102 protein-coding genes and 1 tRNA gene (2 of these 103 running past the window's edge) are annotated in these 115,343 nt (G+C 54.4%); 27 read left to right on the plus strand and 76 right to left on the minus strand.

Features of this window, described 5'->3' with window-relative positions; all coding sequences use genetic code 11:
• Nucleotides 1-789, minus strand: partial view of an FAD:protein FMN transferase ApbE gene (apbE, locus tag VI01_RS00515; RefSeq protein WP_197079551.1) — the 5' portion only. 249 nt of this gene lie to the left of the window's left edge; 789 of the gene's 1,038 nt are visible here — the first part of the coding sequence; it begins with the start codon at nucleotides 787-789; its stop codon lies off the left edge, out of view.
• Between the two features lie 399 nt (nucleotides 790-1,188).
• Between apbE and VI01_RS25525 the strand changes: the two genes are divergently transcribed.
• Nucleotides 1,189-1,341 (plus strand): hypothetical protein, encoded by a 153-nt coding sequence (locus tag VI01_RS25525; RefSeq protein ID WP_167540445.1) that lies wholly within the window; start codon nucleotides 1,189-1,191, stop codon nucleotides 1,339-1,341.
• A gap of 2 nt (nucleotides 1,342-1,343) precedes the next feature.
• Here VI01_RS25525 and VI01_RS00520 read toward each other — a convergent pair whose 3' ends face one another.
• Complete coding sequence (locus tag VI01_RS00520; RefSeq protein ID WP_045813628.1) at nucleotides 1,344-1,799, minus strand: nuclear transport factor 2 family protein; 456 nt, start codon at nucleotides 1,797-1,799, stop codon at nucleotides 1,344-1,346.
• A 95-nt stretch (nucleotides 1,800-1,894) separates the two neighbouring features.
• Between VI01_RS00520 and VI01_RS00525 the strand changes: the two genes are divergently transcribed.
• Nucleotides 1,895-2,449: a TetR/AcrR family transcriptional regulator gene (locus VI01_RS00525; RefSeq protein WP_045813629.1), complete on the plus strand. Its 555-nt coding sequence runs from the start codon at nucleotides 1,895-1,897 to the stop codon at nucleotides 2,447-2,449.
• 56 nt (nucleotides 2,450-2,505) lie between these two features.
• Here the strand turns inward: VI01_RS00525 and ompC are convergent, their stop codons facing one another.
• The 4 genes from ompC to VI01_RS00545 form a co-directional block, all read right to left on the minus strand.
• Nucleotides 2,506-3,606, minus strand: a complete 1,101-nt coding sequence (gene ompC / locus VI01_RS00530) for a porin OmpC (RefSeq protein WP_038645790.1) — start codon at nucleotides 3,604-3,606, stop codon at nucleotides 2,506-2,508.
• Nucleotides 3,607-4,205: 599 nt separating this feature from the next.
• Entirely contained in the window at nucleotides 4,206-5,375 is a 1,170-nt protein-coding gene (locus tag VI01_RS00535; protein ID WP_045813630.1) for an HlyD family efflux transporter periplasmic adaptor subunit, read from the minus strand.
• On the minus strand, nucleotides 5,372-7,504 hold the full coding sequence (locus VI01_RS00540) for a type I secretion system permease/ATPase (protein WP_045813631.1): 2,133 nt from the start codon (nucleotides 7,502-7,504) through the stop codon (nucleotides 5,372-5,374). The genes VI01_RS00535 and VI01_RS00540 overlap by 4 nt, the downstream gene beginning before the upstream one ends.
• 62 nt (nucleotides 7,505-7,566) lie before the next feature.
• Complete coding sequence (locus tag VI01_RS00545) at nucleotides 7,567-9,372, minus strand: Ig-like domain-containing protein (protein WP_045813632.1); 1,806 nt, start codon at nucleotides 9,370-9,372, stop codon at nucleotides 7,567-7,569.
• A gap of 563 nt (nucleotides 9,373-9,935) precedes the next feature.
• On the opposite strand from VI01_RS00545, the gene VI01_RS00550 reads away from it, so the two are divergent.
• Genes VI01_RS00550 through rcsB form a run of 3 tightly spaced genes read left to right on the plus strand, consistent with a single transcriptional unit; the run spans nucleotide 9,936 to nucleotide 14,423 of the window.
• Complete coding sequence (locus VI01_RS00550; protein ID WP_045813633.1) at nucleotides 9,936-11,090, plus strand: MFS transporter; 1,155 nt, start codon at nucleotides 9,936-9,938, stop codon at nucleotides 11,088-11,090.
• A 23-nt stretch (nucleotides 11,091-11,113) separates the two neighbouring features.
• On the plus strand, nucleotides 11,114-13,771 hold the full coding sequence (gene rcsD / locus VI01_RS00555; RefSeq protein WP_045813693.1) for a phosphotransferase RcsD: 2,658 nt from the start codon (nucleotides 11,114-11,116) through the stop codon (nucleotides 13,769-13,771).
• A 1-nt stretch (nucleotide 13,772) separates the two neighbouring features.
• On the plus strand, nucleotides 13,773-14,423 hold the full coding sequence (gene rcsB, locus VI01_RS00560) for a response regulator transcription factor RcsB (protein WP_034825012.1): 651 nt from the start codon (nucleotides 13,773-13,775) through the stop codon (nucleotides 14,421-14,423).
• A gap of 41 nt (nucleotides 14,424-14,464) precedes the next feature.
• On the opposite strand, the gene rcsC is transcribed toward rcsB, so the two are convergent.
• Together rcsC and gyrA are read right to left on the minus strand one after the other, a co-directional pair.
• Nucleotides 14,465-17,317, minus strand: a complete 2,853-nt coding sequence (gene rcsC / locus VI01_RS00565; RefSeq protein ID WP_045813634.1) for a two-component system sensor histidine kinase RcsC — start codon at nucleotides 17,315-17,317, stop codon at nucleotides 14,465-14,467.
• Between the two features lie 166 nt (nucleotides 17,318-17,483).
• Nucleotides 17,484-20,123: a DNA topoisomerase (ATP-hydrolyzing) subunit A gene (gyrA, locus tag VI01_RS00570; RefSeq protein ID WP_038645778.1), complete on the minus strand. Its 2,640-nt coding sequence runs from the start codon at nucleotides 20,121-20,123 to the stop codon at nucleotides 17,484-17,486.
• Between the two features lie 177 nt (nucleotides 20,124-20,300).
• Here gyrA and ubiG point away from each other — a divergent pair, with 177 nt between their 5' ends.
• The gene (gene ubiG / locus VI01_RS00575; RefSeq protein ID WP_045813635.1) at nucleotides 20,301-21,026 is read left to right on the plus strand and encodes a bifunctional 2-polyprenyl-6-hydroxyphenol methylase/3-demethylubiquinol 3-O-methyltransferase UbiG; all 726 of its coding nucleotides are present in this window, start codon (nucleotides 20,301-20,303) and stop codon (nucleotides 21,024-21,026) included.
• A 271-nt stretch (nucleotides 21,027-21,297) separates the two neighbouring features.
• Here ubiG and lsrG read toward each other — a convergent pair whose 3' ends face one another.
• Entirely contained in the window at nucleotides 21,298-21,591 is a 294-nt protein-coding gene (gene lsrG / locus VI01_RS00580) for a (4S)-4-hydroxy-5-phosphonooxypentane-2,3-dione isomerase (protein ID WP_045813636.1), read from the minus strand.
• Between the two features lie 209 nt (nucleotides 21,592-21,800).
• On the opposite strand from lsrG, the gene lsrK reads away from it, so the two are divergent.
• From lsrK to yfaE, 4 genes are all read left to right on the plus strand, one after another.
• Nucleotides 21,801-23,372, plus strand: coding sequence for an autoinducer-2 kinase (gene lsrK / locus VI01_RS00585; RefSeq protein WP_045813637.1), 1,572 nt, complete (start codon nucleotides 21,801-21,803; stop codon nucleotides 23,370-23,372).
• Between the two features lie 465 nt (nucleotides 23,373-23,837).
• Nucleotides 23,838-26,123, plus strand: coding sequence for a class 1a ribonucleoside-diphosphate reductase subunit alpha (gene nrdA, locus VI01_RS00590; protein WP_045813638.1), 2,286 nt, complete (start codon nucleotides 23,838-23,840; stop codon nucleotides 26,121-26,123).
• 65 nt (nucleotides 26,124-26,188) lie between these two features.
• Complete coding sequence (gene nrdB / locus VI01_RS00595; RefSeq protein ID WP_034825039.1) at nucleotides 26,189-27,319, plus strand: class Ia ribonucleoside-diphosphate reductase subunit beta; 1,131 nt, start codon at nucleotides 26,189-26,191, stop codon at nucleotides 27,317-27,319.
• A gap of 2 nt (nucleotides 27,320-27,321) precedes the next feature.
• Nucleotides 27,322-27,582: a class I ribonucleotide reductase maintenance protein YfaE gene (gene yfaE / locus VI01_RS00600; RefSeq protein WP_045813639.1), complete on the plus strand. Its 261-nt coding sequence runs from the start codon at nucleotides 27,322-27,324 to the stop codon at nucleotides 27,580-27,582.
• A 59-nt stretch (nucleotides 27,583-27,641) separates the two neighbouring features.
• Here the strand turns inward: yfaE and VI01_RS00605 are convergent, their stop codons facing one another.
• Nucleotides 27,642-28,838: a nicotinamide mononucleotide deamidase-related protein YfaY gene (locus VI01_RS00605; RefSeq protein ID WP_045813640.1), complete on the minus strand. Its 1,197-nt coding sequence runs from the start codon at nucleotides 28,836-28,838 to the stop codon at nucleotides 27,642-27,644.
• Nucleotides 28,839-28,990: 152 nt separating this feature from the next.
• Complete coding sequence (gene elaB, locus VI01_RS00610) at nucleotides 28,991-29,299, minus strand: stress response protein ElaB (RefSeq protein WP_034825045.1); 309 nt, start codon at nucleotides 29,297-29,299, stop codon at nucleotides 28,991-28,993.
• Nucleotides 29,300-29,590: 291 nt separating this feature from the next.
• On the opposite strand from elaB, the gene VI01_RS00615 reads away from it, so the two are divergent.
• Entirely contained in the window at nucleotides 29,591-31,249 is a 1,659-nt protein-coding gene (locus VI01_RS00615) for a glucan biosynthesis protein D (protein ID WP_045813641.1), read from the plus strand.
• A 151-nt stretch (nucleotides 31,250-31,400) separates the two neighbouring features.
• Here the strand turns inward: VI01_RS00615 and VI01_RS00620 are convergent, their stop codons facing one another.
• From VI01_RS00620 to lrhA, 15 genes are all read right to left on the minus strand, one after another.
• Nucleotides 31,401-31,853: a GNAT family N-acetyltransferase gene (locus tag VI01_RS00620; RefSeq protein ID WP_038645762.1), complete on the minus strand. Its 453-nt coding sequence runs from the start codon at nucleotides 31,851-31,853 to the stop codon at nucleotides 31,401-31,403.
• Between the two features lie 166 nt (nucleotides 31,854-32,019).
• Entirely contained in the window at nucleotides 32,020-33,483 is a 1,464-nt protein-coding gene (nuoN, locus tag VI01_RS00625; RefSeq protein WP_045813642.1) for an NADH-quinone oxidoreductase subunit NuoN, read from the minus strand.
• A gap of 6 nt (nucleotides 33,484-33,489) precedes the next feature.
• Entirely contained in the window at nucleotides 33,490-35,010 is a 1,521-nt protein-coding gene (gene nuoM / locus VI01_RS00630; RefSeq protein WP_045813694.1) for an NADH-quinone oxidoreductase subunit M, read from the minus strand.
• 220 nt (nucleotides 35,011-35,230) lie between these two features.
• Nucleotides 35,231-37,066 (minus strand): NADH-quinone oxidoreductase subunit L, encoded by a 1,836-nt coding sequence (gene nuoL / locus VI01_RS00635; RefSeq protein ID WP_045813643.1) that lies wholly within the window; start codon nucleotides 37,064-37,066, stop codon nucleotides 35,231-35,233.
• Complete coding sequence (nuoK, locus tag VI01_RS00640) at nucleotides 37,063-37,365, minus strand: NADH-quinone oxidoreductase subunit NuoK (RefSeq protein ID WP_034825057.1); 303 nt, start codon at nucleotides 37,363-37,365, stop codon at nucleotides 37,063-37,065. The genes nuoL and nuoK overlap by 4 nt, the downstream gene beginning before the upstream one ends.
• Nucleotides 37,362-37,913 carry an NADH-quinone oxidoreductase subunit J gene (nuoJ, locus tag VI01_RS00645; protein ID WP_034825059.1) on the minus strand — a complete coding sequence of 184 codons (552 nt, stop codon included), beginning with the start codon at nucleotides 37,911-37,913 and terminating at the stop codon, nucleotides 37,362-37,364. Before nuoJ ends, nuoK begins: the two co-directional genes overlap by 4 nt.
• A 10-nt stretch (nucleotides 37,914-37,923) precedes the next feature.
• A complete protein-coding gene (gene nuoI, locus VI01_RS00650) occupies nucleotides 37,924-38,466 on the minus strand; it encodes an NADH-quinone oxidoreductase subunit NuoI (RefSeq protein WP_034825061.1) in 543 nt (180 codons plus the stop codon).
• 11 nt (nucleotides 38,467-38,477) lie between these two features.
• Entirely contained in the window at nucleotides 38,478-39,455 is a 978-nt protein-coding gene (nuoH, locus tag VI01_RS00655; protein ID WP_045813644.1) for an NADH-quinone oxidoreductase subunit NuoH, read from the minus strand.
• Complete coding sequence (gene nuoG / locus VI01_RS00660; RefSeq protein ID WP_045813645.1) at nucleotides 39,452-42,175, minus strand: NADH-quinone oxidoreductase subunit NuoG; 2,724 nt, start codon at nucleotides 42,173-42,175, stop codon at nucleotides 39,452-39,454. The genes nuoH and nuoG overlap by 4 nt, the downstream gene beginning before the upstream one ends.
• A 104-nt stretch (nucleotides 42,176-42,279) precedes the next feature.
• Nucleotides 42,280-43,620: an NADH-quinone oxidoreductase subunit NuoF gene (gene nuoF / locus VI01_RS00665; RefSeq protein WP_197079552.1), complete on the minus strand. Its 1,341-nt coding sequence runs from the start codon at nucleotides 43,618-43,620 to the stop codon at nucleotides 42,280-42,282.
• A 2-nt stretch (nucleotides 43,621-43,622) separates the two neighbouring features.
• Nucleotides 43,623-44,138 (minus strand): NADH-quinone oxidoreductase subunit NuoE, encoded by a 516-nt coding sequence (nuoE, locus tag VI01_RS00670; protein ID WP_038645741.1) that lies wholly within the window; start codon nucleotides 44,136-44,138, stop codon nucleotides 43,623-43,625.
• 2 nt (nucleotides 44,139-44,140) lie between these two features.
• The gene (nuoC, locus tag VI01_RS00675; protein WP_045813647.1) at nucleotides 44,141-45,940 is read right to left on the minus strand and encodes an NADH-quinone oxidoreductase subunit C/D; all 1,800 of its coding nucleotides are present in this window, start codon (nucleotides 45,938-45,940) and stop codon (nucleotides 44,141-44,143) included.
• A gap of 116 nt (nucleotides 45,941-46,056) precedes the next feature.
• Nucleotides 46,057-46,737 (minus strand): NADH-quinone oxidoreductase subunit B family protein, encoded by a 681-nt coding sequence (locus tag VI01_RS00680; RefSeq protein ID WP_007889318.1) that lies wholly within the window; start codon nucleotides 46,735-46,737, stop codon nucleotides 46,057-46,059.
• Nucleotides 46,738-46,752: 15 nt separating this feature from the next.
• A complete protein-coding gene (locus tag VI01_RS00685) occupies nucleotides 46,753-47,196 on the minus strand; it encodes an NADH-quinone oxidoreductase subunit A (protein ID WP_045813648.1) in 444 nt (147 codons plus the stop codon).
• Between the two features lie 660 nt (nucleotides 47,197-47,856).
• Complete coding sequence (gene lrhA, locus VI01_RS00690) at nucleotides 47,857-48,780, minus strand: transcriptional regulator LrhA (protein ID WP_045813649.1); 924 nt, start codon at nucleotides 48,778-48,780, stop codon at nucleotides 47,857-47,859.
• Nucleotides 48,781-49,484: 704 nt separating this feature from the next.
• Between lrhA and VI01_RS25285 the strand changes: the two genes are divergently transcribed.
• The 3 genes from VI01_RS25285 to yfbR all read left to right on the plus strand — a co-directional run bounded on the left by VI01_RS25285 (nucleotide 49,485) and on the right by yfbR (nucleotide 51,745).
• The gene (locus tag VI01_RS25285) at nucleotides 49,485-49,718 is read left to right on the plus strand and encodes a hypothetical protein (RefSeq protein ID WP_156149323.1); all 234 of its coding nucleotides are present in this window, start codon (nucleotides 49,485-49,487) and stop codon (nucleotides 49,716-49,718) included.
• Nucleotides 49,719-49,745: 27 nt separating this feature from the next.
• Nucleotides 49,746-50,963 carry a pyridoxal phosphate-dependent aminotransferase gene (locus VI01_RS00695; protein WP_045813650.1) on the plus strand — a complete coding sequence of 406 codons (1,218 nt, stop codon included), beginning with the start codon at nucleotides 49,746-49,748 and terminating at the stop codon, nucleotides 50,961-50,963.
• A gap of 182 nt (nucleotides 50,964-51,145) precedes the next feature.
• The gene (gene yfbR / locus VI01_RS00700; RefSeq protein WP_045813651.1) at nucleotides 51,146-51,745 is read left to right on the plus strand and encodes a 5'-deoxynucleotidase; all 600 of its coding nucleotides are present in this window, start codon (nucleotides 51,146-51,148) and stop codon (nucleotides 51,743-51,745) included.
• A 26-nt stretch (nucleotides 51,746-51,771) separates the two neighbouring features.
• Here yfbR and VI01_RS00705 read toward each other — a convergent pair whose 3' ends face one another.
• The 3 genes from VI01_RS00705 to yfbV form a co-directional block, all read right to left on the minus strand.
• The gene (locus VI01_RS00705) at nucleotides 51,772-52,431 is read right to left on the minus strand and encodes a sugar phosphatase (RefSeq protein WP_045813652.1); all 660 of its coding nucleotides are present in this window, start codon (nucleotides 52,429-52,431) and stop codon (nucleotides 51,772-51,774) included.
• Nucleotides 52,432-52,445: 14 nt separating this feature from the next.
• A complete protein-coding gene (locus VI01_RS00710) occupies nucleotides 52,446-52,940 on the minus strand; it encodes a YfbU family protein (RefSeq protein ID WP_045813653.1) in 495 nt (164 codons plus the stop codon).
• A gap of 151 nt (nucleotides 52,941-53,091) precedes the next feature.
• Nucleotides 53,092-53,544, minus strand: a complete 453-nt coding sequence (gene yfbV / locus VI01_RS00715; protein WP_034825085.1) for a terminus macrodomain insulation protein YfbV — start codon at nucleotides 53,542-53,544, stop codon at nucleotides 53,092-53,094.
• A 339-nt stretch (nucleotides 53,545-53,883) separates the two neighbouring features.
• On the opposite strand from yfbV, the gene ackA reads away from it, so the two are divergent.
• The 3 genes from ackA to VI01_RS00730 all read left to right on the plus strand — a co-directional run bounded on the left by ackA (nucleotide 53,884) and on the right by VI01_RS00730 (nucleotide 59,370).
• A complete protein-coding gene (gene ackA / locus VI01_RS00720; RefSeq protein WP_045813654.1) occupies nucleotides 53,884-55,086 on the plus strand; it encodes an acetate kinase in 1,203 nt (400 codons plus the stop codon).
• Nucleotides 55,087-55,159: 73 nt separating this feature from the next.
• Nucleotides 55,160-57,304, plus strand: a complete 2,145-nt coding sequence (gene pta, locus VI01_RS00725) for a phosphate acetyltransferase (RefSeq protein ID WP_182058733.1) — start codon at nucleotides 55,160-55,162, stop codon at nucleotides 57,302-57,304.
• A gap of 806 nt (nucleotides 57,305-58,110) precedes the next feature.
• Nucleotides 58,111-59,370 carry a 4-aminobutyrate--2-oxoglutarate transaminase gene (locus tag VI01_RS00730; RefSeq protein ID WP_045813695.1) on the plus strand — a complete coding sequence of 420 codons (1,260 nt, stop codon included), beginning with the start codon at nucleotides 58,111-58,113 and terminating at the stop codon, nucleotides 59,368-59,370.
• A 46-nt stretch (nucleotides 59,371-59,416) separates the two neighbouring features.
• Here VI01_RS00730 and yfcD read toward each other — a convergent pair whose 3' ends face one another.
• Nucleotides 59,417-59,962, minus strand: coding sequence for an NUDIX hydrolase YfcD (yfcD, locus tag VI01_RS00735; RefSeq protein WP_038645719.1), 546 nt, complete (start codon nucleotides 59,960-59,962; stop codon nucleotides 59,417-59,419).
• Nucleotides 59,963-60,073: 111 nt separating this feature from the next.
• Nucleotides 60,074-60,715 (minus strand): glutathione transferase, encoded by a 642-nt coding sequence (yfcF, locus tag VI01_RS00740; protein ID WP_038645717.1) that lies wholly within the window; start codon nucleotides 60,713-60,715, stop codon nucleotides 60,074-60,076.
• Between the two features lie 202 nt (nucleotides 60,716-60,917).
• Between yfcF and VI01_RS00745 the strand changes: the two genes are divergently transcribed.
• Nucleotides 60,918-61,811, plus strand: coding sequence for a TIGR01777 family oxidoreductase (locus VI01_RS00745; protein WP_038645715.1), 894 nt, complete (start codon nucleotides 60,918-60,920; stop codon nucleotides 61,809-61,811).
• 36 nt (nucleotides 61,812-61,847) lie between these two features.
• On the opposite strand, the gene VI01_RS00750 is transcribed toward VI01_RS00745, so the two are convergent.
• Genes VI01_RS00750 through dalD form a run of 3 tightly spaced genes read right to left on the minus strand, consistent with a single transcriptional unit; the run spans nucleotide 61,848 to nucleotide 66,016 of the window.
• Nucleotides 61,848-63,128, minus strand: a complete 1,281-nt coding sequence (locus VI01_RS00750) for an MFS transporter (RefSeq protein ID WP_038645712.1) — start codon at nucleotides 63,126-63,128, stop codon at nucleotides 61,848-61,850.
• A 27-nt stretch (nucleotides 63,129-63,155) separates the two neighbouring features.
• The gene (xylB, locus tag VI01_RS00755; RefSeq protein WP_045813655.1) at nucleotides 63,156-64,625 is read right to left on the minus strand and encodes a xylulokinase; all 1,470 of its coding nucleotides are present in this window, start codon (nucleotides 64,623-64,625) and stop codon (nucleotides 63,156-63,158) included.
• Between the two features lie 2 nt (nucleotides 64,626-64,627).
• A complete protein-coding gene (gene dalD, locus VI01_RS00760) occupies nucleotides 64,628-66,016 on the minus strand; it encodes a D-arabinitol 4-dehydrogenase (RefSeq protein WP_045813656.1) in 1,389 nt (462 codons plus the stop codon).
• Nucleotides 66,017-66,210: 194 nt separating this feature from the next.
• Here dalD and VI01_RS00765 point away from each other — a divergent pair, with 194 nt between their 5' ends.
• A complete protein-coding gene (locus VI01_RS00765) occupies nucleotides 66,211-67,158 on the plus strand; it encodes a sugar-binding transcriptional regulator (protein ID WP_045813657.1) in 948 nt (315 codons plus the stop codon).
• 276 nt (nucleotides 67,159-67,434) lie between these two features.
• Here the strand turns inward: VI01_RS00765 and hisP are convergent, their stop codons facing one another.
• From hisP to VI01_RS00840, 15 genes are all read right to left on the minus strand, one after another.
• Nucleotides 67,435-68,208, minus strand: coding sequence for a histidine ABC transporter ATP-binding protein HisP (gene hisP / locus VI01_RS00770; RefSeq protein WP_038645703.1), 774 nt, complete (start codon nucleotides 68,206-68,208; stop codon nucleotides 67,435-67,437).
• A gap of 8 nt (nucleotides 68,209-68,216) precedes the next feature.
• A complete protein-coding gene (locus tag VI01_RS00775; RefSeq protein ID WP_045813658.1) occupies nucleotides 68,217-68,933 on the minus strand; it encodes an ABC transporter permease in 717 nt (238 codons plus the stop codon).
• On the minus strand, nucleotides 68,930-69,616 hold the full coding sequence (locus VI01_RS00780) for a histidine ABC transporter permease HisQ (protein WP_038645701.1): 687 nt from the start codon (nucleotides 69,614-69,616) through the stop codon (nucleotides 68,930-68,932). Before VI01_RS00780 ends, VI01_RS00775 begins: the two co-directional genes overlap by 4 nt.
• Nucleotides 69,617-69,808: 192 nt before the next feature.
• Complete coding sequence (gene argT, locus VI01_RS00785) at nucleotides 69,809-70,591, minus strand: lysine/arginine/ornithine ABC transporter substrate-binding protein ArgT (RefSeq protein ID WP_034825110.1); 783 nt, start codon at nucleotides 70,589-70,591, stop codon at nucleotides 69,809-69,811.
• A 275-nt stretch (nucleotides 70,592-70,866) separates the two neighbouring features.
• Nucleotides 70,867-71,436 carry a UbiX family flavin prenyltransferase gene (locus VI01_RS00790; protein WP_038645698.1) on the minus strand — a complete coding sequence of 190 codons (570 nt, stop codon included), beginning with the start codon at nucleotides 71,434-71,436 and terminating at the stop codon, nucleotides 70,867-70,869.
• A 115-nt stretch (nucleotides 71,437-71,551) separates the two neighbouring features.
• Nucleotides 71,552-73,069, minus strand: a complete 1,518-nt coding sequence (gene purF / locus VI01_RS00795) for an amidophosphoribosyltransferase (protein ID WP_034825114.1) — start codon at nucleotides 73,067-73,069, stop codon at nucleotides 71,552-71,554.
• Between the two features lie 36 nt (nucleotides 73,070-73,105).
• Entirely contained in the window at nucleotides 73,106-73,591 is a 486-nt protein-coding gene (gene cvpA, locus VI01_RS00800; protein WP_034825265.1) for a colicin V production protein, read from the minus strand.
• Nucleotides 73,592-73,842: 251 nt separating this feature from the next.
• Nucleotides 73,843-74,598, minus strand: a complete 756-nt coding sequence (gene dedD, locus VI01_RS00805) for a cell division protein DedD (RefSeq protein ID WP_045813696.1) — start codon at nucleotides 74,596-74,598, stop codon at nucleotides 73,843-73,845.
• The gene (folC, locus tag VI01_RS00810; protein ID WP_045813659.1) at nucleotides 74,588-75,856 is read right to left on the minus strand and encodes a bifunctional tetrahydrofolate synthase/dihydrofolate synthase; all 1,269 of its coding nucleotides are present in this window, start codon (nucleotides 75,854-75,856) and stop codon (nucleotides 74,588-74,590) included. Before folC ends, dedD begins: the two co-directional genes overlap by 11 nt.
• 189 nt (nucleotides 75,857-76,045) lie before the next feature.
• Nucleotides 76,046-76,954, minus strand: coding sequence for an acetyl-CoA carboxylase, carboxyltransferase subunit beta (gene accD, locus VI01_RS00815; RefSeq protein WP_034825118.1), 909 nt, complete (start codon nucleotides 76,952-76,954; stop codon nucleotides 76,046-76,048).
• Nucleotides 76,955-77,086: 132 nt separating this feature from the next.
• On the minus strand, nucleotides 77,087-77,749 hold the full coding sequence (locus VI01_RS00820) for a DedA family protein (protein WP_045813660.1): 663 nt from the start codon (nucleotides 77,747-77,749) through the stop codon (nucleotides 77,087-77,089).
• A gap of 36 nt (nucleotides 77,750-77,785) precedes the next feature.
• Nucleotides 77,786-78,592, minus strand: a complete 807-nt coding sequence (gene truA, locus VI01_RS00825) for a tRNA pseudouridine(38-40) synthase TruA (protein ID WP_097116567.1) — start codon at nucleotides 78,590-78,592, stop codon at nucleotides 77,786-77,788.
• Nucleotides 78,592-79,602, minus strand: a complete 1,011-nt coding sequence (locus tag VI01_RS00830; RefSeq protein WP_045813661.1) for an aspartate-semialdehyde dehydrogenase — start codon at nucleotides 79,600-79,602, stop codon at nucleotides 78,592-78,594. The genes truA and VI01_RS00830 overlap by 1 nt, the downstream gene beginning before the upstream one ends.
• A gap of 102 nt (nucleotides 79,603-79,704) precedes the next feature.
• On the minus strand, nucleotides 79,705-80,829 hold the full coding sequence (gene pdxB / locus VI01_RS00835; protein ID WP_045813662.1) for a 4-phosphoerythronate dehydrogenase PdxB: 1,125 nt from the start codon (nucleotides 80,827-80,829) through the stop codon (nucleotides 79,705-79,707).
• Nucleotides 80,830-80,995: 166 nt separating this feature from the next.
• Nucleotides 80,996-81,718: a helix-turn-helix domain-containing protein gene (locus tag VI01_RS00840; protein WP_045813663.1), complete on the minus strand. Its 723-nt coding sequence runs from the start codon at nucleotides 81,716-81,718 to the stop codon at nucleotides 80,996-80,998.
• A gap of 153 nt (nucleotides 81,719-81,871) precedes the next feature.
• Between VI01_RS00840 and VI01_RS00845 the strand changes: the two genes are divergently transcribed.
• Together VI01_RS00845 and flk are read left to right on the plus strand one after the other, a co-directional pair.
• On the plus strand, nucleotides 81,872-82,777 hold the full coding sequence (locus VI01_RS00845; RefSeq protein WP_045813664.1) for a DMT family transporter: 906 nt from the start codon (nucleotides 81,872-81,874) through the stop codon (nucleotides 82,775-82,777).
• A gap of 114 nt (nucleotides 82,778-82,891) precedes the next feature.
• Nucleotides 82,892-83,923, plus strand: coding sequence for a flagella biosynthesis regulator Flk (gene flk, locus VI01_RS00850; protein WP_038645684.1), 1,032 nt, complete (start codon nucleotides 82,892-82,894; stop codon nucleotides 83,921-83,923).
• A 1-nt stretch (nucleotide 83,924) separates the two neighbouring features.
• Here the strand turns inward: flk and VI01_RS00855 are convergent, their stop codons facing one another.
• Complete coding sequence (locus VI01_RS00855; RefSeq protein ID WP_045813665.1) at nucleotides 83,925-84,368, minus strand: rhodanese-like domain-containing protein; 444 nt, start codon at nucleotides 84,366-84,368, stop codon at nucleotides 83,925-83,927.
• Nucleotides 84,369-84,454: 86 nt separating this feature from the next.
• Between VI01_RS00855 and VI01_RS00860 the strand changes: the two genes are divergently transcribed.
• On the plus strand, nucleotides 84,455-85,891 hold the full coding sequence (locus tag VI01_RS00860; protein WP_045813666.1) for a PLP-dependent aminotransferase family protein: 1,437 nt from the start codon (nucleotides 84,455-84,457) through the stop codon (nucleotides 85,889-85,891).
• On the opposite strand, the gene VI01_RS00865 is transcribed toward VI01_RS00860, so the two are convergent.
• Both VI01_RS00865 and fabB read right to left on the minus strand, forming a co-directional pair.
• Complete coding sequence (locus VI01_RS00865; protein ID WP_045813667.1) at nucleotides 85,854-87,035, minus strand: MFS transporter; 1,182 nt, start codon at nucleotides 87,033-87,035, stop codon at nucleotides 85,854-85,856. The genes VI01_RS00860 and VI01_RS00865 overlap by 38 nt on opposite strands.
• A 219-nt stretch (nucleotides 87,036-87,254) precedes the next feature.
• On the minus strand, nucleotides 87,255-88,475 hold the full coding sequence (gene fabB, locus VI01_RS00870) for a beta-ketoacyl-ACP synthase I (protein ID WP_034825147.1): 1,221 nt from the start codon (nucleotides 88,473-88,475) through the stop codon (nucleotides 87,255-87,257).
• 155 nt (nucleotides 88,476-88,630) lie between these two features.
• Between fabB and mnmC the strand changes: the two genes are divergently transcribed.
• Nucleotides 88,631-90,643: a bifunctional tRNA (5-methylaminomethyl-2-thiouridine)(34)-methyltransferase MnmD/FAD-dependent 5-carboxymethylaminomethyl-2-thiouridine(34) oxidoreductase MnmC gene (gene mnmC / locus VI01_RS00875; protein WP_045813668.1), complete on the plus strand. Its 2,013-nt coding sequence runs from the start codon at nucleotides 88,631-88,633 to the stop codon at nucleotides 90,641-90,643.
• Nucleotides 90,644-90,673: 30 nt separating this feature from the next.
• Here the strand turns inward: mnmC and VI01_RS00880 are convergent, their stop codons facing one another.
• The 6 genes from VI01_RS00880 to prmB all read right to left on the minus strand — a co-directional run bounded on the left by VI01_RS00880 (nucleotide 90,674) and on the right by prmB (nucleotide 95,550).
• Entirely contained in the window at nucleotides 90,674-90,955 is a 282-nt protein-coding gene (locus tag VI01_RS00880) for a YfcL family protein (protein WP_034825151.1), read from the minus strand.
• Between the two features lie 156 nt (nucleotides 90,956-91,111).
• Nucleotides 91,112-91,657, minus strand: a complete 546-nt coding sequence (locus tag VI01_RS00885; protein WP_045813669.1) for an elongation factor P hydroxylase — start codon at nucleotides 91,655-91,657, stop codon at nucleotides 91,112-91,114.
• A 67-nt stretch (nucleotides 91,658-91,724) separates the two neighbouring features.
• A complete protein-coding gene (locus VI01_RS00890; protein ID WP_045813670.1) occupies nucleotides 91,725-92,522 on the minus strand; it encodes a sulfite exporter TauE/SafE family protein in 798 nt (265 codons plus the stop codon).
• Nucleotides 92,523-92,652: 130 nt separating this feature from the next.
• Nucleotides 92,653-93,477 carry a penicillin-insensitive murein endopeptidase gene (gene mepA / locus VI01_RS00895; RefSeq protein WP_045813671.1) on the minus strand — a complete coding sequence of 275 codons (825 nt, stop codon included), beginning with the start codon at nucleotides 93,475-93,477 and terminating at the stop codon, nucleotides 92,653-92,655.
• Nucleotides 93,478-93,484: 7 nt separating this feature from the next.
• Nucleotides 93,485-94,570 (minus strand): chorismate synthase, encoded by a 1,086-nt coding sequence (aroC, locus tag VI01_RS00900; protein WP_045813672.1) that lies wholly within the window; start codon nucleotides 94,568-94,570, stop codon nucleotides 93,485-93,487.
• Nucleotides 94,571-94,617: 47 nt separating this feature from the next.
• The gene (gene prmB / locus VI01_RS00905) at nucleotides 94,618-95,550 is read right to left on the minus strand and encodes a 50S ribosomal protein L3 N(5)-glutamine methyltransferase (RefSeq protein WP_045813673.1); all 933 of its coding nucleotides are present in this window, start codon (nucleotides 95,548-95,550) and stop codon (nucleotides 94,618-94,620) included.
• Nucleotides 95,551-95,706: 156 nt separating this feature from the next.
• Between prmB and smrB the strand changes: the two genes are divergently transcribed.
• Nucleotides 95,707-96,255 (plus strand): endonuclease SmrB, encoded by a 549-nt coding sequence (gene smrB / locus VI01_RS00910; RefSeq protein ID WP_034825165.1) that lies wholly within the window; start codon nucleotides 95,707-95,709, stop codon nucleotides 96,253-96,255.
• A 57-nt stretch (nucleotides 96,256-96,312) separates the two neighbouring features.
• Here smrB and sixA read toward each other — a convergent pair whose 3' ends face one another.
• From sixA to VI01_RS00930, 4 genes are all read right to left on the minus strand, one after another.
• A complete protein-coding gene (gene sixA, locus VI01_RS00915) occupies nucleotides 96,313-96,795 on the minus strand; it encodes a phosphohistidine phosphatase SixA (RefSeq protein WP_038649978.1) in 483 nt (160 codons plus the stop codon).
• A gap of 195 nt (nucleotides 96,796-96,990) precedes the next feature.
• On the minus strand, nucleotides 96,991-99,120 hold the full coding sequence (gene fadJ / locus VI01_RS00920) for a fatty acid oxidation complex subunit alpha FadJ (protein ID WP_045813674.1): 2,130 nt from the start codon (nucleotides 99,118-99,120) through the stop codon (nucleotides 96,991-96,993).
• Nucleotides 99,120-100,430, minus strand: a complete 1,311-nt coding sequence (gene fadI / locus VI01_RS00925) for an acetyl-CoA C-acyltransferase FadI (protein ID WP_045813675.1) — start codon at nucleotides 100,428-100,430, stop codon at nucleotides 99,120-99,122. Before fadI ends, fadJ begins: the two co-directional genes overlap by 1 nt.
• Before the next feature lie 167 nt (nucleotides 100,431-100,597).
• On the minus strand, nucleotides 100,598-100,894 hold the full coding sequence (locus VI01_RS00930; protein ID WP_075564061.1) for a YfcZ/YiiS family protein: 297 nt from the start codon (nucleotides 100,892-100,894) through the stop codon (nucleotides 100,598-100,600).
• Between the two features lie 358 nt (nucleotides 100,895-101,252).
• Between VI01_RS00930 and fadL the strand changes: the two genes are divergently transcribed.
• Nucleotides 101,253-102,536: a long-chain fatty acid transporter FadL gene (fadL, locus tag VI01_RS00935; protein ID WP_034825171.1), complete on the plus strand. Its 1,284-nt coding sequence runs from the start codon at nucleotides 101,253-101,255 to the stop codon at nucleotides 102,534-102,536.
• Nucleotides 102,537-102,589: 53 nt separating this feature from the next.
• Here fadL and VI01_RS00940 read toward each other — a convergent pair whose 3' ends face one another.
• The 12 genes from VI01_RS00940 to ccmA form a co-directional block, all read right to left on the minus strand.
• Nucleotides 102,590-103,807, minus strand: a complete 1,218-nt coding sequence (locus tag VI01_RS00940) for a mandelate racemase/muconate lactonizing enzyme family protein (protein ID WP_045813676.1) — start codon at nucleotides 103,805-103,807, stop codon at nucleotides 102,590-102,592.
• A complete protein-coding gene (locus VI01_RS00945) occupies nucleotides 103,807-105,117 on the minus strand; it encodes a nitrate/nitrite transporter (RefSeq protein WP_045813677.1) in 1,311 nt (436 codons plus the stop codon). Before VI01_RS00945 ends, VI01_RS00940 begins: the two co-directional genes overlap by 1 nt.
• Before the next feature lie 263 nt (nucleotides 105,118-105,380).
• Nucleotides 105,381-106,148, minus strand: a complete 768-nt coding sequence (gene mlaA, locus VI01_RS00950) for a phospholipid-binding lipoprotein MlaA (RefSeq protein ID WP_045813678.1) — start codon at nucleotides 106,146-106,148, stop codon at nucleotides 105,381-105,383.
• A 35-nt stretch (nucleotides 106,149-106,183) separates the two neighbouring features.
• Nucleotides 106,184-107,395 carry a c-type cytochrome biogenesis protein CcmI gene (gene ccmI, locus VI01_RS00955; protein WP_045813679.1) on the minus strand — a complete coding sequence of 404 codons (1,212 nt, stop codon included), beginning with the start codon at nucleotides 107,393-107,395 and terminating at the stop codon, nucleotides 106,184-106,186.
• Entirely contained in the window at nucleotides 107,395-107,850 is a 456-nt protein-coding gene (locus VI01_RS00960) for a cytochrome c-type biogenesis protein (RefSeq protein ID WP_034825179.1), read from the minus strand. Before VI01_RS00960 ends, ccmI begins: the two co-directional genes overlap by 1 nt.
• The gene (locus VI01_RS00965) at nucleotides 107,847-108,404 is read right to left on the minus strand and encodes a DsbE family thiol:disulfide interchange protein (RefSeq protein ID WP_045813680.1); all 558 of its coding nucleotides are present in this window, start codon (nucleotides 108,402-108,404) and stop codon (nucleotides 107,847-107,849) included. Before VI01_RS00965 ends, VI01_RS00960 begins: the two co-directional genes overlap by 4 nt.
• Complete coding sequence (locus tag VI01_RS00970) at nucleotides 108,401-110,359, minus strand: heme lyase CcmF/NrfE family subunit (protein ID WP_045813681.1); 1,959 nt, start codon at nucleotides 110,357-110,359, stop codon at nucleotides 108,401-108,403. The genes VI01_RS00965 and VI01_RS00970 overlap by 4 nt, the downstream gene beginning before the upstream one ends.
• Entirely contained in the window at nucleotides 110,356-110,841 is a 486-nt protein-coding gene (gene ccmE / locus VI01_RS00975) for a cytochrome c maturation protein CcmE (RefSeq protein WP_034825185.1), read from the minus strand. Before ccmE ends, VI01_RS00970 begins: the two co-directional genes overlap by 4 nt.
• Nucleotides 110,838-111,071 carry a heme exporter protein CcmD gene (gene ccmD / locus VI01_RS00980; RefSeq protein WP_045813682.1) on the minus strand — a complete coding sequence of 78 codons (234 nt, stop codon included), beginning with the start codon at nucleotides 111,069-111,071 and terminating at the stop codon, nucleotides 110,838-110,840. Before ccmD ends, ccmE begins: the two co-directional genes overlap by 4 nt.
• On the minus strand, nucleotides 111,068-111,808 hold the full coding sequence (locus tag VI01_RS00985; protein ID WP_045813697.1) for a heme ABC transporter permease: 741 nt from the start codon (nucleotides 111,806-111,808) through the stop codon (nucleotides 111,068-111,070). The genes ccmD and VI01_RS00985 overlap by 4 nt, the downstream gene beginning before the upstream one ends.
• 56 nt (nucleotides 111,809-111,864) lie before the next feature.
• Complete coding sequence (gene ccmB, locus VI01_RS00990) at nucleotides 111,865-112,524, minus strand: heme exporter protein CcmB (RefSeq protein WP_038649973.1); 660 nt, start codon at nucleotides 112,522-112,524, stop codon at nucleotides 111,865-111,867.
• Nucleotides 112,524-113,138 carry a cytochrome c biogenesis heme-transporting ATPase CcmA gene (gene ccmA / locus VI01_RS00995; protein WP_045813683.1) on the minus strand — a complete coding sequence of 205 codons (615 nt, stop codon included), beginning with the start codon at nucleotides 113,136-113,138 and terminating at the stop codon, nucleotides 112,524-112,526. The genes ccmB and ccmA overlap by 1 nt, the downstream gene beginning before the upstream one ends.
• Nucleotides 113,139-113,382: 244 nt before the next feature.
• On the opposite strand from ccmA, the gene VI01_RS01000 reads away from it, so the two are divergent.
• Both VI01_RS01000 and VI01_RS01005 read left to right on the plus strand, forming a co-directional pair.
• Nucleotides 113,383-114,303, plus strand: coding sequence for a formate/nitrite transporter family protein (locus VI01_RS01000; RefSeq protein WP_038645641.1), 921 nt, complete (start codon nucleotides 113,383-113,385; stop codon nucleotides 114,301-114,303).
• 86 nt (nucleotides 114,304-114,389) lie between these two features.
• A tRNA-Arg gene (locus tag VI01_RS01005) sits at nucleotides 114,390-114,464 on the plus strand.
• A gap of 255 nt (nucleotides 114,465-114,719) precedes the next feature.
• On the opposite strand, the gene VI01_RS01010 is transcribed toward VI01_RS01005, so the two are convergent.
• On the minus strand, nucleotides 114,720-114,998 hold the full coding sequence (locus tag VI01_RS01010; RefSeq protein WP_231638436.1) for a hypothetical protein: 279 nt from the start codon (nucleotides 114,996-114,998) through the stop codon (nucleotides 114,720-114,722).
• Nucleotides 114,999-115,167: 169 nt separating this feature from the next.
• Nucleotides 115,168-115,343, minus strand: partial view of a helix-turn-helix domain-containing protein gene (locus VI01_RS01015; RefSeq protein WP_045813684.1) — the 3' end only. Its footprint extends 700 nt past the window's final position; the window shows 176 of its 876 coding nt (coding positions 701-876); the start codon falls outside the window, past its right edge; the stop codon is at nucleotides 115,168-115,170.

Raw genomic sequence — 115,343 nt, forward strand, 5'->3', positions numbered from 1 at the left:
TGAAATGCGTTTGCCATCCAGTTCATAATAGTTGCGATAGCTGCCTGAGGTGCTGATACCGTGGCCTTGCAGATCAACGCGCGCTTCGACGGCGTTTTCACGATCGGTGGGTTTCTGGATTGCCACACGCCAGGGTTGATTGTTGGCATTCTGCCCACGGGTTAGCACTGCGCCCCCCACCGACACCAGATAGTCGGTAATACCCTGCTGCTCCATCAGTCGTGCCAGATGATCGGTGGCGTATCCCTCCCCCATAGTCGAAAGATCGACATCCAGCGCGGGCAGATCTTTCTGCAACCACTGTCCATCCACACTCTGGATCACATGCAAATGCTGTAAGCCTGTTTGCGCTTTCGCTGCATCAATTTGCGCATGGCTCGGGGTGTGCACTGGCTGTTTCGTGGGTCCGAACCCCCACAAATTGACCAGCGGGCCGACGGTGATGTCCATCGCGCCCCCGGTTTTATTGCCGATGCGCAGGGCTTCAACCACGATATCGGCCATATCCGCGCTCACCGGCTGTGGCTGATTACCTTGATATTGATTGAAGCGCGACAGCACCGAATCCTTTTTCCAGGTAGAGAGCTCATGATCATCGCGATCAAGCTGCTGCTGAATAGCCTGCTGCAAAGCGGCCTGGCGCTGAGGATCCACGCCCGCCAGACTGACGCGCCACTGGGTGCCCATGGTTTTCCCCTCTAATACTAGTGCGCTGCGGGATGCTTGCTGATCGCAACCGGTTAACGCACCGGCCAGCGCACTAATTAGCAGAATATTCTTAATACTCATCACTTCCTCATCTGTAACCCATTAATTCATCCTGTTTCAAAGCATAAATCGCTTGTAAAACAGGCTAAAGCTGCTTGATGTCCATACCATACTGACAGAGGATTAAGCGCTCAAGCCCCTAACCGCACAGGAGCGACTGATGATTTTTATGATTCTCGCTGTATCCGCCGTTCTGTTCATCTTCGGGACTTTCCGCTGCTGGCAGCACTATCGCCATCGACTGATTCAGCATTACCCCTCGCGCAAACGTTAAATTTTTGCACCATGGAATCATGATATGCACCGCTTCAGCGCTGCCGGAGTGTAGCAAATTAGATTGAGGCCGCGTGGCGCTGAGAGCGGTGACCTGGCATGAATTCTGCACCGTTGAGACTGAGTTGAATATCAGCGAGGTGCAAAATGGACAAGACAAAAACACAACAAACCTGGCAACACTGGTTGCGCTTCTCAGCGTTTACGCTGGCAGGCGTCGCGATGGAAGGCGGCATACCGACGCAGAATACGTCGGCGCCACCTGCGCCAAAAGCCAAAAAATGGCGCACAATATCGTAACGTTACAAACCCAGCTCGCTCAGGCCCGGATGGTCATCCGGGCGTCTTCCTGCCGGCCAGTGAAACAGACGCTGTTGCGCTGTTATCGGTAAATCGTTGATACAGGCAAAGCGCTGAATCATCAACCCATCCGCCCCAAAGTGCCAGTTTTCGTTGCCATAGCTGCGAAACCAGTTGCCGCTATCATCCTGCCATTCATAAGCAAATCGAACAGCGAGCTTATCTTCGTGCCACGCCCAAAGTTCTTTGATCAGACGATAATTCAACTCTTTTGCCCACTTGCGCTGTAAAAATGCCACGACCTCAGCGCGCCCACTGACGAATTCACTCCGATTACGCCAGCGCGTATCTTCACTGTAAACCTGAGATACCCGCTGTGGATCGCAGCTGTTCCAGGCATCTTCCGCCATGCGCACTTTCTCTAAAGCCGTCTGATGATTAAACGGGGGAACCAGCATAATTTCTCTCCTGAGCATGTAGACAGATCTGTCTACTTGATTCATCCTGCCGTATGTAGACAATTCTGTCTACACCAAATTTCAGGAATGTATTGATGCTGGAACCTCTGGTTTTTGACGCAAGTGCCGCCGCGCGCGATCGCATCCTGCTCAGCGCACAGCCACTGTTCTACCAACAAGGCATTCGTGCCACAGGCATAGACAAGATCATCGCTGCGGCTGGCGTTACTAAAGTGACCTTCTATCGCCATTTTCCGGCGAAAAACGCGCTCATTCTGGCTTTTTTGCAAACGCGCCATCAGCGCTGGATGAGCGCCTTTCGCAGCGCGTTGGCGCAGCACGAGGATCTGGTCGATGCCTTGCCCGCCGCGCTGCTGAGCTGGTTTAACGATGACGACTATCGCGGCTGTGCATTTATCAATACGGCAGCAGAATTGGGCAATACCTTGCCGGAAGCCAGCCTGCTGATTCGCCAGCATAAACAGGAAATGGCCCAGGCCATCGCTGATAAATTGCCAACCGAAATCCAGGACAAAATCGCACCGATTGTGCTGTTGGTCGAAGGGGCTATTGTGCAGGTACAGATTGGGGAAGAGGCAGAGGAGATCGTGCAGGTATTACGAAGTGCGCTAACGCCATTGCTGCAGTAGCGGCGGCCCGAAGGCCGCCGAAGGGCGCACAGTGGTACGCCCTACCAGGCTGCAACTTAGAACTGGTAGACCAGACCCAGTGCCACAATGTCGTCGGTGTTGATGCCGGCTGCATCGGTGAAGTTGTTGTCGTCCAGCAGGTTGATCTGGTAATCAACATAGGTCGACATGTTTTTGTTGAAGTAGTAAGTCGCGCCCACATCAACATATTTTTTCAGGTTTTGATCGCCGTAGTTCTGCACGTTGCCACGAGAAGAGACGAACGCCAGGGAAGGACGCAGACCGAAGTCGAACTGGTACTGTGCCACCAATTCCCAGTTATCCGCTGTATCTGCGTAACCATAAGAGGTCGCATCGCTTGAACCAAAGCGCGTCGCGTTGTACGAACGGGTGTACATCGCGGCCAGATACACGTTGTTGGCGTCATATTTCAGGCCGCCAGTGTAAGCAGAAGCTTTGTCACCACGACCAAGGATAGCGCCGGTGTTCTGATTATTAGTACGGTCAGACTGGAACATCGCTGCACCAATGCCGAAACCGGAACCGATGTCATAAGTGGTGCTCAGGCCGTAACCATCACCGTTCTCACCCAGCACATCACGGCCGCTAGAGGATTCAGTTGGGTTATCGTTTTTGCCCTGATACTGGACCGCAAAGTTCCAGCCATCCACCAGGCCAAAGAAGTTGGTGTTGCGGTAGGTCGCCATGCCGTTACCGCGCTGGAACAGGTAGTTGTCCGCGCCGTAGGTATCGCCACCGAACTCTGGCAATACGTCAGTCCAGCCAGAAACATCATAGATCACGCCATAGTTACGACCGTAATCGAATGAACCGGCATCACCGAATTTCACACCGGCAAAACCGACACGCGTAAAGCTGTTGGCGGTGCCTTCGTTTTCAGAGGTGTTCAGTGCAGCCTGGTATTCCCACTGGCCATAACCGGTCAGTTGGTCTGTGACCTGAGTTTCACCTTTGAAGCCGAAACGCAGGTAAGACTGATCACCGTCAGAACCTGAGTTGTCGGAGAAATAGTGCAGACCATCGACTTTACCGTAGAGGTCTAATTTGTTGCCATCTTTGTTGTAAATTTCAGCTGCGCTTGCTGAACCTGCAACCAGCAATGCAGGGATCATCAGGGAGAGAACGCGACGTTTCATTTTATTACCCTCTTTAATGTGCCTTTATTTATGCCACTGCAAACTGAACGATTAAAAATTCAGCCGGCAAGCCATTGTTATTTTATACGGGGCAATAATCTATCACGAAAATGATACTAAATTTCCAAAAGTGTTTCATAGTATTTAATAGTTATTTCTAAATGTAAATATCGTGGAACTAATAATCAGCACGGATCAACAAAAAATACAGCACATATTGATAATCGATTATTTATTCATTTAATAACAACATGATAAATAGAGACACCCTGCCGCACTGAATGATAAAACTAAAATCACCTCAGCGTTTACAATTACTCCCGCTATCATCATTTATTTCATTATTCCCTTCATTCACCCCGAATGAGTTGTTTTACCCTAATTCCCGCCGGACATGTTTGTCCGGCATTTTTTTGCCTGCGATTCGCACCTTCCCTTCTTATACCAAGTAAAGTTAGTTTTACGGGTTAAATTAACACCAACTTATTTTCACATTATTTGTTTATTTTCGCACTTTTTGTTCATTGCTTAGCCATAAAAGGGCAATGTTAATTTCCGCCAGTAACAAAGATCGCTGAAATATTATCCGGCCCGTATATTTAACGCTCTCTGAGAGATTCTTTAGCTTTATTCAGCGGCTTAAGAAGATAATCCATCACGGTTTTCTGACCGGTTTTTATCTCAACATCAGCCACCATACCGGGCATGATGGCAAATTTCTGACCTTGAGGGCTAAAGAGTTCTGCTTTTTGCGTTCTGACATACACCCGGTAATAGTATTGTTCGTGTTTCACCTCGTCCTGCAAGGTATCCGGTGACACGTTTTCCACTTCGCCTTTCAAATCACCATAAATAGCCGCATCATAAGCCGTCACCTTGACCACCGCCGGCAAGCCAGGCCGAATGTAGCCGATATCACGCGGACTAATGCGGGTTTCGATCAGCAATTGATCCTCCAGCGGGACGATTTCCATCAACTTGCTACCTGGCTCCAACACACCTCCGACGGTCGTCACGCGAATGTCTTTTACAATGCCATGCACAGGTGAAAGCAACGCGGTGCGCGCTAACTGATCCTGTTTACCCGCTGCGACCTGTTGCTGGGCATCCAGTTCACCGTCATTCTTGACCTGTTCCTCGTGGGCCCGGACATAATAGTCATTGCGCACTTCATCAATTTTGCCCTGCAAATCACTGACCTGACGGCGTAAACGAATAAGGTCCACTTTGCCCGCCGCCCCGCGCAACACCAGCGGTTGCGTGATATTGAGCTCATCCTGCACCAGCTTTAATGACTGCTGCAGATTGCGAAGACTTTCGGTGAGATTCTGCCGTCGTGACTGGTAAAGCTGAGTTTCACGCGCCACTAGCTGAGGATGTTGTAGGATATCCGCACTAAAAGTCAGCGGCTTATCGTTCAGTTCGGCTTGCAGCCGCTGCGCGGAGGCGCGCAACATGCGCACACGAGCAATGGCTTCGCCGAAGCTGGAAGCAAAGCGAGTTGCGTCTAATGTCGCCAGCACCTGCCCACGCTCAACAATACTGCCTTCATGCACATTGAGCTGTTTGATAATGCCCCCGTCGAGGCTGTCGATCACCTGGGCTCGGCTTGAAGGGATCACTTTGCCAGAGCCCACAGTGACCTCATCCAGCACGGCGAAGTGGGCCCACACCAGAAACAACAGCAGCGTGAGTGTACACACCCAGATAATCGCGGAGGTTTTACGCTCACGCTGAGCCAGGGTTTGATTCACCATCGCCCGATTCATGCCGCACCGCCTTTCATGCCCACTGCATGGCGTAATATCTCCTCACGAGCACCATCGGCCACAATACGTCCGTTATCCATCACCACAATCCGCTCCACCATCCGCAGCAGAGCTGGGCGATGGGTGACCAACACCAGCGTGCGGTCCGTCATCCACTGAGACAACTGACGAATCACCTGTGCTTCCAGCGCCTCATCCATCGCCGCTGTGGGTTCGTCCAGCAGTACCACCTGGGGCTGCCGCAAGATTAATCGACTGAGCAGGATCATTTGCCGCTGCCCACCCGATAAGCCGCGCCCACCTTCCTGAATCACCCGATCAAGACTCGCGGCATCTTGTTGCACCATCGCCAGCGCCCCGCTGATGCGCAACGCTTGCAGCATCTCCTGTTCACTCGCATGGGGATTACCGAGTAGCAAATTCTGACGTAGCGTCCCAAAAAACAAACGCGCATCCTGGGACAACCAACCCAGTTGGCGGCGCAGATCGATGGGATCAATCCCCGCCATATCCACACCATCTACCCAGACCCTACCCTGCGTCGCTCGCGCCTGACCGGCCAACATTTTCAGCAGCGTCGATTTTCCCGCCCCCACTTTGCCGAGAATCGCCACCCGCTCACCGGGGTGAATCTCCAACTGCGCAATATTCAGGACGCTCAGGTGACTTTCTTCTTCATAGCGATAGCGCACATCTTGCAACTTGAAGTGGCCTCTCAACACGGGGCTGTGCGCAAGACTTTGGTGCTCCGGGCGGTCGAGTGGTTTTTGCAGCAGTGCATCGAGCCCTTTCATGGCGGATTTAGCATGCTGCCAGCGGGAAAACACCATGGTGAGTTGCATGAGTGGCGCGAGAGTACGTGAAGAGAGCAAACTACTGGCCACCAGCGTACCCGTCGTAATCTGGTTGTTTAAAATCAGGTAGACACCAAAGACCAGCATGCTGGCATAGGTGAGCTGTTGCACGCTGGCCGCCCACCCGGTTAAGCGCGCTCCCCAAAGCCGTTGCTGATTGCTCACGGCGGCACTGACTTCGTGCGTTTGCTCCCACTGACGTTGAAAATAGGGTTCCGCTTGCAGCGCTTTAATATCTTCTACACCTTCCAACGTTTCCACCAATACCGCCTGACGCAACGCCCCCTCACGGAGACCTTCCTGTGCCAGGCGTGCCATCGGAATTTGTATCAGTAAACCGGGGATCACAATCAGCGGGATAGCCAGCAGTGGAATGATCACCAGCCAACCGCCGATTGACGCCATGATGAATAAAAACAGCAGCACAAAAGGCAGATCGGCTGCTGCCCCCACGGTGGTAGAGGTCAGCAGTTCTCGAACCTGGTCGATTTCTCGCAGTTGCGCAATAAATGCGCCAGTGGATCGAGGACGCGCCTCATTACGGATGTTCATGGCGCGTGCGAACAGCATCGAAGAAAGTTTCAAGTCGATACGCTTCCCCATGAGATCCGCCACTTGAGTACGCATTAAGCGAATCAGATACTCGATGCCTACTGCCAGCAACACCCCCGAGAAGAGCACCCACAAAGTGGATTGCGATTGCGCCGGGATAACCCGGTCATAGACCTGCATTGAAAACAGAATCCCGGCCAGTGCCAGCACATTCCCGACCACGGAAGCCAGGCTGATTTCGACGATACGCCGCTGCATGCCTCGAAAATGTTGCCAGAACCAATGCGGCTGATAGGGCTGCATAAACTCATCGATGCGTTGGTCACGCCCGCGGGCCGCCACACCGATGACACCGACTTCCGGTAGGCTCTGCGCCAGTAACTCGCTGAGTTGACCTTCGCGTATGACATTACCGCCTTCACTTAACCAGTAACGCACCTCTCCCGCGTGATTGATCTCTTCCAGCAACGCAATCCCACCGTTATTTAGCATCAATAATATGGGCGTGACGTCGGGTCCCCAGCGCAGTTGCTGCTGTGTCGCAGAGGTACAGTGCAGGCCAAGCAACTCGGCCATGCGCGCTAATTGTTGCAGCGGCGCCAGATGCGCAAACCAGCGCATCTGCTGCTGTAACCTAAGGTGGTCAGCGGTTTTACCCAAATGCGCGGCGGCACGCAGCATGGCAGCGATAAGATTGTCGCTGAGATTCGGTTGTGAGTTCATCCCTGGAATTTCCTTGAAAGGAATAAAGAAAGCGCCCGCTGTTGCCACGGGCGACGTATGCCTTACACCATGGTTTGTGCGGTGTGCTGCTGTTGCAGATGATCGGCGAGGGTGTATCCGCTATCGCTGGCACTGTAGTGGGTGTCCAATGTCCGACTGACCGCCGCATCACTTGGCTGACTACTGTGGCTGGCGCCACTCTCACTAAGATTGACCAGCAAGGCATCCACCTGCTCACTGCTCAGGCTGGCGTTGTTGTCGTGGCTTTCCACCGTCACAGGCTGACTCGCACTGGCCACATTGCCGGCTTTATCCTGCGCGCTGGCTTTCATCTGATAACCGCCATCATCCAGCGTCGCCAACTGGCCCGCCAGAACAGTGAATGACCAACTGCCATCCGCTTTCACCGTGGCGCTGTAGCTTTGGTCACCTAAGCTGACGGTCACTACACTTCCCTGATCAAGATGCGTACTGGTACCCTGAATCAGGTGCCATGTATTCACATCTGCGGCATCAATCACACCGTCATCGAAAGGTTGATTGAGCGTCAGGGTCGGCAACTGATGGGTTGCAACAGTGAAAAGCGTGTCGATGGTTTGCGTATCGTGATTGCCATATTGATCGGCTTGCGCGGCAATAGCAGAGACTGCCCCGTCTGGCAGCGCCTGCAAATCGGCGGCGCTGAGCGTCACCATGCCATCGACAGGCGTGTAGGTTTTGCCGTTAATGGTGAGTTGATTAATATTTTCGGTATAGAAGCTCAGATCGTGCTGCGCTTCGGCAAAATTCAGTGTGGTATCGCCACCGATATCGATCTCGTAATAGATATCGGGCAACTGGGTGACCACATGGAGTTCCAGCAGGGCATCGGTACTGTTATTCGCGGCATCGCTGGCATATACACGCACTTCACCTGGTGCGATGAAACTGGCGACCTCGGCAGCGGGGATAGTGACCTGCCAATGACCATCACTCCCAACCTGTGCCTGATAGACGGCATCGCCGCTGCATACGCTCACTTGCTGTCCCGGAGCCAATACCGATAAGCTGCCGCTCAACGTTAAATCGCTTTGGCTTTCCTCTTTATTGATCACGTTGTCATCGGTGACGCTATCGAAGCTGATCTCTGGCAAGCTACTGGCGTGCGTGATTAAGGTGAGATCGTGCTGCGTGGAGGTGGTTTTGCCATTTGGATCGATTGCGCTGACCTTCAGTGTGTACACGCCATCCTGGAAATCGTGTAAATCATCCGCACTGATAGAGGCACGCCAGTTACCGTTCGCGCTGACATCACCAAGATAGGTTTTGTCACCTAATGTCAGCGTGACATGGCTGCCAGTCGGCATATGGGTAGACGTACCGCGGATCACCAGATCGTAAACCCCTTCGGAGACACTCACCGCGTTATCTTCGCTTACTGGGTTCAGCGTCAACGTGGGTTTGATACTTTTATCGACATAAACACCAAAACCGACCTGGGTATCGGTGCTGTTACCCGCTTTATCGGTGATGGTCAGCGTCAGGCTGTAGTTGCCGTCGGCCAACCCACTTAATACCGATGGCGGCATGGAAGCGTTCCAGTATCCCCATTGATTCACCGTACTGGTCCAGCTCTGATCGTTGAAGGTTAAGGTGACGGTTGCGCCAGGCTCTGATTCTGCTCGACCACGCAAATGGATGTTATTGTTCGCCTCCCAGGCCGCTATGACACCATCCTGTGCGACGGGCTCATAGGGACGCAGTGCTGCGGGTGGCGTGGTATCGACGCTGAGCGTTTGCAAAGCGACTGATTCGTTAGCGACCGGATAAAGCGTCGCGGCTGACTGAAGAATCGCAGTCAGTGGTAAATCATTTTGAGATGAAGACATGGGTAACCTCATTGCAGGAAAACTTTCGCGCCAGTGATTAAACCCACTAATGGTTTAAGCGTACCGGCACGCCTTGTAGGCCACATTAAAGTGGCCCGTTTCGCCTGATGAAAACGGGTTACCCGCAGGTAACAAGGAGTGAATTAAGGCACAGCAAAAAGTCCCCCCTGAGGGAGAAATAAAAACGATCTCGCTTTAATCCGCTTAATTAGCCGGGATGGTGCTTAACATATCGGTTTTATCTGGTCGCTGCCTACTGGCGAAAATCTGGAAACAATAACTTTGCGGGCGCGCCAGAAAATCAGTGTGGAAGCCGCCTGCGAAGCGGCTTGTATCATCAGTATACTGCAACTATCAGAAGAAGAAATTTTAGTTAAGTCACTCCAGAAATGATTGGCCGCTGCCAGGAAAGTTCTGGAAAAGCGCAACGCCAGATAAAATATCGGTAATATGCCTGTTTCTGGTGATCATCACAGGCGAACCGATCGGTTCCCGGCAGCGGTGCGATGCCAGCTTTGATGCTAAACTTCGTCGCTTTAATAGCTAATGAAAAAATAACTTTTATGACAGCACTGGACGCCGCACAGCACAACAACTTACATCAGCGTGTCAATCTGGGGACGCGTATCGTTTTCCTGATTGCCGGACTTTGCATGTCGGCATGGGCGCCATTGGTTCCCTTTGCCAGCCAGCGTCTGGCACTGAGCGGCGCATCCTTAGGTGGGCTGCTGCTGTGTCTCGGTGTGGGGTCACTGGCGGCGATGCCGATCACCGGTGCGTTAATCGCCCGCGTGGGCGGTCGTCGAGTGATGTTATTTTCCACGTTAGTGGTGCTGGCGATCCTGCCACTGCTTACTCTGCTCAATGTGATGTGGTTGATGGCTGCGGCACTGATGATCTTCGGTGCCGGGTTAGGCATGCTGGATGTCGCCATGAATGTGCAGGCCGTTGAAGTGGAGAAAGCTGCACGCAAGCCGATGATGTCGGGTTTCCATGGTTTCTTCAGCCTTGGCGGGATTATTGGTGCCGGTAGCGTCAGTTTGTTGCTGGCCTGTGGTCTCTCTCCCCTGCATGCCGTCGCGGTGGTGATGGTGTTAATCGTGGTGCTGCTGGTGATCAGCCTGCCAACGTTAATGACTGAACGGTTGTATCAGCCCGATCAACCCTGGCTGGTAATCCCACGCGGTTGGGTCGCCTTCCTGGGATTACTGTGCTTCATTCTGTTTTTGGCAGAAGGCGCAGTGCTCGACTGGAGCGCGCTGCTGTTGCTGCAAAACGCCGAGATGGACGTCGCGCACGCGGGGCTAGGTTATGCCATCTTCTCTGTGGCGATGACAATAGGTCGTCTCACCGGTGATAAAGTGATTCAACGTTTTGGCCGTTACCCCGTGATGGTTACCGGTGCGTTAGCGGCGGCGGCGGGCATGACGCTGGCAGTGTTGCTGCCCTGGCCTCAGATTGCATTGCTGGCTTTCTTGCTGGTGGGATTCGGCTTAGCCAATACCGTGCCCATGCTGTTTAATGCGGCAGGGAATCAACACGATATGCCGTCGAATCTAGCGATTTCTGCCATGACAACATTAGGCTATGCAGGTATTCTTTCAGGTCCGGCTTTAATCGGATTTATTTCCCAGTGGCTCAGTTTGAGTGGCGCATTTTTATTGATCGCCCTCCTGCTGCTGGCCGTTGCCGCCAGTGCTCGCCTGGTGGCGCGCTAATCGCAGGACCCTGAGACACTATGCTGCCTTACAAATTTCCGCTGACCTCGGGTAACGTTACCCGTTTCTTCGTGGTGTTCAACCTGGTGCTGTTTCTGGCGCTGGGTGCCATGGTGCACAATAGTGTCAACGCCTGGATCACCGAGAAGCGTTACGCGATGACCGATTTGGCGCGTGCGGTGCAAAAACGTATCGATGCCTCGCGTTTCGCGACCTGGCAGATTTATGAAAATCTCGCCACCAGTGCGGCCGGATCTGCGCCCAATGCCAATCTGCTGGAAACCCGCCTGCGCCCGGATGTTTATTATCTGGAAAAGACGCGCCGTAAAACGGAAGCGCTGATCTTTGGCTCGCACGATAGCAGCACGCTGGATATGACGATGCGCATGTCCAATTACCTCGATACGCTGTGGGGCGCTGAGAATCCCACCTGGTCGATGTATTTCCTGAATGGTCAGGACAACAGCCTGATCATGATCTCGACGCTGCCGTTAAAAGACATGGCGACGCGTTATAAAGAGAGCGCCATCAATACACTGGTCGACAGCCGTCGCGCTGAGATGTTGCAACAGGCAAATGCGCTGGACGAACGTGAAAGCTTTTCACCGCTGCGCCATTTCGCCTGGCAGAACGATCACTACTTTACCCTGCGTACTACCTTCAACCAGCCTGGTCACCTCGCCACGGTGGTCGCTTTTGATCTGCCGATCAACGATTTGATCCCACACAGCATGCCGCTGGAAAACTTCCAGTTAATTCAGGATGCCACGCAGTCTTCCAGCACCAGTGGCGACGATTCCACCAGCGAAACCACTCATGTGTCGCTGGCGAATCCCAATCTCGAAATTGCGGCGTCACTGCCCAGCACGTCGTTACAGCTGGTCTATCGCGTGCCGCTCACCAGCCTCGCTATCGATACCCTGCACAACCTGATGTGGCCGCTGTTGATCAATCTGGTGCTGCTGTTGCTGTCCATTGCCGGTATCACCTTATTGCGCCAACAATCATTGCGCCCGAACGAGAACCAAAGCGCCGAATTGGATTCGCTGCGCATGCTGAATGAAGAGATTGTTGCGAGCCTGCCGGTGGGTTTGCTGGTGTATGACTTCGCCACCAATCGCACGCTGTTAAGCAACAAAATTGCCGAGCATCTGTTGCCCCATCTGAACCTGCAGAAAATCATCAACATGTCCGATCAGCATCAGGGGGTGCTGCAGGCCACCATTAACAACGAAGTGTATGAGATCCGCCACGCCCGTAGCGTGCTGTCACCGCATACTCAACTGTTTATGATGCGCGATCAGGACCGTGAATTGCTGGTGAATAAAAAGCTGCAGAAGGCACAGCAGGTGTTGGATCGTAATCATCAGATGCGTCAGCAGTTGATGCAAAATCTCGGTCACGCCCTCAACCGTCCGCTTGAGAGCATGGTGGCGCAACTGGTGCAACTCAGCCAGCGTGATGACGATGAAAGCGTGCTGGATTTACTGGATGAAAGTCAGGGACTGTCTCGTTTGGTCGATGACATTGTGTTGCTGAACCGCCTGGAAGCACACGACTGGTCGCCGGATGCCAGCGTGTTCAATTTGCAGGAGTTGCTGGACGACATCGCGCTGGAAAGCCTACCGCTGATGCGCCGTAAAGGGTTGGCGCTGGTGGTCAACAACCATCTGGCGAACGACGAGATGCGCTTTGGCGATCGCCGTGCACTGCGCAAAGTCCTGACCACCCTGATGCACTATGCGCTAACCACCACGCAGTGGGGCAAGATTACGCTGGAGATTAAAGCCAGCGAGAACAAACCCAACTCAGTGCTGCTGCAACTGGTGGATACCGGCTCCGGCCTGAGCGTCGATGAGCTGGCGAATGTTGATTTCCCGTATCTGGGCGAAACCACCCAGGATCGTTACGGCCAGGCCTCTGGCATGGCATTTTTCCTCTGCAAGCAGCTGTGCAAGCAGATGGGTGGCCAGCTGGAGATCATCGCTAAGCCCGATATCGGCACGCGCTATAATATTCAGCTGCCCCTCGCGCTGGAACTGCAGGGCGAGCAGGAAGAGAAACTGCTGGAAGGCGTGACCGCGCTGGTTGATATCGCCGTCGAAGATGTGCACAAAATTGTTTGCCGCCAGTTAGAAAACTGGGGAGCGAATTGCCTGACCTCTGACGAACGTTTATCCGGTCAAGATCATGATGTGCTGATCACTGACGATCCCGCCCGCCTCAATGGCTGGGCCCTGCTATTAGCCGGTGACGAAATGGGTCACCACGCATTGAACGATCAGCAATACCGGGTCAATTTCAATCTCAGCAATGCGCTGCTTGACGCGCTGCTGGCACTGATTGAAAAGCAAATGGCTCATGATTTGATGGAGGAAAGTAGTGAAGATGAGGCTGCCACGCCGCTGATGAGCGGAGGCTATTTCCAGCTGTTTACCGAGACAGTACCGCCTGATGTGAAGAGACTGTATACTGAGGCAGCGGAGAAGGATTATCCCTCGCTTGCTCAGACTGCACATCGCCTGAAAGGCGTGTTCGCCATGCTAAATCTGGTTCCAGGTAAACAGCTTTGTGAAGAGTTAGAACATCACATAAAACTATGTGAAGATTTAACCATTATAAATACCACCAGTGAAATTGACGCATACGTCAACCAACTGCTGCAGCAAGGTAACCCATAAGATGAATAACCTGAATGTAATTATTGCCGATGACCATCCGATTGTTCTGTTCGGTATCCGTAAGTCTCTGGAACAGATCGAATGGGTCAACGTTGTAGGTGAGTTTGAAGACTCAACAGCACTGATTAACAGCTTGTCCAAACTGGATGCTAACGTTCTGATTACCGATCTCTCTATGCCAGGCGAGAAATACGGTGATGGCATCACACTGATTAAGTACATCAAACGTCACTATCCGGACCTCTCAATTATCGTTCTGACCATGAACAATAACCCAGCGATCCTGAGCGCCGTATTGGATCTGGATATCGAAGGGATTGTACTGAAGCAAGGTGCACCGACCGATCTGCCAAAAGCACTGGCAGCCCTGCAGAAAGGCAAAAAATATACGCCTGAAAGCGTGGCGAAACTGCTGGAGAAAATCAGTGCTGGCGGTTACGGAGACAAACGTCTGTCGCCGAAAGAGAGTGAAGTTCTGCGCCTGTTTGCAGAAGGTTTCCTGGTAACGGAAATCGCTAAAAAACTGAACCGCAGTATCAAAACCATCAGTAGCCAGAAGAAATCGGCGATGATGAAGCTCGGGGTGGAAAATGATATCGCCCTGCTGAATTACCTCTCTTCCGTGAGCGCGACTCAGGTTGAAAGAGATTAAGAAGTAGAACAGGCGCACTTCGGTGCGCCTGTTCTTTTGTACTACCCTTTCCTGCTTTTTCTTACCCGCTCGGCATAGATTGCCAACGTGGATTTCAACACATCAAGCGTAACAGGCTTAGATAGGCAGTTATCCATCCCGGCATCCATACAGCGTTGCTTCTCTTCTGCCAACGCATTGGCCGTCACCCCAATCACCGGGAAGGCATGACCCAGCTGACGCAGGCGCTGCGTCAGGCGATAACCATCCATATTCGGCATATTGACGTCACTCAGCACAATATCAATGTGATTACGGCTCAGCACGTTCAGCGCATCGACCCCATCCTGTGCGGTTTTGGTTTGATAGCCCAGTGTGCCGAGCTGCTCGGAGAGCAACATACGGTTAATCGGGTGATCATCAACAATCAGTACCATAATGTCATCGTAACGGTTGGCCTCTTGCGGTGCGGCCAACTGCAACGGCGTGCTGGTTTCGCTATCAATATTAATGCGATAGATGCGGCCAAGTAATGAAGGCAGATCGTGCAGCATCGCACTGCTCTGCACCCACTGACCCGGCGCGGTTTCCTGCGGCATGTCGATATGCTGACCACAGATGTGAATCTGCGCGCGCACGGCCTGTGGCACCGTATCCTGATGGTCGCTAATAATCACATCGTCGCTACCGGCATTGCCCTGATAATGCGCGATCGTAATACCCTGTTGCTGCAACAGACGTAGCAGGAAGACCGCGAGATAATCATTGCGCATATCCAGCCAGATGGCTTTTTCCTGCAAACCATCCAGCAGCGGCGGCGCAGGCTGTTGTCCCGCGTAAATGGGGATACGGATGATAAACTGGCTACCCATGCCCGGCTCAGAGTCGACTTCAATATCACCGTCCATCATGTTGATCAGCTTTTCACAGATTGCCAGACCCAGCCCGGTGCCCTGGAAATTGCGCTGTACGCCAGAGCCCACCTGGAAGAAGGGATCGAACAGACGCGTCACTTCTTTCGCAGGAATACCGACGCCGGTATCGCGCACGCGGAAGGCTAGATAACCATCTTTGACATAGGCATGCAGAATAATGCAGCCAGTATGGGTGAACTTGATGGCGTTATTAAGCAGGTTAGAAATGACCTGCTGCAGACGCATTGGATCGCCATCCATCGTCAGCGGCACATCGTTTTCAATCATGACATATAACGTCAGGCGTTTACGCACCACCAGCGACAGATAGTTGCTGGCGATGTGATTGACCACCTCACGTGGCGAGAACGGGCGCGGCTCAATTTTCAGCTGCTCCGACTCAATTTTCGAGAAATCGAGAATATCACTGATAATTTTCAGCAGCAGGCTCGAGGAGTTGTTCATCGCCGTTACCAGCGATTCGACGCCTTTCGGCAACGACTTGGTTTGCAGCAGGTCGAGGTTACCGATAATGCCGTACAGCGGGGTACGCAGCTCATGGCTGACGGTGGCAAGGAACATGGATTTGGACTGGCTGGCCTGCTCTGCCGCATGCGCCATCTCCTGCAACGACTGCTCCATGCGTACACGCGCTGAGACGTCTACCAGCACGCAAATCGCTACGTTTTCATTACGATAGCGTGAATGCACAAAGCTGATTTGCAGGTTGGTATTGGTGCCGGTGAGCACATCGACAAAGTTGACCTGCTGCCCCCCGATAATCTCATTCAGACGCTGGCGATCTTCCTGCGTCAGCAGCGTCAGGTAGTTGTGCGCCAGTTCGTTACTCAGAATATTGGTGCCGTCGCTGGTGCGCAAAATACAGATGCCAACCGGTGCCGAAGCGACAATTTTGCGGTTGAACTGCTCGTGCTCTTCCAGCCGATGTGCGTTGTCTTCCGCCGGCAGGAACATGCGACGTTCGAAAACCCATGCCAGCGTAAACAGGATCAGCGCACTGAGGATGTTCAGCAACAGGGCGTTAATCAGCATGAGCTTGAGCTGATCCACCAGCACATCGGTTGAAAGCGACCACACGACGTTGAGATTGGAGGGCGGCAGCGGCTTTTTCAGCACCAGTTGGTGATAGCTATTGAGATAGCCAAACCAGGTGCTGTCATCCGGCAGATCATCCAACGCATAACCCGGCCCACCGCGTCGCGAACTCAACAGCGGGCGATAATTCTCGTCAGTGATGGTGGCAACCAGCGGCAATCCGCCTGGCTGAATAAACTCATCAAGACGGATATTTTGTTCCACGCCCAGCAACGCCTGCAGCTTGTTAGCCACATAAACCGGCATCACCATATAGAAATTACCGACGCCAGGCTGGCTGCTCGGTGTGATCCAATACATCGGATTACGGCGTTCTTCTTCGTTGCCGCTGCGATAGTGCAGCACACGCTCACGCAGCGCTTTCAGGCTACGTTCACGATCGACCGAATTGTTATTACCAATGGCGAAATCCGCCAGACACTGGTTTTCACCACCAATAAAGAACACCCGGTTGAGTTCGTAGGCGGAGGCAAAGTTGCTTTTCCAGTAATTGATGAAGTAGCCCAGCGAATCGAGCGAGTTGCGCCAGGTATTGCTCATTGAGGTGCAGTCACCATCGGAAAACAGCGGCGTGAACTGCGGCAAGGTACTTTTGCCGGCAGGCAGGCCATTCAGCACATCAAGACCATTGCTGCTGTTGCTCAGACGATTTTCCGTGATGTACTTCAGTTCACGCATCACGTCAGCAGAATGGCGTACATACCATTCGGCCTGGCCATAATTGGTCGCAAACTCCTGACGTACCGCATTTTCTTTCTCGTGTAGCACGTTGATGATGAAAAAAGTGGTCAGCAACGCACCCAGCGTCCAAAGCAGCAGCGCCAGCGCACGGAACAGATAGCGCGAGATGCGAAGCGTGGTGCGAAAGGAGACGAGATATTTCAAAAGAGGCTCACTGGCGGTAAGGGGTTGTCAGGAAGTTGAAAAACCCTCATACACTAGCTTTATCGGCCCGAAAAAGCCAGTTGGCGCACGACTTTGGGAGTAAAACTCAGATAAAAAAACGGCAGGTCGGTTGCCCTGACCTGCCGCTGTTCTTCACCGCTGCGGATTACTCTTCTTCATCCACTTCAGGTGCATCGTCGTCGTTGTCGACTTCCGGCGCGATATCCTCTTCGCCTTCTGCGACGCTGCCGTCGATGGCGTCGAGTTCTTCCTCTTCCACCGGCTCAGCAACACGTTGCAGACCCACAACGTTTTCGTCTTCAGCGGTACGAATCAGAATCACGCCCTGGGTGTTACGTCCGACTACGCTGACTTCTGATACGCGGGTACGCACCAGCGTACCGGCATCGGTAATCATCATAATCTGATCGCCATCCACCACCTGCACCGCGCCAATCACTGGCCCGTTACGTTCGGTGACTTTAATCGAGATCACACCCTGTGTTGCACGCGACTTGGTTGGGTATTCGCTATTCGCCGTACGCTTACCGTAACCGTTTTGCGTCACGGTGAGGATGGCGCCCTCTTCACGTGGCACGATCAGGGAGACCACTTTATCGCCTTCGGCCAGTTTGATACCACGCACGCCCGAGGCTGAACGGCCCATGGCACGTACTGCGGTCTCAGCGAAGCGCACCACTTTACCCGCTGCAGAGAACAGCATCGCTTCATCGCTACCGTTGGTCAGTGCAACACCGATCAATTCATCATCTTCACGTAGGTTGATGGCGATGATACCGGCGCTACGTGGACGGCTAAATTCCTGCAGAGCGGTTTTCTTCACGGTACCGTCAGCGGTGGCCATGAAGATGTTAAAGCCTTCGGTGTACTCACGCACTGGCAGAATAGCGGTGATACGTTCGTTGGCTTCCAGTGGCAGCAGGTTAACAATTGGGCGACCACGTGCACCACGGCTCGCTTCTGGCAACTGGTAAACTTTCATCCAGTAGAGGCGGCCACGGCTGGAGAAGCACAGAATGGTGTCGTGGGTGTTGGCCACCAGCAGACGATCAATAAAGTCTTCTTCTTTAATACGTGCTGCGGATTTGCCTTTGCCACCACGACGCTGCGCTTCATAGTCAGTCAGCGGCTGGTATTTGACATAACCCTGATGCGACAGCGTGACCACAACATCTTCCTGATTAATCAGGTCTTCAATGTTGATGTCGGCGCTGTTGGCGGTAATTTCAGTACGACGCTCGTCACCAAACTGATCGCGCATTGCCACCAGCTCTTCGCGGATGACTTCCATCAGACGCTCGGCGCTCTGCAGGATGTGGATCAGTTCTGCGATCTGGTCCAGCAGTTCTTTGTATTCGTCGAGCAGCTTTTCGTGCTCAAGGCCGGTCAGTTTCTGCAGACGCAGATCCAGAATTGCCTGAGCTTGCTGTTCAGTCAGGTAGTACTGACCGTCACGAATACCGAACTGGGCTTCCAGCCATTCTGGACGTGCTGCGTCATCGCCCGCGCGTTCCAGCATGGTGGCGACGTTGCCCAGATCCCATGGCTGTGCCAACAGGCCCGCTTTCGCTTCAGCTGGGGTGGGTGCACGACGAATCAGTTCGATAATCGGATCGATGTTGGCCAGCGCAATGGCCAGACCTTCAAGGATGTGTGCACGGTCACGCGCTTTGCGCAGTTCGAAAATGGTACGGCGCGTCACCACTTCACGGCGGTGGCGCACGAAGGCTTCAATGATGCCTTTCAGCGTCATGATCTTCGGCTGGCCCTGATGCAGTGCCACCATGTTGATGCCGAAGGAGACTTGCAGTTGCGTCAGCGAATAGAGGTTGTTGAGCACCACTTCACCGACCGCATCGCGTTTGATCTCGATGACGATACGCATACCGTCTTTATCGGATTCATCACGCAGGCCGCTGATGCCTTCAACACGCTTCTCTTTTACCAGCTCGGCAATTTTCTCGATCAGGCGCGCTTTGTTTACCTGATACGGGATTTCATTGACGATGATGGTTTCGCGGCCGGTTTTTGCGTCGGTTTCAATCTCGCCGCGTGCGCGGATGTAAATTTTACCGCGACCGGTGCGATAGGCTTCTTCGATACCACGACGACCGTTGATGAACGCCGCAGTCGGGAAGTCAGGGCCGGTGATGTGTTCCATCAGGCCTTCAACAGTGATGTCTTCGTCTTCGATGAAGGCGAGGCAGCCGTTGATCACTTCCGTCAGGTTGTGCGGTGGAATGTTGGTCGCCATACCTACGGCGATACCGGACGAGCCGTTCACCAGCAGGTTAGGAATTTTGGTCGGCAGAACTTCAGGAATCTGCTCGGTGCCATCGTAGTTCGGCACAAAATCGACGGTCTCTTTTTCGAGGTCCGCCAGCAGTTCAGAAGAGATCTTCGCCATACGCACTTCGGTATAACGCATCGCTGCGGCGGAATCGCCATCAACGGAACCGAAGTTACCCTGACCATCTACCAGCATGTAGCGCAGGGAGAACGGCTGGGCCATACGAACGATACTTTCGTATACCGCGGAATCACCGTGTGGGTGATATTTACCGATCACGTCACCGACCACACGGGCCGATTTCTTATAAGCTTTGTTCCAGTCGTTACCCAGTTCGCTCATGGCAAAAAGCACACGGCGGTGCACCGGCTTCAAGCCATCACGCACATCGGGTAAAGCTCGGCCAACGATGACCGACATGGCGTAATCGAGGTAGGAGTTTTTTAACTCTTCTTCGATATTGACCGGTGTAATTTCTCTCGCAAGGTCGCTCATGGAGCCGCTATCCCTCTACATAATGCCGGTTTTTAATGGTGCGAAAGTATATCACAGTGGTTGCCCTCGGTGAACGTAAAGCGGGGTTTAATGCCGCTTTTCCTTGCAGGTGAGAGATGCGCTAGCAAGAGTTAAGCGTTTATACTGAGGGAATATTTTGTCAGGAGTCGTGATTCAATGAGTGAACAACCGCAGGAAAGCCGCCAAAACGTCGACCACGCTGAGATTGCCAAGTTTGAAGCAGTGGCATCGCGCTGGTGGGATTTAGAGGGTGAATTTAAGCCGTTACACCGCATCAATCCCCTGCGTCTTGGCTGGATTGCCCAGCACAGCAATGGCCTGTTTGGAAAGAAGGTGCTGGATGTCGGCTGCGGCGGCGGTATTTTAGCGGAGAGCATGGCGCGTGAAGGGGCCAACGTAACCGGGCTGGACATGGGCGCCGAGCCGCTGGAAGTGGCGCGGTTACATGCGCTGGAGAGCGGTGTGAGCGTGAACTATGTGCAGCAGACCGTGGAAGATCATGCGATTAGCCATGCGGGTGCCTATGACGTCGTGACCTGTATGGAGATGCTGGAACACGTCCCGGACCCGCGTTCTGTGGTGCTGGCTTGCGCGCAGTTGGTGAAGCCGGGTGGCGAAGTGTTCTTCTCTACCATTAACCGCAATCCAAAAGCATGGTTACTGGCAGTGTTCGGTGCCGAATACGTGATGCGCATGGTGCCGCGCGGCACGCATGACGTGAAAAAGTTTATCCGTCCCTCAGAGTTGCTGAACTGGGTAGATGAGACGCCATTGCGCGAGAGAGGCATGATTGGCCTGCACTACAATCCGCTGACCAATCAGTTCCGTCTGGGACGTGGTGTGGATGTGAACTATATGATTCATACCCATCGTCAGGATTGAGTTTTTTGCGTGGATTGGCGAATTGCCGCTGTGGGATCGGTGTATAAGCCAGTAAAGCCCCGCCCGATCGCAAAGGAAACACGCATCCATGCAGATCGGCCGCCGCATCCCGGCGGCGGATGCTTTGCTCTTCGGGCGGGGCTTTACTGGCCCTGAACGTTGATCATGGCTTTGGATCGTCTCTGTGGCAGTGGTGCATCTCTTAGTCATTGCTCATTCAAGAGTTCAACAAGTCATGCCTCTAAGTGTTAAGACGAAATGATGAACGCCCTTACTCAGGAAAAACCCCCTTAAACGCGGTTTTCTTTCTCGGTTCGCTCATCAGCGCCTCTAGCGCCTCGACGCAGGCCAGATAGTGCGGCGTTTTCTTGTGTGCTAACACCGCTGCCTCATCCGCATAAGCTTCATAAATAAAGAAGCGTGTCGCTTCACTACTGTCCTGCAAAACGTCAAAACGCAGATTGCCAGGTTCCTGCAATGCCCCTAAATGATTGAGCTTAAACACCCGCAAAAATTCGTCGATACAGTCGGGCTTCACGTTGATCTCTACCAGCGTTACTTCCATCGGCTTGTTCCTTTCATCACGATTTGCAGAGTGGCAAGCCTGGCCAGGCTCGCTGAATAAAACTCTCGCAGCGATCACAGTTCAAACTTTCAACGATGGGCTAAGCCCTTCATCTGGAGGTGAAAACGCTCACGCACCCCTATCTTTGCAGTAACACCCGTTGGGCCGTCGGTGTGGAGCACTCTTTCCTTTTCAACAGGAGTTTCGTGATGACACACCCCCCACATCTGATGGCGCTCGACGCCGGCACCGGTAGCATTCGCGCCGTGATTTTCAATCTTCAGGGTGAGCAAGTCGCGGTGGCGCAGGCTGAATGGCGGCACCTCGCCCTGCCCGATGTGCCAGGATCAATGGAGTTTGATCTCGAGCACAACTGGCAACTTGCCTGTCAGTGCATTCGACAGGTGCTGCAACAGTCACAATTGCCAGCCAGGGCGATACGGAGCGTGGCCTGCTGTTCAATGCGCGAAGGTATTGTGCTTTACAACAAAGCGGGCGAAGCGATTTGGGCGTGTGCCAACGTGGATGCCCGTGCCAGCCGCGAGGTGAGTGAACTTAAGGAAATTCACCACGGCCAGTTTGAGCACGAAATCTATCAGTGTTCAGGACAAACGCTGGCACTGGGCGCGATGCCGCGTCTGCTGTGGCTGGCACATCATCGACCTGATGTTTATCGTCAGGCCGCCACCTTAACCATGATCAGCGATTGGCTGGCGAAATGTCTCAGCGGTGAACTCGCCGTGGACCCATCGAACGCCGGCACGACTGGCCTGCTGGATTTACACACGCGGCAATGGCGCCCTGACCTGCTAGAGATGGCGGGATTGCGCGGGGATATCTTGTCTCCGGTAGCCGAAACCGGCAGCAAGCTAGGAGAGATTACGGCCGAAGCTGCTCGCCAGTGTGGTCTTGAGCAAGGCACGGTGGTCGGCATGGGCGGCGGCGATGTGCAGCTTGGCACTCTGGGGTTAGGCGTCGTGAATGCGGGGGAAACGGCTGTGCTGGGGGGCACTTTCTGGCAACAAGTCGTGAACTTGCCGCAACCACAGGTTGATCCTCAAATGAACATTCGCGTGAATCCGCATGTGATCCCCGGTATGGCACAGGCGGAAGCGATCAGTTTCTTTACCGGCCTAACCATGCGCTGGTTCCGTGATGCCTTTTGCGGCGAAGAGAAACTGCTGGCGGAGCGCCTTGGTGTGGATTGCTACAGCCTGCTGGAAGAGATGGCGGCTCGCGTCCCCGCCGGTTCGTGGGGCGTGATGCCGGTGTTCTCAGATGCGATGCACTTCAACAAGTGGTATCACGCTGCGCCTTCCTTTATTAATCTTTCCATCGATCCCGAACGCTGCAATAAACAGACGCTCTTCCGTGCGCTGGAAGAGAATGCAGCGATTGTTTCGGCCTGCAATCTGGATCAGGTGGCCGCCTTTTCCGGTGTCCAAACCTCACAGATCGTGTTTGCCGGTGGCGGTGCGAAGGGCAAATTGTGGAGCCAGATTTTGAGCGATGTCACGGGGCTGACGGTCAAAGTGCCGCAGGTAAAAGAAGCCACCGCCCTGGGCTGCGCTATCGCTGCAGGTGTTGCCGCTGGGGTTTACCGCAGTTTGCAGGAAACCGGACAGCAGTTAGTCCGCTGGGAGCGCGAATTTCACCCCAACGCAGAACACCACCAACTCTATCAACAGCAAAAAGCCAACTGGCAGAAAGTCTATGCCGACCAACTCACCCTGGTGGACAGTGGGTTAACCACCTCAATGTGGAAAGCACCAGGTTTGTAACTCACTGCTATCCAGATCAATTTCCTTTTAGACGCGTACCACGCTTTTTTGTAGGCTGCATTGGTCACAAAAAATTCATAAGCAATTTTAGATAAGTTCGCTACTGACGGCCTTGTCAGGGCTTTTTTGACTTCAGAAATTTTCGTGATGAGAAGCTTTGAGCAATAAACACGCGCTCGATCAAAAAGTGAAAAAAAAGTCGTTGGCAGTTGACACCATTGGCAGGCCTTACGGAATGGGGATCCAGGAATTTCGCCACCCCCCTGGACGGATTTTTTCGCGAAAATCAACTCTTGTGATGATCAGAATGCTGACTAGAATACTCACCATATTGTTGTTCAAACTTCCCGCACCCCCTATATATAGTGTTTATCCACAGGCTTACTCACAACGAGCGGCTTGTGCATAGACCTTGTGAATAGATGGGGGATAACTCACTCTTTCATGGACAGGTAAACACGCGACATGAACCAAAGTCTGCTCGTTACTAAACGCGATGGCCGCCAGGAGCGCATTGATCTCGACAAGATTCACCGAGTACTGGATTGGGCCGCTGAAGGGCTGAATAACGTCTCCGTGTCTCAGGTTGAGTTGCGCTCCCACATTCAGTTCTACGATGGAATTCGTACTTCTGATATCCACGAGACCATCATCAAGGCCGCTGCAGACCTGATCTCCCGTGATGCGCCGGATTACCAGTACCTGGCTGCTCGCCTCGCCATCTTCCACCTGCGTAAAAAAGCTTACGGCCAGTTTGAGCCGCCGAAGCTGTACGATCAGGTAGTGAAAATGGTTGAGATGGGCAAATACGATCGTCACCTGCTGGAAGATTACAGCGTAGAAGAGTTCGAGCAGATGGACGGTTTCATCGACCACTGGCGCGACATGAACTTCTCCTACGCTGCGGTGAAGCAGCTGGAAGGTAAATACCTGGCGCAGAACCGTGTGAGCGGTGAAATCTACGAGAGTGCCCAGTTCCTGTATATTCTGGTTGCTGCATGCCTGTTCTCCGGTTATCCACGTGATACGCGTATGGATTACGTGCGTCGCTTCTATGATGCCGTGTCTACCTTCAAGATCTCACTGCCGACGCCAATCATGTCGGGCGTACGTACCCCAACGCGTCAGTTCAGCTCTTGCGTACTGATCGAGTGTGGTGACAGCCTTGATTCCATCAATGCCACCTCTAGCGCCATCGTGAAATACGTGTCGCAGCGTGCCGGTATCGGTATCAACGCCGGTCGCATTCGTGCGCTGGGCAGCCCGATCCGTGGCGGTGAAGCCTTCCATACCGGCTGTATCCCGTTCTATAAGCATTTCCAGACGGCAGTGAAGTCGTGCTCACAAGGCGGCGTGCGTGGCGGTGCAGCCACCCTGTTCTACCCGATGTGGCATCTGGAAGTGGAAAGCCTGCTGGTGCTGAAAAACAACCGTGGCGTTGAAGGCAACCGCGTACGTCACATGGACTACGGCGTACAGATCAACAAGCTGATGTATACCCGTCTGTTGAAAGGTGAAGAGATCACCCTGTTCAGCCCGTCTGACGTGCCAGGCCTGTACGATGCGTTCTTCGCCGATCAGGACGAGTTTGAGCGTCTGTACACCAAATACGAGAAAGACGACAGCATCCGCAAACAGCGCGTGAAAGCGGTTGAGCTGTTCTCACTGATGATGCAGGAACGTGCTTCTACTGGCCGTATCTACATCCAGAACGTCGATCACTGCAACACCCACAGCCCGTTTGATCCGGCTATCGCGCCCGTCCGCCAGTCTAACCTGTGCCTGGAAATCGCGCTGCCAACCAAACCGCTGAACGATGTGAATGACGAAAGCGGCGAAATCGCATTGTGTACGCTGTCTGCCTTTAACCTCGGTGCGATTGACAGCCTCGACGATCTGGAAGAGCTGGCGACCCTCGCGGTACGTGCACTGGATGCGCTGCTGGATTATCAGGATTACCCAATTCCTGCGGCAAAACGCGGCGCTATGGGCCGTCGTACCCTGGGTATTGGCGTGATTAACTACGCTTACTATCTGGCGAAAAACGGCGTGCGTTACTCTGATGGCAGCGCCAACAACCTGACGCATAAAACCTTTGAAGCCATTCAGTATTACCTGCTGAAAGCCTCGAACGAGCTGGCGAAAGAGCAAGGTGCCTGTACGTGGTTTAAAGAGACCACTTACTCGCAGGGCATTCTGCCGATCGATACCTATAAAAAGGATCTCGATGGCGTTTGTAGCGAGCCGCTGCACCTGGATTGGGAAGCGCTGCGTGAGTCGATCGTTACGCACGGTCTGCGTAACTCCACGCTCTCTGCCCTGATGCCGTCTGAAACCTCATCGCAGATTTCAAACGCCACCAACGGTATCGAGCCACCACGCGGTCACATCAGCATCAAAGCATCCAAAGACGGTATTCTGCGTCAGGTGGTGCCAGAGTATGAGCGTCTGAAAGATCAGTACGAACTGCTGTGGGAAATGCCATCTAACGACGGTTACTTGCAGTTGGTTGGTGTGATGCAGAAATTTATCGATCAGGCGATTTCGTCGAACACCAACTACGATCCAAGCCGTTTCGCCAATGGCAAAGTGCCAATGAAACAGCTGCTGAAAGATCTGCTGACCGCGTATAAATTTGGCGTGAAAACCCTGTACTACCAAAACACCCGTGATGGTGCGGAAGATGCGCAGGACGACCTGGCTCCTTCCATTCAGGATGACGGCTGCGAAAGCGGCGCTTGTAAGATTTAATTAGTCAGACGCCCTATCTTGTCAGGGCCGGCAATGATCGGCCCTCATCACTTTTGGACTTAGCCATGGCTTACACCACATTTTCGCAGAACAAAAACGACCAGCTGTTAGAACCGATGTTCTTCGGCCAGTCAGTGAACGTTGCCCGTTTCGACCAGCAGAAATATGACATCTTTGAAAAGCTGATCGAAAAGCAGCTCTCCTTCTTCTGGCGTCCAGAAGAAGTAGACGTCTCACGCGATCGTATCGATTATCAGGCACTGCCAGATCACGAAAAACACATCTTTATCAGCAACCTGAAGTATCAGACACTGCTGGATTCAATCCAGGGTCGTAGCCCTAACGTGGCCCTGCTGCCGCTGATTTCGATTCCAGAACTCGAAACCTGGATCGAAACCTGGGCGTTTTCTGAGACCATCCACTCGCGCTCTTACACCCATATCATCCGTAACATCGTCAACGATCCTTCACTGGTGTTTGACGACATCGTCACTAACGAGCAGATTCTGGCGCGTGCGCAGGATATCTCGAAGTATTACGACGATCTGATCGAGATGACCAGCTACTGGCATCTGCTGGGAGAAGGCACGCACGAAGTGGCGGGTAAAACCGTGACCGTGAATCTGCGTGCGCTGAAAAAGCAGCTGTATATCTGCCTGATGAGCGTTAACGCACTGGAAGCGATTCGCTTCTACGTGAGCTTCGCCTGTTCATTTGCGTTCGCCGAGCGCGAGCTGATGGAAGGTAACGCCAAAATCATCAAACTGATTGCGCGCGATGAGGCTCTGCACCTGACCGGCACTCAGCACATGCTGAACCTGCTGCGCACCGGTGAAGATGATCCTGAAATGAAAGAGATCGCTGCCGAGTGCCGTGATGAGTGTTTCGACCTGTTCAAGAAAGCCGCCGAGCAAGAGAAAGAGTGGGCAGATTATCTGTTCAGCGGTGGCTCAATGATCGGTTTGAACAAAGATATTCTGTGCCAGTACATTGAGTACATCACCAACATCCGCATGCAGGCTGTAGGTCTCGATCTGCCGTTCCAGACGCGTTCTAACCCGATTCCATGGATCAACTCCTGGTTAGTATCGGATAACGTGCAGGTGGCACCGCAGGAAGTGGAAGTCAGTTCTTACCTGGTGGGTCAGATTGATGCCGAAGTCGGCGAAGACGACTTCAACGACTTCCAGCTGTAAGCATGAGCCGTTCTGTTGTTATTCTGCGCAGTTCCGGCTCCCGGCTGGAGTGCGCAGAAGATCATCCCAATCTGCTTGCTGCACTGGAAGCGCACAACGTGTGCGTGGAGTTTCAGTGTCGTGAAGGCTACTGCGGATCGTGCCGGATGCGTTTGCTGAAAGGCGAAGTGGCTTACGCGGAAACCCCATTGGCGTTTATTCAACAGGGCGAGATTTTGCCCTGCTGCTGCCGCGCCAAAGGGGAGATTGAGATCGAGCTATAAGCACCGGGTCGCCATCAATGGCGACCCGGTGAAATTCATCGCAAAGCCTGCCCACACACTTACTGTTTCACGGCTTCCAGCACATCAATCCAGCCATGCCCGGTACTGACTTCACTGCCGTGCAGCCACCGACGCAACATGTTCATCGCCATCATCGCCACGACTTTCTGCCGGGTTTCCGCATTGTGACGCCCATGGGTGAACTTCACGCGCTGGCCCCAGCTGGCTTCCGGCGTATGCAGCGCAATCGCCACTTCGCCCTCTTCCAGATTACCCACCGACAGCGCCAACACCGTGCCGTGATGCGCGGCCAGATTGCGCGTACGATCGACCTGAGCTTCCAGCGATTCATCATGAGGTGGCAGAATCTCTGCTGCGCTGAGCGGCACGTCCGCTGACGCCAGTTGCCAGTTCAGTAATCCGGCCGTGTATTGCTCGCTTAACGCCAGCCGGAAACCACGCTGTTGCAACTCATGCGCTAACAAAGCGGGTAAACCGACAGTGCCTTCGAAGATAGTGCATTCCGCCAACAGCAGCTTCACCTGCTGCCACGCCTGCTCCATCGCCACACGTTGGCTGGCCGGTCCGGTGAGTTTGATTTCGATGATTGGCATTGATGAGCGATAGCCCATTACCACACCTTCCGGCAACGGTAACGGCTCCAGTTCGGCGGCAATGTCACTCTCGCCGCGACCAAAGGTCGTCAGACGCAAACACAGCGGCGGCTCTGGCAAATCAAAACGCGCTTTCAAACGCGGAATGATCTCCTGCTCGACCATCACTTTAAATTCGGACGGCACGCCCGGCGTGAAGAATATCCAGCAGCGATTGAGCTGAAGTGCAAAGCCACACGCGGTACCCACCGGATTATCAATCAGCTCGGCATTCGCCGGAATTTCCGCCTGCTTGCGGTTGCTCGGCGCCATGATGCGTCCACGGCTGGCAAACCAGGCTTCCATTTTCTCCAGCCATTCCTGCTGGATCACCAATTCGGTGCCACACGCAGTGGCAGCGGCCAGCGCACTGAGATCGTCGCTGGTTGGGCCAAGGCCACCGTTCACAATCAGCACATCGGCAATCTGGCTGCGACTCTGCAGCGTCTCCACCAGCGAGGACATCGCATCGCCAACGGTACTGCGGCTGGTCATTGGCAAACCGTGCTGGAACAGCACATCCGCCAGCCATGCGGCATTCGTATCGACAATCTGCCCATGCAACACTTCATCGCCCGTTGAGAGCATTTCAACACGTATCACGTTACATTCTCCTTATCCCTGTCGCTTTACTGTAGAAAGCGCGCACGCGAAACACAATCGCCGTTGATGCGAAACAAGGATTCGAGACAAATGAGGGGGATAAAGCGGTAAAAAAGAGGAATCGGGCGTAACCGGCGTTACGCCCCGACTATTTAACGGCGGGCCAACAGTAAACCGACAAACAGGCCAGCGGCGGCGCCAATGCCAATCCCCTGCCACGGTTTTTCATGCACATAATCGTCGGCACGGTAGGCCGCTTTTTTGGCACGGTAATAATAGCTGTCAGAAGCCTGGCTAACGCGATTCTTCACGTCTTCCAGTGCTTGTTCCGCTTTAAGTTTCAATTCGATGTACTTTTGATCGGCCGGATCGCCCGACGATTTCAGTACTTCTTCCAAGGTTTCTGTCAGTAGCGCCAGGTCGTCATCAAGGCGAGTTTCAAATTGATCTGAAGATGACACGTTATACTTCCTCCATGCTCGTCACTTATCGTTGTTTAACTATAGTCATAAATTCGGTATTTGCTGCGCGCAAGGGATTAGGATTACGCTGGGTTTTACTCGACTCAATGCAAAGTTGCGTAATCCGCGCTGTTGCAGCGTGAATTCTGCTTCGCTTATTTGATTAATCTGATAAATTTTTGTCAGACTGAATTTTTTAATTTCGCGACTGTCGTATCCCCTTGTAGCCAGACGTAATGCGTCTTACGACAGTCACAACACACCAGAGCAGCTAAGGATTAGATTTCCGGCATGAATCGTAGAAAATTTATGAAAGCGTCCATGGCCCTCTCTGCCGCAAGCGGCATGACCGGGCTCTCCTCGCTGTTTGCGCAGTCCGCCTGGGCCGATGATGGCATCGCCGACGGCACCGCAGTTCGCTTCGATTTCGACTCACTGAAAAAGAAAGCCTCCGCGCTGGCGAAACAGCCCTGGGGCGGCGCACCCGGCCCGCTTCCTGACACCCTGGCCAATCTGACACCGCAGGCCTACAACGAAATTCAGTACGATGCCAACCATTCGCTGTGGAACAACATTCCCGATCGCGAATTAGATGTGCAGTTCTTCCACGTGGGGATGGGCTTTAAACGCCGTATCCGCATGTTCTCAGTGGATGCCGATAGCCGTGAAGCGCGCGAAATCCACTTCCGTCCCGAACTGTTTAACTACCACAACGCTAACGTCGATACCCAACAACTGGTCGGCAAAACCGATTTGGGCTTCGCCGGTTTCCGCGCGTTTAAAAAGCCAGAACTGGCGCGTCGCGATATCGTCTCGTTCCTCGGTGCGAGCTACTTCCGTGCTGTTGATGAAACCTTCCAGTACGGCTTGTCAGCGCGCGGTGTGGCAGTAAACACCTTTAGCAACGGCCACGAAGAGTTCCCGGACTTTACCGCCTTCTGGTTTGAAACACCGAAAGCCGACGACACCACCTTCGTGGTTTATGCGCTGCTGGACGGCGCCAGCGTGACCGGTGCGTACAAGTTCACTATCCACTGCGAAGAGAAACGCGTGGTGATGGAGGTGGAAAACCACCTGTTTGCCCGTAACGACATTCGTCAGCTCGGCATCTCGCCGATGACCAGTATGTTTAGCTGCGGCACCAACGAGCGTCGCATGTGTAATACCTATCATCCACAAATCCATGACTCCGATCGTCTGGCAATGTGGACCGGTAAAGGGGAATGGATTGCACGCCCGCTGAACAACCCACAACGCTTGCAATTCAATGCTTATGAAGATGAAAACCCACGTGGTTTTGGTCTGCTGCAGCTCAACCACGACTTCAAAGATTATCAGGATGTCATTGGCTGGTACGACAAGCGCCCAAGCCTGTGGGTTGAGCCGATTGGCAAGTGGGGCAAAGGCGCCATCAACCTGATGGAGATCCCGACGACCGGTGAAACCCTGGATAACGTGGTGTGCTTCTGGCAGCCAACGGAACCGGTTAAAGCGGGCAGCGAATTTAACTTCCAGTACAAACTTTACTGGAGCCAACTGCCGCCCGTGCGCAGCGGGCTGGCGCGCGTGGATGCCACACGTACCGGCATCGGCGGTTTCCCGGAAGGTTGGGCGCCAGGCGAGCACTTCCCCGATCAGTGGTGCCGTCGCTTTGCGATTGATTTCGTCGGTGGCGACCTGAAAGCCGCTGCGCCGAAAGGCATTGAGCCGGTTATTACAGTCAATGCTGGCACCATCAAGCAGGTTGAGATTCTTTATGTGGAGCCGCTTAACGGCTACCGCATTCTGTTTGACTGGTATCCGAACAGCGACTCTACTAAGCCGGTGGATATGCGCCTGTTCCTGCGCACCAAAGATGAGACCTTAAGTGAAACCTGGCTGTATCAGTATTTCCCACCGCCGCCGGATCAGCGTAAATACACCGATGACCGACAGATGACGCCGGGCTGATATCCCCCTAAAAAGTTCGAATTTCGGGAAGGCAGCAAACGAGAGAACCCGATGAGCTGACTCAAGTCAGTGATTCGGGTGAGCCAGAGCAGCCAACTCACCGGTAATTTGAAGTATGACGGGTATAAATGGCGAGGAGAATTCCTCGCCATTACGCTTTCTGCATACCAATGTGCGGAATGTTATCTTCCATGTAAACGTCCCCCACCGCTTTGAAGCCAAGACGACCGTAAAACCCTTCCAGATGGGCCTGCGCTGATAAATAAATAGTGCGTTGCGGCCAATGGGTATCGCAGCTCTCCAGTGCTTTCTCCATCAGTCGATAGCCCAACTTCAGGCCACGCGCTTCTTCGGACACGATCACGCGACCAATCAGCACCGGGGCGCTGTCCAGTGAGGGCGTAAGCACGCGAGCGTAGGCCAATAATTTTCCGTCAAGGAAGCCCATAATGTGGCGATTCTCTGCTCGCAAATCCTGACCATCTACGTCTTGATAGGGGCAGTTTTGCTCCACAATGAATACGTGATTGCGCAGTGCCAGCACGGTATACAACTGCTGTGCACTCAGTTCACTGTGGTGGCAATCAAGCCATTGCATTTCCATGATGCTTCCTTGTCTGAGCGAAAAAAGTGATCCCCTGAGAGTATCACAGCGCGCGGGTATTAAGCAGCCGTACAGGGTTGCCGCATTGCCTTGTCGTGATCGCATTCTCAGATTACAGGCAAAAAAAATCAGGCCCTTGGGCCTGATTTCTGAGGTCAAATCGCATTTACATCAGCGGCTGTGCCAGCTGCACCAGCGAGATCAGTGGCTGCGGATAGACACCCAACAGCAGTACCAGAATCGCCGAGATCAGCACCACCACACCACCGGCGGTGAAGGCCCAGTTGGCTGGCGTATCACGATCGCGCGTGTGCATCTCAGGCGGACTGAGGTACAGGCTCACCGTCACACGCAGGTAGTAGTAAAGACCAATTGCACTACCAGCAACCACCGCCGCAGTCAGCCACCACAGGTGTGCGTTCACACCGGAGGCGATCACATAGAACTTACCAATGAAGCCCAAGGTCATCGGGATACCGGCCAACGACAGCATCATCACGGTCATTACCGCTGACAGAATCGGACGGTGCCAGAACAGACCACGGTAAGAGTAGAGCGTATCAGCATCCGGGCCACGGTACGGGCTGGACATCAGGCTGACCACACCGAACGCGCCGAGGCTGCTGAACAGGTAACCCGCCAGGTACACACCCGCCGTTTCCAGCGACAGCTGATGGGTTTTCACCGCAATCAGCGACACCAGCAAATAGCCCAGGTGAGCGATCGATGAGTAACCGAGCAGACGTTTGATGTTGCTCTGCGAAATCGCCATCAGGTTACCGAACAGAATCGACACAAAGGCGATGACACCCAGCACGGTGCGCACGGCTTCGCTGTCCGTCACTGGCGCGTATAGGAACAAGCGCATCACCACACCAAAGATGGCGATTTTGCTGGCGGTGGCCAGGAAGGTTGAAACCGGCGCAGGCGCACCCTGATAAACGTCTGGCGTCCACAGGTGGAACGGAACCAGTGACAGCTTAAAGCCGAGGCCGATAATCATCATGCCCAAACCGACCAGCAGCAATGGTTGCTGGATCATGCTGTCATTCAGGCTCTTACCTAACTGTACGAAGCTCAGGCTGCCCGAATCGGCATAAATCAGCGCAATACCGAAAATCAGGAACGATGAGGCCGCCGCTGACAAGATCATGTATTTCAGCGCCGCTTCCAGCGAACGTTTCTGGCGGAAGGCGTAGCCGATAAGACCAAACAGCGGCAGTGACAGCAGTTCAATACCGATGAACAGTGCCGCCAGATGGTTGGCACTTGCCAGCACGATGCCACCGAGCGCCGCAATCAGCACCAGCAGATAGAACTCATCTTTGTTGTCCGGGAAACCGGCCAGCCACGGATAAGCAAAGGTGCAGGTCGCGAGGCTGGCCAGCAGCACCAGCGCGGTGTAGAACATCGAGTAGCCGTCAACGCGCAGCAGCGGCGTGACATCCATGGCGCCGACATGACCGACAAACCACAGTGAAAACAGCGCCACGTTCAGGCCAATGACCGTCAGCGTGGCATTGACAAAGTGGTTGCGTCGCCACGCAATGGACAGCATCACCACCACCACCGTCAATCCGACGATCAACAGCGGTAGTAACGCAATCAGATGTTGAGGAGTTATTGTCATGGCGAATTACGGCCTTGTAGTTGAAATTGAAGCGGTAAACCACTGCTGAATATTGCTCATCGCAGCGTGAGAGGTATCAAGGATCGGCTGTGGATAAACACCCAGCAGAACCAGCAGCACCACCAGCACGCCGATCGTCATGAATTCACGCGGTGACATGCCCGGCAGCGGATCTTTCGATTTCGCTTCGCCGTAGTAAGCGCGCTGCATCATCACCAGCGAATACACCGAGGCAAACACCAGGCCAAAGGTGGCAATCACGATAATCACCGGCACCACCTGGAAACTGCCGGTCAGAATCATAAATTCGCCGACAAAGTTACCGGTGCCTGGCATACCGAGGTTGGCCACCGCGAAGAACAGCGACAGGCCTGGAATCCATTTAATGCGTGACCACAAACCACCCATCTGACGCAGGTCACGGGTATGCAGACGCTCATACAGCTGACCACACAAAATGAACAGTGCTGCGGCGGACAGGCCGTGAGCAATCATCTGAATCACCGCGCCCTGGAACGCCAGCTGGCTGCCGGTGTAGATAGCAATCAGCACGAAGCCCATGTGCGAAACGGAGGTATAAGCAATCAGACGTTTGATATCCGTCTGCGAGAACGCCATCCAGGCACCGTAGAAGATACCCAGTACACCGAGCCACATAGCAATCGGCGCAAACTCTGCGGAAGCATTCGGGAACAGTGGCAGGCTGAAACGCAGCAGACCGTACGCCGCCGTTTTCAGCAAGATACCTGCGAGGTCAACCGAACCGGCGGTCGGTGCCTGACTGTGCGCATCCGGCAACCAGCCGTGCAGCGGCACCACCGGCATTTTTACGGCGAAGGCGATAAAGAAGCCGAGCATCAGCAGATATTCAACGGTGTGCGACATTGGCGTTTTCAGCAGTTCTTCGTAGCTGAAGGTCCAGACGCCGGTGGCGTTGTAGTGCACAAACACCAGCGCCAAAATCGCAATCAACATCACCAGACCCGAAGCCTGGGTATAGATGAAGAATTTGGTTGCGGCACTGATACGCGTTTTACCGTCAGAGGCTTTGTGACCCCAGAGCGCGATGAGGAAGTACATCGGCACCAGCATCATTTCCCAGAAGAAGAAGAACAGGAACATGTCGATGGAGAGGAACACGCCAATCACACCACCGAGGATCCACATCAGGTTGAGGTGGAAAAAGCCCTGATACTTCTCGATTTCATTCCAGGAACAGAGCACCGCCATCAAACCGAGCAGGCCGGTCAGCACCACCATCAGCAGTGACAAACCGTCAATAGCCAGATGGAAGTTAATACCGAAGCGTGGAATCCATGGCACCGAGAAAGTCGACTGCCACTGCGGCATTCCAGCAGCCTGGGTGAGTGAATAGCCTCCCTGCAGCCACAACTGCAGACCGAGTGCCAGCGTCAGCCCCATGGTGATCATGGCGATCCAACGCGGCACTTTTGCGCCGAGGCGCTCTGCTAACCAGCAAAGCAGACCCCCAACAAAAGGTATGATTATTAGCCAAGGTAATAGCACGGCATACTTCCCTTTTTTCAACCTGATTTCGAGCTATCTTGCTTGCCACTTCCATCACCGTCAGCGCTCGCCACCCTCACGTACAAAATACGCTTTGGTTGCTGCACACTAACGGCAACGAAACGGGCTATATCAATAACGCTTCGTCATTCAGGCAATTTTTCACATTCGCTTCTGGGGTGAAAGAACCCTTGATCCTCTCGCCCCCGCTCATCAATCTTTAAATCACCAGCATCAGCGCCAGTACCACCACGGCACCGACACTCATGGAAGCCACATACCAGCGCAGGTAGCCGTTCTCGCTTACCACCAAACCTTTATTACCGATGCGCGACAGCAGCGCAGGCAGGTTCATCAGTGAGTTCAGCGGATCGCGCTTCAGCAACCAGGCAATGCCGAGATAAGGTTTCACAAACACCTTGTCATACAGCCAGTCGAAGCCCCATGCCGCAAACCACCAGGTGCCGAAGAAACGGCCCGGCGCGCTGTTAGCAACGCGGGTGACCAGCTGGCGTTTACCGAGCCACAGGGCAGCAGCAATCAGGATGCCGACAATCGCGACCACGCCTGAGGTGATTTCCAGTGCCACTTTTCCGCCCTCACCGAATTCATTCTGCGGCAGCACGCCCGCCAGCGGTGGCGTAATCATGGCGCCAACGAAGGTGGAGAGCACTAACAGAACAATCAGTGGCAGATGGTGAGTAATGCCTTTGCCCGCATGCGCATGAATTTTCTCTTCGCCGTGGAACACGATGAAGATCATGCGGAAGGTGTAGATTGAGGTCAGGAATGCACCGACCAGACCCGCCACCATCAGATTGATGTGACCATTCGCCAGCGCACCAAACAGAATTTCATCTTTACTGTAGAAACCTGCGGTAATCAGCGGCAGTGCCGCCAGCGCTGCGCCGCCCACCAGGAAGCAGGTGTACACCAATGGGATGCTCTTACGCAGGCCGCCCATTTTGAAGATGTTCTGCTCGTGGTGGCAGGCCAGAATGACCGAACCAGAAGAAAGGAACAGCAGTGCTTTGAAGAAGGCGTGCGTCATCAAGTGGAAAATGGCCGCGTCCCATGCCTGTACGCCCAGCGCCAGGAACATGTAGCCGATTTGACTCATGGTTGAGTAAGCCAGCACGCGCTTGATGTCGGTTTGCACCAGCGCGGCAAAGCCTGCCAGCACTAAGGTGATCGCACCCACAATCCCCACCAGATGCAGCACTTCCGGCGTCAGCAGGAACAAGCCATGGGTACGCGCAATCAGGTAAACACCCGCGGTCACCATGGTGGCGGCGTGGATCAGCGCTGATACCGGCGTAGGACCCGCCATCGCATCGGCCAGCCACGTTTGCAACGGCAACTGTGCAGATTTACCGACCGCACCACCCAACAGCATCAGGGTTGCCCACTGCAGCATATGGTTGTCAGCAGCGAAGTGCGCAGGCGCCAGCTCCACCAGCTCGCGGAAGTTCAGCGTACCCAGCTCGTTGTAGAGAATGAACAGCGCGAAAGCCAGGAACACGTCACCGACACGGGTGATGATAAAGGCTTTCATCGCCGCTTTGCCGTTCTCTGGGTTGCTGTAGTAGAAGCCAATCAGCAGATAAGAGCACAGGCCCACGCCTTCCCAACCGAGATACATCAGCATCAGGTTGTCGGCCAGCACCAACACCACCATGCTCGCGATGAACAGGTTGGTGTAAGCGAAGAAGCGTGAATAGCCCTCTTCACCGCGCATGTACCATGAAGCGAACATGTGGATGAAGAAACCGACACCCGTGACCACCGACAGCATGGTCAGTGACAAGCCGTCCAGTACCAGATTCACTTTGATATCAAAGTGGCCGACCTGAATCCATGTCCACAGCGCCTGAGTAAAAGGCTGTTGACCATTGCTGAAGAAATCCATACCAACGAAAACGGTGGTCAATGCCGCCAGACCGACCGATCCCATTCCCACCGCTGCCGACAGATTCTCCGACCAGCGACCACGGGAAAACGCCAATAGCAGGAAGCCAATCAGCGGAAATAATACGGTTAAATAGAGAAGATTCATCCGCGCATCTCGCTCACTGTGTCAATGTTCAGCGTCTGACGACGACGATAGAGCTGGAGCAGCAGGGCCAGGCCAATGCTGGCTTCCGCCGCCGCGAGGCTGATCGCCAGAATGTACATCACCTGGCCGTCAGCTTGTCCCCAGTAGCTACCTGCTACCACCAGCGCCAGTGCCGCGGCGTTGATCATGATCTCCAGACCAATCAGCATGAACAGCAAATTGCGGCGCAGTACCAGCGAGGTCAGGCCGAGAACAAACAGCACAGCAGCCAACATCAGGCCGTGTTGTAACGGGATCATGCGTGATCCTCCTTATTCGCATGTGCATCAGCATGGCGATTGCTCAGCACTTCGCCCTGCCGCTCTTCACGTCCGATATGGAAGGCCACCACCAGACCGGCCAGCAGCAGCATTGACGCCAGCTCAACCGCCAGTACGTAAGGACCAAACAGACTGATACCGACCGCTTTCGCATCGATGACGGTGCCATCGATACCCTGATCGTGCGCGGTGCTAATGGCGTAAATCATCACTACCAGCAGCAACAGGGAGACGATGCCAGGCCCAATCCACAGCGAAGGCTTCAGCCACTCGCGCTCTTGGTCCTGCTGAGTTTTGCCCAGGTTCAGCATCATCACCACGAACACGAACAGCACCATAATGGCACCGGCGTAAACGATGATCTCCAGCGCACCGGCAAAGTAGGCGCCCATCGAGAAGAACACACCCGCAATCGAAAGCAGCGAAACAATCAGGTACAGCAGCGCATGTACCGGATTGGTGTGCGTGATGACGCGTAATGTCGTCAGCACCGCCACCAGTCCGCAAAGATAAAACGCAAATTCCATACCTGGCTCCTTAAGGTAACAAGCTTTTGACGTCGATTGGCTTGGCTTCGTTTTCCGCTTCGCCCTTCTCTTTCCCGTCGATCGCCATACCCGCCATGCGATAGAAGTTGTACTCCGGATATTTACCCGGACCGGAAATCAGCAGGTCCTGCTTCTCATACACCAGATCCTGACGCTTGAACTCACCCAACTCGAAATCGGGGGTCAGCTGAATCGCCGTGGTCGGGCAGGCTTCTTCGCACAGACCGCAGAAGATGCAGCGCGAGAAGTTGATGCGGAAGAACTCCGGATACCAACGACCATCAACCGTTTCCGCTTTCTGCAGTGAGATACAACCCACTGGGCAGGCTACCGCACACAGGTTACAGGCAACGCAACGCTCTTCGCCGTCGGGATCGCGCGTCAGTACGATACGACCACGGTAGCGCGGCGGCAGATAGACCGGCTCTTCTGGATACATCTGGGTTTCGCGCTTGGCGAAGGCGTGCATGCCTATCATCCAGATACTGCGCACTGTCGTGCCGAAGCCAACGACAATATCTTTTAAAGTCATCTCAAAACCCCTTACTGCGCGCTGTACAGAATCACTGCGGCGGTCGCCAGCAGGTTCAATAACGTCAACGGCAGACACACTTTCCAGCCGAACGACAGCACCTGGTCATAACGTGGACGCGGGAGCGCAGCACGAATCAGGATAAACATCACCATAAAGAACGCCGTTTTCAGGGCGAACCAGATGAATGGCGGCAGGAATGGACCGTGCCAGCCACCGAAGAACAGCGTCACAATCAGCGCTGAAACGGTGGTGATTGCCACGTATTCACCGACGAAGAACAGACCGAACTTCATACCGGCGTATTCGATGTGGTAACCATCGGCCAGTTCCTGTTCCGCTTCTGGTTGGTCAAACGGATGACGGTGACACACCGCGACGCCCGCGATGCAGAAGGTCACGAAGCCGAAGAACTGCGGAATGATGTTCCACAAGTGCGTCTGGCTCTCGACGATGGCGTTCATGTTGAATGAACCGGCTTGCGCCACCACACCCATCAGTGACAGGCCAAGGAACACTTCGTAGCTCAGCGTCTGCGCCGACGCACGCATCGCACCCAGCAGCGAGTATTTGTTATTACTCGACCAACCGGCGAACAGCACAGCGTAGACTGCCAGGCCCGCCATCATCAGGAAGAACAGCAAACCGATATTCAGGTCGGTGACCATCCAGGTAGGCGAAACCGGCACGATAGCAAACGCCAGCAGCAGCGAGACAAAGGCAATAACCGGTGCCAGAGTAAAGATGAAGCGATCGGTAAACGGCGGAACCCAGTCCTCTTTGAAGAACATTTTGATCATGTCAGCGGCGAGCTGCAGCGAGCCGCCCCAGCCAACACGGTTCGGTCCATAACGGTTCTGCCATAAGCCGAGCAGACGACGCTCGGCGAAACTCATAAAGGCACCACAACCCACCACCACCAGCAGGATCACAATGGTTTTCAGGATCTGGATGAGGATGTCGATAGCGTCCGGTGTCAGCCAGCTCATTGTGCAGCCTCCTGCAGTTTGTCAACTTGCGCACCTGAGAGGAACGGCGGCACACCTGGCATACCCAGCGGCAGACCCACCTGCCCTGCTTGCAGGGAAGTGGAGAAGCGTACTGGCAGACGCAGCGTTTCACCGGCACAAACCAGTTCAACCGCAGAGCCGTTGTTGACGCCCAGTTTCTCTGCATCAGCCGGGTTAATCACCAGCGTGGCTGGCGACATACGCTTCTGGAAGGTCGGTGAACGCTGAGTCATCTCTTCACTACCAAACAGCTGATAGTAAGGTGCAACGCGATATTGGCTGCCTTCAACAAAGCTTTCTGGCACGGCGGTGAACCACGGCAGTGATCCTTCGCTCGCTTCAAACAGACGCACACCTGGATCGCCATGACGCAGTTTGCCACCGACTTCAGCCTGGAACTTGTTCCATGCTTGCGGTGAGTTCCAGCCTGGAGCCCAGGCGAATGGAATCTGCGAACGTGGTGCGCTTGGTTGGTTGTTACCCTCCATTGAGAAGGCAAACATGGTGTCTTTGTCTTGCGGCTGACGCGGTTCGTGCACGCTAATATTGGCACGCATCGCGGTACGGCCACTGTTACGGTGCGGTGAACGCGCCAGTTTCTGACCGCGAATACGGAAGCTTGCGTCCGGCGCCGCGTCTTTAATACCTTTCAGCTGCGGCAATGCTGCAACGGTGGCATCGATCACGTGATCAAGCAGCGTCCAGTCAATCTGACGGCTTTCAACAGTGCTATGCAGCGAGTGCAGCCAGCGCCAGCTCTCCAGCATCACTATGTTGTTGTCGTAGTAAGACGGATCGTAAACCTGGAAGAAACGCTGTGCGCGGCCTTCCTGGTTGATCGAGGTGCCATCACTCTCTGCGAAGCTCGCAGTCGAGAGCACCAGACCGGCTTTTTCCAGCGTCGCCGTGCGCTGATGATCAACCACAATCACGTGTGCGGTGTTGTGCAAAGCCGCATCCACGGTGGCTTTCGGTGCGTGACGGTAAAGATCGTTTTCCAACACCACAAGCGCTTCCGCTTCGCCTTTATCCAGCTGTTCCAGCGCGCTATCCAGCGATTGTCCACCCATCAGGCCGAGACCAAAGCTGTTGGCGGCACCCGCAAGGAAGGTGATACCGACATCGGCACCGCGACCTTTCAGTGCTTTCGCCACGTTGGCGGCCGCTTCAATCATCGCGGTGCTGCCAGAGTGGGTACCAGAAATTATCAGTGGCTTTTTGGCACCGGCTAACGCCTGTACCACCACATCCAGCTTGCCGTTCAGCTTGCTGTCAAAGCCACTGACGGCTGGAGCTGTTTCATCGAGCGCATTGGCAATGGCGAAACCGAGACGAGCCTGATCTTCCACCGGTGCGCGATAGCTCCACGCCGCGATATCATCAAGGCGGGTTTCATCAACGTTGGTGACAAACAGCGGATGTTTGGCGTGCTGACCGATGTTCAGGATCGCCGCGATCTGCCAGTCAGCCACTTTCTGGGCTGCTGCCATTTCACGCGCTTTGCCTTTCACCGCCTGGCGCACAGAGAGTGCGACACGCGCACCAACCTGCGTCAGATCTTCACCCAGCACCAGCACCGCATCGTAGCTTTCGATTTCACGCAGTGATGGCGTATAGATACCGCCTTCCTGCAGTACTTTCAGCATCAACTCCACGCGTGCTTGCTCAGCGGCAGGCATACCGGTGGAGAAGTTTTCCGCGCCGACGAGTTCACGCAGCGCAAAGTTGCTTTCAATGCTGGCACGCGGTGATCCAATCCCGATCACGCGCTTCGCCTGACGCAGTACGTCAGCCGCCGCATTCACCGCTTGTTCAGCGTTGAGGCTGACCCAATCGTTACCGCGTTTCTGTACCGGATGACGTGGACGATCTTTACGGTTTACATAGCCGTAACCGAAGCGACCGCGGTCACACAGGAAATAGTGGTTTACGGTGCCGTTGTAGCGGTTTTCAATACGACGCAGTTCACCATAACGCTCGCCTGGGCTGGTGTTACAACCCACGCTGCACTGCTGGCAGATGCTCGGTGCGAACTGCATATCCCATTTACGGTTGTAGCGTTCGGAGTGCGTTTTATCGGTGAATACGCCGGTCGGGCAGATTTCGACCAGGTTACCGGAGAACTCGCTCTCCAGCGTGCCATCTTCCGGGCGACCGAAGTAAACGTTGTCATGGGCACCGTAAACGCCAAGATCTTTGCCGTCTGCGTAATCTTTGTAATAACGCACGCAGCGATAGCAGGCAATACAGCGGTTCATTTCATGGGAGATGAACGGGCCGAGGTCCTGATTCTGGTGCGTACGTTTGGTGAAGCGGTAACGACGGAAGCTGTGGCCCGTCATGACCGTCATATCTTGCAGATGGCAGTTACCGCCCTCTTCGCACACTGGACAGTCGTGCGGGTGGTTGGTCATCAGCCATTCCACCACGCTTTCACGAAACTCTTTCGCTTCGCCATCGTCGATGGAGATAAAGGTGCCGTCCGACGCCGGTGTCATGCATGACATAACAAGACGACCACGGGTATCTTCGGCATTCTGGAATTGCTTCACCGCGCACTGGCGGCAGGCACCCACGCTTCCCAGCGCCGGATGCCAGCAAAAATAAGGAATATCAAGGCCCAGAGAGAGACACGCCTGCAACAGGTTGTCGGCTCCGTTCACATCATATTCTTTACCGTCTACATGGATTGTAGCCATAGTGAACATGCTTCCGTAAGGCTCGCCCTAAGACGAGCGTTAAACATCTAATTCTGTCCCCCGCGCCGTGTCGGCGCAGGGTGAATTCCGTGTACGGCGGCTGATTACCAGCGCGCTTTCAGCAGGTTGGGCTGAATACCACCGATCGATCGGGTATTGCCAAACACCTGCGGCGCAATGCCGGCTTCAAACTCTTCACGGAAATATTTAATCGCGCTCTGCAATGGCTCAACGGCACCCGGTGCGTGGGCACAGAAGGTTTTACCTGGGCCGAGTTGGCGGCAAAGTTGCAGCAGGGTTTCGATGTCACCCGGCTGGCCTTTTTTCTGCTCCAACGCACGCAGGATCTTCACGCTCCATGGCAAGCCATCACGGCACGGCGTACACCAGCCACAGGATTCACGCGCAAAGAACTCTTCGAGGTTACGCACCAGCGACACCATACCAATCTCATGATCAACCGCCATCGCCAGCGCAGTACCTAAACGGCTACCGGCTTTACCGATGCTGGCAAATTCCATTGGCAGGTCGAGATGTTGATCGGTCAGGAAGTCAGTCCCTGCACCGCCTGGCTGCCAGGCTTTAAACTTCAGGCCATCACGCATGCCACCGGCATAATCTTCCAGAATCTCACGCGCGGTCGTGCCAAACGGCAGTTCCCACACGCCAGGGTTATTCACACGACCAGAGAAGCCCATCATTTTGGTGCCGGTGTCTTCGCTGGTAGAGATGTTCTTGTACCAGTCAACACCGTTGAGGAAGATGGCTGGGACGTTGGACAAGGTTTCCACGTTGTTGACGCAGGTTGGCTTGCCCCATACGCCCGCACTCGCTGGGAATGGTGGCTTAGAACGCGGGTTCGCGCGGCGACCTTCCAGTGAGTTGATCAGCGCGGTTTCTTCACCACAGATATAGCGCCCAGCACCGGTATGCACGATCAGTTCAAAATCGAAACCGGTACCGAGAATGTTTTTACCGAGGTAGCCCGCTTCGGTGGCTTCGGCAATCGCACGGCGCAGATGCACGGCCGCTTCGATATACTCGCCACGCAAGAAGATGTAGCCCCGGTAGGCTTTCAAGGCGAACGCACTGATCAGCATACCTTCCACCAACTGGTGCGGCATTTGCTCCATCAGCAGGCGGTCTTTATAGGTGCCTGGCTCCATTTCATCGGCGTTACACAGCAGGTAACGGATGTTCATGGATTCGTCTTTCGGCATCAGGCTCCACTTCAGGCCGGTGTTAAAGCCTGCGCCACCGCGACCTTTCAGACCGGAGTCTTTCACTGCCGCAACGATTTCGTCCTGGCTCATACCTTTCAGTGCTTTATCAGCGCCGACATAACCGTTTTTACTGCGATATTCATCGATCCACACCGGCTGCTTGTCGTCGCGCAGACGCCAGGTGAGTGGATGAGTTTCCGCAGTACGAATGATCTGTTTAATGGTCATTGATACTGCTCCAGCAGATTGGCGATGCCTTCCGGGGTCAGATGAACATGGGTATCTTCATCCACCATCATGGTTGGGCCTTTGTCACAGTTGCCCAGGCAGCAGGTTGGCAGCAAGGTAAAGCGGCCATCGGCTGTGGTCTGGCCCGGCTTGATATTCAGGTTCTGCTCAAGCGCGGCTTGAATGCCCTGGAAACCTGTGATGTGGCACACCACGCTGTCGCAGTAACGAATAACGTGACGGCCTACCGGCGTACGGTAAATCTGGCTATAGAAAGTGGCCACACCTTCCACGTCACTGGCTGGAATACCCAGCACGTCAGCAATGGCATTGATGGCACCGTCCGGTACCCAACCACGCTGTTTCTGCACGATCTTCAACGCTTCAATCGAAGCGGCGCGCGCATCTTCGTAATGGTGTTTTTCGTGCTCGATAGCGTGGTGCTCGGTCTCGCTCAGCACAAAGACCTCATCAGGGTCGATAGTGTGAATGGCAATTTTTTGATCGTGCATAATTAGCGGTCCACGTCTGACATAACAAAATCGATACTACCGAGGTATACGATCAAGTCGGATACCAGGCTGCCGCGGATCACCGATGGGATCTGCTGCAGATGCGGGAAGCTTGGCGTACGCACGCGGGTGCGGTAGCTCATGGTGCTGCCATCGCTGGTCAGGTAGTAGCTGTTGATCCCTTTCGTCGCTTCAATCATCTGGAAGGATTCGTTGGCCGGCATGACCGGGCCCCACGAAACTTGCAGGAAGTGCGTGATCAGGGTTTCGATGTGTTGCAGCGTGCGCTCTTTCGGTGGCGGCGTGGTCAGCGGGTGATCCGCTTTGAACGGGCCTTCCGGCATGTTTTTCAGGCACTGTTCCAGAATGCGCAGTGACTGCCACATCTCTTCCATTTTCAGTTGAACGCGGGTGTAGGCATCACTAATGCCTGCGCCAACCGGGATCTCAAAATCGAAGTTTTCATAGCCTGAATACGGACGCCATTTACGTACGTCAAAGTCGAGGCCGGTGGCACGCAAGCCAGCACCGGTGGTGCCCCACGCCAGCGCTTCGTCCATGTTATACGCCGCAACGCCTTGCGAACGGCCCATCAACACGGTATTGCGCAGTGCGGCTTTGTCATACTCTTTCAGACGCTTCGGCATCCAGTCGAGGAACTCACGCAGCAGACGCTCCCACCCTTTCGGCAGATCGTGAGCCACACCGCCGATGCGGAACCAGGCTGGGTGCATACGGAAACCGGTAATCGCTTCAACCACGTCATAAATTTTCTGACGGTCGGTAAAGGCGAAGAACACCGGTGTCATCGCGCCAACGTCCTGGATAAAGGTGGAGATGTACAGCAAGTGGCTGTTGATGCGGAATAGCTCAGACAGCATCACGCGGATCACGTTGACGCGATCTGGCACGGTGATCCCGGCTAATTTTTCCACCGCCAGCACGTAGGGCATTTCGTTCACGCAGCCGCCGAGATATTCGATACGGTCAGTGTACGGAATGTAGCTGTGCCAGGATTGGCGCTCGCCCATCTTCTCAGCACCACGATGGTGGTAGCCGACATCAGGTACGCAGTCGACGATCTCTTCGCCATCCAACTGCAGGATGATACGGAAGGCACCGTGCGCGGACGGGTGGTTAGGACCCAAGTTGAGGAACATGAAGTCCTCATTGGTGGTGCTACGCTTCATGCCCCAATCTTCAGGCTTGAAGGTTAACGCCTCCATCTCCAGATCTTCTTTCTGCTTGGTCAGTTCGAACGGATCGAACTCAGTGGCACGCGCCGGGTAATCTTTACGCAGCGGATGGCCTTCCCAGGTCTGCGGCATCATGATGCGCGTCAGGTGCGGGTGACCATTAAAGGTGATACCAAACATCTCCCAGGTTTCGCGCTCATACCAGTTGGCATTGGCGAAGATTTTGGTGATGGTTGGCACATTCAGATCGTTTTCAGAGAGCGCCACCTTGAGCATGATGTCGCGGTTACGTTCAATCGAAAGCAGGTGATAGAAAACGGAAAAATCCGCGGCGGGTAAACCGGCGCGGTTGGTACGTAAACGCTCATCGAAGCCGTGCAAGTCATACAGCATGACATACGGCTTTGGCAGCTTACGCAAGAATTCGACAATTTCCAGTAACTGTTCACGTTTCACCCAGACGACCGGGATACCGGTGCGGGTGGCCTGAACGGTAAAGGCATCCGGCCCAAAACGGTTACGCAGCTCGCCGACCACTGGATCATCCAGATGGTCACGGGTTTGCCATGCAGGCTGAGCGAGATCTTGCGTGGTTAAATCTGTCATACGTTACTCACCATTCCGGCCTGTCATCAGGCACTCAAAAGAAGGCGTCAGGATGGCGGCGCACATTAAATTGTGATGTTCTGCTGCGGCCGTTGTGCCATCCGTGTACGGGAAGCTTAAACTTCGTCTGGCGTTCTCAGGTTAGTGACGGCAATACGCTCGCCGCGTTTTCTCTCACGCTCTGGCTGCATATTGGCGCGATAAACGCCCTGATCACCCACCACCCACGACAGTGGACGGCGCTCTTTGCCAATCGACTCACGCAGCAACAGCAGCGCCTGCATGTAAGCTTCAGGACGCGGTGGGCAGCCCGGGATGTACACGTCAACCGGCAGGAATTTATCCACGCCCTGCACCACAGAGTAGATGTCGTACATGCCGCCCGAGTTTGCACAAGCGCCCATGGAGATCACCCATTTCGGTTCCAGCATCTGGTCATACAAACGCTGAATAACCGGCGCCATTTTGGTAAAGGGCGTACCGGCGATCACCATAAAGTCAGCCTGACGTGGAGAGGCACGCATAACTTCCGCACCAAAACGTGCCACGTCATGCACCGCAGTGAATGACGTGGTCATTTCCACGTAGCAACAGGAAAGGCCGAAGTTATACGGCCAGAGAGAGTTCTTACGACCCCAGTTCACCATGTCATGCAGGGCGTGCTCGAGCTTGCCCATGTAGACGCTGCGATGAACGTGCTGCTCCAGGGGATCGGTAACAATCTCCTGTTTCTGCAGAGGATAACGATCGTTATCACCGCCGCCGTTCGGGTCTACGCGTGTCAGCGTGTAGTCCATCTTATTGCCTCGCTTTTACTGCTTATGAGGGTTGGTGTGGTTGTGGCTGACCGGGATTGATTTGACCACTACGCGACGACGCGCAGGAGCCCAATCCAGTGCACCGATGCGCACCAGATAAACCAGGCCTGCCAATAGCACCAAAATGAAAATTGCGGCTTCGACAAAGCCAACCCAACCGCTTTCACGGATTGAAGTCGACCATGCGTATAAATAGAGGGCTTCGATGTCGAAAATAACGAAGAACATCGCAACCAGATAGAATTTAGCGGAGAGGCGAATATGAGTATCACCGACAGATTCGATACCCGATTCAAACGGGGTGTCTTTATGGCGTGCCCGTGCACGACCACCTAACAACCAACCGCCGGTCAACATGAAGGCACACAGGCCAAATGCAATAACAATAAAAACAATAAACGCCCAGTGATGAGCGATCACTTCTGTGGTTGTCGACATACTCTTTGCTTACTCATCAAAAGTGGCGCTGGCATCCTGCACTGTTGCAGCAAACACACCACATGAATTCAAGGGAAGGATAAAAAACCTTGTAAACTATGCTGTCATTATCAAATAAGCAGCAATTTTATGGGGTTTTTTACTCCTTTCTATAACCTTTTGTCAACTTTGACAAAAGCATCCAAACATTAATTAACACCCGTAGCATATTATTAACAAACGAACCCCATCATACCAGCTAAATCGCTTCAGTTTGTGAGGTTAAATTCAGTGTAGCGGGTATTCACATGCATGGATCGTGCATTTAACAATCATATTTTGACAGGTCTTACAGGGATTTCCCCCCCCTTATAGGGGGTATTTTTTTGATCCAGAACACATAATGGTGTTTTTTGCTGTAAAAATCGGCGATTGGTACAGGCAAATGCCCTGGGAAAGATGGCACGGAATGATAAAGAAGTTCCAGTTTGAGCAAAAATGGAACAATCTCAATTTTTCAGGAAGTCAGGAATATTATTGATGGCGAATCGCGTTTGAAAGCGTGAATTAAAATGCATAAAAAGAGCCTTAGCTGAGGTTTATCAGTCTAAGGCTCATTTTAATAAGTTTTAACAATTAACCGGTATTCCAATATGAAGGAATAACCCGCTATTGTTCTCCTTACTCTTCGTCATCCAACAGCAGGGTGCCATCTGGATTTGCCGTCAGATTGTAAGGATCGTTGGTCGACTGCATCGCATTGAAGATCGCCAGCGCCAACTCGTTATCACTGTCTGGATTACGACACAACAGGTACTGAGTATCCGGCAATACCGGCAGCCCTTCAGCTGCACCCATCACACGCAGCTCTGGGCTCATCATCTCAACCGGACGTGCTGTAACACCCAGACCCGCTTTCACTGCCGCACGCACCGCTGCCAGCGTTGATGCAACATACGAAATGCGCCATGGGATGCCCGCTTCATTCAGATGATCGATCGCCATGTCACGGTACGGACTTGGTTCATCCAGCAGCACCAGTGGAATGGCTTCGCCGCGCTGGAAGATGTAATCCGCAGCACAGTACCAAAGCGTAGGTGAGGTACGCAGGACCTGATGGGTGAAATTACCAGGACTGGACGTGGTGACAACCAGATCAACCTCACCCTGATTCAGCATTTCCATCATGAACGGGTTGCGTTTGACGCGCACATCAATGGCCAGCTTCGGATAGACCGACGTTACGCGGTTAAGCAGGAACGGCAGAATGGTATCGGAAGTGTCATCGGAGGCGCCGATGGTCAGTACGCCCTGGATGTTGCTGTACATTAAAGAGGTGCACGCTTCGTCATTGAAACGAAGGATCTTTCTGGCGTAGCCGAGCAACTGGATGCCATGCTCCGTCAACAGTTTATTACGTCCATGTCTGGCAAACAGCTCTTTACCTACCAATTGTTCCAGACGTTGCATCTGCTGACTTACTGCGGATTGCGTTCTGCACACTGCTGCAGCCGCCGCCGCAAAAGTATTCAAGTCAGCAACAGCAACAAAAGTACGCAGCAGATCGAGGTCGAGATTCAGTATCGGACGATTTGCATTAATCATGTTTTTTCTTCACTTATAAGATTTTTTGAAACTACTACCCTGGTGTATTACCCTACTTATCAAATAGATAAGAGGTAATGGTGCTTAATGACAGCCCTGTGTGGAGCTGTCATGGAAAAATCGTGTCAGGCGGATGCCGACGGATACGTCACTCTGTATTCAGAGGAGCGCCGTCTAATAAGACAGAACAACTTCGGGTCCGAAGACGTATGTCGCACAGGTGCTGGAAGCTGCGTAGTTGTCTAGTTTCCCGCGAAAACGGCCTGCGGGTCAAAAAGAGATAACATCATGTTATGCTGATGCGAAGCGATAAAGTGCATCAAATAATAAATTATACTTAATCATTTTTACGCTTTAAAGGGAAATGTTTTCGATCAAATCATCGCATTTTTTGACCAAATCCCTTTTCCGCTACATCCTGCCACAATGCCGCTCATTTTTTAACCATCCAGGTTCTTAAACTGCTGCAGCAGCGTTAAAGTTACAGTGTAAATGCTATTTAAACGGCTGCTGTGTTCAGAATAGGTCACTTCGCAGCGCTTCATGCTGCCACCTTAAACTGATTAAGAATGCGTGACATTCAATGGCACCAGCGATGGCTGCAACGGCACTGTTTAGTTCTTCGACATCCAACAAGATTTCTTTAACTATTTCATCAGGTCGCTAATGGTTTTTTTTGCAGGATGTAAATAAAAAATTTCTTAATGACCTCCAATACCTATGGATTAGCGGCTTTACAGCACCAGCACAAACCATTAGCATTTTGTATTATAAAAATACCCACCAATAGAGTTATTAACCAGATTAACCCTCATATACTGCGTTTTGCGCCACCCGAGGCGGGAATCATTGGCAAACGCGCCAAAACCTTAAGCCGCCCTTCTTTTGTGACAATGAGAGGAGTAAATTGGGCAGGTTTGATTTTGGTGGCAGGTTAAAGGACTCTGCCCGTTAAGGCGGTAATGATGAATTTTCAAATTGATAAATCCGGCAAGCTGGAAAATGTCTGTTATGACATCCGTGGCCCGGTACTGAAAGAAGCTAAGCGTCTGGAAGAAGAAGGTAATAAAGTTCTCAAACTCAACATCGGCAACCCTGCCCCGTTTGGTTTTGAAGCCCCTGATGAAATTTTGGTTGATGTGATTCGCAACCTGCCGAGTTCGCAAGGCTATTGTGATTCAAAAGGGCTGTATTCGGCGCGTAAAGCGATTATGCAGCACTACCAGGCGCGTGATATGCGCGATGTTACCGTCGAAGATATCTACATTGGTAACGGTGTCTCTGAACTGATTGTGCAGGCGATGCAAGCATTGCTGAACAGTGGTGATGAGATGCTGGTACCTGCGCCAGATTATCCGTTATGGACGGCAGCCGTGTCGCTGTCGAGCGGTAAAGCTGTGCATTATCTGTGTGATGAGTCTGCGGGCTGGTTCCCGGATTTGGACGATATCCGCAGTAAGATAACCCCGCGCACGCGTGGCATCGTCATCATCAACCCGAACAACCCAACGGGTGCGGTGTACAGCAAAGAACTGCTGATGGAAGTGGTGGAGATTGCGCGTCAGCATAACCTGATCATTTTCGCTGACGAAATCTACGACAAGATTTTGTACGACGAGTCACAGCACCATTCGATTGCGGCACTGGCGCCGGATTTGATGACCGTGACCTTTAATGGCCTGTCGAAAACCTACCGTGTTGCGGGGTTCCGTCAGGGTTGGATGGTGTTAAACGGTCCGAAGAAACACGCTAAGGGCTATATCGAAGGGCTGGAAATGCTGGCGTCGATGCGTTTGTGCGCCAACGTACCTGCTCAGCATGCGATTCAAACAGCGCTAGGCGGCTATCAAAGTATCAGCGAGTTTATTGCACCTGGTGGTCGTTTGTATGAACAGCGCCAACGTGCCTGGGAATTGATTGACGATATTCCGGGCGTCAGCTGCGTGAAACCGCAAGGTGCTTTGTACATGTTCCCGCGCATCGATCCAAAGAAATTCAACATCTTTGACGATCAAAAAATGGTGCTGGATTTCCTGTTACAAGAGAAAGTGCTGCTGGTTCAGGGTACCGCCTTTAACTGGCCATGGCCGGATCACGTGCGCATCGTCACCTTGCCACGTGTTGATGATCTGGAAATGGCGATCAATAAATTTGGTCGTTTCCTGCAAGGCTATCGTCAGTAGTCTGACACACTGACCCGCAATGCATGAAGGCAGCAAGTGAATGAATCCCGGTTGCTTACCTGCGTGAGCGACTTGGGTGAGTGAACTCAGCTCACGCACATGCAACCCGAAGTATGAAGGGTATATACTGTTTTCATCTCGGGGAAGGCACTCCTTCCCCGCCGTGAGAACAGGAACCGTCTATGACCCGTAGCCACTTTTTCGCCCATCTCTCCCGTCTTAAACTGATTAACCGCTGGCCATTGATGCGCAACGTGCGCACCGAAAATGTCTCTGAACACAGTCTTCAGGTGGCGATGGTGGCGCATGCGTTGGCCATCATCAAAAACAAAAAATTTAACGGCAATCTCAATGCAGAGCGTATTGCGATGCTGGCGCTGTATCACGATGCCAGTGAAGTGCTGACCGGTGATTTACCCACGCCGGTGAAGTATTACAACGCGCAAATTGCGCATGAGTACAAAAAGATCGAAAAGATCGCCCAGCAGAAGTTGATCGAGATGTTGCCGCCGGAATTGCAGGATGCCTACCGTCTGTTGATTGACGAGCATTTGCATAGCGAAAGTGAACAAGCGGTGGTGAAACAGGCTGACGCGCTGTGCGCCTACGTGAAATGTCTGGAAGAGCTGTCAGCAGGAAATAACGAGTTTTTGCTGGCCAAGGCACGCCTGGAGAAAACACTGTCACAGCGTCGTTCCCCAGAAATGGATTACTTTGTAGAGATATTCATTCCAAGCTTTAGTCTCTCGCTGGATGAAATTTCTCAGGATACCCCATTATAAAAAACGGGCCGCTATGGCCCGTTCTGTCAGATGTTGGCAGAAAGCGTAAACGTGCCGTTTTCTGCACGGGAAACCACCAGCGGTTCCAGTGTTTTCACCTGCCAGGTCACTTCATTCAGGCGCGGGGCATCCGTGGGTGCATTGACGGCAACCACTGCACTGCGCGCTTCCAGCCCGGCAATAATGCCGGCGGGAGCATCTTCAACCACAACGCATTCCGCTGCAGGCAGCCCCAGGCGTTCAGCACCCAGCAGATACGGCTCCGGGTTCGGTTTACCCAATTTAATGTTTTCTGCGGTAATGAACACTTCCGGCATGGGTAAACCTGCCGCTTTGTGACGCGCGTGAGCCACCGGGATCGATCCTGAGGTCACAATCGCCCAGGGAATCTGCAGTTCGTTAAGCGTGGCGAGCAATGCCTTCGCCCCCGGAATCGCTTGCACGCCCTGCGTGTCTTCTGCTTCTAAACGTTCAAGCCACAGAAACTCCGCCTGAATCGCCTCTTCAGACTGTCCTGCCATAAAATGGCGCAATGAATTGATAGCTGGCTTACCGTGTATGAAGTTCAGGACTTCTTCCGCCGCAATACCCTGGCGCTCGCCCCACAATGACCATGCGCGGATCACCGCAGGCAATGAATCCACCAACGTACCGTCCAAATCAAACAGAAAACCCCTGTACTTCACGCGTCGCTCCTTATTCAGGCATTGAGAATCTGCGCGATTTCGTTCGCGCTAAGATGATACTGACGCGGACAAGTGTGCCACACCGCCAGCATGCGTTGGTATTTTTCCCACATCGGCGTCTGGGCATTGAAGCCATGCGTACCGGAATCAAACTGGGTGTAGCGCCCTTCCACGTTCACCATGAAGCGCACATAGCCGAGATAGCGTGCTTCGGTGGCCGCGTCAAAACCGAGAAATGCCAGACGGCGCTCTTCGATAGTACTGGCTTCTTTCAGATTCGACCAGGAGACATGCAGCGCATGGTGCATTTCCATAATATCGATGAGCTGGCGGCAGGTGGCTTCCGTGAGCTCGCCAAACTCTTTGTCGAGTTCGCGCAGTTGCAGGCCGTAGCCCCGTTCGATGATGGTCTGGTAGCGGCGATAGCGCTCCGCATTTTCAGGCTCAAGCATCGCCATCATTTTGTATTGATTGGAGAGGATCAGTCGTTGTGCATGGGTCATTTCCACGGTTCGCTCCCGGGCCATCACGGCCGCTTAAGATTTAAACAATGGATAAATGATTACACAAGGAAAGCGATGCGTGTTTGCCCGCATCACTTTTCTTTGATTTAAACCCGGTTACTGCACACATTCTCTGGCAGTAAAAGGGGATGATCGATCAAAGATCGTCGAGGAAGGTACGATCGAGTTGTTTGAAGGCGCGCTTCAGCACATCGGCCAGCGCCTGGTAAGTCGGTTTACCATCAACGGGGGCAATCGCTTGTCCCGCTTCTTCCAGTTTTGCGCGCACTTCGTGGAACCAGTGCAGTAAAGTCGGCGGCAATGGCGTGATGGAGCGTTTACCCAGCCACCACAATCCCTGCATCGGCAGACTGCAGGCAAACAATGCGGTGGCAATCGCCGGTCCCAACTGCCCGCCCATGGCGATTTGCCACGTCAGGGTGAATATCGCCAGCGGGGGCATAAAGCGGATGGCAAAACGCGTTGCCGTCACCACGCGGTTTTCAGGGAACATCGGTGCCAGTCGTTTGTCGGCTGGCCAGGTCTTCATGTAACGCTGACCGTTCTGGAATAAACCAAACCAGCCGGGATTGCTTGTGTCATTCGCCATGATAGACCTCAACTAATTCTGCAACGATTAAAATAAAATGATAACTACACAACTTTACGTGACATCCTTCAAAAGATTTTGTCTTTGCGGGTGACAGTGGGTATTCTGACGCCGTTTTAGCAACATTACCCGAAGCTACAGCTCAATAAAAGAGCGGTTTAGAGCCATGTTTCGCTAAGCAGATTTCAAAAATCTGCGTAAAATTACCGAAATTTTTTTGCATGTCGGTCTCTTTTTGACTACCGCATGATGTTAATCATTAATCTACCAGCATTCATGGGCTACGCTGTTAGTCTGATTGCGTTATTTTTAGCCACTCTTTAATCAATAGGTACTTCCATGTCAACGAAGTTAGTACTGGTTCTGAACTGCGGCAGCTCTTCACTTAAGTTTGCCATCCTCAATCCAGCCACCGGTGACGAATATCTGTCAGGTCTGGCGGAGTGTTTCCATTTACCTGAAGCGCGTATCAAATGGAAACTGGAAGGCAGCAAACAAGAAGCGCCTCTCGGCGCAGGTGCAGCGCACAGTGAAGCGCTGAACTTCATTGTTAAAACTATTCTGGCACAAAAACCAGAGCTTTCGGCACAAATCGCTGCAATCGGCCATCGTATCGTTCACGGCGGCGAGCAGCTGACTAAATCGGTCATCATCGATGAATCAGTGATTCAGGGTATTAAAGATGCTTCCTCTTTTGCCCCGCTGCACAATCCGGCACATCTGATCGGCATCGACGAAGCGTTGAAGAATTTCCCGCACCTGTCAGATAAGAATGTGGCGGTTTTTGATACGGCATTCCATCAGACTATGCCGGAAGAGTCTTATCTTTATGCTCTGCCGTACAAACTGTACAAAGAGCACGGCGTTCGTCGCTATGGCGCACACGGCACCAGCCACTACTATGTGACGCAGGAAGCCGCCAAAATGCTGAACAAGCCAGTCAACGAACTGAACATCATCACCTGCCACCTCGGCAACGGCGGTTCCGTTTCGGCTATCCGCAACGGTCAGTGCGTCGATACTTCCATGGGTCTGACGCCGCTGGAAGGTCTGGTCATGGGCACCCGCAGTGGTGATATCGACCCGGCGATCGTGTTCTTCCTGCATGACACGCTGGGTATGAGCGTGGATGCGATCAACAAGCTGCTGACCAAAGAGTCTGGTCTGCTGGGTCTGACCGAAGTCACCAGTGACTGCCGCTATGTTGAAGACAACTACGCGACTAAAGAAGATGCTAAGCGTGCGATGGACGTGTTCTGCCACCGTCTGGCGAAATACATCGGCAGCTATACCGCGTTGATGGAAGGTCGTCTGGATGCCGTGGTGTTCACCGGTGGTATCGGTGAGAACGCGGCGATGGTGCGTGAGCTGTCATTGGCAAAACTCGCATTGCTGGGCTTCGAAGTGGATCACGAGCGTAACCTTGCTGCCCGCTTTGGTAAGTCTGGTTTTATCAACAAAGAGGGCACCCGCCCGGCCGTGGTGATCCCAACCAACGAAGAGTTGGTCATCGCCCAGGACGCCGCGCGTCTGACCGCCTAAATACACTTCTCTCCGTCAGCTCAGGCTGACGGAGTTGTTTTGGCTAGTCTGCAACACCTGAGAGGTTTTTATAGTGTCACGTACAATCATGCTCATCCCTACCGGCACCAGCGTCGGCCTGACCAGCGTCAGCCTCGGCGTGATTCGTGCCATGGAGCGCAAAGGCGTTCGCCTGAGCGTGTTCAAGCCGATTGCCCAGCCACGTGCGGGCGGCGATGCGCCAGATCAAACCACCACCATCATTCGTAAGAACTCCGCGATCCCTGCCGCTGAACCGCTGCAGATGTCACGCGTTGAGTCACTGTTGGGTTCGAACCAGCAAGACGTGTTGATGGAAGAGATCATTGCTAACTACCACGCGAATGCGCAAGACGCGGAAGTGGTGTTGGTGGAAGGGCTGGTGCCAACGCGTAAGCATCAGTTTGCCTCTTCACTGAACTATGAAATCGCTAAAACCCTGAATGCAGAAATCGTGTTCGTGACGGCGCTGGGCAATGATTCGCCTGCGCAGTTGAAAGAGCGCATTGAATTAACGCAAAGCAGCTTTGGCGGCAGTAAGAACAAGAACATCACCGGCGTGATCATTAATAAGCTGAACGCGCCAGTGGATGAGCAGGGTCGTACGCGCCCTGACCTGTCTGAAATTTTCGATGATTCGACCAAAGCGAATATTGCCAATATCGATCCTAAGCAGCTGTTTGCTAACAGTCCATTGCCGATTCTCGGCTGTGTGCCCTGGAGTTTCGATCTGATCGCGACGCGTGCCATCGATATGTGCCGCCATCTGAATGCAGAGATTATTAACGAAGGTGAGATCCAGACCCGCCGCGTGAAATCGGTGACTTTCTGCGCACGTAGCATTCCGCATATGCTGGAGCACTTCCGCCCAGGTTCACTGTTGGTGACGTCAGCCGATCGTCCAGACGTGTTGGTTGCAGCGTGTCTCGCCGCCATGAACGGTATTGAGATTGGTGCCGTGTTGCTGACCGGTGGTTATCAGATTGAAGCACCGATTGCGCGTCTGTGTGAACGTGCCTTCCAGACCGGCCTGCCGGTGTTTATGGTGAAAACCAATACCTGGCAGACCTCACTGAGCCTGCAGAGCTTTAATCTGGAAGTTCCTGCAGATGATACCCAGCGCATTGAGAAGGTGCAGGAGTATGTGGCCAGCTTTATCGATGCCGATTGGGTGGAATCACTCACTGCCACGTCCGAGCGTAGCCGTCGTCTGTCTCCACCAGCCTTCCGTTATCAACTGACCGAGCTGGCACGTAAAGCCGGCAAACGCATTGTGCTGCCAGAAGGTGACGAGCCGCGTACGGTGAAAGCCGCTGCGATTTGCGCCGAGCGTGGCATTGCATCTTGTGTACTGTTGGGTAACCCTGACGAGATCCAGCGTGTGGCTGCCGCTCAGGGTGTGGTGCTGGGCCAGGGCATTGAGATTGTCGATCCAGAAGTGGTGCGCGAGAATTATGTGCCGCGTTTGGTTGAGTTGCGTAAGAGCAAAGGCATGACCGAAGTGGTCGCGCAGGAGCAGCTGGAAGATAACGTGATGCTCGGCACCATGATGCTGGAACGCGGCGAAGTGGACGGTTTGGTGTCGGGTGCAGTGCATACCACCGCTAACACCATTCGTCCGCCGTTGCAGTTGATCAAGACCGCTCCAAACAGTTCGCTGGTGTCTTCAGTGTTCTTTATGCTGCTGCCTGAGCAGGTGCTGGTGTATGGCGACTGTGCGATTAACCCGGATCCGAATCCAGAACAGCTGGCAGAGATCGCAATTCAGTCTGCGGATTCCGCCAAAGCCTTTGGTATCGATCCACGCGTGGCGATGATTTCCTACTCAACCGGTAATTCCGGTGCGGGTAGTGACGTTGAGAAGGTACGCGAAGCGACGCGTATTGCTCAGGAGAAACGTCCTGATCTGGTGATCGATGGTCCGTTGCAGTATGACGCCGCCATTATGGAAGACGTGGCGAAGTCGAAAGCACCGAACTCTGCCGTTGCAGGTCGTGCAACCGTGTTTATCTTCCCGGATCTGAACACCGGTAACACTACTTACAAAGCGGTTCAGCGTTCGGCCGATCTGATTTCCATCGGGCCGATGCTGCAGGGTATGCGCAAGCCGGTGAACGATTTGTCACGTGGCGCATTGGTGGATGACATTGTTTATACCATCGCACTGACCGCGATTCAGTCACAGCAGGCAGAAGGTTAAGTCTATTTTCTTCCTGCTGAGTGTAGAGAGCATGAGGGTTAAACCTTGTGCTCTTTTTTTTGCTGCCAGTTTGGTGGGATGCGACCGGTAGATTGCCTGGTGCTGTCTTTGCTGGGGGCTGGGGGCAATCGTTGCTGCAGGCTGGGTGCAATCGACAGGGAAGGCCAGTCCGATCGCGAAGGATAAACGCATCCCTGCAGATCGGCCGCGCCGTCCATGGCGCGGACGCTTCGCTCTTCGCACTGGCCTTCCCTATCTTTCAAACATCATCATCGCTTTTGCAGTGCACAACTTCGCATTCTTATCGTTTGTGAGAAGGATTCTCGTGCATTCCTGTTGGCACTCTCCTTCCCTGTTTTTCAAACATCATCATCGCTTTTGCAGTGAACACCTTCGCATTCTTACCCTTTGTGAGAAGGGTTCTCGTGCATTTCTGTTGGCACTCTCCTTCCCTGCCTTTCAAACTTCACCATCGCTTTTGCAGTGCACACCTTCGCATACTTACCCTTTGTGAGAAGGGTTCTCGTGCATTTCTGTTGGCACTCTCCTTTCCTTCCTTTCAAACTTCATCATCGCTTTTGTGCTGCAAACCTCCGCGTTCTTACCGTTTGTGAAGAGCGGATCTAGCGTGTGTTTTAGTGGGCACTCTCCTTCCCTGCCTTTCAAACTTCATCATCGCTTTTAGGGTACACACCTTCGCATTGGGACCTTATATAACGAGGCGATTTTCACGCAGTTGTTCACTGGCGAAAAAACATCCTGCCGCTCACACTGATGACAGTCCCCCGTGAATTGCGAGGTTAATGATGAGCAACAGTGATGTGCACACTCGTCGATTGAAGGCCACGCCGCGCGGCGTGGGTGTGATGTGTGATTTCTATGCGGTCAAGGCGGAAAACGCCACGGTGTGGGATCAGAAAGGGCGCGAATACACTGATTTCGCGGCGGGTATCGCGGTGCTGAATACCGGGCATCGTCATCCGAAAGTGATGGCGGCCGTGCAACAGCAGTTGGATTGTTTTACCCATACCGCGTTTCAGATCATCCCCTATGAAAGCTATATTCATCTCGCTGAAAGGCTTAACCAGTGCGTTCCGATAAGCGGCGCAGTGAAAACCACTTTTTTCTCCAGCGGCGCGGAGGCGGTGGAGAATGCGGTGAAGATTGCCCGCGCGGCGACCGGGCGTCCCGGCATTATCGCGTTCACAGGCGCATTTCATGGTCGCACCTATATGACGATGTCACTGACGGGTAAGGTCGTGCCTTACAAAACCGGCTTTGGGCCGTTCGCCGGTTCGGTATTTCACGCCCAGTATCCCAATGCGCTGCACAACGTGAGCGTGCATCAGTCATTGGAGAGTCTTGAGGCCATTTTCCGCAGTGATATCAGCCCACAGCAGGTGGCGGCGATCATTTTCGAACCCGTGCAGGGCGAAGGCGGTTTTTATATTGCGCCGCCAGCGTTTGTATCTGCGTTACGCGCCTTGTGCGATCGTCACGGCATTTTGTTAATCGCCGATGAGATTCAGAGCGGTTTTGCGCGCACCGGCAAGCTGTTCGCCAGTGAGTATTACGATGTGCAGCCAGATTTGATCACCATGGCAAAAAGTCTGGCGGGCGGGTTTCCGTTATCGGCCGTATCCGGGCGTGCCGAAGTGATGGATGCCCCTGAACCGGGGGGTTTAGGTGGCACTTATGCGGGCAGCCCGCCCGCGATAGCCGCCGCGCATGCCGTGCTGGATATTATTGATGAAGAGCAGTTGTGCGCACGCGCTAACCAATTGGGCGAACAACTCAGTGCCACTTTGCGGAGTGCAGGATGCGCATCCCTTGCTGAGGTGCGCGGGTACGGCTCAATGGTTGCGGCAGAGTTTCAGGATGACTCAGGCCGACCATCAGCAGAAATCACCAAAGCGATTCAGTTACAGGCGCTGGCACAAGGGCTGATTTTACTGACCTGTGGCGTACACAGTAATGTGATCCGTTTTCTTTATCCGCTGACGATTCCGCAGCCACAGTTTGATAAGGCCCTGCAACTGCTCAAAGACATTTTGCGTGAGCATTAGAAACAACAAAGGCGCCGTTGGGCGCCTTGTTCGAACGTAGCGGGAATCAGGATTCGCTGCTCTGCTTGCGACGCGCGGCATCGCTGTTGCGGCTCAGCCACAGTGATACGGCTTTGAGCGAGTCATCGGTGAATTCATCGCAGCGTGCAGTGATCTCTTCTGGCGTCATCCAGAACACTTCATCCACTTCTTCTTCCTGCATGGCGAATGGGCCATGTGATACACAGCTAAACAATCCGCCCCAGACGCGGCAGTGTTCATCTTCGAAGTAGAATTTACCATGTTCGGCAAACGGTACTGCGGCGATCCCCAATTCTTCTTCCGCTTCACGGCGTGCAGATTCCAGCAGGTCCTCACCACTCTGTACCACGCCACCGGCGGTCGCATCGAGCATACCCGGCATGAAGTCTTTGATTTCAGTACGACGCTGCACCAGAATTTTGCCCATACCATCATGCACCACGATGTAGGTCGCACGGTGACGCAAATTCTGCGCACGCATCTGCGCACGGCTGGCTTGCGCAATGACTTCGTTCTCTTCACTAACGATATCAACCCACTCGATACCGCTATCTGCCGTTTGATCCACCATCCGTAACCCTTTTCTGTTTTCGGCGTGCCCAGCACGCGCCTGTTTGCGATGCCTTATTAGAATGAGCGGTAAGGTAAAGCGTTCTTTTCGCCTCCGCAAGGCTCTTCGTGCTTAGCGCGATTTGCCTGATTCGGCCAGCCACAATTGCACTGACGCGCGTTGCCACTGAAACTCGGCGTAATGCTGCAATTTCACCGGTAACGTGTCGCCATGCAGTGCCAGGCGGTTAATCATCACCGCCAAATCGGTGTCGGCAATCGACCATTCCCCAAACAGGTTTTGTTGTCCATCCGGTAGCAGGCGCTGAACCGCCGCAATCAACTTGCTGGCCGCCTGCTCGCCTGCCGGAGTTAATGGCGCAAAGCGCTCGCCGGCAAACAGCACTTCCGTCGGGCGTTCAGCACGCAGCGCCATTAAATCACTGCGCAACCACGCCTGCACTTCACGCGCATGCGCACGCTTTTCACGATCGCGCGGATAGAGACGCTCAAATTCAGGGGCCGGAAAACGCTCTTCAAGGTATTCAGCAATCGCTGAAGATTCATTGAGCACCAGATCATCAATTTGCAGCGTGGGCACGCGGCAGGTGAGCGACAGCGCGCGATAGTCATCATCAAGCTGTGCGTTTTGCGCTAAGTCCACGCGTTTCAGGGTGAAGGGAATGCCCTTCTCGGTGAGTGCAACATAGACCGACATAGCGTAAGGGCTAAAAAAGGATGCATCGGACCACAAGGTGATGGATGGGTAGTTCATCGGCTGCCTCAATAAGCATCAGGTGTGCTTTCTATTTACCGATTTTTATTTGTTAAGGCAATGGTGTGCTGGTCGGATCTTTGACCTTAAGGCCAACACAAACTTTCCCTTTTTCTTCATTAGCGTAAGCGCTGTCACGCTATCCGTGCGCTTCTCTTCTATGATCAGTCTGAGCAGAAAATAAATTACAAGGAGGCTCAGCATGCACCTGCTTATTACCGGTGGCACAGGTTTGATAGGCCGCCATTTGATACCGCGTCTGCTGTTGCTCGGACATCAGGTGAATGTCGTCACCCGAGATGTCGCGGCGGCACGGGACAAACTGGATCCTCGCGTTTCGCTGTGGTCCGGTATCAATCAGCAAACCGATCTCGACGGTATTGATGGCGTGATTAATCTGGCAGGCGAGCCGATCGCCGATAAACGCTGGACCGAACAACAGAAACAGCGGCTGTGTGAAAGTCGCTGGCAGATTACCGAACAAATCGTTTCGTTGATCCACGCCAGCAGCAATCCACCGCATTTTTTAATTTCCGGATCCGCGACCGGTTTTTATGGTGATACCGGCGATCTGGTATTAACGGAAGATGATCCTGGTCACGATGAGTTTACCCATGCTCTATGCGCGCGCTGGGAGCAACTGGCGCTTAACGCACAGAGCGATCGCACCCGCGTGTGCCTGTTACGTACTGGCGTAGTGTTAGCCGAGGAAGGCGGCGCATTGGCGAAAATGAAGCTGCCGTTCAAGCTGGGTGTCGGCGGCCCCATTGGCAGCGGTAAGCAGTATCTGCCGTGGATTCACATTGACGATCTGGTTAACGCCATCATCTGGCTGATCGACAATAATCACCTGAACGGACCGTTCAATATGGTTGCACCTTATGCGGTGCGTAATGAACAGTTCGCCGCCACACTCGGCCACGTGATGCATCGACCGGCGTTTATGCGCACCCCAGCCAGCGCGATTAAGTTGATGATGGGAGAATCCGCCGTGCTGGTGCTGGGTGGGCAGCATGTTTTGCCGAAACGGCTGGAGGAGTCGGGTTTTGGCTTCCGTTGGTATGATTTGCAGGAAGCGCTGCAGGATGTAGTCTGATAAACAGACGGCGGCCCTGAGCCGCCGTTTTTTCGCTTAGCTGCGTTGTTCCGCTACTCGCGATTTCACCGCCCTCTCTTCACGCGTGTGTCCCGGCTGCGGCACGCGAATGATAAAGGTGAGTACACCCGCAAACACATACAGCGCGGTGTAAGCCCATACCACCCCGACAATATCAAAGAACGGCAACATCACTGAGGCGATAGCCGGAGCCACGAAATTGCTCAGGCCCGCCGACAGGTTATAGATCGAGACGGCGGCACCTTTGTGATGCGGCTCCAGCGTCGGAAATACTGCCGTCATCGGTACAAATGCCGCCACAAAGATCCCCAGCATCACTGCCGGAATCAGCGCCACCCAGAAGTTGTGACCGGCATACAGCGGCAGGTAGTAAAACATCAGGCTGGAGATCGCCATCCCCAAACAACCGAACCAGCGTACCTGACGGATCCAGCCTAGCTTCTCACCGGTAATGCCCCAGAAGATGTTGGTGAAAATGGTGACAAAGAAGAACACTGCCCAGATCTGCAGCCATTCAGAGATGGTGAAGCCGAGACGATCGACAAACAGCAGTGGCATGATGATGGCAAAACCAAACAGCGACAGCGTGTTGATGATGCGAATCAGGCAGGCATAAAACACATGCTGGTTGGTGAACAGGATGGTCACGGCCCGCGACATCTCGGTCATTTTGTCACGCATCGGCAAATTCACACGTGAGCGATCCACCGGCACGTTGCGCAAGCTGAAGTACGCCAGAATACCGCCACAGGCCACCCAGATAATCGCCAGCCACAGTGTCCCGGTTTCTCCCAGCATCGGGATGGTCAGGCTTGGCAAATAGCTGCCAACCACGCCGATGCCGACGGAATACATTGCCCAGAACCAGCCGGTTGCTGCTGCCAGTTTCTCACGTGGTAAGACCTGCACCAGCATCATCATGAACGAGTAGATAAACAGCGGATAAGCCAGCCCGCGGATGCCGTAGAACAGCACCATCAGCGGGTAGTTGCGCAGGCCAAGCCCCAGCGACATAAACAGCGCATGCATCACGATCCACAGCACAAAGCCAATCATCATCGCGCGCTGCGGGGTGATCAGCTCTGCCACCACGCCAGACGCCCAAGCCGCCAGCGCCGCCGCTAAACCATAGAAAGTAAACACCACCGCAGATTGCGCAGGCGTAAAGCCCATATCCGTGATATGGCGCGACAGAAACGCCATTTCAAAGCCATCACCCGCCATAAAAATCGCGATAGCGAGGAAGCCCCAGAACATCTTTTTCGGTAAGCCAAACCAGTATTCGTTCGATTGCATCACAATCACCTTCTGTTCGGTAAGCCGTTATGCAGGCAGCAAGCTGCGCACCTGTTGTTGTTGGATGTAGAGTTCGCGGAACAGACGCAGCCGCTGTTGCAGCACGGCACCGCGCGTCGCGTCCGGTTGATAGCGCGCCTGTACTGCAGGTTTCAGGCAAACCTCATGCTCAAGACCGCCATCCGCCAGCCACGCTAAACGCGCGGCGCCCAGCGCACCGGATGCACTGGCCGGATGGGTGACGATAGGCAGTTGCAGCACATCGGCAATCAGCTGTGCCCACAGCGTGCTACGCGCACCACCGCCGGTCAGGCTGCATTGCTGAATGTGATGCTGAGCGTCCCCGAGCACGGCTAACCCATCCGCCAGCCCAAATGCCACACCTTCAATCACCGCATAGCCCAGCAAGGCACGCGGCGTTTCATGGCGTAGATTGAAGAAAGAACCGGAGGCGTCAGGATCGTTATGCGGCGTGCGCTCACCAGACAGATAAGGCAGGAAAACCGGTGCGCAGCGCAGTTGTTCATCACTGAGCTGTGCCATCTCCTCCATCAGTTGGCTTTCGCTTACCGACAGCAGATTGCACAGCCAGCGCAGACAACTGGCGGCGCTGAGCATCACACTCATCTGATGCCAGCGGCCCGGTAGCGCATGGCAGAAGGCATGCACACCGGATTGGGGATCGGCCTGTAAGCGATCGTTCACCACGAAGATCACGCCGGACGTGCCCAGTGAAATAAAGGCATCGCCCGGATTCACTGCGCCCACGCCAACCGCTGAAGCGGCATTGTCACCGCCACCACCCGCCACCGTCACTGAAGTGGATAAGCCCCACTCGCTCGCCAGTGCCGGTTGCACACGGCCACTCACCGCGCTGCCTTCCACCAGTTCGGGCATCTGGGCGCGCGTCAGCCCGGTGATGCCCAGCAGTTCATCAGACCAGTCACGCTGCGCCACATCCAGCCACAACGTGCCGGCAGCATCGGAGGGTTCACTGACAAAGCGCCCGGTAAGGCGCCAACGCAGGTAATCTTTTGGCAGCAAAACCTTATCGATGCGGCTGAAGATCTCCGGCTCATGCTCTGCCACCCAGCGCAGTTTCGGCGCGGTGAAGCCGGGCATGATCATGTTGCCGCTGATCGCCATCATCTGCGGATAGCATTTATGCAGCACATCACACTGCGGCGCACTGCGTGTGTCGTTCCACAAGATGCATGGACGCAACACCTTGCCGTCCGCATCCAGCAGCACAGCGCCATGCATCTGACCGGATAAGCCGATAGCGCGAATCTCGGCCCACGCATCAGGGGATTGATGACGCAATCCCGCCAGCACCTCGGTGCAAGCTTGCCACCAGCGTTCGGGATCCTGTTCTGCCCAGTGGGGATGTGGGCGCTGCACAGCCAGCGTGGCGTGCTGAGACGCCACAATCTCGCCGTCTATATTAACGATCAGCGCTTTAAGTTCTGAGGTGCCGATATCGATGCCGAGATACATGATTACACCGCCGCCAGTTCTGGCTGTTTCAGCCACTGCTGCAAACTCTCAACACGACGCGTCACCAGCGCATGAAAAGCCTTGTCATTGGCCAGTTCCGCAAACAGCGCGCTGTCACTCAGGAAGGACGCCAGCGGGTCGGCACTGGCAAATTGTTTACGCAGCGCATCGGCCTGTAGCGCGCCATCCTGATAGGAATACGGCAGATCGTCATTGGCCCAGCGCTGCATAAACAGGAAGAACAGCGCCGGAATCACCGCCGTTGCGCTGGGCTGTGCACCGCGCTGGTAGCACTCTTGCAGGGTTGGCGTCACCATGCCGGGAATTTTGGACAGGCCATCAGCGCCCACGCGCTGATTGGTGTCTTTGATGTATGGGTTGCTAAAGCGGGCCAGCACTACGTCGCGGTAATCGGCTAAATCAAGCGGGCTGGGCGACAGGGAGGGAATGACATCCTGAGTGACGTAGTCATGCGCCAGTTGATAAATCGCCGGATGACGTGTGCTGTCATCGATATAGTTCAAGCCAATCAGCGTGCCCGCCCAGGCAATCGCGGCATGCGTCGCATTGAGGATGCGGATTTTCGCCTCTTCCCACGGCAGCACCGATTCCACCAGCTCAACGCCGACCTTTTCCAGCGCCGGACGCCCGGCAATAAAGTCATCCTCAATCACCCACTGAATAAAGGACTCCGCCATCACCGCAGCGCGATCCTGTTTGCCGGTTGCGGCTTGCACGCGCTCCGCCACATCCGGCGTAGGGCGCGGTGTGATGCGATCGACCATGGTATTCGGTGAAGTGGTCTGCGTGCGCACCCAATTGGCTAGCGCGGCATCGCCTTTGGCCGCAAGGAAGGCGAGGAACCCCTCACGGAAACGCTCGCCGTTATGGCGCAGGTTGTCACAGTTCAGCAGTGTGACTGGCGCGCCGCCCTGCACAACACGCTGCGTCAGGATACGGCTGAGTGCGCCATAAATAGTGCGGATATCGCCGCTCAGGTCGGCCTTCACGTCTGCCTGGTTAAGATCCAGGGTGAATTCAGGCGTCAGGTAGTAACCCGCTTCAGTCACGGTAAAGCCAATTACACGAGTTTCCGCATTGGCCCCCTGCTCAACCAGCGCGCTGATTTCACTGTCCCACGGCAAGATTTTGCGCAGCGAAGTGATAGTTTCATAGTCGCGCTCACCTTCAGGCGTCACGGTTTCCAGCACATATTCGCCGTTCTGCGCCGCTAACTGATTGAGCAGCGGTACAGCGTCATTGCGAATATTGCCGAGCGCGATGCTCCAGCTTTCGTCTCCCTGCTCGCGCAGTTTATGCAGATACCACGCCTGATGTGCCCGATGAAATGATCCCGCGCCGATGTGCATCCACACTGATTGATTGGTCATAATCGCCTCAATTAAACATTTGCCACAAAAAAGGGCATTTGCCCGATAGCCAGTAGCATAGTGCGCGTGGAGAGGTTCTTTCTGCGAGCCTTATCACAAATAATACTTTTGCTCTTTTTTAGGGCTTTTGCTCAGTTAGTGCTTTTCGTAAAACACGCGCTAAGATGACGCATCGATTTTGACGGAACAGCGTGATGAGCAGAGAAGAGAAAAAGCAGGAGCTGGCCGCACGTGCCGCGTGGATGTATTACGTTGCAGGCGTAACACAGCAGGAGATTGCGCAGGCCTTGGGATTATCACGTCAGGTCGCGCAGCGCCTTGTCTCCAGCGCACGTGAGATGGGCATGGTGAGCGTAAAAATCGATCATCCCGTCACGCACTGTTTGCAGCTGGCGCGCGAGGTGCAGGAGAAATTTGGTCTGGATCTGTGCCGCGTGGTGCCATCGGCCAATCTGAATGATGACGCCATTCAACAAATGCTGGCGGTAGAAGGCGCGGCGGTGATGTCACAGTTTATCAATGAGGAAACGCCGCAGGTGTTCGGCATTGGTTCGGGCAAGACGCTACGCTCAATGATCGATGCATTGCCGTGGGTGGACCGCCCGCAGCATCAGTGCGTTTCGATGATTGGGGCGATTGCACGCGATGATTCCGGTACCCGCTACGATGTGCCATTGAAAATGGCCGAAAAGATGCAAGGCAAATATTTCTTCATTCCTGCGCCGCTCTACGCCGACACACCACAGGATAAAGCAATGTGGGTGCAGCATCAGGTGTATCAGCGCGTCACCGATCGCGCATTGCAGGCGGACGTGGCCTTTGTTGGTATTGGGGAAGTGATGCCGGGCTGTCCGTTAAATGCCGAAGGATTTATTACCGATGCGCAGGTTGAAGCGCTGAATGCGCGCGGCGTGGTGGGCGAAATGCTCGGTCATTTTTTCAATCAGCAAGGTGAGCGCGTGTGGGGCGAAACCGATGAGCTACTGACCAGCGTATTGCTGGAGAGCCAGACACAGCGCAAGATCATTGGCTTTTCCGGCAGCGAGCGGAAATACCCGGCGATTCGGGCTGCGTTGCAGGGTGGCTGGGTATCGGGACTGGTAACCGATGAAGATACGGCGCTGAAGTTAATGCGAGAGTAACCGTACGCGCACCATTGCCTCATCTCGCCCGTACGATTATTAGCCAGTTGTGCATCGATGCCTCATCTCGCCCGTGCGATTATCGGCTAGGTACGCATCGCTGCTTCATCTCGCCCGTGCGGCGATTGGCCAGGTACGCACCGATGCTTCATCTCGCCCGTGCGATTATTGGCCAGGTACGCACCGATGCCTCATCTCGCCCGTGCGGCGATTGGCCAGGTGCGCATACTGCGCACCCTACATTAGTAGGGTCGCCATTGATGGCGACCTGGTCAATTACTTCAGCGATCCCGACAGGAATTGCTGCAAGCGCGGGCTTTTCGGGTTGCCGAAAAGTTCATCTGGCGAGCCCTGCTCTTCAATCTTGCCCTGATGCAGGAAAATCACGTGATTGGAAACATGACGAGCAAACTCCATCTCGTGCGTCACCACCACCATGGTTTTACCCTCTTCAGCCAGTTTCTGCATGATGCGCAGCACTTCGCCAACTAACTCGGGATCGAGCGCAGAAGTCGGTTCATCAAACAGCAGCACTTCCGGCTCCATCGCCAGGGCGCGGGCAATGGACACACGCTGCTGCTGACCGCCGGAAAGATGCACCGGATATTTAGCGCGCGCACGCTCATCAATGCCGACTTTATCCAGATATTTAATCGCACGCTCACGCGCTTCGGCTTTGCTCAGCCCCAGTACCTGGATTGGCGCTTCGGTGACGTTGTCCAGCACTGTCATGTGGCTCCACAGATTGAAGTGCTGGAACACCATGGTCAGACGAGTGCGCAGTGAACGCAGCTGCTCTTTGTTGGACACTTTCAGCTGTCCATCGGTATCACGCACCAGATTGATTTGCTCGTTGTTGACCGAAATGGTGCCTTCGCTCGGCTTTTCGAGGAAGTTAATGCAGCGTAAGAAGGTACTTTTCCCGGAACCGGACGAGCCAATAATGCTGATCACATCGCCGGCGTTCGCCTGCAGTGATACGCCTTTCAAAACTTCATGTTCACCGTAACGCTTGTGCAGTTCGGTAACGCTTAATTTGTTGTCAGCCATAGTGATACTCAATGCGATGAAGAAGGTTTCACGTGCGCCAGGAAGCGGCGTTCCGCCTTGCGGAACAGGCTAATCAGCACGTAAGAGATAATCAGATACAGCACCGCAGCGATGCCAAACGCGGTAAACGGCTGGTAGGTCGCCGAGTTAATATCACGCGCGATTTTCAACAGATCCGGCACCGTGGCAGTAAATGCCAGCGCGGTGGAGTGCAGCATTAGGATCACTTCATTACTGTAGGCTGGCAGCGCGGTACGCAGCGCCGACGGCAGAATGATGCAGCGATACATTTTAAACGGGGAGAAACCGTAAGCGCGTGCTGCTTCAATTTCGCCATGGGGAACGGAGCGAATGGCACCGGCAAAAATTTCGGTGGTGTAAGCGCAGGTGTTCAGCGTAAAGGCCAGCAGCGTACAGTTCAGGCCGCTGCGGAAGAAGGCATTCAGCAGCTCCGATCCTTTCACCACTTCCAGCGTATACATGCCGGAATAGAATACCAGCAGCTGGACATACAGCGGCGTACCGCGGAACACATAGGTGAACAGCCAGACGGGCGTTGAGATATAACGATTCGGCGATACACGCGCAATCGCCAGCAACACCGCCATGCAACCGCCGATCACCACGGAAAGAATCAACAACCACAACGTAATGGCGACGCCGGTAAAACGGTAACCATCGGTCCAGAGCAGCTGTTTCCAATACTCCTGAATAATATCGATCATAGCTCTGCCCTTTTCACACCCACCGTGTAGCGGCGTTCAAGCCACCACAGCACGCCGTTCGACAGCGTGGTAAACACCAGATAAATCACCCCCGCGACGATCGCGAAGTAGAACGGCTGCCAGGTACTTTTACCCGCCAGCTGCGTGGCTTTCACCACGTCTTCCAGCCCCAGCAGCGACACCAGCGCCGTGGCTTTGAGAATCACCTGCCAGTTATTACCAATGCCTGGTAACGCAAAACGCATCATCGCCGGGAACAAAATACGACGGAAAGTTTGCGAACCGGTGAAACCGAAAGCGGTAGCCGCTTCAATTTGCCCTTTTGGCACAGCGAGGAAAGCACCACGGAAGGTTTCGGTGAAATAGGCACCATAGATGAAGCCAAGTGTGATGATACCGGCCACCATCGGATCGATATCAAACTGCGCCATGCCCAGCGCATCAGTGACCGTATTGAGGGCGATTTGCAGACCGTAGAAGATCAGCAACATCAAAACCAAGTCGGGCACACCGCGGATTAAGGTGGTGTAGCCTTCAGCAATCATCACCAACAGGCGACTGCGAGAGAGTTTGGCGCCAGCGCCCATTAAGCCAAGCACTAAGGCGAGCACCACCGAGCTGAGTGCCAGCTCAAGAGTCACCAGGGTGCCTTTTAGGATTACTTCAGAATAGCCATACAGCATGGGTTCGATCCTGTCGTGAGGGAAAATAACAAACGCTGCCCAACTAACGGACAGTCCTGACCAGGATTTGAATCACAGGGTAGATGGCGGCAAGCGTATGAACCCCGGGAGTTTACATAAGTAAGCGCCCGGAGTGAATAGTTATGACCAACCCTGCTGCAAATCAATCATCAAGGTCAGAAAACAGGACAATTAATCGCCGTATACGTTGAAATCAAAGTACTTCTTCGCAATCTTGTCGTAAGTGCCATCTTTACGCATGGCATCAAACGCTTTATCGATGGCCGCTTTCAGGTCGGCATCATCTTTGCGTAAGCCCATACCGGTACCCACACCAAAGATTTTGTCATCTTTAACCGCGGGGCCCGCAAACGCATAGTTTTTGCCAACCGGCTGTTTCAGGAAGCCTTCACTCGCCTGCACTTCATCCTGGAAAGCCGCATCGATACGACCTGCATCCAGATCCTGATACACCAGATCCTGGTTGGCGTATGGCGTCACGGTGACACCCTTAGGACGCCAGTTTTCGTTCGCGTAGGTTTCCTGAGTGGTGCCCTGTAGCAGACCGATGTTTTTACCTTTCAGCGATTCAATGGTTGGTTGCAGGCTGGAACCTTTCTTCGCCACTAAACGCGCATTGGCGGCGTAGAGTTTTTCAGAGAAGGCGATCTCTTCCTGACGTTTCTCGGTGATGGAGAGAGAAGAGATGATAGCGTCGATCTTCTTCGCCTTCAGCGACGGGATCAGCGCATCAAAATCACTTTCCACATAAGTACATTTGGTCTCGATACGCTTACAGATTTCGTTCGCCAGATCGATGTCAAAGCCGACTAACTGGCCTTGTGCATTCTTGGATTCAAACGGCGGGTATGTCGGGTCTGTCCCGATGCGCAGCGTTTTTGGTACCGCAGCGAACACGCTCGCAGCGCTGGACATGGCCAGCATCAGGGAAAGAGCCAGAACTCGCTTTTTCATAGGTAACCCTCAAGTGAAGTGCTTATTGTTATATGGTCGTGATGTGTGTTTGCGCTGAATGATTTGCAGGTTTCATGCCAGTTATGCAAAACGGCGAAAGCGTGCTCAGGCGCACTAAATACCGCGCCCTTCAGGGGCGCAAGCACTTAGTTTGTGAGGGAAATATAACAGCGGCGTGAGGAAGAAAAAGCGACATTGTTAACTTTTGGTGCACAAGATGCACGAAGAGTGATCGGGCACGCGAAATTGCACACAGTTAGTGCAAAATTGCACCATTATGCGCCATGCCAACGGGTAAACAGGTCTTGCGGCAGCTCAATATCGAATTGATCGATGACGCGATTGACGGTTTGATCGACCAGATCTTCAATTTTTTGTGGGCGGTGATAAAAAGCGGGCACCGGCGGCATGATCAGGGCGCCCAATTCCGCGGCAGTGGTCATCATGCGTAAATGCCCAAGATGCAGCGGCGTTTCGCGCACGCACAGGACCAGTTTACGCTGCTCCTTCAGCACCACATCGGCGGCGCGCGTCAGCAAACTATCACTGTAGCTGTGCACGATGCCGGAAAGGGTTTTCATTGAACAGGGTAAAATCACCATACCGAGTGTCTTGAAGGAACCGGATGAGATGCTGGCCGCGATATCACGTACGTCATGCACCACATCAGCCAGTGCTTGCACATCACGCAGGCTGTAATCCGTTTCCAGCGATAACGTCTGACGCGCAGCCGGACTGATCACCAAATGGGTTTCCACATCGGCCAAAGGTTGCAGCACTTGCAACAATCGCACGCCGTATATCGCGCCACTGGCGCCGGAAATACCAATGATCAGTCGTTTCATTATTCAGCCCTACCCGTTCAGATTGCGGCAATGATAGCCGCTCACTGAGCAAAAATACAAAAACAAACAGGGCGGAGTCTCCCCCGCCCTGTTAAAGATGAGCACCACGCGGCGGTTAGCCTTCGTTATGCAGCTCCAGGCCTTCTACTTCGTTCTGACGCTGAATCGCTTTCGCATCGTCATTACGCAGTGACTGCAAATACTCGAGGTACTGCTGGTCGACATCTTTGGTGACGTAAACGCCGTTGAATACCGAGCACTCAAACTGTGCGATATCCGGGTTCTCTTCACGTACTGCTTCGATCAGATCATCGAGGTCCTGGAAGATCAGCGCATCGGCTTTGATCAGCTGACGAATCTCTTCCACTTCACGACCATGCGCGATCAGTTCGGTAGCGCTTGGCATGTCGATACCGTAGACGTTCGGGAAACGAATTTCCGGCGCGGCAGACGCCAGGTAGACGCGTTTTGCACCGGCTTCGCGCGCCATTTCAATGATCTGCTCAGAAGTGGTGCCACGCACGATGGAGTCATCGACCAGCAGCACGTTCTTATCACGGAACTCGGCACGGTTGGCATTCAACTTACGGCGAATCGCGCTACGACGCATATGCTGGCCCGGCATGATAAAGGTGCGGCCCACATAGCGGTTTTTCACGAAGCCCTGACGGTATGGTTTGTCGAGAATACGGGCGATTTCCAGCGCGGCATCAGTGGAAGTTTCCGGGATCGGAATGACCACGTCGATATCCAAGTCTTCCCATTCACGGGCAATTTTCTGACCGAGTTTGGTGCCCATACGCACACGTGCGCTGTAGACCGACACCTTATCAAGGAAGGAGTCCGGACGCGCAAAGTAGACGTATTCGAACAGGCATGGGTTGGTTTTTGGATTCTCAGCACACTGGCGCGTGGAGAGCTGGCCCTGCTCGGTGATGTACACCGCTTCACCAGGTGCCACATCGCGGATGAACTCGAAGCCTAACGTATCCAGTGCCACGCTTTCAGACGCCACCATATATTCGGTGCGACCATCAGCAATCACGCGTTTACCCAGAACTAATGGGCGAATCCCGTTTGGATCGCGGAACGCGACTAAACCATGGCCAATAATCATCGAAACCACTGCGTAAGCGCCGCGCACCTGTTGGTGCACTGCCGCTACCGCAGCAAAAATGTTGTCAGCTTCCAGCGGGTCATGCTGGAAACGGTCGAGCTCCTGCGCAAAGATATTCAGCAGGATTTCAGAATCAGAGGTGGTGTTAACGTGACGGCGACCCACTTCGAACAGATGCTTACGCAGTTCGTGCGCGTTGGTCAGGTTGCCGTTGTGCGCCAGCGTAATGCCATACGGGGAGTTTACGTAGAAAGGCTGCGCTTCAGAAGCGCTGGAGCTGCCCGCGGTTGGATAGCGAACATGGCCAATCCCGATATTACCCTGCAAACGCTGCATGTGGCGTGCTTCGAAGACATCGCTCACCAGGCCATTCGCTTTACGCAGACGGAAGCAGTTAAGCGCATCGATGGTACAAATGCCGGCGGCATCTTGCCCGCGGTGCTGCAGCACCGTTAACGCGTCATAGATCGACTGGTTTACTGGCATAAAACCGGTGATACCAACAATACCGCACATGTTGTCATTTCCTCATTGGCCGCACTCCCGGTGGCGTTACCGGGGTATAAAACTGGACGTGCTTTTCAGGTAATCGAAAAACCACCTGATGATGTAACTGAACTGGGGAATGAGTTGCGACTGTTGCCAGTCCGGGCTTTTGGAAAAGCCGGTGAATGTATCGAGGAAGAAGAGCATAGCGGAAACAATCAGCACGCCACGCAACGCCCCGAAACAGACCCCCAACACCCTGTCGGTTCCCGACAAGCCGGTTTTTTCCACCAGCGAGCCGATCACATAGTTCACGATGGCACCCACTATCAGGGTGGCAACGAATAACACCGCTATCGCGATGCCGTTGCGAACCAGTTCGTCGTCAAAACCTGTAAACCAGACTGCAAGGTAGGTGTAGTAATGACTGGCGACAAAAAACGCGCATCCCCAGGTAACGAGAGATAAGGCTTCCCGGACAAACCCACGAATCAGGCTGACCAGAGCCGAAAAACCAACTACCGCAATAATGACGTAATCAATCCAGATCATGAACGCTTCCAACCCAGTGCTTATGCACCCCTGCATCCAGTTCGGGGCGCATTCTAACAGAAAAAGAAAACGTTTGCGTAGGGTTTTCCGGTTCTGTATCCATAAAAAGGGCGATGAAAAAAACTTTCCTCGCCCTGAGTAAAATCAGCAATTTAACTCACTGATATAAAACAGATTTACCACAACATTTTCGCTTAACCGCTTGTGCTATACCGCGCCTTTTACTGCTATCGGCGCGGCTTATCACAGCATTAACGCGTGCCGTACGGTTTCACCACACCACCGAGCCCGGAGATGCTTTGTAACTCACTCAGCGAACTCTGCAGCTTCGCTTTTGAGGCATCCGGCCCCACGTAAATGCGCGTGATTTGTCCCTGTACCGGCGTGGATGGCACGGTAAAGGCACGATATCCCGACAGACGCAGTTGCGCCACGATCTCACTGACCTTGGCCGCGTTCTTTAGCGCACCCAGCTGAACCACAAACGCCTGCCCCGCAGGAGCCGCTTCCGGTTCACTCTGTTTCGGTGTTTCGACCGCTTTTGGCTGCTCAACCGGTTTCGGCTGTTCTACCACTTTTGGTTTTGGTTGCTCGACCGGTTTTGGTTTCGGCTGTTCAACCGGTTTAGGTTTTGGCTGTTCGACCACTTTCGGCTTCGGCTGCTCAACCGGCTTCGTCTGCTGATGCACCGGCGGCGGTGTCACCAGCGTAGGCTCGCTGTTCTGCACCGGTTGCGCATTGCCATTGCTGGCCGAGCTGCTGGCTTTACCGTTATCCGAGGTTTGCGCCGTGCTCGCCCCTTCCGGCGGCTGCGCCGGGAGCGGTTGCGTCACCGGCGGCACCATTTCGCTATCCTGCTGATCGTCCGGCTTTGGCACCAGCGGAATCGCCGCGAACTCTTCTTTATAATGCTTTTTCTTGCCGTCGAGCAGCCCCGGCAGCACGATGACGCCAATCGCCACCAAAATGACGGTACCGACTAAGCGATTTTGAAACTTACTTGCCACTGCCATTCTCCGCTGACATCGATTCCATAACCTGTGCAACGGTGTGGAAAGAACCACACACCAGAATCACATCCTCAGGCGCGGCTTGCTGACGCGCGGCCTGCCATGCTGCATCGACGTTATCATACGCATTGCCACCTTCAAGGTGCGCGATCAGCTCATCGGCGGTGGCGCCACGCGGACCGTCAAGCGGTGCGCAGAACCAGCTATCCACCTGCGGTGCCAGCGCGGCCAGCGTCCCCGCGATGTCTTTGTCATGCAACATGCCGACCACTGCATGCACTTTACCGCTTTTCGGCAACTCCGCCAGACGCGAAGCCAGATAATGCGCGGCATGCGGATTGTGCGCCACATCAAGAATCACGCGCGGGCTTTCACTCACCGTCTGGAAGCGCCCGGGCAGAATCGCTAAAGGCAGATGTTCGCGGATCACGGCTTCGCTAACGTTGAGTCCTGATGCGCGCAGCGCGGTCAGTGCAGTCGCCGCATTGGGCAACGGCACCTGCGGCAACGGCAGGTCGTGCAGCTCACCGTGTGCATCCTGTAACGTCCAGCTGTTTTCCTGTTTCTGCCACTGCCAGTCGCGATTGATTTGCAGTAACTGCGCGCCCTTCTCTGCCGCGACTTCGGCGATGGTGTGCGGCATATCCGCCTCACCCACGACCGCCGGTTTGCCACCGCGGAACACGCCGGCTTTTTCCCGGCCAATGCTTTCGCGATCCGGTCCCAGCCAATCGGTGTGATCGAGCGCGATGCTGGTGATCACCGCAACATCCGCATCCACGATGTTGGTGGCGTCAAGACGTCCGCCCAGACCCACTTCGAGGATCACCACATCAAGCTTGGCCTCACGGAACAGATTCAGTGCGGAGAGGGTGCCGAATTCAAAGTAGGTGAGTGAAATGTCACCGCGTCCGGCTTCAATACTGGCGAAGCTGGCGCTGTGTAGCGCTTCATCCAGCTTGGAGCCCTGCACGCGCACGCGTTCGGTGTAGCGCACCAGATGCGGCGAGCTGTACACACCCACGCGATAGCCCGCAGCCATCAACAGCGTTTCCAGCGTGCGGCAGGTGGTCCCTTTGCCATTGGTGCCGGCAATAGTGAAGATAAACGGAGCGGGTTTTAGCAGGTCAAGGCGTGCGGCGACGCGTTGAATACGATCCAGACCCAATTCGATGGCCTGAGAATGCAGATGTTCAAGATAATGAAGCCACGTGGCCAAAGGCGACGTGGCTTGAGGAAGCTGCAGAGTGTCCATGTGTCCCGTTTACTCATCTTACACATCGTCATTCAAGCCGCAGCGGCGTGGGCTGCACTCAATCCCCCCCGGTCCCTTACTGAGTAAGCTGCCGGGGGATTCATTCGTTTGCCGCCTTGCTGCAACTCGAATGACAGGGTGTTTACGGTTCATTGGTGAAAAGCGTTAACCACCGCTTTTCGTTGCCTGTCAGGCCTCGTTGCTCTCCGGCACAGCCGTAGAAGGCTGATCACCATCCTGCAGCGGCGCTGGCAGGTTCATCATTTTCGCCAGCAGGCTGGCCAGCTTAAAGCGCATTTCCGGACGACGGATGATCATGTCGATCGCGCCTTTTTCGATCAGGAACTCACTGCGCTGGAAGCCCGGTGGCAGTTTTTCACGCACGGTCTGTTCGATAACGCGTGGACCGGCAAAGCCGATCAGCGCTTTCGGCTCTGCGACATTCAAATCGCCCAGCATCGCGAAGCTGGCAGAGACACCGCCCATGGTTGGGTCGGTCAGCACGGAGATGTACGGCAAGCCGCGCTCCTGCATTTTCGCCAGCGCTGCGCTGGTTTTTGCCATCTGCATCAGCGACTGTAACGCTTCCTGCATACGGGCACCGCCACTCGCAGAGAAGCAGATCAGCGGGCAGTTATCTTCCAGTGCCTGCTCAACGCCACGCACGAAGCGCGCGCCAACCACAGAACCCATTGAGCCGCCCATAAAGGAGAACTCAAAGGCTACCGCCACCACGGGCATTCCGTGCAGCGTCCCTTTCATGGCGATCAGCGCATCTTTCTCACCGGTGTCTTTCTGCGCGGCAACCAGACGATCTTTGTACTTCTTGGAATCGCGGAACTTCAGCAGATCCTTCGGTTCCAGCTCGCTGCCTAATTCAACCAGAGAACCTTCATCCAGCATGGTGTGCAGACGCTCACGGGCGTGCATGCGCATGTGGTGGTCGCACTTCGGGCAGACCTCAAGGTTACGCTCCAGTTCGGCGCGGTACAGCACCTGACCACAGCTATCGCATTTGGTCCAGACCCCTTCCGGGATACTGGCTTTGCGCGTTGGCGTGGTGGTGCTTTTATTCAGTATGCGTTCAATCCAGCTCATTGATGACCTTTCTGTTTAATGCTGACCTGGTCCAGTCTTCTCGTGACTGCTGAAATCACCTTCAGCAGGTCGTAAATGTCGCTCATTAAACCACAACCCGTTCACGCTGTGGATAAAAATCTGGTGACGGGCTTACTGTGGCTTCTGCTGACGTGCCTGACGGCGATGGCGCCATACTTCAATCACGCCTGGCAAAATTGAGACCACAATAATGCCCACAATCAGCAGTTTCAGGTTCTCCTGCACCACCGGCAAATCACCGAACTTGTAACCGGCATAGGAGAACAGCAGCACCCACAGCAGCGCGCCCGAGACGTTGAAGAGCGCAAAGTGGCGATAAGACATGTGTCCCATCCCCGCCACAAAGGGGGCAAAGGTTCGCACGATTGGTACAAAGCGCGCAAGTATAATGGTTTTGCCACCGTGGCGATCGTAGAACGCGTGGGTTTTATCCAGATAGCTGCGACGGAAAATTTTCGAGTTCGGATTGCTAAACAGCTTCTCTCCGAACAACCGACCAATAGTGTAGTTCACCGCATCACCGAGGATGGCAGCAATCACCAACAGCGTGACCATTAAATGCACGTTGAGATCGTTACCGGGCAGAGCTGCCAGCGCACCAGCCACAAACAGTAACGAATCCCCTGGCAGGAAAGGTGTGACCACGAGGCCGGTTTCACAGAACAGGATCAGGAACAGAATGGCGTAAATCCAGACGCCGTACTGCGCCACCAGTTCGGCTAAATGCACATCAATATGGAGAATAAAGTCGATCAAAAAGTGGATGAATTCCATAATGTTCCGGCTCCCAAACATCCTTACTCATTTAAATTAATCTGCGAGGAACAAAGGTCCCAACGCAGGCTGAGGTAACGCAAAGTGGGATGGGTAATCCACCGCCACCAAATACAACCCCTCGGCTTTAGCGGTCGCTGCCGCCAGAGTACGATCTTTTGCCGCCAGCAACTCAGCCATCCAGCTTTCCGGCTGGTTGCCGCAGCCAATTTCCATCAGGCTGCCGACAATATTGCGCACCATGTGGTGCACGAACGCGTTGGCTTTGATATCGACAATCACATAAGGCCCGTAACGTGTGACGTTAAGGTGCATCACGTTGCGCCACGGCGTGCGCGACTGGCACTGCACCGCACGGAACGAGGTAAAGTCGTTCTCGCCAATTAAACACTGACCGGCACGCTGCATTTTCTCGACATCCAGCGGATGATAAAAATGGGTGATGCCGTTGCCAAGAATCGCCGGCCGCAGCCGCTGATTGAAAATCACATAGCGATAACGACGCGCCGTGGCGCTAAAGCGGGCATGAAATTCTTCTGGCACCGCTTTCACCCAACGTACGGCGATGTCGTCAGGTAAGTTGGCGTTCACACCCAGCGTCCAGGCGCTGTCGGCGCGCTGCGAGGTGGTTTCGAAATGCACCACTTGCCCGGTACCGTGCACACCGGCATCCGTGCGTCCAGCGCAGAACACTACCACCGGGTGATTCGCCACTTTCGACAGCGCTTTTTCCAGCTTTTCCTGCACGCTGCGCACTTCGTTCTGTCGCTGCCAGCCGTAGTAACGGCTGCCGTCGTACTCAATGCCTAACGCCAGCTTAAATGTCGTTTCTTCAGACAACATTAATAGAAGTACTCCTGCACCAATTTCTCAGCGGTTTTTACCGCCATCAGTGCGCCGCCGAAGCGAACGTTGTCAGCCACGGACCAGAATTGCAGCAGCTCAGGGAGACCGTAATCATTACGCACGTTGCCAATGCTCAGCGCATCATTACCTGATGCATCGCTGACGGGCGTCGGGTATTCACCGTCTGCGCTGAGGTTAATGTCCTCAGCACGATCCAGTTCATCTCGCGCTTCTTCGGCTGACAGCGGACGTAAATTTTCGACATGCACAATCTGCGTGTTGCCGTAAAACACCGGCGCCTGCACGCTGCTGACGGCAATCGGCAAGCCTTCGTCCTGCAGCACTTTGCGCACCTGATCCACCAGACGACGTTCACTCTCCACGCTGCCGTGGCTATCCGCTAGCTGCGGCAACAGGTTGAACGCCAACTGACGACCAAAATAGTGCTCATCTGCCGGTACACCATTCAGCAAGCGCGCGCTTTCGCCCGCCAGGCCATCCACTGCCGCTTTACCGTGACTGGAAACCGAAATCAAATTGGTCACCTGCAAACGGCTTAAACCCGCAGTATCCACCAACGGTTTGATAGCGCTTAACAGCTGGCTGACCAGCGCATCGGCCACCGTCACGATGTTGCGATTGCGATAATCGGCCAACACCTGTGGGTTCACATCCGGCACCACCAGCGGGACATCCGGCTCCAGCGCGAAAAGATCGCTGCTGTCGATCACCAGGCAACCCTGGCTCGCGGCTTCATCCGCGTAACGCGCGGAAGCTTCACGTCCGGCAGCGAAAAACGCCAGCTGCGCCTGAGTCCAGTCAAATTCAGCCGCATCCTGCACGCGCAGGGTGCGACCATCAAAACGCACACTTTCACCGGCGCTGTTTTCGCTCGCCAGCAGATACAATTCACCAACCGGGAACTGGCGTTCTGCCAGCAATTCCAGTACAGCGTTCCCTACTGCGCCTGTTGCGCCCAATAGCGCAATATTCCAGCCGTCAGACATGTTGGTTTACTCCAGACAATGACATAAAAACAGAAGGCGGTGATGACACCGCCTGACATTTAAGACTTTTCCCGCGCGAAAACGCAGGGGATTGATTTAACTTTACAAACTGGCGCGGAAACCGAGCTTTTCCAGCATCGCGGCGCTGTCGGCATCATCACATTTTACCTGTAGCGATGACCATTCACGACGCTCTTCATACTGCTTGCGCAGGCGATCAAACTCGCCCGGTTTGGCAGCCACTTTTCGCAGTGGCGCATCGTCGCGGCGCACATCATACACCAGGTGCACCAGTCGTTTCAGCGTTGGCTGATCAAGCTTACCGTGCAGCGTAATGGTGCCAAATTCCGGTGCAGGCAGCAGACTCTCCAGCGCCACTTGTTGCGGCTGACCGATAAACGCGCACCAGGCTTCAAATACTTGTGTCGTGCCGCGCGCTTTGCCTTCCAGCGTATAGCCCGCAATGTGTGCCGTGGCGATATCCACTTTATCCAGCAGATCGAGGTTCAGATCCGGCTCCGGCTCCCACACATCCAGCACCACGCTGAGGTCGCTGCGCATTTTCAACACTTCCAAAAGCGCGGCGTTATCCACCACCGGGCCTCGGCAGGCATTGATCAGGATGGTGTTGGGTTTGAGTGCCATCAGCAGTGCCATGTCGGCCAGATGCCAGCTTTTATAGGGGCCGTCTTTAAACAGCGGCGTATGGAAGGTCAGAATATCGGCCTGCGCCACCAGCTCATCCAGCGAGTGGAACGTTTCCTGATCGCCACGATCCGCACGCGGCGGATCGCACAGCAGGGTTTTCACTCCCCAGGCTTCAAGACGTTTTTGCAAACGACCACCCACATTGCCAACGCCGACAATCCCCACAGTACGATCGCGCAGTTCAAAACCATCGCGCTCGGCCAGCAGCAGCAATGAGGAGAAGACATACTCCACCACCGCAATCGCGTTACAGCCCGGTGCCGCCGAAAAGGCGATTCCAGAAGCCGCCAAGGAAGCATCGTCCACATGATCAGTGCCAGCCGTGGCGGTACCCACGAACTTCACCGGCGTACCGGACAGCAGCTCAGCATTCACTTTGGTCACCGAGCGCACCATCAGTCCGCTGGCATCCTGCAACTCTGCTTCGGGTAACGGACGTCCAGGCACGGCCAATACTTCACCGGTGCGACTGAAGAGTTCACGAGCGTAAGGCATGTTTTCATCGACGAGAATTTTCACTGCGGCGGTCCTGTCTGCTGAGGCGTTTGAGGCGCGTATTCTTACATATACCCGTCATACTTCAAGCCACAGATACGTTGGCTGCGTAGATACCCTCCGTTACTGACCGAGGCCCCACACCTTTGCCGCCTTTCTGCGACGCGAATGATTTCAGGTCTAACCCATTTCAACTTAACCGGCTGCGGTAGCGATCCGGCGTGGTGCCGGCCTGCTGCTGGAACATCACAATCAAGGCTGATGACGAGCTATAGCCGAGTTCGTGTGCAATGCCCTGCACGCTGCAGCCCTGCTCCAGGAGTGCAATGGCCCGCAAAAAACGTAAACGCTGGCGCCATTCGCTGAACGACATTTTCAACTGCTGCTGACAACGTCGCGCCAGCGTACGCTCGGTGGTGAACACGCGCTTCGCCCATTGTGCCAGCGTGGTGTTGTCACCGGGATTTTCTTCCAGGGCACGCAAAATCGGCGCGAGGAATTTGTCGTCCGACAGGGGCAAATAACTGGTGTGCACCGGTGCCTGGCGCAGACGATCAATTAAGACCTCACACAATCGCCAGTCTGCTTCGGTCTGAGGTTGTTCCAACTCGCGCTGCGCAAAGTCATTCATGATGGCGTGCACAATCGCATCAACGTGCAGCAAACAGGCATTGTCGGGCATCCCCGCACAGAGATCGGCGGCGAGGTTGAAGGTGCGAAACTGGGCATGGCAATGGTTATAGCTACTGTGCCGTTGTCCTGGCGGGATCCAAATCGGCATATCAGCTGGCGTTAATAACCGTTCCCCTTCCACTTCCATTTCAAGCACGTGGCTGGTGACGAAAATCACCTGACCCCAACTGTGAAGATGCGGCAGATATTCGGTTTTCGCGTTAGCCTGCTCGTAGCGCATAAAATAGCGCAGCAGCGGCGCATCAACGGGGGGGTTGATACTCGATCTGTAAATTCATTCTGTCCGGTCATTAACGAATATTGTCCGATTTTAACTATCTAAACAAAACCGGTCAAATGTAAACTATTCGCGATTAAACTCAGGAGTCGTACGATGAATTTACTGTTTCCGCTGATCGCGGTGATGATCTGGTCGATCAATACCATTGTCAGCAAACTCTCTGCCGGGAGCATCGATCCTGCCGCCATCTCCTTTTATCGCTGGCTGCTGGCATTGATCGTGCTGGCCCCCTTCTGCCTGCCCGGCGTGTGGCGCCATCGCCACGCCGTGAAGGCCAATCTGTGGCGATTATTGATCCTCGGCCTGTTGGGCATGGTGCTTTATCAGAGTCTCGCCTACTATGCCGCTCACAGCGTGTCGGCGGTGATGATGGGTATATTAGGCGCCACGATTCCGCTGCTGACCATTCTGCTCAGCCTATTCGTTTTACGCCTTGCGCCGACGCGCGGCATTTTAATTGGCGGCCTGTTGTCCTTTGCCGGTTTGGTCTGGCTGGTGAGTGAAGGGAATCCGGCACAGTTGCTGAATCAGCGTCTTGGCAACGGCGAGTTGATGATGCTGGCGGCTTCCACCTCGTATGCGCTTTACGGTGTGCTGACCAAACGCTGGGCGATCCCTCTGCCGACCTGGCAGAGCCTGTACGTACAGATTTTCTTTGGCGTGTTGCTGTTACTGCCTGGATTCTTGCGCGCACCGGACGTCACGCTGAATCTGCATAACATTCCGCTGGTGCTGTTTGCCGGGCTGTTCGCGTCCATTATTGCGCCGTTCTTGTGGATCCTTGGCGTGCAACGTCTGGGCGCCAGTACGACAACCATTTTTATGAATTTTGTACCCGCGTTTACCGCCATTATCGCGGTGATGTTCCTGCATGAGCAGTTGCACGCTTATCACTGGATAGGTGGCGGGATGACCTTAGTCGGTGTGATTCTGGCGCAACGCCTGAAAACACCCCTGCGCAAGCCACGTGAGTCGACCGTTCCCGGTCCTGCCACCTGATTTTATTGTCCCGAAAGGCCGCAGCCCCCGTGGATTTCCCGGGGGCTTTTGTTATCATATGGCCTCTTTTTTCCGGCGCACCCGGATCTGACCTCGTTTTTCAAGGATTCCGCCATGCAACCTCTCAGCGGTCCCGGTGTGCCTGCGGGCGATCGTTCAACGCTCACTCATGCGACTGGCCCCACTCGTCCTGGCGGACCGGCGGGCGAACAGCCACTCTCCCCTGCCCAGCGCACCACGCTGGAACGTCTGATTGTGCGCATCATGTCACTCAGTACCTTGAAAGCCCCTGAATTGTGGGCTGGCGTACGCCATGAAGTGGGCGTAAAGAATGATGCTGAGCTGCAATCGCGTCATTTTCCTGCTGCCGAACAGCATTTGAATGGGCGCTTGACCCAGGTGCAGAACAGCCTTGCAACGCGCCAGCTGTTGCAGCAGCTCCTGGAGAAGCTGCCGCAGGGGAATAATCGTCAGGCGGTGAGTGACTTTATCCGTCAGCAATTCAATCAAACGGTGCTGAGTGCGCTCTCGCAGGATCAGCTACGTCAGGTGCTGACCATGCTGCAAAATGGGCAGATGGCGATCCCACAACCGCAGCAAACGCGCGCGTCCGACCGCACACTGCTGCCGGCTGAACAGCAATCGCTGAATCAACAGGTCACGCGCCTCGCGGCCACGACCGGTGAATCACCGGTCAAGCTGCTGTCTGAAGCGCTGAAACTGGTCAATCTGAAGAGTGGCGATCCGATTCCCTCTCGCCACTTCCCGCTGCTGACACAATATTTGCAGGTACGTCAGACGTTGGGTCAACACAGCGCACCGACGTTACAAATGCTGGAAACCTCGCTGAAGCAGCCGTTGACGCATGACGAACAGCGTTTGCTGGAGGATTACAGCCAGCAGCGTTTCCAGGCCACGCCGCAGACAGTGCTGACGCCCGCGCAAACCCAGGATCTCCTCAATTTACTCTTCAGTCGTCGCGTCGAGAAAACGCTGGAGCAGCCGCACACTGCCAGCGATCTGCGCCCGCAGCCGATCTGGTCGCCGTGGATCGAGATATTACCGCGCCCACTGGCTCAGCGCCCGGCACTGACGTTAATCCTTGGCCTGGCGCTGTTCTTCTTTTTACTCTGGCTATTTCTGTAACTTAACAGCCACAGTGCGCACCGGGTGCGGCCTGTGGCCATTCACCGGGCGACGTTCCCCACGTTAACGGATGCCCATCGCGTTTCCAGAAATCCAGCCCACCTATCAACTCTTTGACCTGAAAACCCAGCGAAGCCAGTTTCCATGCCGCTTTCGTTGAGCCGTTGCAGCCAATGCCATCGCAGTAAGTGATATACACCTTGCTGCGATCCAACTGTGCTGTGGATTCGGCATTCATAGTGCGATGCGGAAACGAGAGCGCCCCGGTGATATGCCCCGCCTGATAAACCTCAGTGGATCGTGCATCGATCACCACAATCGCGCTCACGCCTTGCGCCAGATCTTCTGCAAAATCCCAGGCATCAGTGTAGTAACTCAGTTTGTGCTGCAGATAGGCCACGCTCTCTTGAGGATCGGCGGGTGGGAAGAGTAAGACTGATGACATCGCATTCTCCTTGTGTAATTTTCACTGAGTTTACGGCAAAGTGGTCTGCAATCTGATACCACTTTTTCCACACTGATAAGACCACTATGCGCCACTCTTTTTTAGCACTGTTTAATCATGCGTCATCCGGCGGCTTGCGTGAACGTTTGTGCCATACGTTACGCCAGGCCATTACCAGCGGTCATTTACACCATCAGCAACGCTTACCCTCCAGCCGTCAGTTAGCCGAGGATTTGTCACTGTCGCGGGTGACGGTGGAAGCCGCTTATGCGCAGTTAGAGAGTGAAGGCTATCTGGAGAGACGGGCGGGTCGGGGGACTTTTGTATCGATTGCGATGCCTGCACGGGCGGCGACCACACCCGCACAGAGTTCACCCCGGTTCTCCCGACGCGGCGAGCAGATCCTGGCGACGGGCGGCTGCCAGGATCCGCCGTTCCCCCATGCATTTGCCGCCGGTTCGCCTGAATTACGCGCTTTCCCGCACACGCAATGGCGCCGGATCAGTAACAGCGTGCAGCGCTCGCTGGGTAGCCAGGTGATGGGCTATGGCGATCCACTGGGCTTTATGCCACTTCGTGAGGCGGTGGCGGATTATCTGGCGTTATCACGCGGCGTACGCTGCGCTGCCGGGCAAGTGGTGATCCTAACCAGTTCACAGCAGGCCTTGCAGTTACTGGCACTGATGTTGCTGGATGCCAATGATGAAGTCTGGCTTGAGGAGCCGGGCTATCCTGGCGCGCGTAACGCATTCCTCGCGGCGAGTGCACACTGCCGCGCGATGCCGCTGGATGGCGAAGGGGCAATACCGCTGGAAGGCGATGCCAGGCTGGTTTATTTGACGCCGGGACATCACTATCCCACCGGCACCGCGATGAGCCTGACCCGCCGTCTGCAATGGCTCGACTGGGCGCGCCAACATCAAAGCTGGTTGATAGAAGATGATTACGACAGTGAGTTTCACTATGACGATCGCCCGATTCCCGCCTTGCAGGGCCTGGAGAATCATAGCCGGGTTATCTGCCTCGGCACCTTTTCCAAAACGCTCTTCCCCTCCCTGCGACTGGCGTGGATGGTGGTCCCGCCAGCGCTGGTGGATGCCGTTGGTCGCGCACGCAGCATTCTTGATGGACACAGCGCGCTGTTGCCGCAAGCGATCACAGCAGAGTTTCTGCAGCAAGGTCATTTTGCCAGCCACCTGCGGCTAATGCGTCAGCTTTATCACAGTCGCCGCGATCGATTGCTGGAGCAGATCAACACGCGCCTGCAGCCGTGGCTGACGCCGCTGCAGGCATCTGGCGGGCTGCAGCTGACGGTATCATTGCATCAGGGTGAGGAAGCACAACTCACGCAGCAGGCCAGTGAAATTGGTCTGCTGTTGCCGCGTCTGTCGCCGTTATACACCAGCAGTCAGCCGCAATCGGGCTGGCTGCTGGGCTTTGCCGCGCTGACGCCGGGTGAGATTGTCAGCGCCTGCGATAAACTGGTTACGCTGCTGTCGCGCTACGCGCGAACGACCAGGTGACGAGAATGCCCAGGGCTGCGCAGCAGGCACCCGCAAGGTAGACCGAGCCATAACCCAATGCCGTGGCGAGGAGGCCGGTCAGTGGGCCGCTGGCACCGTAAGCGATATCCTGGAAAGCAGAGAAACCGCCCAGCGCCGTGCCACGAATTTGTGGCGAGACGCGTTTGATCACCTCGACGCCGAGCGCCGGGAAAATCAGTGAACAGCCGCAACCGGTGAGCGCGGCACCCACCAGCGCCATCCAGCCAGAGGTTGCACATGCCAGCATCAGCAAACCGGCGGTTTCCACCAGCAGCGAAATCATTGCGACGCGGACGCCACCGTGACGATCCGGCAGGCCGCCAAAGAAAACACGCACCAATACAAAAGCACAGCCAAATGCGGTCAGGGCAAAACCGGCATTGCCCCAGTTTTCTGCAGCAAAATAGAGCGAGGTAAAGGTGCCGATCACGGCGAAGCCGGTGCCCTGGAGCGCCAGCGCCATGCCGGGTTGAAAGATGGTTTTCACCACGCTGAGCAATGAAGGGCGTTCGCCACCCACCACCGGCACTTTAGTGACCCAGCTATTGATCGCCAGCGAGAGCAGTGGCAGTAACAGCGCGACACCACCGAGTGCCGCAAATCCGCCATGCTGATTGATCAGCAAACCCAGCGGTGCGCCCGCTGCCAGCGATCCATAAATCGCCATACCGTTCCACGACATCACCAGGCCGGATCGTTTGCTGCCCACCAACCCCATGCCCCAGGTCAGATTGCCGGTGAGCAGCAAGCTTTCACCAAATCCGAGTAACAAACGCCCCACTGCCAGCAAACCAAATTTTGCCCACGGCGAAACGGGCAACAGCGCCGCGGCCAGATACGCCACACCCACCAGCGCGATGGCGATCATACCGTGTTGCGTGGTGAGCTTTGCACCGTGCTGATCGGCTCGGCGTCCGGCGAAGCTGCGCGTCAGCAGCGTGGCAAAGAACTGAATCCCTACCGCAACACCCACCATCAGGTTGCTCATACCCAATTCCTGATGCACGTACAGCGGGATGACCGGGAGCGCCAGCCCTGCGGTTAAATAAGTGAGAAATACCGCAAAGGATATGCAACCCAAAGGCAGCACAGATTGCGTCTGCGTATCAGCAGCCGTGGACATGATGGTATGAACTCCTTGTTCAGAGCGTGTGCGACAAGCGAGACCCTCTTACACGTTCGTGTCTTGCATTCAGACGAAAACGGGTTATTTGGTTCATAATGTGCACAAACGATTATTTTATTTCAGGCAAGATGGGATGAGTGTAGGCAAGCAGCGAGGGAAATGTCAAAAACAACAGGGGCCGGATAGACCGGCCCCTGGAAAACTGTGATCACGCGATTAAGCTGGCAGCTTACGCATGGTCAAGGTGGCGTTGGTGCCGCCGAAACCGAAGCTGTTGGACATCACGGTGGTCAGCGCTTTTTCAGTCGGCTGCGTCACGATGTTCAGGCCTTTACCGGCTTCATCAATCTCTTCGATGTTGATGCTTGGCGCGATGAAGCTATGCTCCAGCATCAGCAAGGTGTAGATCGCTTCCTGCACGCCCGCTGCACCCAGTGAGTGGCCAGTCATGGCTTTGGTCGCAGAAATGTACGGTGAGTTGTCACCAAACACTTCGCGAATCGCACCCAGTTCTTTCACATCACCAACAGGTGTAGAGGTGCCGTGGGTGTTGAGGTAATCGATTGGGGTATCAACGCCCTGCATGGCCATCTTCATGCAGCGCACTGCGCCTTCGCCTGAAGGTGCAACCATATCTGCGCCGTCTGAGGTTGCGCCGTAACCGACGATTTCAGCGTAGATGTGCGCGCCACGCGCCAGAGCATGCTCCAGCTCTTCAACCACTACCATGCCGCCGCCGCCTGCGATCACGAAACCATCACGGTTTGCATCATAGGTACGAGAAGCTTTTTCTGGCGTTTCGTTGTATTTGGTGGACAGTGCGCCCATCGCATCGAACTCACAGGCCATTTCCCAGCTCAGCTCTTCGCCGCCGCCAGCAAACACGATGTCCTGTTTACCCAACTGAATCTGCTCAACCGCGTTACCGATGCAGTGTGCGGAAGTGGCACAGGCAGAGCTGATTGAGTAGTTCACGCCGTGGATTTTGAATGGGGTAGCCAGACAAGCTGATACACCTGAACCCATGGCTTTGGTCACCACATAAGGACCAACGGCTTTCAGGCCACGCGGGCCACGCATCGCATCGGCACCGAAGACCTGGTAACGCGGAGAACCGCCGCCTGAACCGGCAATCAGACCCACGCGTGGGTTGTTCTGATATTGCTCATCAGTCAGGCCGGAATCCTGAATCGCTTCCGCCATAGACAGGTAAGCGTAGATTGAAGCATCACTCATGAAACGCACGATTTTGCGATCGATGAGCCCGTTGGTATCCAGTTTGACGTTGCCCCATACGTGGCTGCGCATACCGATATCTCTCATCTCTTCAGAGAAGGTGATACCCGAACGGCCTTCACGCAGAGAAGCCAGCACTTCTTGCTGGTTATTACCAATGCTGGAAACGATACCCAGGCCAGTAATCACTGCACGTTTCATTCAATAGTCCTCATTCCACTTCTTTTGGATTGACGTGCACTCTAGCTTACAGTTGTAAGCCGAACAAGTCCGATCAGCCATTTCCTTTTGTAAATTTGCGTCATGTGACGGCAGTCGTTAAAATCGCGCCACTGCCTGAAATATGAGCCTTTCCCGTGAAGTTATCCCCGGTTGAACACGCGCAATTAAACTGGAATGATCAGGGTACACCTGTTTCCCGAGCATTCGACGACGTCTATTTCTCCAACGACAATGGGCTGGAAGAGACGCGCTATGTTTTTCTTGATGGCAACCATATTCCTGCCCGCTTTGCTCAACATTCGCGCGATCTTTTTATCGTCGCTGAGAGCGGTTTTGGGACTGGTCTTAACTTTCTCACCCTGTGGCAAGCCTTCGATCGCTTCTGTAGCGAACACCCCGACGCGACACTTAAGCGCCTGCACTTCATCAGCTGCGAAAAATTCCCACTGACGCAAACCGATCTGATTGCCGCACATGCGCACTGGCCCGAGCTGGCGCCATGGGCCGAACAATTACAGCAACAGTGGCTACAGGCGCTGCCGGGTTGTCAGCGTTTACTGTTCAACAGCGGTAAAGTCACGCTCGATCTCTGGCTCGGTGATATTAACGCGCTAATTAATACCTTTGATGACAGTCTTAATGCTCAGGTGGATGCATGGTTTTTAGATGGTTTTGCCCCCGCTAAAAACCCGGAAATGTGGACGCCAGAACTGTTCGCCGCCATGGCGCGTCTGGCGCGTCCAGACGGGACGCTGGCAACGTTCACTGCCGCCGGATTTGTGCGCCGTGGTTTGCAGGAAGCTGGGTTCACGGTGACCAAACGCAAAGGCTTTGGTCACAAGCGCGAAATGTTGACCGGCGTAATGGAACAGGTTGCAGCCCTACCCCACACCCAGCCATGGTACGCCCGCCCTGCGGCTCGCACTCAGGAAGTGGCGCTGGTTGGCGGTGGCGTGGCGAGTGCCGTACTGGCGCTGGCGCTGCTGCGCCGCGGCTGGAAGGTAACACTTTATTGCGCCGATGCCGCGCCCGCGCTGGGTGCTTCCGGCAATCGTCAGGGCGCACTTTACCCGCTGCTTAATCAGCACGATCCCGCTCTCGCTACGTTCTTCCCTGCGGCGTTCACCTTTGCCCGCCGTTTGTACGACCAGCTACCGGTGATGTTCGAGCATGACTGGAGCGGTGTGTTGCAACTCGGCTGGGACAGCAAAAGTGCCGATAAAATTGCCCAGATGCTGGAGATGGGATTGCCGCATGATGTGGCGTACGGCGTAAGTAAGGAGGACGCGCAGCAGTTAGCGGGCGTCGATACCGGTTGTGGTGGCATTTTCTATCCTCAAGGCGGCTGGCTCTCTCCGTCGCAATTGACCAGCAACCTGTTGGAGCATGCGCAAACGCTGGGTTTACGCCTGCACTGGCTGCATCGCGTCACCACGCTGGAAACGACGACTGAGGGGTGGGCCCTGAACTTCAGCGAGCAGCCCTCGGTGAATCATCAGCAGGTGGTGATCGCCAATGGCCATGCCCTGCTAGAGATTGAGCAGAGCAAAGACTTGCCCGTATATGCGGTGGCGGGTCAGGTCAGTCATGTGCCGACCAATCCTGAGCTGGGCGCGTTAAATACCGTACTCTGCTATGACGGCTATCTCACGCCAGTCAGCCCGCATTTCAATACCCACTGCATCGGGGCCAGCTACCATCGCGGCGATACCACAACCGATTTCCGTGCTGACGATCAGCAGGAAAATCGCCAGCGCCTGGTGAACTGCCTGCCGGATGCGCAGTGGCCGCAGCAAGTGGATATCAGTGATAACGAGGCGCGTGTCGGCGTACGCTGCGCCACGCGCGATCACTTACCGATGAGTGGCAGCGCGCCCAATTACGCCGCAACGCTGGCGCAATACGCTGATTTGCCGGAGCAGCGTGCACGGGGTGAAACCCTTGCCGATGCACCGGTTCATACTGGTTTATTTGTGCTGGGTGCGCTGGGTTCACGCGGCTTGTGCAGCGCGCCGCTGGCAGCGGAAGTGCTGGCGGCACAGATGAGTGGTGAGCCGCAACCGCTGGATATCACCACGCTGGCGGCATTGAATCCGAATCGTTACTGGGTAAGAAAACTGCTGAAAGGTAAGAAAGCGGGACGCTAGGATGACGGGGCGAGCGGTCGCCCCGACTTATCAGGCGGTCTGACGCGCCTGCTGGAACAAATTATCCCACATGCCAATCACCAGCGCCTGATCGCGCGGTGACAGTTCCCCCGCCGCAATCGCATTTTGCAGGCTGTTGGTCACATGGATTTGCAGCGCTTCAGGTGTGTGCTCACCGCTGATTTCAATCTCAGCCACCGCCAGGGTCAGATGACCACGCAGATAGCCACCGGCAAACAGCTCGTCGTCACTGGCGTGATCAACCATATCGTCAATCAATGCCAGGATGCGGGATTCGAATTCTACGATCATCGTCTTGTTCCTTATTACCCTTGATACGCCGCGCCGCTACTGCGCTGGCATCACGCCCTCACCCCGTTACACGCTGGTTCGCGTTCCCGGGGTTTGTTCATTCGCCGTCATGCTGCAACGCGGGTGACTTTGGGTCATTAATAATATATTTGCGAATCACAAATCTTCCGGCCACGGGAAGTGTGCCGCCGTCAGTGCTGGCGTACCGTAATAGCTGGCTAACGCATCGATAAAGCGAGCCGGACGTGCCGGGATACCCTGCTCAAAATAGGTGATCACCTGAGCATGGACCTTGCGCTGGAACGCGATGCGGTCGGGTTCACAATCGCCTTCGAGGTTGTCACAACTGACATTGAAGGGGAAGCCTGCCGCGACACAGAACAACCATTCCAGCGCCTGTGGCTTGACTTCCACTGATTCGAACTGACTTTGCGTTTGCGCATCCCGCCCATCCGGGCAGTACCAATAACCAAAATCCACCAGCTTGCGACGCGCTTCACCGGCAATACACCAGTGAGAAATTTCGTGCAGCGCGCTGGCGTAGAAACCGTGAGCAAACACCACGCGGTTCCACGGTGATTCCTCATCCGCTGGAAGATAAATAGGTTCGTCATCGCCTTTAATTAGACGGGTCTGAAAGTCTTCAACAAAGCAGCCATCAAAAATATCCACCAGCTGCTGGTAATGATGTTCTGTACTCATAATATTTTAATCTTTAAAAAAATTAGCGCCATTGTCGCATTGGCAGCCGTTCTTGACGAGTACTGCTTTACAGCGTGGCTATCCACGCCAGCAACGCGCTGCCATGACTATCCCACAATAATTTGGCGCTCATCACGGCGGATACAGTCACCACCATCGGGCGGATCAGCTTCTGACCCCGGCTCAGCACCAGTCTGGCGCCGATACGCGCACCCACGAATGCGCCAATCAACATGATCACGCCTGTGCCCCACACCACCTTTCCGCCGAACATAAAGAACAGCAGACTGCCGAAATTGGAGGTGAAATTTAGGACTTTGGCGTGGGCGGTGGCCTTGGCAAGATTGAAGCCACTTAGCGTCACAAACGCCAATGCATAGAATGAACCGGCACCCGGACCAAAAAAGCCGTCGTAAAAACCGACGCAACCACCGCCGACCAGCGCAAAAGCGATCCCCTGCAGGCGATGTTCACGATCCGACTCGCCCAGCCGCGGCATCAGCAGGAACCATAAACCGATGCTGATCAGCAGGAGCGGCAGAATTTGTCGCAGCACCTCCGCCTGAATATGCTGAATCAGAACCGTGCCACAGACTGCGCCGATAAAGGTCATGGCAATGTTCAGTCGCTGTTCACGCAGTTTCACCGCGCCGCGACGCACAAAATAGAGGCTGGCAGAGAAAGATCCGCCTACCGACTGCAACTTATTGGTGGCTAAAGCCTGAGCAGGAGAGAGCCCCGCAGCGAGTAATGAAGGAACGGTGAGTAAGCCACCACCGCCGGCGATGGAGTCGATAAACGCTGCCAGCACCGCAACCAGAAACAACACGCCCAGCAACAGTGGGCTAACAACAAATAGGTCCATTTTTTTCTCGTAAAGTTAACCCGACCGTTAATATTGCAGGCTGGGCATCCGTGCTCTCTCCTGGTCTCACAAACATCCGTGCCTGGGAGAGAGAACGTTGCCAATGCTGCTGCAACAGGAAGCGTCAAGGCTAGAGTAAATGACGATCTAATAATGCCTGACAGGATGGCGGCAACGGCGGCGGCGTTTTCTTCACAGGCGGCGTGCTACCCGGTTTTTTCGGCAGGAACCAACTGTCTAACTCTGCGCCACAACCATCACCCGGCGGCGGTGCTGCCTGATCTTCGCACTCCAGACTGCCAGCCGGACAGCGCAGACGCACGTGCATGTGGGCACGATGGGCAAACCACGGGCGCACTTTATTCAGCCATGCACGATCGCTTCCAGCATCTGCACAAAGCTGCTTTTTAATCGCCGGATTGACGAAGATGCGCGTTACTTCGTCATCTTTCGCCGCCAGCTTGATCAGGCTGGCAATCCGCGGCTGCCAATGACGTGCAATCACTTGCTTATCATCCGGTGCCACCAAATCCAGCGGCTGTGGCTTCAGCAGTTGCTGCGCCGTCCAGCGATTTTGCGGCAGCTGCAACCAGATATCGACATCCAACCCGGTTTGATGGCTGGCATGCCCACTGCTGAAGCGCCCGCCGGCCGCCATGCCCATATCACCAATTAACACTTGCCCCAGCTGCAACTGATGCACCTGGGTACTAAGACGTTGAATAAAAGCAATCAGATCGGGATGGCCGTAATAACGCCGCTGATCCTGGCGCATGACCTGATAGTTAGGTGAATTGAGAGGCAATTGCTGTGCACCGACAATACAGCCGTTGGCAAACCCGCCAATCGACTGTGGGCTGCCAGCAATCGGCTGATGAATTTGCTGCCAGGGCGTGGCAGCAAAGGCAGCCGCACTGCACAACAGCGCGGCAACGATAGTGAGCAGGCGGCGCATCAGTGACTTACCAGCGCGGAACGCTGCTGTTGACGTCACCGTTCTGCGCACGCTGACGCAGCAGGTGATCCATCAACACAATCGCCATCATCGCTTCGGCAATGGGCACCGCACGAATGCCCACGCAAGGATCGTGGCGACCTTTAGTAATCATCTCCACTTCTTCGCCCTCACGCGTGATGGTTTTACCCGGCACGGTGATGCTGGAAGTGGGTTTCATTGCCAGATTCGCACTGATGGTCTGGCCGCTGCTGATGCCACCCAAAATGCCACCCGCGTGGTTGCTCTGGAAACCGTCAGCACGAATCTCATCACGATGCTGGCTACCGCGCTGGTTAATCACCGCGAAACCGTCACCGATTTCCACGCCTTTTACCGCGTTGATGCTCATCAACGCATGAGCCAAATCGGCATCCAGACGATCAAATACCGGCTCGCCCAGTCCCGGTGGCACGTTTTCCGCCATCACCGTGACTTTGGCACCGATCGAGTCACCCTCTTTCTTTAGGCCGCGCATCAGTTCGTCCAGCGCATCCAGCTTCGAGGCATCCGGGCAGAAGAACGGGTTCTCTTCAACGATGTTCCAGTCTTTCAGCTCGCAGGCCACATCACCAATCTGTGCCAGATAGCCACGCACCTGAATACCGTGCTTCATTTGCAGATATTTTTTGGCAATCGCACCCGCAGCCACGCGCATCGCGGTTTCGCGCGCTGAGGAGCGCCCACCACCGCGATAGTCGCGCAGGCCATATTTTTGTTCGTAGGTGTAATCCGCATGGCCGGGGCGGAACAGATCTTTGATTGCGCCGTAATCTTGCGAACGCTGGTCAGTATTTTCAATCAGCAGGCCGATAGAGGTGCCCGTGGTGACGCCCTCAAACACGCCGGACAAAATTTTCACCTGATCCGGTTCGCGGCGCTGTGTGGTGTAGCGCGACGTCCCCGGGCGGCGGCGATCGAGATCGTGCTGAATATCCGCTTCCGTGAGCGGAATGCCTGGCGGCACACCATCAACGATGCAGCCCAGCGCAATACCATGCGACTCGCCAAAGGTGGTCACGCGAAAAACTTGTCCAATGCTGTTACCGGCCATTGTGGTTCCTTGTTGCGATGTTGCGGGCGATGTTTCGCCCCATTTTTTTAGTCTTTGTAGAAGGAGAAGTGATGCTGAGCCGCGACGATCTGCTCGCGCGTCAGCATAAACACACCGTCACCGCCGTTATTGAACTCCAGCCAGGTAAACGGCACATCCGGGTACTGATCCATCATATGCACCATGCTGTTGCCCACTTCGCAAATCAGCACGCCCTGCTCACTCAGATAATCCGGCGCACAGGCGAGAATTCGGCGCACCAGTTTCAGACCATCACTGCCTGCTGCCAGGCCCAGTTCCGGTTCATGGCGATATTCATTCGGCAGATCGTCCATATCTTCCGCATCCACGTACGGTGGATTGGTGACGATCAGATCGTATTTCACCTGCGGCAGGCCGCGGAACAGATCGGCGCGAATGGGCGTAACGTGATGGATAAGGCCATGTTCTTCAATATTTTGCTCAGCCACCGCCAGTGCATCCGTGGAGATATCCACCGCGTCGACTTCCGCTTCCGGGAAGGCGTAAGCGCAGGCAATCGCGATGCAGCCGCTGCCGGTACACATGTCGAGAATGTGATGCGGTTGTTCACCGATCAGTCCGGCAAAGCGGTTTTCAATCAGCTCGCCAATCGGTGAACGTGGCACTAACACGCGTTCATCGACATAGAACTCGTGACCACAGAACCAGGCTTTATGGGTGAGATAGGCCACTGGAATGCGCTCGTTTACGCGACGAATCACACGTTCAACAATGCGGTGACGCTCGCTGGCCGTCAGGCGCGCATTGCGCATATCTTCGGGGATATCCAGCGGCAGCCAGAGCGTAGGCAGAACCAGTTGGACTGCTTCGTCCCAGGGATTATCCGTGCCGTGGCCGTACCAAATGCCTGCCGCCGAAAAACGGCTGACAGCCCAGCGCAGCATATCCTGAATGGTGTGCAGTTCACTCACTGCCTCATCGACGAAAATCTTGTCCACGTAGCCCTCCGCAGGCCTTAAAATCAATCGGCCGATAGTGTGCCACGAAGCCGGGCAGAATTCAGCGCAGCAAGGCGAAAAAGCTGACATTTGTTAACGCTAAGCGTTAAGGTATGCCACCGGCTGTTAACCAGCCCTTTAACCCTATTTTGAGCCATGAGTAAGAAGACGCCCCTAAACCAGGACGATCAGGCGCTGTTTCGTGAGTTGATGAGCGGAACGCGTAAGCTGAAACAAGACACTATCGTGCACAAACCGGTAGTGAAAACCCGCGAAGTCCCGCTGAAAAGATTACTTTCCGAGCAGGCCGATAACAGTCACTACTTCTCAGATGAGTTTCAGCCTTTACTCTCCAGCGAGGGGCCGATGCGTTATGTGCGCGCGGATGTCAGTCATTACGAGCTGAAGAAATTGCGACGCGGCGATTACACGCCGGAGATTTTTCTCGATCTTCATGGTTTAAGACAGCAGCAGGCCAAACAGGAGCTGGGGGCGCTCATTGCCGCCTGCCGCCGTGAACACCTGTTTTGTGCCAGCGTGATGACCGGGCACGGTAAGCATATCCTCAAGCAGCAAACACCGCTGTGGCTGGCGCAACATCCGCACGTCATGGCATTTCATCAGGCACCGAAGCTGTTTGGCGGTGATGCCGCTCTGCTGGTGTTGATTGAAGTTGAAGAGTGGCAACCGCCGGAACTGCCTTAGCCCTAAAAAGGAAAGGGCCGCATAAGGCGGCCCATAGAGATCTCACGCACGGCGAGTTTACATTGCTTTAGCCAGTTTTGACGGGCTGACCTGCCACTCCAGTTTGCCTTCACAGGCCTCTGCATCAAAATTCACGCAGGCAATTGCCGACGTAGCGAACATCGGAGGCGCTTCCTGCGGGCAGAGCTCTGAAACCAGATAGCCCACCAGCGGCAGATGCGAAATCACTAAAGCTGATTTAACACCCTGCTGCGCCAGCGCCTGCAGATAACAGGCCACCATGCCCGGATCGCCACCCGGCGTCAGTTCTGGCAGCACATCCTGCCCTTCTGGCAGCTTCAGTGCCTCGCGTACCGTGGCGAGCGTCTGCTCTGCACGAAGATAAGGGCTGACTAATACCCTTTCAATATCCAGCGCCTGGCCGTTTAGCCAGCTCGCCATCTGGCGCGATTCGTCACAGCCACAGATTGTGAGTGGGCGTACTGAATCACTCGCTGCTTCCAGAGCTGCATCGCCATGACGCATGATAAAAACTTGCATAAAGCACCGCTGTTGTTTGTCGATATCGTCGGGTACCACAGCACCAGACGCTTCATTCTGCGAATGAACGCTGTGTTTTACCCCAATGGCTTCAGTATAGTCAACCGGTTGTTTATTAAATAAGCACATCTCAGAATGGTGCCGCACCACCTTCTTCATGGCACCATAACTAACCCGCTGAATCTGTGCGCCTATTCAAATTTGTGCAGAAGTGTAAAAATTCGTTTGCGCTTCTGACATTGCCATTAAAGCGTCACAGGGCGCGAAACGATCGCCATGTTGCTGCATTAATGCACGTAATGTATTGACGATTTCGCTGACGCCGCGTTGATCCATATAGCGGAACGGCCCGCCAAGAAAAGGCGGGAAGCCGATGCCAAATACCGCCGCGATATCACCATCCCGAGCATTGCGCACCACAGACTCGTCCAGACAGCGTGCGGCCTCATTCAGCATCATCATCACGCAGCGTTGTGCAATCTGTTCTTCGCTCTGCTTTGCCTGCGGCTTGACGTTAATCAGGCTATAAATTGAGTCATCGACTTTGCGTTTTCCCGGCCAGCGAGCCGCGTTGTAAAGGTAAAATCCTTTCTGGTTTTTACGCCCTTTGCGGCCATCGGCCAGGATGGCATTCACCGCATCGGGTGCGCTGAAACGCTCGCCATAAGCCTGCAGCAAAATCGGACTGATTTTGCTGCCGACATCAATGCCAACTTCATCCAGTAACTGTAACGGCCCGACCGGAAAACCGAACTTCACTAACGCACGATCGATATGCTCCACCGGCTCCCCTTCCAGCAAGCAGCGCATGGCTTCATTTATATAGGGCGCGAGGATGCGATTGACGTAAAAACCGGGTTTATCGGCCACTACCACCGCTGTTTTACCCTGCTGGCGCGCTAGCTGCACCGTGGTCGCTAGCGTTTCTGCCGACGTCCCCACATGCGGAATCACTTCCACCAGCGGCATTTTGTCCACCGGACTGAAATAGTGCAGGCCAATGACGTTCTCGGGACGCTGCGCGTTGACGGCAATATCGCCAATCGGTAACGAGGAGGTGTTGGAAGCAAAGATGGTATGCGGCTGGCAATGACTTTCGATATCCGCCACCATCTGCTGCTTCAGGGTTAAATCCTCAAAAACCGCCTCAATCACCAAATCGCGCTGGCTGAACCCCTGATAATCGATACCGCCGCTGATACGCGCCATCTGTTGCTGACGCTCAGCCGGTTTAAGCTGACGCCGTTTCACTTTTTGGCTCAGCAGGTCCCAGCTATATTGCAATGCGTGGTTCACACCATTGAGATTGACGTCTTTAATCCTTACTGGCAAACCGGCTTTCAGCGCCGTCACACTGGCAATGCCACCGCCCATTAATCCGCCACCGAGCACGCCGATGTGTTGCAATGTGCGTGGTTCAGCCTCGGCCACGGCGTCTTTCTTCATCGCGGTCGATGCAAAAAACAGACTGCGCAGCGCCGCGGATTCCGGTGTCATCGCCAGCTGGCCAAAGGCACGCGCTTCCGCTGCATGCCCGGCATCGCTGCCCTGCTCCAGACCCGTGCGCACCACATGCAGAATGCGATCCGCCGCAGGGTAATTGCCCTGCGTTTTGCTGTCGGTTTGACGTTTTGCCATCGCGAATAACAGCGAGCGTGCCAGTGGCGCCTGCATCAGGCGGTCACGACGTGACAGCTCACGGCGAACGATCTTTCCTTTATGCACACGTGCAATCGCCGTTTCCAGCAAGATGGATTGTGGCACCGCATCATCAACGACACCCAGTTTCAACGCCTGTTTAGCACGCAGCTGTTTACCACTCAGGATCAGCGGTAGCGCTTGCGGCACACCAATCAGTTTTGGCAGGCGCTGCGTCCCGCCTGAGCCAGGTAACAGACCCAACTGCACTTCCGGCAGGCCCAAGCGGGTTTTATCATCCAGCGTGCAGATGCGTGCGCTGCAGGCCAGCGCCAACTCCAGCCCGCCGCCAAGACAGGCACCGTGGATTGCCGCAACCACCGGGAAGGGCAATGCCGCGATCTGCGCCATCACCTCTTGCCCCTGTCGCGCCAGGGCTTCCGCTTCTTCTGCCGTCTGACAATCCGCGATCATGCTGATATCTGCACCGGCAACAAAGTTATCGCTTTTGCCAGAGATCAATACCAATCCCGCCAATCTGGGATTGCTGCGCGCTTCAGCCAGCACCGCTTTTATTTGTGGGACAAACTCCGCTTTTAACGTGTTCATCTTTTCGCCCGGCACGTCGATGGTGATGATGCCGACATGATCGAGGCGCATATGTAAATGGAATGCAGATGCACTCATTATTCGGCCTCCAGAACCATTGCACTGCCTAATCCGCCTGCTGCACAGGCGGTTACCAAGCCCAATCCCCCGCCGCGCCGCCGCAGTTCATGCAACGTTTGGGTGATCATGCGCGCGCCAGTGGCAGCAAACGGATGGCCGTAAGCAATGGAGCCGCCCAGCACATTGAAACGTTCTTCATTGACTTCACCCAAGGCATGCGGGCGATTCAGTACCTCGCGCGCAAAACGCTCATCGCGGAACATTTTCAGGTTCGCCAGCGTCTGCGCAGCAAAGGCTTCGTGCATATCGATTAACGTGAGGTCATTGAGCGTGATACCCGCGCGATCCAGCGCCAGCGGCGAGGCGTAAGCAGGACCCAGCAACATGTCCTGCCAGACATCAATCGCGGTAAACGCGTAGCTGCGCAGATAGCCGATCGGGGTAATCCCCAGCTCACGTGCGCGGCCTTCACGCATCAAAATCACTGCGGCGGCGCCATCCGTTAGCGGTGTGCTGTTGGCTGCCGTGACAGAACCGTGGTGGCGATCAAAAGCTGATCGCAGCCTGGCGTAATCGCTGGCGCTGGCGTTAAAGCGAATGTTGTTATCCTGCTCGATCGGTGCTTTCCATGGCGGTACAAAGGCAGTCATCACTTCCTGCGCCAGCACGCCTGATTGCCAGGCACGCGCTGCATGCTGATGTGAGCGCAACGCCAGGGTGTCTTGCTGCTCACGCGTGATGCCATGGGTTTTCGCCATCTGCTCGGCGGTATCCCCCATACGTAAACCCGTGGAATACTCCGCCACCGCAGGAGGCACCGGTAGCAAATCACGGGGGCGCAGGCGGCGTAGAATTTGCAGCTTTTTGCTAAAGGTTCGCGCTTTGTTGAGATCGACCAGCGCGCGCGCCAGCGTTTTACTGACGCCAATGGGCAGTACCGATGAGGAGTCTGCGCCACCGGCAATACCTGCATCAATGGTGCCCGCCATCAGGCTTTCCGCCACATTCGCCACCGCCTGAAAACTGGTGGCACAGGCACGACTGACACTGTAAGCATCGGTGTGAACGCTCAATCCGCTGCTCAGCACGATTTCGCGCGCAATATTAGGCGCTTCCGGCATCTGCACCACCTGGCCGAATACCAGCTGGTCAATAACGTCTACCGATAACTCGCTGCGTGCCATCAGTTCTGACACCACCATGCGTCCCAACTCCAGCGCGGAAATGCCATGAAAATCACTCGCCTGACGAGCGAAAGGCGTGCGTAATCCATGGGTTATGGCGATACGTTCGCTCTGACGCGTCAGCAGCGGCTGCGCTTTGCTCATTGCACTCACCTGTAATTTACGACCGTAGCATCATTGCCAAACAGGTCTGACCTGATCATCAGTGTTAACCAGGTGTCGCTAAGTCGCCAATAACAGAAGAAAAAAAGTGCGAGGGAAGACACGAAAAAGAGAAAACGCTGCCGGAAGGGCTTCCGGCAGCGACAGGATTAGCGTAAGCCGAGTTGAAAAATGAGGGTCTCAGCCTGGCAGGCAAAAGTGAAATCAACATTCAGGCGTATGCCTGGCGCTTCTTCAACGAACTCGGCTTGAATCACGCAAGGCTCGGATTCAACCTGACGCGCTTTGTCCGTCAGGTGCTTCAGCATCGCTTCAGCCGCATGACGATCGGCAAAAGCGCCAGACCAGCTCGCCGTGCAATCGGTATTGTCCATTACGGTGCCAACATCTACGCAGCAGCAAGCCGCCGTTTCCGTGGCACTGCATTTTTTAATGGCATCAGTCATTGTTTTCTCCTGACGATAAATAGACACAATCGGATCATTTTCTGACACAAAGTGTACGCCCCGCGCGGCCTGGCTTCTATCTCTCAGCGGCTAAGTGACGAATATCACACTAAAAATTGATCCAGAACAAATTTGACCGCTATGCTAGATGGGCATCGACAAGATTTTGTTAAGCAGATCTGATTTTATCGATCAAATCGGAAATATTTAAAAAACATTATTGCAACAAATACACAGGTCAGACCTATACTCGTCGCACTGGTCTGATATGTGCCTTTGTCATCAGTCCCTACAATCCGCCGTCCTTTGTTACGCGACGTAACAACGTTTAATAATAAATCCAGATGAGGTTGTGGTCATGAACCATAAGAACCTGTTTGCAAAGTCAGCTGTGGCAGCTGCAGTGGCGCTTATTTCTTCCCAAGTTTACGCCGCAGGCTTTCAACTTAATGAATTCTCAGCAATTGGTTTAGGTCGTGCTTATTCGGGTGAAGGTGCGATGGGCGATACCGCCGCATCTGCCAGTCGTAACCCGGCGACCATGGCATTGATGGATCGCCCTTCTTTCTCCATCGGTACCGTTTATATTGATCCGGAAGTTGATATCAGCGGCCAGAGCCCAACCGGCAACAGCCTGAATGCGAAAAACATCGCACCGAATCAGTGGATCCCTAACCTCCATTATGTTCATCCGATTAACGATCAGTGGTGGGTAGGCGCATCCGTCACCTCTAACTATGGTCTGGCGACAGAGTTCAATGACGGTTACACCGCTGGCGGCTACGGTGGTAAAACCGACCTGATGACAGGTAACTTTAACCTTAGCACGGCTTATCGTTTGAATGAGCACTTCAGCTTTGGTGTTGGCTTTGATGCGGTTTACGCTAAAGCAAAAATCGAACGTTATGCGGGTGAAGCAGGCGCTCGCGTCGGCATGCCAGCTGATACTCAGGTTGCCCACCTGAAAGGTGATGAATGGGGCTACGGCTGGAACGCCGGTATCCTGTATGAAGTGGATAAAAACAACCGCTTCGGCTTCACCTATCGTTCAGAAGTAAAAATCGATTTTGACGGCGATTATAAGAGCAGCATTCCAACCGCTTACAACGGTACACCGCAGGCGATTGCCTTAGGACTGCCATACGGCACCAGCGGCCAAACCATTCCGGGTTCACTCACGCTGAACCTGCCAGAGATGTGGGAAGTGTCGGGCTGGCATAAAGTGGCACCACAGTGGGCCGTTCACTACAGCCTGACCTATACCAGCTGGAGCCAGTTCCAGGAACTGAAGGCCACGGGCAGCAACGGCCAGACGCTGTTCTATAAGGATGAAGGCTTTAAAGATGCCTATCGCATCGCACTGGGTACCACTTACTTCTACGACGATAACTGGACCTTCCGTACCGGTATCGCATTTGATGACAGCCCGGTTCCCGCTGACAAACGCTCGATCTCAATTCCGGATCAGGACCGTCTGTGGTTGAGCGCCGGTGCTTCTTACGCCTTCAACGAAAATGCGTCAGTCGACCTTGGTATCTCTTACATGCACGGCCAGAAAGTCACCGTGAAAGAAGGCCCTTATACCTTTAACTCCGAGGGTAAAGCCTGGCTGTACGGCGCGAACTTTAACTACAAGTTCTGATGCTGCCAACAGTGTGAAAAACGGCGACAGAGATGTCGCCGTTTTTTATTGCGTTATCCTTTTGCTGGAGCCAGATCTTTCACATCCGCTGGGCTCTCCGCCATTTGCAGATGCAATCGCCGATGATGGTAAGGCGAGTTTTGCTTCACCACCTCCATGTTCAGCTCCACGCCTAACCCCGGTTCAGTAGAAGGAATGATGTAACCCTCTTCCCATTGAATCGGTTGTTTAAGGATGGTCGCATGGAAGCCATCCCAGGTTCCAATGCTCTCCTGGATAAGGAAGTTGGGCGTACAGGCTGCCAGTTGAATACTGGCAGCGGCACCAATCGGACCATTGTAGAGGTGCGGTGCCATCTGCGCGTAGTGCACTTCTGCCAGCGCAGCAATCTTCTTCGCTTCCAGTAATCCACCGACGCGCGCCACATTCATCTGTATGATGCTGGCCGCTCCAGCCTGCAGCAGTTGGTGGAATTCGTATTTGGTGGTGAGGCGCTCACCCGCCGCAATAGGAATGGAAGTGTGCCGCGCGACATCGCCCATCGCCTCGGGTTGTCCCGGCGGGACAGGTTCTTCAAACCACAGCGGATCGAACTTTTCCAGCCGCTTAGCCAGGCGAATGGCAGATGAAGGCACCATCTGCCCATGCGTGCCGAATAATAGATCGGCTTTGCTGCCCACTGCTTCGCGAATGCGCTTACAGAACAGCTCACAACGATCCAGCACTTCCAGCGAAAGCTGATGACCGGAGTAGGCAGTGTAAGGTCCGGCAGGATCAAACTTCACGGCGGTGAAGCCTTTCCTCACATTCTCGGCGGCGCACTCCGCCGCCAGATCTGGATCGTCATAGTCATATTCTCCTCGCGCATTGGTGGGATACAGATAGGTGTAGGAGCGTAAACGTGGCTGAACCAGACCACCAAGCAGTTGATACACCGGTTTGTTCGCCGCCTTACCGATAATATCCCAGCAGGCCATCTCAAGACCGCTCACCACGCCCATCATGGTGAGATCGGGCCTTTGGGTGAAACCACTTGAGTAGGTCTGGCGAAACAGCCGTTCTGTGTGATGCGGATCCTGATCTAACAGATAGCGTTCAAACACGTCCTGAATGATCGGCACCATGGCGTCCGGGTGAAACGTTGCAGCATAAATTTCTCCAACCCCCTCGATGCCGTCATCGGTCTTCAACTTCACAAACAGCCAATACATGCCACCCAAATGCGGTGGAGGGACGGCAACCACATGGGTTTCCATTGAGATAACTTTCATCAGGCTTCCTCTTTGATTTTAAAACGAACGTGTAAACGCCAGGCACCAAAAGCGCCGCATAGCGTTATAAAAACGATGTAGGCAAAGAAAAAACGGTATCCCGTCGCGCCTGGAAAATGCTGTGTGAGATAGCCGCTAAGCAGTGGAAGATAGATATCGGGTGAGTAGCCAATGACGGAAACTAAACCAATGGCTAAGCCGGTACAGTGAGGTGGGATATCGCAGCGATCGAGTAATGCCCAGTAAAGCCCGCGCACGGCATAAGCGAACATCCCCACCAACAGCACAAATGCAATTAACGCCCCATGCGGAATGCCCGATGGCAGTAAAATCAGCCCTGTGACGCCTAAAGCACCGCAAATCAGCACGCCACAAAGTACGCCAGCGCGCGAGATTTTATCCGCCAACCAGCCACCGCCAATGCCCCCAATCGGGCGCATCCACATTTTCCCTGCGGTAATAAATGCGGCCAGTGCCGCAGTGACACCATAATCAGATGTTCTTAAATACGCAGAGAAATTGTACGTTGACCAAAACAGCTGGTAGCCACAGAACACCACGCTGGCGAGGAGCCAAAGGTTAGGCTTGCCCGCGATGGTTTTAAAATCCTGCCACAGATTTCCCTGGCGAGTGGCTGCTCGCGGCTGAGCGTGCGTCACGGAAGGATCGCGGATAAACGCCAGGATGACGGCTAAAACCACGCACAGTGTGGCGTACATCAGGATCACATGGCGGAAGCCCGTTTGCTCCAACCCCTGAGACGCGTACCAGCCAAACAAAGCCACCGCGACCGTGGCGAGAGAAGCTTCGACCATGCCACGCCCGCCATCCAGTATGCCGAAAAACCTTCCGCGCTCATTAGACTGAGCAATGGCGCCCACACGCTTGATGACAGCGGACCAGAAGGTTAATCCTGTGGTGAGCCCCCAGCAGGCAAAGATCAACAGTAACAGCGGGAAAGGCGGTTGGCTGGCATAAAGAAAACCTAAGAGTCCGGTTGTGAAAAGGGAGAAACAGATCAGGATGCGCGGGGCAATGCGATCCGCCAGCCAACCACTGGGTAAATAACTCAATACAAATACGGTGCCAAGCATCGAGTAGAGCTGGCCAAGTTGCAGATCGTTGATGCTGAAATAGGCGATCAATGTCGGCTGATAATATTGGCGTAGATAGAGAAGTGGATAAATCGTCCCTGCCGCCAGAACCACTAGCATCAGCTGGAACCAGCGCTGGCCCACACTGAGTGTCATCTGAGCGCTTTCATGCTCGGGTATTGCCGTTTTCGTTGCGGTAGAAGTGCTGTCCGTCATGGCGATTCCTTGCTGAAGAAATGAAATAAAACACTGTTTTAATTCACTCTACGTTAGCGAGCAGGAAAATGATCAGCCAGTGGTATTGTTCACTTTGTTAAGTAATTGTGACATTAAACGTACTAAACGAAGGGAATTGGAATAGGACCAAAAATTACTGTGAAGCGATTCTAACTATGACTAATTAATCACAAATTAATACTAATTTGCTAAAAAAAATGGCGACACTTAAGGTCGCCATTTCAGGTCTGTCATGTTTGGCATTACTGTGAATCGATGTCCTTCAAGTCATCCTGAATCGCACTGGCGTTCGGATTCTCTTCCGGTTTTAACTTCCCGCCGTTGGCGAGGAAATCATTACGCTGGAAGTAGGCGTTGCGGATAAACGCATACGGATCCTGCTGCTGTTTCAGGATGGCATCGGAATCCAACAGCTGTGCACGTGTTTCCACACCTTCCAGTGTCCATTTACCAATCGACATCGGCCAGGTCAGCCAACTCAGCACCGGATAAAGCGTATCGACATAGTCGCCGCCATCCTGACGCACCGTGAAGCTGCCATAACCCGGCAGAACCACATAAGGACCATAGCCCACCCCGTAACGACCCAGAGTACTCCCGAAGTGGTGCGGAACTTCTCGCGCCAGTTCAGGATTCGCTTTGCCCGCCACATCGATAAATCCGCCCAAGCCCAATACGGTATTGAGGAAGAAACGCGTGAAGTGGATTCCTGCCTGGCGCGGTTCACCCACCAGAATCGAGTTCAGCATACTGGCAGGTTCATCCAGGTTGCCGAGGAAGTTGCTCATGCCACTGCGCGCAGGAACCGGCACATAGTCACGCCAGGCAACCGCCACCGGGCGCACCACATAAGGATCCAGCACGTTCATGTTGAAATTAAACATCGTGCGGTTAAAGCCTTCGAGCGGATCGCTACGCTGCGCAGGCTGCGTTGGATCGGCCGGTTTGGAACTGGCACATCCCACCAGCAGCAAGCTGGCCAGCGCCAGACCGGTCAGGCGGTTATTCATTCTTATCTCCCTGTGCGGTTGAATAATGTATCGCTTCAGGGCTGCTGTTGATTAATCTCCACAGCCAGTTGCTGATGACCATCCCAGGGGGTGAGCGCGCTTAAGCCAAACCAGTCTCCCGACTGAGGATTGGCGCTACCATCGCGCGAAATACGCACCCTGACCTGCACCTGATGCTGCGCCGAAAGCAGGCGATCGGGCATCATGGCGTTGCTGTCATCCAGCGTGAGCGATAACGGGAAATGGCTCAGCGGTAAACGCTTCACAGCCACAGGCACCGGTGAAACACCGTCAGACACAGAAATATACAACACTCCGCCTTGCGGTAACATTTTTTCTGCCTGCGAGGTTAAACTCACCGTCAATGCCAGGTGACTATTTTGCTGTCCCGCATCAGTTTTCGCTTGTTCAATGCTGCGCTCTATCATGGTAATGCGCTTGTCACCCGCGGGCAGAAGCTTCAGCATCACCTGCCAGGCGCCAATCGCTTGATCATATTGCTGCTGCTCAAAAGCATTAAATGCCAACAAGCTCAGGGTGCGCACGTTGCTATGGTCGCGTTTTAGCAGATCTTTCAGCATCACATTGGCCTGGCGGTTGTCCTGCGGATCGCTGGAGCGCGTCAGGACTTCGGCATAATCCTGCTGCAGTTCCAGATTATCAGGTGCCAGTTGCAATGCGCGCTGGAAGGCCTGGCTGGCATTGGTCGCGTTATTCAGCACCATGCCAAGGCGGCCCAGCATCGTCCAGTCATTGAGGTTTTGCGGATCGTCTTGCAATGAGGTGCGCAACCCTAATTGTAGGCGAGCCAACTCTTCCATGGTTAAGGGCGCCGCTTTGGGATCCATCACACGGGCACGCAACTGAGGGTATTCCTGCTGTACGCTAACCCAACCGGCCAGTTGCGCCAGTCCACCGGTCTTCAGGTAAAAGCCAACCGACACCAGCAACAATACAATCAAACCCGGCAATAGCACCCAACGGCTACTGTGATGGATGCGAGCCGCGTGCTCGTTTGGCACATCGGTGAGCAGCGTTTGTTGCAGTTCACGTACCATCTCGGGACGCTCAGCAACCACGCCTTCTTCTTCATCGCGTTCGAGTTCGCGCAGGCGCTGCTGGTAAAAATCGGTATTCAGGCGATCGCGATCGCCGCTGCTGGCTTCACGTTGACGCCAGCCCGCGCGAAGAAACAGCACCGAGGCTGCCACCAGCAAAATAATCAGGGTAATCCAGAATCCAGTCATTACGGCTTCCCGTCACGCTTAAGAATCGCCGCAAGGCGTTGTTGTTCATCGTCATCGAGATCGCTACGGGTTTTCCCCCGGCGATTGCGCAGAATAATAATCAAGCCGCCCAGCACCACAAACAGCGCCGGCCCCACCCACAAAATCAGCGTTGAAGGGGTAACCGGGGGTTCATAAGTGACGAAGTTGCCGTAGCGCGCCACCATGTAGTCGATGATCTGCTGGCGACTTTGGCCCTGCTTCATCAGCTCATACACTTTCAGACGCATGTCTGCGGCAATCATCGCATTGGAGTCGGCAATGCTGTTGTTCTGACACTTAGGGCAACGCAGTGAACCGGTGAGATCGCGGTACTGCTCTTCCTGCTGTACCGAATCGAACTGGTAAGTATCAATGGCAGCCCACAGGCTGGTGCTGAGCAGAATGCCCGCTATTAACAGAAGCAGCCGTTTCACGCACCGGCCCCCTTGCTGTATTTATCCCACAGCGGTTTCACTTCTTCGTTCCACACGCGATCATTCATATCCCCCGCATGGCGATAACGAATAATACCGTGGCCGTCGATCAGGAAGGTTTCCGGCGCACCGTAGACGCCGAGATCCAGACCTAACATGCCGTCACCGTCATACAGGCTCAGCGCGTACGGGTTGCCCAGCGTGTTCAGCCAGGTGACCGCTTTGGTGCGATCATCTTTGTAGTTCAGCCCAACGACGCGAATGCCCTTCTCGGCCAGCGTGTTGAGATACTGATGCTCAGCACGGCATGTCGGGCACCAGGTGGCCCAGACATTGAGCAGGATCGGTTTGCCGTCGGTCAGAACCTGCTGATCGTAGATTTTGCCCGGCTTATTGAGCGCTTCCAGTTTGAAAACCGGTACCGGCTTACCAATCAGCGCCGACTCCAGACGCGTGGGATCATCACCATTAGCGTTGCGAGACAGCTGCCACAACAGCGCGGCCGCCAGCAGCAGAAACAGCACTAACGGGATGAACAGGATTTTCTTACTCATGCCGGCTCCTCCTGCTGCGCTTTTTTGCGCGAACGATAACGCGGGTCCAGCAGGCACAATAGGCCGCCGACCGCCATAAACACGCCGCCGAACCAAATCCAGCGCACGAACGGTTTGTAATAGATGCGCACCGCCCATGAACCGTCATCCAGCTCTTCGCCCAATGCCGCGTAGAGATCGCGAGTGAAGCCACCGCTGATTGCCGCTTCGGTCATCATGGTGCGAGCTGCGGTATAGAACCGCTTTTCAGCATGCAGTACCGCTTCAAATTTTCCGTCACGCGTCACATCGATAATGGCAACACCGCCGCTGTAGTTCGGCCCCTGCAAGTTGTGTACATCGCGGAAAATGAAGTGATAGTTGTGGATATCCACGGTATCGCCCGATTTCATGCGCACATCGCGCTCAACGCTGTACTGCGTGCTAAAAGCGATACCCACCACCGTTACGGCAACGCCTAAATGACCCAGCACCATGCCCCAATGGCTGCGGGTTAAATGACGCAGACCTTTGAAGAAACTGTGGCGATGGGTCGCGCGCTCGTGCAGTTCCATCAGCGTCAGCAGAATCACCCAGATCGCCATCAACAGGCCAATCACCGTCATCGCTTCTATGCGGTCCTGCAGCAGCCATGGCAGCGCGATCGATAAGATCAGTGTGACCAGCAAGCCGACACCAAGCCGTTTCCACAGTTTCTGCGGCTCATCGCGACGCCAGCGCACCAGTGGCCCAATGCCGAGCATCAGGGCAAACGGTGCCATCAGCCAGGTAAACATGGTATTGAAGAACGGTTCGCCGACAGAAATACTGCCCAGTCCCAACTGCTTATGGACTAACGGCAACAGCGTGCCCAGCAGCACCACCAGCATGGCCGCAATTAACAGAACGTTATTACCCAACAGGAAGGATTCGCGTGACCAGGCTTCGCTCTGCACACGGCTGCGCACCTTGCCACCTTTGATGGCATAAAGCAGCAGCGAGCTACCAATCACGATCACCAGGAAGGCGAGAATGAACATGCCGCGCGCCGGGTCGGAAGCAAACGAGTGCACTGACACCAGCACGCCTGAGCGCACCAGGAAAGTGCCCAGCAGGCTTAATGAGAATGCCGTGATCGCCAGCAGCACCGTCCAGGATTTGAAGCTACCCCGTTTTTCTGTCACCGCCAGTGAATGCATCAACGCCGTACCGGCCAGCCAAGGCATGAACGAAGCATTCTCGACCGGATCCCAGAACCACCAGCCGCCCCAGCCCAGTTCGTAATAGGCCCACGCCGAACCGAGCACGATGCCAATGGTCAGGAAAACCCAGGCTGCGGTCGTCCACGGGCGTGACCAGCGCGCCCATGCGGTATCGAGACGCCCTGCCATCAATGACGCAATAGCAAACGCAAATGCCACCGAGAAACCGACATAACCCATGTAGAGCAGGGGCGGATGGAAAATCAGCCCGATATCCTGCAGCATCGGATTGAGGTCGCTGCCATCAACCGGGAAGTTCGGCAGGGTACGAGTAAACGGATTCGAGGTGAGCGTAATAAACAGCAGGAAGCCGAGATTGATCATCCCCATGACTGACAACACACGCGCCAGTGCATCCTGCGGCATACCGCGACTGAAAATCGCGACGGCTACCGTCCAGGTGCTGAGCAACAGCACCCACAGCAGCAGTGAACCTTCATGCGCGCCCCAGGTGGCCGCGATGCGATAGTAAACCGGCAGCAGGGTGTTGGAGTTGGTGGCGACATAGGCCACGCTGAAATCGTTAACGATGAACGCATGTACCAGCACCACGAAGGCGGCAACGATACAGGCGAACATGCCCCACGCCAGCGGGCGTGCCATCGCCATCAAACGTGCATCCTGACGGGTTGCGCCCCACAACGGATAAATACTTAATAGCAGCGCGAGTCCCAGCGCCAGGCAAAGCAGAAAGCTGCCAATTTCCGGCATCATGATTGAGCACCTGCCTGCTGATAAGTCGCTGCAGGTCCTGTGTGGTTTTTCTTCATCGCATCTTCAATTTCTGGCGGGGTGTATTTTTCGTCATGTTTTGCCAGCACTTCTTTGGCATTGACCAGGTTGCCGCTTTCCAGCACACCTTGCGCTACCACGCCCTGCCCTTCACGGAACAGGTCCGGCAAGATGCCTTCGTAACTTACGCTGATCACGCCGTTGGCGTCATACAACTTGAAAGAGACAGCCAGCGTTTTGGGGTCGCGTTTTACGCTGCCAGGCATCACCATGCCGCCGACGCGCAGACGTTGCCCGGTTTCCGGCATCTGATGCGCTTCGCCTTTGCCGTACAGAATTTCACTCGGGGTGTAAAACAGGTCAATGTTGGAACGCAGCGCGTACATCACCAGCGATGTGGCCAGGCCTAAGCCGACCAAAATCGCCACCACCACATACAGGCGGTTACGACGACGGATATTCACACGGTTTCTCCTGCTGCTTCACTGGCAGCTTTTTTCGACTTGGCCGCGCGAATGCGGCGCTCCCTGGATTGACGCTGGCGAATTTCTGCCAGCAAACGGCGGCGGAACAACAGGGTATGCAGCACCAGACCAAATAAAGGGATTAACGTGAGGATGACGGCGAGCCAGACATAGAAGGCATAGCCGCCCATGGTGAAGAAGTCGCTCCATGATGAGAAAGCCGGTGTCATGCTTTGCGCCCTCCCTGAGCCACATCGATCGCCCATGGACGATGGCGCTCGCTGAACAAAATCAGGTTACGCAGGCGCATCAGCGTCAGCGCGCCAAACACCAGCAGATAACCGAGAATGGCCCAGCGCAGCGGCGTCCGCATGCTCGGCGCAATCGCCTGCTGCAAAATGCCAGACGATCCCTGATGGAGGGTGTTCCACCACTGCACCGAGAAGTGGATGATGGGCAAGTTAACCACGCCCACCAGAATCAGGATACCTGCAGCGCGACCGGCGGTGCGACGATCCTCAAACGAGTGATAGAGCGCAATCACCCCCATATAGATGAACAGCAGCACCAGCTCCGAGGTTAGGCGGGCATCCCAAATCCACCAGGTGCCCCACATCGGTTTGCCCCAGGCAGAACCGGTGACCAGCGCGATAAAAGTAAATACTGCGCCAATCGGCGCCATCGCTGCGGAGACCAGATCCGCCATTTTCATTTGCCACACCAGGCCGATGAACGCGGCAATCGCCATAGAGGCGTAAACACCCATGGACCACATCGCCGCAGGCACGTGAATGTACATAATTCGGAAGCTGTTGCCCTGCTGATAATCGGCCGGTGCAAAGCCAAAGCCCCATACCCAGCCAAGTAGCAGCGTGGTGACGCCCAGCACTGCGAACCAGGGAATTAAGCGACCGCATAGCTGGTAAAGCCGCTCAGGCTTCGCCCACTGGTGTAACCATTTCCACATTTGCATAGCTCACAATAAAAAGAATTCGGATACCGGCAGCTCTGGGGCAGCACGGATTAATGCAGACTAATGCGCAAAGCCGCAGCAGTAGCAAACGGCGAAAGTGTTGCGCTCACTGCCAGCATCGCGCCAAGAATTGCCAGATAACCTCCGATCGGCAATCCCTGACCGGCGGCATCGATGGCCGCGCTGGCAAAGATCAGAACAGGTATCGACAACGGCAATACCAGTAAACTCAGAAGTACGCCGCCACGCCGCAGCCCAACGGTCAAACCGGTGCCAATCGCACCAAGAAAACTCAAGGTTGGCGTGCCGAGTAATAGCGTCAGTGCCATCGCGCGCCAGCCAGCAAAATCCAGTGACAGGAGTAGTGCCGCCAGCGGCGACAGTAAAATCAGTGGCAAGCCCGTAATCAGCCAGTGAGCAATCACTTTTCCCAGCACCGTGACAGGCAGCGGTGTGGGTAGCAAAAGTAGTTGCTCCAGCGAACCATCCAGAAAATCATCACGGAACAGTCGTTCAAGCGCCAGCAGTGAGGCTAACAATGCCGCAACCCACGCCACGCCTGGCGCAATGCGCGCCAGTTGCTGAGGATCCGGCCCGATACCTAACGGAAACAGCGTGATAACAATCAGGAAAAACCACAGCGGGTTAATCACCTCGGCACCGCTGCGAAATGCAATTTTCAACTCACGCTGAATCACGCGACCTAACATCAAGCCCACTCCGAGATAAGGCGGATTTTGCGCACGCGTTCACTCTCATCAGGCAGATCCTGATGGGTAGTCAAAATCACTGCGCCTCCGTTATCGGCATGTTCAGCGAAACGCGCCATTAATTTTTCCACGCCGCCTTTATCAATGGCCGTGAGCGGTTCATCCAGAATCCAGATTTTAGCCGGGCTGAGCCACAAGCGAGCCAGGGCTACACGCCGTTGCTGCCCTGCGGACAACTGTGCAACCGGCACCTCTTCATATCCCAGCAAGTTCACCTGCTCCAGCGCGTCGAAAATCACTTCTTCATCACGATCGCCGTGCCAGAAATGCAGGTTTTCCAGAGGTGAGAGTACCGACTTCACACCAGGATGATGACCAAGATAGAGCAAGTTTTGATGCGATATTTCGCGCTGCTGACGAATCGGCTGCGATTGCCACATCACCTCGCCCTCTTCTGCCCGGCTTAAACCAGCCAGCAGACGCAGCAGTGAGGTTTTTCCTGCCCCGTTAGGGCCTTCAATTTGCACAATGTCACCCGGTTGCACATGGAAGCTCAGTCCATGAAACAGGGTTCGCTCATCACGAACGCATGAGAGATTAATGACTTCGAGCATGAAAGAGGGAATCGCAGCTGTGAAATAAGGCGGGGATAATACCACAATGAATCTGTGGGCCGAAGTCTGTGAGGTTGCTCTCACTTCCCTCAAAGGGGGTATTCGTGCGCATCAGATCAAGAAACTGTGCAAAAAAGCACCTCAGTTAAAATCTTGTTACTCTTAATTTGGATCTTAGTAACATTTCGTCCTTGATAAAACCGTCTAAGCTTATTACGCGTTGGCATTATCACCAGGGGAAAACATGAAGCAATCACCATCCATTTCAGAACATGACAACGATGTCGAGAGCGACGAAAAGGACCAGGGTAAAGAGATAGAAGTGGATGAAGATGCCCTGCCCTCGCGGGCTGCGGCAATCCATGAAGAGATCCGCCAGGACGGCGAGAAAGAGTTAGAGCGCGATGGTATGGCGTTGCTGTGGTCTGCCGTGGCTGCGGGGCTATCCATGAGCGCTTCGCTGATGGCAAAAGGGATTTTCCATGTGCATTTGGCTGATGTACCCGGTGGTTTCCTGCTGGAGAATCTGGGTTATACCTTCGGCTTTGTTATTGTGATAATGGCCCGTCAGCAACTGTTCACTGAGAACACGGTTACTGCGGTATTACCGGTGATGCACAAACCCACTGGCGGTAATTTCATGCTGTTATTGCGCCTTTGGGGCGTGGTGCTGGCGGGAAATTTGATCGGTACGGCGCTCGGCGCATTGGCGTTTAATCATATGCCGATTTTTGACGAGGCGACGCGTCAGGCCTTCACCGTGATTAGCGAAAAGGTGATGGACAACTCCCCCAGCGAAATGTTTGCCAATGCCGTGATTTCAGGTTGGATTATCGCCACCATGGTTTGGATGTTCCCTTACGCGGGCGCGGCCAAAATCGTGGTGATTGTGATGATGACATGGCTGGTCGCGCTGGGAGATCTGGCCCATATTGTGGTGGGTTCCGTTGAAGTGCTGTATCTGGTGTTTGCCGGCACGCTGCCCTGGCAAGAATTCATCTGGCCGTTTGCGCTGCCTACCCTGCTGGGAAATATCACCGGCGGTACGTTGATTTTTGCACTGATCAGCCATGCGCAAATTCGCAATGATATGAGTGAGGCGGCGAAGGCCAAAGCGAAGGCGGAACAGAAGCGCAAAGAGAAAGCGCAGAAGAAACAACAGTGATATGTGGCACGACATTGTTGATAGATTGAGCAAACAGGATTAACACGGTTAAATTCTGCTGGTCGGTACGCTATACTGCGCGCCGCGTCTCCTTAGTTAAATGGATATAACGAGCCCCTCCTAAGGGCTAGTTGCAGGTTCGATTCCTGCAGGGGACACCAGTTCAGCCATGCTTATCTCCTCTTGCGTTAGCCGAATCCCCTTGAATCAGGCCCTCGCCGAATCATCCGTTCACACAAGTTCGCCATCGTTCGTGGAAAGCGAGTTGATCGCCTTGCTCCATTCTGGGTAAATCCATTCCCCCTACCCGTATATTTCCCCATGTTCACCTTCAGGCAACTTGAAGAGCCAGATTCGTTCAGGAGGACTTTCGATGATTGCGAAAGGATTAGCTAAATGAAGACGGTTCCAGATGTTCATGAGAAATAGAAGTGCGCTACCAGCTTGTAGACTGTAGTGCCAATCGCGATTAAGACTGGGACACCGAGTAAAACGGCCAACTTCGCTTCAGAGATCTTTTTATCAACGGTATCTGTCGAAGGCTTTTTAGCGAGTGACTGCTTAATGCCGTCCAGTTTCTCAAGTACCGCAGCCATATTTCTATCGATCGATTTTACATCGTCTTTAAGCTCATCGACATCACGTCTAATGTATTTGACGTCAGATTCAAGTTTTACAACACGCATTTCCATCATTACCACTCCGCATAAGCTAAACATGTAATTATCACATCAAAAACAATATGTTAATGGATGGCATTGTATCTAAGGCGAAGAAAAAATCACCACAATTAACGTATGCGTGAATGAATTTGAGACGTTTCTCGAAGGTAGAAACTGGCTGTTTCAGGCAATTACAGTGAAATCAAAGCTGATGCGAGTTTTGGCGCCATGCGGAGGGCGTTACGCCATGCAGTTGGCGGAAACGGTTACTGAAGTGACTGGAGGAGTGAAAACCGCAGCGCAGCGCGATCTCAGTTAACGGCAGAGCGCTGAACTTTAGCAGTTGCAGTGCGGTATCCATACGACGACGCATCACGA

Origin of the sequence: Pantoea sp. SM3 (assembly GCF_000963995.1) — a bacterium.
Lineage (GTDB): Bacteria > Pseudomonadota > Gammaproteobacteria > Enterobacterales > Enterobacteriaceae > Pantoea > Pantoea rwandensis_B.

Bases quoted from the DNA above. Each gene is read 5' to 3' on its own strand.
- VI01_RS00620 (WP_038645762.1), bottom strand. From the start codon at position 31,853: ATGGAAATGCAATGGCTTGATTGCCACCACAGTGAACTGAGTGCACAG.
- VI01_RS00730 (WP_045813695.1), top strand. From the start codon at position 58,111: ATGAGCAACAGTGATGTGCACACTCGTCGATTGAAGGCCACGCCGCGC.
- VI01_RS00970 (WP_045813681.1), bottom strand. From the start codon at position 110,359: ATGATGCCGGAAATTGGCAGCTTTCTGCTTTGCCTGGCGCTGGGACTC.
- nuoG (WP_045813645.1), bottom strand. From the start codon at position 42,175: ATGGCTACAATCCATGTAGACGGTAAAGAATATGATGTGAACGGAGCC.
- lrhA (WP_045813649.1), bottom strand. From the start codon at position 48,780: ATGATTAATGCAAATCGTCCGATACTGAATCTCGACCTCGATCTGCTG.
- ccmD (WP_045813682.1), bottom strand. From the start codon at position 111,071: ATGACACCGGCTTTCTCATCATGGAGCGACTTCTTCACCATGGGCGGC.
- ubiG (WP_045813635.1), top strand. From the start codon at position 20,301: ATGAGTGAACAACCGCAGGAAAGCCGCCAAAACGTCGACCACGCTGAG.
- VI01_RS00775 (WP_045813658.1), bottom strand. From the start codon at position 68,933: ATGATCGATATTATTCAGGAGTATTGGAAACAGCTGCTCTGGACCGAT.
- VI01_RS00890 (WP_045813670.1), bottom strand. From the start codon at position 92,522: ATGGACCTATTTGTTGTTAGCCCACTGTTGCTGGGCGTGTTGTTTCTG.
- yfcD (WP_038645719.1), bottom strand. From the start codon at position 59,962: ATGGTGGATCAAACGGCAGATAGCGGTATCGAGTGGGTTGATATCGTT.
- nuoI (WP_034825061.1), bottom strand. From the start codon at position 38,466: ATGACTTTAAAAGATATTGTCGTTGGCTTCGGCACGACAGTGCGCAGT.
- nuoE (WP_038645741.1), bottom strand. From the start codon at position 44,138: ATGCACGATCAAAAAATTGCCATTCACACTATCGACCCTGATGAGGTC.
- VI01_RS00780 (WP_038645701.1), bottom strand. From the start codon at position 69,616: ATGCTGTATGGCTATTCTGAAGTAATCCTAAAAGGCACCCTGGTGACT.
- VI01_RS00855 (WP_045813665.1), bottom strand. From the start codon at position 84,368: ATGTCATCAGTCTTACTCTTCCCACCCGCCGATCCTCAAGAGAGCGTG.
- VI01_RS00695 (WP_045813650.1), top strand. From the start codon at position 49,746: ATGAATTTTCAAATTGATAAATCCGGCAAGCTGGAAAATGTCTGTTAT.
- VI01_RS00940 (WP_045813676.1), bottom strand. From the start codon at position 103,807: ATGAAAGTTATCTCAATGGAAACCCATGTGGTTGCCGTCCCTCCACCG.
- VI01_RS00520 (WP_045813628.1), bottom strand. From the start codon at position 1,799: ATGCTGGTTCCCCCGTTTAATCATCAGACGGCTTTAGAGAAAGTGCGC.
- lsrK (WP_045813637.1), top strand. From the start codon at position 21,801: ATGACACACCCCCCACATCTGATGGCGCTCGACGCCGGCACCGGTAGC.
- VI01_RS00985 (WP_045813697.1), bottom strand. From the start codon at position 111,808: ATGTGGAAATGGTTACACCAGTGGGCGAAGCCTGAGCGGCTTTACCAG.
- VI01_RS00745 (WP_038645715.1), top strand. From the start codon at position 60,918: ATGCACCTGCTTATTACCGGTGGCACAGGTTTGATAGGCCGCCATTTG.
- flk (WP_038645684.1), top strand. From the start codon at position 82,892: ATGCAACCTCTCAGCGGTCCCGGTGTGCCTGCGGGCGATCGTTCAACG.
- ompC (WP_038645790.1), bottom strand. From the start codon at position 3,606: ATGAAACGTCGCGTTCTCTCCCTGATGATCCCTGCATTGCTGGTTGCA.
- truA (WP_097116567.1), bottom strand. From the start codon at position 78,592: ATGTTGTCTGAAGAAACGACATTTAAGCTGGCGTTAGGCATTGAGTAC.
- fadJ (WP_045813674.1), bottom strand. From the start codon at position 99,120: ATGAGTGCATCTGCATTCCATTTACATATGCGCCTCGATCATGTCGGC.
- argT (WP_034825110.1), bottom strand. From the start codon at position 70,591: ATGAAAAAGCGAGTTCTGGCTCTTTCCCTGATGCTGGCCATGTCCAGC.
- VI01_RS00945 (WP_045813677.1), bottom strand. From the start codon at position 105,117: ATGACGGACAGCACTTCTACCGCAACGAAAACGGCAATACCCGAGCAT.
- smrB (WP_034825165.1), top strand. From the start codon at position 95,707: ATGAGTAAGAAGACGCCCCTAAACCAGGACGATCAGGCGCTGTTTCGT.
- VI01_RS00765 (WP_045813657.1), top strand. From the start codon at position 66,211: ATGAGCAGAGAAGAGAAAAAGCAGGAGCTGGCCGCACGTGCCGCGTGG.
- VI01_RS00865 (WP_045813667.1), bottom strand. From the start codon at position 87,035: ATGTCCACGGCTGCTGATACGCAGACGCAATCTGTGCTGCCTTTGGGT.
- VI01_RS00860 (WP_045813666.1), top strand. From the start codon at position 84,455: ATGCGCCACTCTTTTTTAGCACTGTTTAATCATGCGTCATCCGGCGGC.
- accD (WP_034825118.1), bottom strand. From the start codon at position 76,954: ATGAGCTGGATTGAACGCATACTGAATAAAAGCACCACCACGCCAACG.
- folC (WP_045813659.1), bottom strand. From the start codon at position 75,856: ATGGACACTCTGCAGCTTCCTCAAGCCACGTCGCCTTTGGCCACGTGG.
- gyrA (WP_038645778.1), bottom strand. From the start codon at position 20,123: ATGAGCGACCTTGCGAGAGAAATTACACCGGTCAATATCGAAGAAGAG.
- VI01_RS00550 (WP_045813633.1), top strand. From the start codon at position 9,936: ATGACAGCACTGGACGCCGCACAGCACAACAACTTACATCAGCGTGTC.
- VI01_RS00790 (WP_038645698.1), bottom strand. From the start codon at position 71,436: ATGAAACGACTGATCATTGGTATTTCCGGCGCCAGTGGCGCGATATAC.
- ccmA (WP_045813683.1), bottom strand. From the start codon at position 113,138: ATGCTCGAAGTCATTAATCTCTCATGCGTTCGTGATGAGCGAACCCTG.
- yfbR (WP_045813651.1), top strand. From the start codon at position 51,146: ATGACCCGTAGCCACTTTTTCGCCCATCTCTCCCGTCTTAAACTGATT.
- mepA (WP_045813671.1), bottom strand. From the start codon at position 93,477: ATGCGCCGCCTGCTCACTATCGTTGCCGCGCTGTTGTGCAGTGCGGCT.
- ackA (WP_045813654.1), top strand. From the start codon at position 53,884: ATGTCAACGAAGTTAGTACTGGTTCTGAACTGCGGCAGCTCTTCACTT.
- VI01_RS01010 (WP_231638436.1), bottom strand. From the start codon at position 114,998: ATGATGGAAATGCGTGTTGTAAAACTTGAATCTGACGTCAAATACATT.
- dalD (WP_045813656.1), bottom strand. From the start codon at position 66,016: ATGACCAATCAATCAGTGTGGATGCACATCGGCGCGGGATCATTTCAT.
- hisP (WP_038645703.1), bottom strand. From the start codon at position 68,208: ATGGCTGACAACAAATTAAGCGTTACCGAACTGCACAAGCGTTACGGT.
- nuoN (WP_045813642.1), bottom strand. From the start codon at position 33,483: ATGACAATAACTCCTCAACATCTGATTGCGTTACTACCGCTGTTGATC.
- VI01_RS01000 (WP_038645641.1), top strand. From the start codon at position 113,383: ATGAAGCAATCACCATCCATTTCAGAACATGACAACGATGTCGAGAGC.
- yfbV (WP_034825085.1), bottom strand. From the start codon at position 53,544: ATGGCGAATGACACAAGCAATCCCGGCTGGTTTGGTTTATTCCAGAAC.
- nuoK (WP_034825057.1), bottom strand. From the start codon at position 37,365: ATGATCCCGTTACAACACGGCCTGATGTTGGCTGCTGTGCTGTTTGTT.
- VI01_RS00840 (WP_045813663.1), bottom strand. From the start codon at position 81,718: ATGCGCTACGAGCAGGCTAACGCGAAAACCGAATATCTGCCGCATCTT.
- ccmB (WP_038649973.1), bottom strand. From the start codon at position 112,524: ATGTTAGGTCGCGTGATTCAGCGTGAGTTGAAAATTGCATTTCGCAGC.
- VI01_RS00615 (WP_045813641.1), top strand. From the start codon at position 29,591: ATGAATCGTAGAAAATTTATGAAAGCGTCCATGGCCCTCTCTGCCGCA.
- VI01_RS00830 (WP_045813661.1), bottom strand. From the start codon at position 79,602: ATGTCTGACGGCTGGAATATTGCGCTATTGGGCGCAACAGGCGCAGTA.
- VI01_RS00535 (WP_045813630.1), bottom strand. From the start codon at position 5,375: ATGAATCGGGCGATGGTGAATCAAACCCTGGCTCAGCGTGAGCGTAAA.
- VI01_RS00540 (WP_045813631.1), bottom strand. From the start codon at position 7,504: ATGAACTCACAACCGAATCTCAGCGACAATCTTATCGCTGCCATGCTG.
- nuoL (WP_045813643.1), bottom strand. From the start codon at position 37,066: ATGAATCTTCTCTATTTAACCGTATTATTTCCGCTGATTGGCTTCCTG.
- yfcF (WP_038645717.1), bottom strand. From the start codon at position 60,715: ATGAACTACCCATCCATCACCTTGTGGTCCGATGCATCCTTTTTTAGC.
- VI01_RS00685 (WP_045813648.1), bottom strand. From the start codon at position 47,196: ATGTCGACAACCACAGAAGTGATCGCTCATCACTGGGCGTTTATTGTT.
- VI01_RS25525 (WP_167540445.1), top strand. From the start codon at position 1,189: ATGGACAAGACAAAAACACAACAAACCTGGCAACACTGGTTGCGCTTC.
- VI01_RS00750 (WP_038645712.1), bottom strand. From the start codon at position 63,128: ATGCAATCGAACGAATACTGGTTTGGCTTACCGAAAAAGATGTTCTGG.
- aroC (WP_045813672.1), bottom strand. From the start codon at position 94,570: ATGGCCGGTAACAGCATTGGACAAGTTTTTCGCGTGACCACCTTTGGC.
- VI01_RS00525 (WP_045813629.1), top strand. From the start codon at position 1,895: ATGCTGGAACCTCTGGTTTTTGACGCAAGTGCCGCCGCGCGCGATCGC.
- fabB (WP_034825147.1), bottom strand. From the start codon at position 88,475: ATGAAACGTGCAGTGATTACTGGCCTGGGTATCGTTTCCAGCATTGGT.
- nuoH (WP_045813644.1), bottom strand. From the start codon at position 39,455: ATGAGCTGGCTGACACCGGACGCTATCGACATCCTCATCCAGATCCTG.
- xylB (WP_045813655.1), bottom strand. From the start codon at position 64,625: ATGTATCTCGGCATCGATATCGGCACCTCAGAACTTAAAGCGCTGATC.
- lsrG (WP_045813636.1), bottom strand. From the start codon at position 21,591: ATGGAAGTAACGCTGGTAGAGATCAACGTGAAGCCCGACTGTATCGAC.
- yfaE (WP_045813639.1), top strand. From the start codon at position 27,322: ATGAGCCGTTCTGTTGTTATTCTGCGCAGTTCCGGCTCCCGGCTGGAG.
- VI01_RS00820 (WP_045813660.1), bottom strand. From the start codon at position 77,749: ATGGAATTCATCCACTTTTTGATCGACTTTATTCTCCATATTGATGTG.
- VI01_RS00845 (WP_045813664.1), top strand. From the start codon at position 81,872: ATGAATTTACTGTTTCCGCTGATCGCGGTGATGATCTGGTCGATCAAT.
- rcsB (WP_034825012.1), top strand. From the start codon at position 13,773: ATGAATAACCTGAATGTAATTATTGCCGATGACCATCCGATTGTTCTG.
- purF (WP_034825114.1), bottom strand. From the start codon at position 73,069: ATGTGCGGTATTGTTGGTATCACCGGTTTTATGCCAGTAAACCAGTCG.
- fadL (WP_034825171.1), top strand. From the start codon at position 101,253: ATGAACCATAAGAACCTGTTTGCAAAGTCAGCTGTGGCAGCTGCAGTG.
- cvpA (WP_034825265.1), bottom strand. From the start codon at position 73,591: ATGATCTGGATTGATTACGTCATTATTGCGGTAGTTGGTTTTTCGGCT.
- VI01_RS00680 (WP_007889318.1), bottom strand. From the start codon at position 46,737: ATGGACTACACGCTGACACGCGTAGACCCGAACGGCGGCGGTGATAAC.
- ccmI (WP_045813679.1), bottom strand. From the start codon at position 107,395: ATGACTGGATTCTGGATTACCCTGATTATTTTGCTGGTGGCAGCCTCG.
- mlaA (WP_045813678.1), bottom strand. From the start codon at position 106,148: ATGAATAACCGCCTGACCGGTCTGGCGCTGGCCAGCTTGCTGCTGGTG.
- nuoJ (WP_034825059.1), bottom strand. From the start codon at position 37,913: ATGGAATTTGCGTTTTATCTTTGCGGACTGGTGGCGGTGCTGACGACA.
- VI01_RS00885 (WP_045813669.1), bottom strand. From the start codon at position 91,657: ATGAGTACAGAACATCATTACCAGCAGCTGGTGGATATTTTTGATGGC.
- sixA (WP_038649978.1), bottom strand. From the start codon at position 96,795: ATGCAAGTTTTTATCATGCGTCATGGCGATGCAGCTCTGGAAGCAGCG.
- VI01_RS00965 (WP_045813680.1), bottom strand. From the start codon at position 108,404: ATGAGTAAGAAAATCCTGTTCATCCCGTTAGTGCTGTTTCTGCTGCTG.
- nrdA (WP_045813638.1), top strand. From the start codon at position 23,838: ATGAACCAAAGTCTGCTCGTTACTAAACGCGATGGCCGCCAGGAGCGC.
- VI01_RS00545 (WP_045813632.1), bottom strand. From the start codon at position 9,372: ATGTCTTCATCTCAAAATGATTTACCACTGACTGCGATTCTTCAGTCA.
- VI01_RS00880 (WP_034825151.1), bottom strand. From the start codon at position 90,955: ATGATCGTAGAATTCGAATCCCGCATCCTGGCATTGATTGACGATATG.
- VI01_RS00930 (WP_075564061.1), bottom strand. From the start codon at position 100,894: ATGACTGATGCCATTAAAAAATGCAGTGCCACGGAAACGGCGGCTTGC.
- fadI (WP_045813675.1), bottom strand. From the start codon at position 100,430: ATGAGCAAAGCGCAGCCGCTGCTGACGCGTCAGAGCGAACGTATCGCC.
- nrdB (WP_034825039.1), top strand. From the start codon at position 26,189: ATGGCTTACACCACATTTTCGCAGAACAAAAACGACCAGCTGTTAGAA.
- nuoC (WP_045813647.1), bottom strand. From the start codon at position 45,940: ATGACAGATTTAACCACGCAAGATCTCGCTCAGCCTGCATGGCAAACC.
- VI01_RS25285 (WP_156149323.1), top strand. From the start codon at position 49,485: ATGACCTCCAATACCTATGGATTAGCGGCTTTACAGCACCAGCACAAA.